This window comes from Granulibacter bethesdensis CGDNIH1 (genome assembly GCF_000014285.2).
GTDB classification, from domain to species: domain Bacteria; phylum Pseudomonadota; class Alphaproteobacteria; order Acetobacterales; family Acetobacteraceae; genus Granulibacter; species Granulibacter bethesdensis.
In genome coordinates this window covers 2,313,538-2,427,710 of sequence record NC_008343.2, presented here as the reverse complement: position 1 = coordinate 2,427,710, position 114,173 = coordinate 2,313,538, and the positions used below count along the sequence as shown (strand labels likewise).

The window sequence follows — 114,173 nt, the reverse complement described above, 5'->3', positions numbered from 1 at the left end:
CAGCGCGAGCGGAATGGTGCGGGTATGCGCCAGCCCTGCCACGCTGGCCACGGCGTCCTCGAAATTCAGCAGGCAGAGATAGTTCTCCCGTCCTTTGCGCAACACGGTTTTCTGCCGCCTGATGACGGGATCTGGAAATAGCCGGGCCAACTCACCTTCGATCTGCCGTTGCAGATGGCGGGTATAGGTGCTGATCCAGACGGACCCGTGGTTACGCTCGGCCCACAGACTGGCAGGGGCGATATAGCCCAGCGTTTTGCCGGTGCCGGTGCCTGCCTCGGCCAGCACCAGATGAGGATCGCCCCGGCTTTGTCTCGGCGCAAAGGCGGCGCTGGCGGCACCCGCATAATCCGCCTGTCCCGGTCGTTGCTCCGCATCAGTGCCGAGAATGCTGCGCAGGCGGCTCCTTGCCTCGGCATCGCTGACCGGGTGGGAGGATGGGGGCGGTGGGGGTGGCAGGTCTTCCCATTCCGGCAGCCGGTTCCAGATTCTCAGCGCATTGGCCTGTGCGGCGGCATCGGGCTGTCCCAGCGCCTGCATGACATAAGGCGCCCATGCCCAGCCGCTTTGTCCCATCCGTGCAGCGAGAGCCGCAGCATCGCGGTTCAAGGGTGTCATGCGTCCGGCTTGCAACCGGTTCAGCAGATTGGACGCCAGTCGGGACAGGCTGGTGACCTGTTCCTCCAGGCCAGGTCCCGGCGGTGGCAGATCAAGCGCCAGCGCCAGCCCGCGCGGGGTAGGAGAGGCGGTCTTGCCGGGCAGCACGAAAGCAAACAGTTCCAGCAAATCAAGGCACGGCACGGCATGGCCATGCAGAGCAAGCCGGTTCAGTGTGGCGGGCGCATGAATAACCAGCACAGGCGGCAGTGTGCGCAGCATGGCGGCGGCTCTGGCGCTGCTGGTCTGATGCAGCACGCCATCCGGATCAATGAGTGCTGCCTGTCCGTATCCGGCGACAAGGGCGGCATACCCTGCCTGTGAAGAAGATTCCTGCCGGATGATGCTGGGGGGCCGGGACTGCATCAGCCCTTTATAGGGCTAAGCAGGCTGGCCGCCAGAGCGTATCTGCGCATCGTGTCGCTGAGTGATCAGGCAGCATTTCCTGCCGATCAGCGGAGCCATGTTCACGGCTCCGATTGACCGGACGGCCTGCCGTTTCTAGCTTGCGCCGCATGGTGACGTCTTTATCCGCTTCTTCTCCTTCTGATCCCTCCTCTTCCGGCCCTGTGCCGGAGGTTCCCAAGGCATGGCCTTTTGAGGAAGCGCAGCGCGTTTCCGCGCGTCTGGCTGCAACCGGAAAAAAGGAGGCGCTGTTCGAGACCGGCTATGGCCCATCCGGCCTGCCGCATATTGGCACGTTCGGGGAAGTCGCGCGCACCTCCTGGGTGAGGAATGCCTTTACGGAGCTGACCGGCCTGCCATCCCGCCTGCTGGCTTTCAGCGATGATATGGACGGGCTGCGCAAGGTGCCGGATAACGTCCCGAACAAGGAGATGCTGGCCGAGTTCATCGGCCGTCCGTTGACCAGCGTGCCGGATCCGTTTGGCACCCATGACAGTTTCGGTGCTCATAACAATGCCCGGCTGCGCAGCTTTCTGGATGGGTTCGGCTTTTCCTATGAATTCGCGTCCTCCACCGAGTATTATCGGTCGGGCCGGTTTGATGTGGCCCTTCGCCGGTTGCTGGAAGTGTATGATGAGGTGACCGCTGTCATCCTGCCGACGCTGGGGCCGGAGCGTCGGGCGACCTACTCCCCCTTCCTGCCGCTTCATCCGGAAACCGGTATCGTGATGCAGGTGCCGATCGAGCATCGTGATGTGGAGGCTGGAACGATCGTCTGGCGGGACGAGAATGGCAAACGTTTCGAGACGCCGGTCACCGGTGGTGCCGCCAAGTTGCAGTGGAAGGCCGACTGGGCGATGCGCTGGTATGCGCTGGGTGTCGATTATGAAATGTCGGGCAAGGATTTGATCGACAGTGTGCGGCTATCCTCCCGCATCTGCTCCATTCTCGGTGGCCAGCCGCCGGTGACGCTGACCTACGAGCTGTTTCTGGACGAGCATGGTCAGAAGATCAGCAAGTCGAAGGGCAATGGCCTGTCCGTCGAGGAATGGCTGCGCTATGCCCCGCCGGAAAGTCTGGCACAATACATGTATAACGCGCCGCAGCGGGCCAAGCGCCTGTATTTCGACGTGATCCCGCGTGCTGCCGATGAATATCTCGCCCATGCCGATAAAGCCGCGACTCAGGATGAGGCCGCGCTGAAGACCAATCCCTCCTGGCATATTGCCGGACGGCAGGTGCCGGACCAGCGCAGTCCGCTCAGTTTCGCGATGTTGCTCAATCTGGCCAGTGTGGTGAATGCGGAGAATGCCGATATTCTGTGGGGCTTCATCCGCCGCTACTGCCCCGGTGCCACGCCGGAGAACCAGCCGTTTCTGGCGCGGCTGGCCGATCATGCGGTGATGTATTACCGTGATTTCGTGCTGCCGCAGAAAAACTATCGCGACCCGACAGAGACCGAGCGGGCTGCCCTGGTTGATCTGCGCGATGTGTTGCGGGCTATGGAACCGGATGCGTCCGAAACCGTCCTGCAGAATGCAGTGTTCGAGGTCGGCAAGAGACATGAATTCGCAGAATTACGCGCCTGGTTCGGCTGTCTTTATCAGGTGCTGTTGGGCCAGGTGGAGGGGCCGCGCTTCGGTAACTTTGTTGCCGTCTACGGCGTTGCTGAAACCGCTTCTCTGATCGAGGCCGCCCTTGCGCGCCAAAACACTCCCACGGCTTGACGCAAAGCGGATCCGCCAGCTGAGGCTGCTGGTTCGCGGCAAGCGGATCCTGCGGCGGGCCCCCGCTTTTCTGGGGATTCTGCTGCTGATCGGTGCGATCTATGTGGTGCAGAGGGAATTCCGCCATCTGAAGGTGGATGACATCAAACGCGCATTGGAGGAAATCCCCAATCGCGTGCTGTGGATCTCCGCCGGATATACGGTGGTTTCCTATGCCGTGCTGACTTTGTACGACAGGCTCGGCACGATTTATGCCGGACGGCGGGTCAGCTACTGGAAGGTCTCTCTGGCGTCTTTCTGTGCCTATTCACTGGCGCATAATCTGGGGTTTGCGGCGGTTTCCGGCGCTGCTGTGCGATATAGGCTGTATGCGCACTGGGGCCTGACACCGGTCCAGATTGGAAAGGTCATCGCCTTTTGCAGCCTGACCTTCGGGTTGGGCGGCATGGTGCTGGGCGGGGCGATCCTGCTGTGGGAGCCGGAATCCGTTCCGTTCTTCGGCCAGTGGCTGCCGGGATGGGGGATGCATCTGCTTGGTGTGGTCATGTGGGCTGTAGTCGCAGGCTATGTGACTCTGGCGCGCATGTTCGGTACCTTCCGGATGTTCGGCCATGAGATATCACTGCCGGGCGCACGGATGGCGGTGTTACAGGTTCTGCTTGCAACGGCGGATGTGGCAGTGACAGCGGCTATTTTCTATGCGTTGCTGCCGGAAGCGGAGGGGCTGACCTATCTGCGTTTTCTCGGTGTCTATCTGTCATCCTACACAGCCGGGCTGGCGGCCAATCTTCCAGGAGGACTGGGCGTATTCGACAGCGCCATTCTGATCGGGTTGTCAGGCTGGCTGCCCCCGCCGCAGATCGTCAGTGCGATTCTGGTTTTCCGTCTGTATTATTACATCATCCCGCTTTTCGTATCCGGCGCTTTGTTTGCAGGGAACGAGATTCTGCTGCGCGGCCGTAAATCCATTCCGCCAGCGGATCAGGAACAGGACGCATTGCCGGCTCCATCACGCTGGAGCGCGCCTGATCTGGCTGTCGGGGCTGCAACCGGGGCTGTGGCTCTGAGTGGTTCCCTGTTGCTTGGCCTCAATTTCGTCGATCCCAATCCTGATCTGTCCTGGCTCGGTATTGATGCGTTCGATGCAGCGAGGGAGGCAGAGATGTTTTTCCCTTCCCTGCTCGGAACCGGTCTGCTGGTCATGGCGGTTGGTCTGGCGCAGCGTGTGCGTCTGGCGTGGGGAATGACCATTCTGCTGCTGCTCAGCGGGGCTGCGGTCTCGCTGGTGCGGGGGGAAGGGCTGTGGGTTTCAGCTGTCCTGATTCTGACCGGGCTGCTGCTGGCTCCCTTCAGGGAGGCGTTTTACCGCCAGGCCCGTTCTCTCCGTGACCGGATGCAGGCCGAAACGGTGGTACCGCTTTTTGCCCTGGTGATTTGCCTGCTGATGCTGGCAGGGTTCGAGCGGCATGTGAGCGGACTGGCAGGGGCATCCTGGTGGAGCGTTGTCCTGTCGGCGGATGTGCCCAATGCGATCCGTGCCAGTGTGGCCGGGGCGGTACTCGCAGGGCTTGCGGCCATATGGGGACTGATTCGTCCGGCGCATGTGACCTTTCAACCATGGACGCCCGAATGGCGGATGCGTTGCGCCCGTATGAACGGGCTCAGCATTCCCAAGGCTGATGGTGTCGTTCTGGGGGAGGCAGCGCATGCGGGGATTCCGTTCTGTCGCGTCGGATCGCTTCTTCTCGGTCTGGGTGACCCCACAGGGCCAGAGGCAGACCGTGTCTCTGCCGTGTGGCATCTCCGTGATCTGGCGAGTCAGGAAGGGCGGGAGACTGCTTTATGGGGTGTCGGGGAGACCTATCTTCAGCTTTATGCTGATCTGGGGCTTCAGGCTGTGCCACTGGATAAGGACGGGTTGCCGCTCTCCGGCGGGCAGGGAAGGCTGGAGGGTCTCTATCTGGTGTGCAGGGCCGAGCGTGATCTGCAAACGATTCTGCCGGCTTTGTCCGGGCTGATGAGGCCTTCCCTGCTGGCAGAATAAGCTGTGTTTCGCGGTTGTATCGGTATTTTCTCCCCACCCATATCCCCTTCCGGCATGATCAAAGGCTGGATGACCCTGTTCTGAAGCCCCCTAACTGGGGCAGCATAGCTTCCCTGTTGCCGAACCCCATCGTCGAGGTCTGATTGCAATCATGAGAACGCGCATCAGTGAGGGTCTGCCCTATCCACTGGGAGCAACCTGGGATGGGCTGGGCGTTAATTTCGCGCTGTTTTCCGCCAATGCGACAAAAGTCGAGCTCTGTCTGTTCGATTCTTCGGGCATGCGGGAGTTACAGCGGATTGAATTGCCAGAATATACCGATGAGGTCTGGCACGGCTATTTGCCGGATGCCCGGCCCGGGCAGGTCTATGCCTATCGTGTACACGGTCCCTATGCGCCGGAGGTCGGGCACCGGTTCAATCCACACAAACTGCTGCTTGATCCTTATGCCAAGGCGATGGTGGGCGATCTGCACTGGGATGATGCCTGCCACGGCTATATCATCGGCGATGAGAAGGAAGATCTTTCATTTGATACGCGTGATAGCGCACGATTCATGCCGAAATGCCGGGTGATCGATTCCGCTTTCACCTGGGGGAGAGATCATCCCCCCAGCGTGCCATGGGAAAAAACGGTTTTCTACGAAACCCACCTGCGCGGCTACACCATGCGTCATCCCATGGTGCCGGAGCCTTTGCGAGGCACGTTCGCCGGTATGTCGGTGAAGGAAGTGGTGAAGCATATCAGATCGCTCGGTGTGACCTCCATCGAGTTTCTGCCGGTTCATTACTTCATAAATGATCGTTTCCTGATCGAACAGAACCTTTCCAATTACTGGGGCTACAACACGATCAGCTTTTTCGCACCCCATCCGCGTTATTCCGCCACCGGTGCAGTGGCGGAGTTCAAGGAGATGGTTGCGCATCTGCATGATGCCGGTCTCGAAGTGATTCTGGATGTTGTCTATAACCACACCGCCGAAGGAAATGAGCGGGGCCCGACCCTTTCTTTCCGCGGTATTGACAATGCCAGCTATTACCGGCTGGCCCCTGATCCACGTTATTATATCAACGATACCGGCACCGGAAACACGCTGAATCTGTCTCATCCCCGGGTGTTGCAGATGGTGACTGACAGCCTTCGCTATTGGGTGGAGGAAATGCATGTTGATGGTTTCCGCTTCGACCTCGCAACTATTCTTGCCCGTGAAGCATATGGATTCGATGAAGGAGGCGGCTTTCTGGACAGCTGCCGGCAGGATCCTGTTCTCTCCCGCGTGAAACTGGTGGCGGAGCCGTGGGATCTGGGGCCGGGCGGCTACCAGGTCGGTGGTTTTCCGCCCGGCTGGGCCGAGTGGAACGACCGGTTTCGCGATACGGTACGCGGTTTCTGGAAAGGGGAGGAAACAGCCTCCGCCATGGCTGCGCGGCTATGCGCTTCGGCCGATATTTATAACCGTCGTGGCCGCAAGCCATGGGCGAGTGTGAATTTCGTCACTGCCCATGACGGGTTCACCATGCAAGATGTCGTCACCTACAACGACAAGCATAATGAGGCGAATGGCGAGGATAACAAGGACGGCCATTCTCATAACCGCTCCTGGAATTGTGGAGTGGAAGGGCCGAGCGACGATCCGGCGCTCTGTGCATTGCGGGAGCGGCAGAAGAGGAATCTTATGGCGACGCTGTTCCTTGCGAAGGGAACGCCGATGCTGCTGGCGGGCGACGAGTTCGGACGCACGCAGCAAGGCAATAACAATGCCTATTGTCAGGATAACGAGATTTCATGGGTCGACTGGGACATCGATGCGGATGGTCATACCCTGATAGCCTTTGTGCGGACGCTGATTTCCTTGCGGGAGCGGTTCCCCATCCTGCGACGCGGACGTTTTCTGACGGGTGCCTATGATGAGGAACTCGGTGTTCAGGATGTCACCTGGATCGCTGCCAGTGGCGACACGATGGAACCTGCCGATTGGGAAAACGGCACACGGTGTTTCGGCATGCTCATGGACGGGCGAGCACAGGCCAGTGGTGTCAGACGGGCCGGAACGGACACCACGCTGCTGGTGATTTACAACGCCCATCATGAGGAGGTACCCTTTCATTTACCACCTTGTGCCGGGGCACGGCGATGGGAACTGACATTCGATACCAGTCAGCCGGAAGGTGCCAAAACCCGTGCCTATCGGATTGGACAGGTTTATGCTGTCACAGCGCGATCAGTGGTTCTGTTCGCGCTCCAACCCTGATGATTATTTAAGAGCCTGATAAGAAAATTGAGGCTTACAGCAGAGACGGAATGTGCTGATGTAACCACCATTCATCCGATGATGATTGAAGTTGCTGGACCTTTTAAAAAGAAAAAAAGGAACGTCCCTTGAAAGCTGTTATACGCTGATGGCCGGGCAGTTAAAACGGGATGTTGGTCCCTGGGCACTGATGTTTACCGGCCTTGGCTCCATTATCGGCTCGGGTTGGTTGTTCGGGGCCGCGAGGGCCGCCAATCTGGCAGGGCCGGGAGCCATTTTTGCCTGGTTGATGGGAATGGGAATCGTGCTGCTTTTCGCCCTGCTGGGGGCGGAGCTTGGTACGATGATGCCTGAATCCGGCGGTATGGTGCGGTATGCACGGTACAGCCACGGTTCCCTGCTTGGATTTTTTACCGCCTGGGCCAACTGGATTTCCATCGTCAGCGTGATTCCTATCGAGGCCGAAGCCTCGGTTCAATATATGAGTTCATGGCCCTATCCATGGGCACAGCATCTGATGGTGAACGGGGAGCTGAGCGGATTTGCGCAGCTGCTGGCAGCAGGGTTGGTTGTCGTTTATTTTCTGCTGAATTACTGGGGCGTGAAGTTGTTCGCGCGTAGCAATTCAGTCATTACCGTGTTCAAGATCATCATTCCGGCTGTAACGGCGGGGGCGTTGATGGCATCCTCGTTTCATCCCGGCAATGTGAGCGGTGCCACTTCAGCGGACGGTATGCTGCCTTATGGGCTGGCGGGCGTGCTGACCGCCATTGCCACATCAGGCATCATCTTCGCCTTCAACGGATTTCAAAGCCCTTTGAATCTGGTAGGAGAAGCCCGTAATCCGGCGCGCAGTGTCCCCTTTGCAGTGGTCGGTTCCGTGCTGCTGGCGGGGGCAATTTATGTACTGCTTCAGGTTGCCTATCTGGGTGTTGTCGATCCGGCCAGAATCGTAGACGGATGGGCGCATGTAACGTTCAACTCACCGTTTGCGCAGCTGGCGCTGGCCCTTAATCTGAACTGGCTGGCGCTTCTTTTATATCTGGATGCATTTGTCAGCCCGAGCGGTACCGGCATCACCTATATGGCCAGTACCACGCGTATGGTTCATGGCATGCAGCGCAATGGTACGGCACCGGATGTGCTGGGTGCCGTGCATCCCATCTACGGGATTCCTCGGGGAGCATTGTGGTTTAACCTCGGTGTTTCCTTTATCTTCCTGTATTTCTTTCGTGGTTGGGGAGAGTTGGCAGCAGCGATCTCTGTGGCAACAGTCATCAGCTATGTCATGATTCCGATCTGTGCGATGAGTTTGCGCCGTACAGCGTCCGACATGAAACGGCCAGTGCGTGTGCCGGGAATTAATGTGATCGGCCACTTCGCTTTTATGTGTGCTTCCCTGCTACTGTACTGGGCGCGCTGGCCGCTGACCGGCTATATTATCGTGTTGCTGGTCGCAGCCCTGCCGATTTATTTCTATTACCAGACCAAAAACGGTTGGACCGGGGCCAGAGATGATGTGAGGGCCGCACGATGGTTCATTCTGTATCTGCCGGTTATGGCGGCTTTGTCATGGGCAGGGAGTGACAAGTTCGGAGGGCATGATTATCTGCCCTATGGGTGGGATATGGCGATCGTGGCGGCGATTTCGCTGGTCTTCAGCCATTGGGGGGTGCGCAGCGGCTGGCGCACCGATGCTCTTGAGGTCGCCGCGAAGGAACATGCCGCCCAATAAGGAATAAGGGCGGCGCTGCGGGCTACCGGAACGTTTATGGTCGGCTTTGCTGTCTGGTTGCCGTTACATGCACGCTTATTGCAAGCACAGTGACGGTAGCCCCCAGCAGGCACAGCGGCGTCCAGCCCCCTTGATGCCATACGAGACTGGCCAGCATTGATCCGGCTGCCCCACCCAGAAACATCAGGCCCATATAGATCGTGTTGATACGCGCACGTGCATCCGGGCGGAGTGCATAAATACGATGCTGATTGGAGATCTGGGTTGCCTGCACGCCCAGATCCAGCAGCACGACGCCGGCGGCAAGTCCGGCGATGCCTGGCACGGCGCAGAATACGCCCCAGCTTGCCAGTACCAGAATCAGGCCCAGCCCGATCATCAGCTCCGGTCCTCGCCGATCGGCCAGGCGTCCGGTCACAGGGGCGATCAGAATACCGGCAATGCCGAGGATACCGAACAATCCGGCTGCGCCCGCTCCCAGTTCAAAAGGAGGTTGTTCCAGTCGCAATGCCAGAATGGACCAGAATATACTGAATGCAGCGAACTGTCCGATCTGGATAAAGGTTGCGTGTCGCAGTACCGGTTCCTGCCGCCATAACGTACCGAGCGACAGCAGCAGTGCGCCATAGCGGGTGCGCGTGACCGGTGGCAGAGAAGGCAGCATAATCGCCAGAGCGACAGCCGCCAGAAGATCCAGCACGGCTCCGGCCCCGAAAGCAGCGCGCCAGCCGACCATATCGGTGACCCAGCCGGACAGGGTACGGCTGAGCAGAATGCCGCAGAACAATCCGCTCATCACCATTCCTACGGCGGCGCCGCGGCGAGAGGGGGCAGCCAGCGCGGCCGCCAGCGGCACAATCTGTTGAGTAACCGAAGCACCCAATCCGACCAGTACGGAAACAGCCGCAAGCCCTGCGGCACTTTGTACCATTCCGGCCAGGATCAGGGCCAGCGCAGCTGCGAGTGTCTGGATCAGGATCAGACCGCGCCGGGGCAGCATATCGCCCAGCGGGACCAGCAACAGTAAACCCAGCGCATAGCCGAGCTGGGTTGCGGTCGGAATCATTCCGATGGCCACCGGATGACCGGGGAATTGCACGCTGATCGCCCCGAGCATCGGTTGATTGTAATAGATTGCCCCGACTGTGCACGCGACACAGACGGACAGAACCCATTGGATCCAGGGGGATACGCCATCAGGCGTTTCGGAAGGGGGATGCTGGCTGCTGCTTGTCGCAAACTGCGGAGAGTGCGAATCTTTGGACATGAGACCAGTCCAATATCGTATGGGCAGCGCTCTTCAAAGGATTAAGCACGGATGATGGATATGCTGGCACTGGCTTTATCCGCTCTGGCCTTGCTGGCGGTTGTGTGGATCCTTCTGTCCCTGCCGTCACGTCTGGCGGCGGCGATGGAGCAGTCCGATGCGCGGGGCCGTGATGAGACGGAAGCGATGCGTCGGCATCTGCTGGATATGGAACGCGCCTTGTCGGCGGCATTGCGTGAGGCGAACACGGAAGCCATGGGGCGTATTTTCTCGGAGGTTGGCACCGCGACCGGCGCGCTGCGCCAGGATGTCACCGGGTCTCTGGGGGCGTTGCGGGATGCGCAGGGCCGCGCCATCGGTGATCTGCACACGGCGCTGAGAGAGGGGCTGGACCGGCTGCGTGAAAGCAGCGAGGCCAGATTGGCGGAAATCCGCACGGCGGTGAACGAGCAGCTTCATGCGGCTGTTGAAAAGCAGATGACGGAGAGTTTCGCCCGCGTCATTGACCAGTTCACCGCAGTCCAAAAGGCGATGAGCGATGTGCAGGCAGTCACGGCGCAGATCGGCGACATCAAGCGCCTGTTCAGCAATGTGAAGACCCGTGGCGGCTGGGGGGAGGCGCAGGTGCGCGCCATGCTGGACGATGTCCTTCCGCCCGGCAGTTATGAAACCAATAAACGCCTGCGTGATGATAGTGATGAGGTGGTGGAATTCGCTGTCATCATGCCGATGAAAGGGGATCGACCGGTTTACCTGCCGATCGATGCCAAATTCCCGGTGGAGGATTACGAACGCCTGCTTGCCGCCTCGGAGGCAGGAGATGTAGAGGCAGAGCGAATGGCAGTGGCCGGTTTGACTCGTCGCATCAAGGATGAGGCGCGCAAGATCGCGACGAAATATGTGCTGCCGCCACGTACGGTGGAATTTGCCGTGCTGTATGTGCCGACGGATGCGCTGTATGCGGAAATCGCTCGTGTTCCCGGCCTGATCGACGAGGTGGGACGCCTGCATCGTGTGCTGGTGCTCGGGCCGAGTGTGTTTCCGGCTTTGCTGCGCACCATCCATCTCGGCCATGTCACGCTGGCGCTGGAACAGAAGGCCGATCAGATCAGAACGTTGCTGGGTGCAACCAAAACCGAGATGGAGCGCATGGATAAGGTGCTGGAGCGTCTGGCCAAACAGGCTGGTACCTTCAGCAACACGATTGAAAGTGCCCGTGTCCGCACGCGGGCCGTCGCCCGCACCTTGCGCGGTGTCGAGGGGAGGGAACCGGAGGAAGCTGAGCGTCTGCTTGCTACGGGAGAAGCCGGAACAGAAGAGGCTGAGGAGGGGCTGTTTTAACGGCTGACCCCATTGTGCGGCGCTGATTTATTGGAGTGGCAGGAACAAGTCGGTGACGGCCTGATGCTCCGCGACATCGGGGAACAGGGTGATACGCTGACAGTACAGCGGAAAATCTCCCGGTGTTTCATTGCTGATCGGTAACCATACACGATAAAGATAAGCGGCAGCCTGTTCCAGATTGTCGCTCTGCCCCGTGATGCGCAGGACGGCGCACCGTCCACCGGGGATGATGCCTTGCTCAATGTTTTCGCCGTTTGCTTCCCTTCTTCTATTGGTGCCGACGCACAGATCAAGCCAGTATTCCTCTGGTGATGTTGTGTGTGGGTCGGAGTGAAAGATGTTGAAAGTCGGGCTGATTCGTGGTGTCAGCCCGGTTGCCTTGCGCCATGCGATGAAACGTTGAATCGTTGCTCCAATCGTCGCCGGATTGCCGCGATGCGTCATGATGGCAACCGGTATCGGGTCCGTTTCACGGATGGTGATATCTTCTATTGTGAAACGTAGCTGTATGCATCTGCTTCTGGCCTGGTCGAGTGGTTCAAATGTTTCCAGCAATTGTTGCCAGTCCGGATCTGTCCTGAAGGTGGAAGGGGATTGTCCGAACTGTTTCCGGAAGGCTCTGACGAAGGCATCCGGTGCATCGTAACCGGCATCCAGCGCAATATTGGTAATCCGCTCGGCATTGCGATAGGCCAGTCGGAAAGAAGCCCGCTTCAAGCGACTGAGCTGAATATAATTGTGAACGGACAGGCCAAACAGCGCTGTGAATTGCCGGTGAAAATGATATTTTGAAAAAGCCGCTATATTGCTCAGTATTTCGACGCTCAGCTCATCGTCGAGATGGTGGTCAATGTAATCGAGCACTCTCTGCATACGGCTATGATAGTGTTGAAGTGGTACCTTCATGGCTGCTCCCCCGTGAAGGCACCATTCTGGACGCGCACAGTCATGGCGCGCGCGACCGATCTTGCGGTTTTGGAGAAGATCACCTCGAATCAGATGGTATCCGGAGTAACAAACCCACCACTTTGCAGGATGAAATCAGCGATTTCCTGCACACCCTGCTGATCTTTCAGATTGGTGAACAGGAACGGGCGCGTTCCACGCATCTTGCGAGCATCGCGGTCCATGACACCCAGATCGGCCCCCACCAGAGGGGCGAGATCGATCTTGTTGATGACCAGCAGATCGGATCGCGTGATGCCGGGGCCACCTTTGCGGGGGATTTTATCGCCGGCCGAGACGTCGATGACATACAGCGTGAGATCAGCCAGTTCGGGTGAGAAAGTGGCCGCAAGATTATCGCCGCCGCTCTCGATGAACAGGATATCGAGGCCGGGGAAACGCTGGCTCAGATCACGCACCGCGGCGAGGTTGATGGAGGCATCTTCACGAATGGCGGTGTGCGGGCAGCCGCCTGTCTCCACACCTACGATCCGTTCAGGCGCGAGGGCACCGGACCGTGTCAGAAATTCCGCGTCTTCCCGTGTGTAGATATCATTGGTGATGACAGCAATATTGTAGGAATCACGCAAGGTTTTGCAAAGACGGTCTGTGAGTGCAGTCTTACCGGAGCCAACCGGGCCGCCGATCCCCACCCGGAACGGGCCATGCGCGAAGCGGTCGGAAGGAGAATGGGCGGTCATGATCGGAACAGCCTCGTATATTGTGTTTCGTGACGGATGGAGAACAGATCGAGCATCGGTACGGCCGAGCCTGCGTCTTCCAGTGCTGTGTTCAGCCCGTGATCGGTGGCGCGCTGAAGATCATCCAGCAACGCGGCCTGTGCCCGCTGCCCGTCCGTTTGGCCCAGCGGAATCAGCCTGACACCGGCAGAGACCAGATTGGCGGCAAAGGCGGACAGATACCCGAACAAAGCGGCCCGCAGCGGAATCCCCTGCCAGCAACTGGCAACTCCGAAGGCGACGGGATGGACGATGCTTTCATCATGACGGGCGCAGAAAGCGGCAAAGCGTGAATCGGGCCATGCCGCCTGCGTTACATCGCAAAAGGCCCGCCCCTGTGCGGATGTTTCCAGTGCGGTTTCCGCGCTGCTGCGCCATGCAGCCCCCAGAACAGCAAGTTCATCGAGCCGTGCATGATCTTCTGCCTGCGCTGCCCGCCATGAAGCGGCGAGTAACGGACCATCAATCGCTGCCGCCCCGTCATGCAGCACGGTGGCGACATAATCGGCGAGGCTCTGCCGATGATGCACCAGACCATCCTCCACGGCGGTTTCAAGTCCATGGCTGTAAGTATAGGCCCCGACCGGATAGGCTGGAGACAGCCAGCTCAGCAGCCGGTACAGCGCGGCATCGCCAGTGGAGGAGGTGGGGGCAAAGTCGTCAATCATGCGTGTGAGTATGACCGTGATCGTGATCGTGTTCATGATCATGTGGGTGACCATGGGCATGCGCGTGATGCCGGTTATGCTCGCCATAGGCCCCGCCTTCGGGATCGAATGGCATGGTCACGGAACGCACATGTGCACCCAGTCCACGCAGCATGGCGACAATCACATGATCATCACGGATCAGAATCCGGTTCTCGCTGATCTGGGCTGGAAGATGACGGTTACCGAGATGCCAGGCCAGCCGTGACAATTCGTCCGGACCATGCGCGGTGATCTCGATCAGAGGTTCCGGTGCGGCCCTCACCGCGATCAATGTGCCATCCTCGACCTGGATAGCGTCACCATCCCGCAGGACGGTTGCTTCGATCAGATCGAGCAGAATCCGGCGGCCTTGTTCGGTGGTGTAGAGCCTGCGGCGGCGATGCCGGTCATCATAATCCAGTCTTACGCTGTCATCGGCGTGGGAGGCATTCCATTCGCCGCTGCGGCGGAGGTGACGGGCGACAGGCACGATTTCGGTCATTATGGATCAATTCCTGCAACAGCATGGGTAGTCAGAACAGAAAATACCGTTGCGCCATCGGTAATATCTCCGCCGGCTCACAGATCAGCAATTCACCATCGGCCCTGACTTCATAGGTTTCCGGGTCGACTTCGATATGCGGACAGTAATCATTCAGCACCATATCCCGTTTCGACAGGCCGGACCGGGTGTTCTTCACCGGCAGCAGGGCGCGACGGCTTTGCAGCTTCTCCGCCAGACCGTGTGTCAGAGAAGCCCCGGAGACAAAAATCAGGCCGCATTCCGGCAGCGCTGCTCCGTAAGCGCCGAACATAGGCCGGTAATGTACCGGTTGTGGGGTGGGGATCGAGGCATTGGGATCGCCCATCGGGGCCATCACGATGGTACCGTTCTTCAGCACCATATCGGGTTTGACGCCGAAAAACGCTGGCGACCACAGCACAAGATCGGCAAACAGGCCAACTGCCACGCTGCCGACATGATCGGCGATCCCCTGCGCAAGCGCGGGATTGATGGTGTATTTCGCGATGTAGCGCCGCACCCGCAGATTGTCGTTATCGCCCGTCTCACCGGGCAGGCGGCCGCGTTGCTGCTTCATCTTATGCGCGGTCTGCCAGGTGCGGATGATGACTTCTCCTACCCGTCCCATCGCCTGACTGTCGGAGCTGAGGATCGAAATGGCACCCAGATCGTGCAGAATATCCTCGGCGGCGATGGTTTCACGCCGGATGCGGCTTTCTGCGAAGGCGACGTCCTCGGGAATGCGGGCATCAAGGTGGTGGCAGACCATCAGCATATCCAGATGCTCGTCAGCCGTGTTCACTGTATAGGGCATGGTGGGGTTGGTGGAGCTGGGCAGCACGTTGGCTTCCCCCACCAGTTGCAGAATATCCGGCGCGTGACCCCCGCCTGCGCCTTCGGTGTGGAAAGCCTGAATGGTGCGTCCACGTAGCGCGGCGATGGTGCTTTCCACGAAGCCCGCCTCGTTCAGCGTATCCGAGTGCAAGGCAACCTGAACATCCAGCGCATCGGCGACAGACAGGCAGTTGTCAATTGCGGCAGGGGTGGAGCCCCAATCTTCATGCAGTTTCAGCCCTGCGGCCCCCGCCAAGATCTGCTCTTCCAGGGCGGCGGGGAGGGTGGCATTGCCTTTGCCGAGAAAACCGAGATTGATCGGAAATCCTTCGGCCGCTTTCAGCATCCGGTGCAGATGAAAGGGGCCGGGTGTTACGGTGGTGGCCAGTGTGCCGTGTGCTGGACCGGTGCCGCCGCCGAACAGGGTGGTCATGCCTGCGGACAGCGCTTCCTCGATCTGCTGCGGGCAGATGAAATGGATGTGCACGTCGATCCCGCCCGCGGTGAGGATGCGCCCCTCTCCGGCGATGATCTCCGTGCCGGGGCCGATCACGATATCCACACCGGGCTGGGTGTCGGGATTGCCGGCTTTGCCGATCGCGGCGATACGACCCGCTTTCAGCCCGACATCCGCCTTCACGATGCCCCAATGATCGACGATCAGGGCATTGGTAATGACCGTATCCATCGCACCGGCAGCGTTGATCATCTGCGACTGGCCCATGCCGTCACGGATAACCTTGCCACCGCCGAATTTGACCTCCTCGCCATAGGTGGTCAGGTCGCGCTCCACCTCGATGATCAGATCGGTATCAGCCAGACGCAGGCGGTCCCCGGTGGTAGGACCATACATGCCGGCATAGGCGGCGCGGGAAAGGCGGGCCATCAGAGGGCTTCTCCGGTTTCGTTCCGGAAACCATGCACAATTCGTGCCCCGCGATAGGGGATCAGAGGAACCTCCCGACTCTGCCCCGGCTCGAAGCGGATCGCGGTCCCGGCGGGAATATCCAGCCTCTGTCCACGCGCCGCTTCCCGGTCGAACTGAAGCAACGGATTGGCTTCGGCGAAATGATAATGGCTGCCGATCTGAACCGGACGGTCGCCGGTATTGGCGACCACCAGTGTCGTCACGGGCAGGCCATCATTCAGAATGATCTCGCCGGGGGCGGAAAAAACTTCACCTGGTATCATCGTGGCGTGTCCTTGCCGCTCAACGGATGGGATTGTGTACGGTGACCAGTTTTGTGCCGTCAGGGAAGGTTGCTTCCACCTGCACGTCGTGAATCATCTCCGGCACACCTTCCATCACCTGTTCGCGCGTCAGGACGGTGCCACCATCGCGCATCAGTTCCGCCACGCTGCGGCCATCGCGTGCGCCTTCCACGACGAAATCGGTGATCAGGGCGATGGCTTCGGGGTGGTTCAGCTTCACGCCGCGTTCCAGACGGCGTCTGGCAACCTGCGCTGCCATGGCGATCAGCAGCTTGTCTTTTTCGCGGGGAGTCAGATGCATCGGCGTGGCCTGTGTGCGGTCGTTGGGGATGAGGGATGAATTATGGGCGGTGCCGCTGGTTGTGGTCCAGCCGGATCAGCTCAGCCAGAGGCGAGGGAGCCGGGCCGGCCCATGCATCGCGTGGGTGCGCAGTATGATCATTGCCTCTTCCACCCCCTGTCTGACGGCTGTGGCAGAGCCGATCAGACGGCCCAGTAGAAGACCGGGACGCGGCACAGTGACGCCCTTGCCGGTCTCGTCCTGCCATTTTTCACGTAACAGATCCCGATAGGCGGCGGCATCCGTGGCTGCCAGCACGATTGTGGCCATGGCCGGATGACGGTTCAGTCCGAACGGATGGTCCAGCACGCGTGCAGGCGGGTCCGGAAGACGGAAATTGTCCGCCCAGAGCAGTTTGCCATCCCGCCATAGCCGCCAGTGATCGGAGAAATGGCCATTCAGAAATGTTTCCTGATGCGCGGTCCGCCCGAAAATGATCGTTTCGGTAGCCAATAATCGGGCATCGGTGGCCAGCGAAACATTCATCCGGCGGCGCAGTCTGGCCCCGTTGAACAGGATCGTTTCCTGCGGCAGCCACTCCAGCGCCGCTTCCGGTCCGGCAGTCAAGATGTTGCTGATGTCGGTATCCGGGCCGAGCGAGCGGTAGACTTTCTCTGCCGCTGCTGTGCAGAGCGTGGCGCGGGCCTGCGCATCCAGCGTCATTGTGAAAGAGAGCCGGTCGCCTCCGGCCAGCCCGCCAGCGATGTTGACCAGAGCTGCGACCGGAGCTTCATCCGGTTCCGGCATGGGCATCAGCACGCGAAGAGGGGCTGCCTGATGCAGATCAGCCAGCCGGGTACGGCTATCGTGATGGCGAAACCGGATTGCGGCATGACCATCGGCCCGCTGGTGGCGGGGGGAGGCTGCCTGATCAGGGTGCTCCCCGCCCGTCAGCGGAGCAGCCCGCTATCCCGCAGGTGGCTGACGACCTGCTCGGCCAGAAGCTCCGGGTCCTTGCCGAAAGCTTCCAGATGAACCTCCGGGTTTTCCGGCGTTTCATAAGGAGCGTCGATTCCGGTGAAGCCGGTGATTTCCCCTGCCTTGGCCCGTGCATACAGCCCTTTCGGATCGCGGCGGGCGCATTCGTCGATCGGTGCATCCACGAAGACCTCGACAAACGCGCCTTCCGGCACCAGTGCCCGTGCCGCCGCGCGATCGGCGGCATAGGGGGAGATAGCGGAAACCAGCACGATCAGCCCTGAATCATGGAACAGACGTGCTACCTCAGCGATACGGCGGATATTCTCGCGCCGATCGCTCTGGGAGAAGGAGAGATCCTTGTTCAGCCCGTGCCGCAGATTGTCGCCATCCAGCAGATAGGTGTGGCACCCCTGGGTCAGCAGCTTCTGTTCCACCAGATTGGCGACGGTGGATTTCCCGGCGCCGGACAGACCGGTGAACCACAGAACGGCAGCGCTGTGTCCCTTCAATGAGGACCGGGCCGCCGTATCCACGGTATGACGATGCCAGACCGCGCCTTCCGTGGCGGCGGCGGCCCGGACCATTCCGGCTCCCGCTGTTGCATTTGTGATGCGGTCGATCAGGATGAAGCCGCCCAGATGGCGGGTGACGTCATAGGATTCGAATGGTACGGGCCGATCAAGAACCAGTTCGATCTTTGCGACCTCGTTTTGCAACAGGCGCTCGCCGGGTTCTTCTTCCAGCGTGTCCACATCGATCTTTGCACGGATCGCAGCGACGCGCCCGCCCAAAGTCAGTGTGCCGATTTTCACCAGAAAAGCAGCGCCGGGCAGTAGCGGGGCTTCCTGCATCCAGACCAGATCGGCTTCCAGCCGATCGGCACTGGGGGGGATGGAATCAGCAGCGCTGAGTACATCGCCGCGTGAGGCGTCGATTTCGTCTTCCAGAAAAACGGCAACGGCATCACCGGTGCGGGCTTCGGAAAGATCGCCGCTCATGGTGGCGATCCGGGCCACCCGGCTGGAGGCTCCGCCGGTGACGTTGGTGATCTGATCACCGGGGCGCAGCACGCCGCTGGCAAGGGTGCCGCCGAAGCAACGTCCGCCACCCTGCGGGCGGAGAACGATCTGCACCGGCATGCGGAACGGATGGGTGGTTTCTTCCGGCTCGATCTCGACGGTTTCCAGATACTCGATCAGGGCCGGACCGGTGTACCAGGGCGTGTTTTCGCTCGGGCCGGTGATGTTGTCGCCAGCACGGGCAGAGAGAGGGATCGCCACGACATCCCTGAAATTCAGGCGGTCGGCGAAGGTGCGGAACTCGTTTTCAAGCTCGCGGAAACGCTCCTGATCATAGCCGACCAGATCGATCTTGTTGACCGCCAGCACGACGTGACGAATCCCGAGCAGGGAAGCGATGGTGGCATGGCGCCGTGTCTGTACACGCAGCCCGCGCCGTGCATCACACAGCATCACGGCAACCTGCGCGGTGGAGGCCCCGGTCGCCATGTTCCGGGTGTATTGCTCGTGGCCGGGAGTATCGGCGACGATGAAATGACGACGAGCGGTCGAGAAAAACCGGTAGGCTACGTCGATGGTGATGCCCTGCTCACGCTCGGCCAGCAGCCCGTCCAGCAACAGGGAGTAATCAGGATCATCCGCCGAGCGCCCGCGCCGGATGCTGTCGCGCACCATCGTCTCGATCTGATCCGGCGGAACGCTGCGTGTATCATGCAAAAGACGCCCGATCAGCGTCGATTTGCCATCATCCACACTGCCGCAGGTTAAAAACCGCAGCAGACCGCCGGAGCGGGCCGAAGAAGCGGGGGAGGTCGGGGGCTGGCTCAAGTCATCTCTCCGGGCGGATCGGCGTGTGGATGGCGGATTGATCCGGTCATCCCGTCAGGTGGCGCGTGTTATCGCTGGAATCACCAGCTTGTCTAGGGATACGAACAGGCTTTGCCTGTGGGGCAAGGCCTCCCATATTGCATGGCATCCTTTAGAGCACCCCGATAGGGGGTGTCTCATGAGAGTCTGAAGGGGAGGAGACAGGCAGAATGGCCGATCACAACACTGGCTGCGGCTGTGGCAATCATGCACCGTCATGTGGCGATGACCGCTGGCAGGACACGTTAACCCCGGAACAATATCGTATCCTGCGCCAGCATGGTACGGAACGGCCGGGTACCAGCCCGCTCAATGATGAAAAGCGGCCCGGCCTGTATGCCTGTGCCGGTTGCGGGCAGGTGCTGTTCGATGCCGCGGCGAAATATGACAGCGGCTCTGGCTGGCCCAGCTTTTTCCAGCCGCGGGAGGGCGCGGTGGCCACCACGACGGATACCAGCCACGGCATGGTTCGCACCGAAGTCCATTGCAGTCAGTGTAACGGGCATCTCGGCCATGTTTTCCCCGATGGGCCGCGTCCTACCGGCCTGCGTTACTGCATGAACGGGCTTGCTTTGCGTTTTGAGCCTGCACCAGACTGAAAAGCACGGGGACTGAAAAGCACGGGGACGGGCTGAATTCCTGCTCACAGGGTTGCGAAATATATCGTCTCGCGGTGTCCTGACCCTCCTGCGATGGTTGAGGACACTGCCTTCCCATGACCGATTCCCCCAATACCGACCCCGCTTTCCCGCCCCTGACCGACCTGCCGGAGACAGATCCGTGGCCGGCGCATCCTTCCCATGAAAGCGAAGAGGAAGGCGGCGGCGCAAAAGGGATCAGCCGTCAACTGGCGCTGAAACATGGCGACTGCTTTCTGGTGGCGGACCAGATGGGCGACATGCATGGCGACGATGACGGGTTTTTCGACAACGATACCCGTGTTCTGTCGCGCTTCCGTCTGATGATCGGGGATCGCTCTCCTTCCTTGCTCGGGGCTGCGGTCAGCTATGACAATGTCTATGCCACCACCAATATGACCAACCGGCCTCTGCCGCCACTGGGTGGGCAGTCCCTGCCGGAAGGGGTCATTCTGGTGGAGCGCCGCCGGTTTCTGTGGAATCATTGTCTGTACGAGCGAATCACGCTGGTCAATTTCGGGCAAACGCCCGCCACGGTTCCAATCGAACTGCGTTTTGCCGCCGATTTCCGCGATATGTTCGAGGTGCGTGGATTACAGCGCGTCTCCCGCGGGCGTGTGATGCCGCCGGAAATCAATCATGGTATGATGCGTTTCGCCTATCAGGGCCTGGATAAGATCAACCGGGTGACGCTGATCAGTTTCTCGATTCCTCCCGCCAGGCTGGAACCGGGGCTGGCGGCGTTTCTCTTTCATCTGGAGCGGGAAGGGCGGATTGAGCTTTTTATGGAAATCGGTCCGCAGGCCGATGCTTCCCCCTCGCGGGAAAGGTTTCGCAAAGCGGCTGCACGTGCGCGTTGGGCCATGCGGGCGAAGCGCCGTCGCGCCGCCGAAATCGATACGCCCAGTCGCATGTACCGCCAATGGATTGATCGGTCTGCCGCCGATCTGGCGTTGCTGACGACCGATTTGCCGACCGGCCCCTATCCTTATGCCGGAATTCCATGGTTCTCGACGCCATTCGGACGTGATGCAGTCATTACTTCCCTGCAAAGACTTTGGCTTGATCCGGGCATGGCGCGGGGTGTGCTGACTTTTCTGGCCAGCCATCAGGCAACAGAGACATCCAGTTTTCAGGATTCCGCGCCGGGCAAGATCGTGCACGAGATGCGGCATGGAGAGATGACCGCGCTCAAGGAAATACCGTTTGGTCAGTATTATGGCGGTGTCGATACCACGCCCCTGTTCGTGGTGCTGGCAGGTTCCTATGCCGATCGGACCGGAGATATGGCGCTGATCGACACTTTGTGGCCCGCGCTGATGGCGGCCATTGCCTGGGTTGAAGGGCCGGGAGATTCCAATGGCGACGGGTTCCTGGACTATGCCCGCGGTGAGGAAAGCGGACTGGCCAATCAGGGCTGGAAAGACAGTTTCGACAGCGTGTTCGGGGCTGATGCCAAATTCCCCCAGGGGCCGGTGGCATTGGTGGAGGTGCAGGGCTATGTGCATGCCGCCTATCTCGCCCTTGCCAGCCTGAGCGAACGGCGTGGTCTGACCGAGGACGCCGTGCGCTGGCGCACCAAGGCGACCCGTCTGCGGGCAGCCATTGAAGACAAATTCTGGATGGAGGATCTCGGCTGCTACGGCATCGCTTTGGATGGGAATGGGGAGTTGTGCCGGGTTCCGGCCTCCAATGCCGGGCATCTGCTGTACACGGGGGTTCCATCGCCCGAGCGGGCGGCCCGGCTGACCCGCTTGCTGTCCTCGCCTTCTTTTAACAGCGGCTGGGGTATCCGCACCCTCGGCACGACGGCGCCGCGATATAATCCCATGTCCTATCACAATGGTTCGGTCTGGCCGCATGATACGGCGTTGTGTGTGGCCGGGATGGCCTCTTATGGCGAACGTGACGTTGTTTCCCACATCACGCGCGATATGTTCGAATCTGCCGTTCATCTGGGAATGCGGCTGCCGGAATTGTACTGTGGTTTCCCCCGCAGCCCCGGAGAAGCGCCCATCAGCTATCCGGTGGCCTGCCTGCCCCAGGCCTGGGCGGCGGGATCGGTGTTCATGATGTTGCAGGCTTGTCTCGGGCTGCGGATCAATGGCTGGAAGAGGGAAATTACGGTGGACCGGCCCACTCTGCCCTATGGTCTTGATGTCCTGCACCTGAAGCGTTTGCAACTGGGGGACAGCTTCGTCGATCTGACCTTCCAGCGGGTAGGTGATCGCGTGGTTTGTCTGCCGGGTGCAAACAGCCGCGCTGTCGTCAGCATCGTGACCCGATAACAGGGTGGCAGGAGCATGCGGAATGGATGAGGAATCCTCAGCCCGGCGCGCGCTGGTGGAGGCGTGCCGAACCATGACGTCTCTGGGAATCAATCAGGGAACGGCCGGGAATATCAGCCTGCGTTGGGGAAACCGGATGCTGATTTCTCCCTCCGCGATTCCTTATGACGAAATGACGCCCGATATGGTCGCTTCCATGCCGCTGGATGATGACAGTGGCGGGTGGGAGGGCCCCTGCAAGCCATCGACAGAATGGCGTTTCCATCATGGCATCCTGTGCTCACGGCCGGAAGTCGGGGCCGTCCTGCATGCGCATCCGGTGTTCTGCACCGCGCTGGCTATGGCGCGACGGTCTATTCCACCCTGTCATTATATGATCACATGCTTCGGCGGCGACGATATACGGTGTGCTCCCTATGCCACGTTCGGCACGGCAGAATTGGCTGATCTGGCCCTATCCGCACTGGAGGGGCGCAAGGCCTGCCTGCTGGCCAATCATGGCATGGTGGTCTGTGGCACTGATCTGCGTCAGGCATTGTGGCTGGGGGTGGAACTGGAAACGCTGGCCAGGCAATACTGGCACAGCCTTCAGATTGGGGGACCGGTTCTGCTTTCTCCGCGAGAACTGGCAGAAACCCGCGCTCGTTTCCAAGGGTACGGGCTTCAGGAAAAACAGAAGCCCTAAACTCTAAGAACAGTTTCCGCCAAGCGTGAACCCTGTATGATTCTGACTTCAACCGATCCCTCACCAGGAGTGCAAAATCATGGCGTCATCCCCCGAACTGACCCTTGAACCCTTACCCCCCCATCTTCAGGACGATTATCTCCGTCTGGCCGTCCGTGAGATCGGGGAATGCCTCGCTGATCTGGGACGTGTGCTGGCGCAGGGTGCCCGGGAAGATAATGTCGGCACCCGTGGATCAATTGCGGCCGGGCTTGAGCGGGCTGCGCGGCATATTCGAGGGGAGCGGGAAGTCGTTCGTTAAAAGCCTTTGATGGCCCTGTGTCGATCCCGAAGGAATATAAAATTATTCAGCAGGGCCAATTTTTTTAGATTTTGTTGGTTATCGATTTTAAAACTATTTTCCTACAAATATAAAAATTTTATCTATTTAAATAATATTTTGTCAGGCTTTTTTCAGATAAAGTTATTGTTGATGGAATAAAAACCTAATTTTAAAAAATGTGATTAAAGTAACAAATATAATTAATTATGATAAAAATCAATTTACCTAACAAAATTCAATTTAAGGTTGCAAAAGCTATTATGTTTCCTTTAATCGGAATATCAAATGCGGTTACAGGTTAACCCTAAAACCATCGTACTGTGGTCATTTTCCTGCCAGGATATTATATGTCAAAGTAAATAATTTTTCCTCGTTTTAAATAATTACTATAATTATAAAAATAAATAAATTTATAGTTTTAAAACGGTTGGGTGTATTCGCAAAAAATTCTACATAAACAAACACGATGAAGATTTTATTTTTTTGAGGTATTGCTATGTCGATTGATCCTTCTGTTATGTGCCATTGTGGTAGTGGGTTGCGCGCAGTCCGCTGTTGTTTGGTTGAGCCGGTTTCAATGGTGGCAGCCAATAGCGCGGTTTATCTGGCCCCCACGACCGAGCGGGCACGTCAGGCATTTAAAATAGGCAATGCCGCCGTTGCTGAAGAGCTCAGCCTGGCCGTTCTGGATTTGTCCCCTTATGACCCGGATGCGCTGTTAATGTTAAGCCAGATCCGTCTGGCGCAGAATAATCATAGCGCTGCCAAGGCGCTGCTTTCACGTCTGGTGAAGGCCAATCCTAATCTGGCCGTTCAGCTGACACAGCTGGCCAGGCTGCATATGGAAGTCCGTGAACTGAAAGATGCGGAGCGGGTTGCACGCATGGCGATCCGTGCGGATCCCACTCTTGCTGACGCTCATAATGTGCTGGGGATGATCCTGAGTGAAGCAGGTGAATTGATCGGGGGGGAGGCATGCTATCGGCATACGATCGCCATGATCGACCAGCCTGATGCGATCATTCTGGCCAACCTCGCATGGAATCTGACGTTGCAGGGGCGTTTTGAGGAAGCTGCCAGTTCCTATGAGCAATCTCTCAGCCTTGCTCCTGATGTTCCGCAGACTGTCATCGGTCATGCCCTGCTGGAAAGAAAAGCTGGACGACTGGAAAAAGCTCGGGACATCCTGTCCCAGGCGTATGAAAAAGCAGGCGAAAACCGCTTTCTGGCCGTTCAATATGCGGCTGTTCTCAATGAACTCGGTCTTGCGGCCCAGGCTCTGGATATTGTGAATGCCCTTCCCGGGGAAGATATCACCCGCAGCTTCTTTGAGTGGAAGGAGCGCGGTAACATTCTTTACGGGTTGGGTCGTTATGAAGACGCTTTTGCAGCATGGCAGGAAGGTGGGCGTGCTCCGGATGCGCCGCTGGGGGTCGGGCCTGTCGGGTTGGGTGGTTATGTCGAGCGTCTTAAAAGCTTCTTTACCGCAACCAAACTTGGATTGATCAGTGCTGCTGCGAAAGAATTCGACGGCGGTATACAGCCGATCTTTGTTGTCGGAGCTTCTTCTCAAATAACAGCTCCGTTCGGAAAATGGATTGCCTCAACTATTTCTGCGCCCACCATTGCATTGGGGCCGCTGCTCTCCAGCCTGATAGAGCGTCTGCCGGAAATGGTGGCATCGCCGTATGCCTATCCGGAGGCCTTGGCTGATCTCTGGATGGCTGATCGTGTTTCAAGCCTGAGAACGCTCAGGGAAAAGCTGCAGGACCATTTCCGCTCAGTCCAGGCACAGGGACAGGACAAGAGCAATTGGATCGTGAATATTGATCCCCTTGATGAAACACAAATCGGCCTGATCGCTCTTCTTTTCCCATATGCGCCGATCATTCATCTTATTGATCACCCTCTGTCTTCTGCGGTGCGGAAATTTGCTTCCAGCACGCCGGTGTTGCTGGAATATGATGGGACGATTGAAGGTGCGGCTGAATATGTAAAAGCAATGTCAGACATTGCTGAACATATGCGCAGCAATTTCGTCCTGAAATATCTGCCGGTCAAAATTTCGGATCTGCTGCAGAACCAATCCATGGCTTGTGAGCGGATCACTAATTTCGTCAGCTTCGAACCTGTCTACGGCCGACAGCATCCCCTTACTCTGCCTCCGATCATGGGATATGAGCCATTTTCTGCTCATCTTGCGGAAGCCTCTAAAATCCTTTCCACCCTGATCCAGGCAAGAGGGTTTGAGGCCGTCGTGAGCGAACCCAGCACTGCAAATGCCAATGTCTGATTTATCCATAGCGCCAGATCAGGTTTCGCTGGGCGTTGCCGAGATTTTCGAGGCTGCAATCCGGCATGATGAAGCCGGGCGGATTGACAGGGCCGAAAGCCTTTTGCAGACAATTCTGAAGCAGCATCCGCACCATGCGGATGCCCTGCATCTGATGGCTGTTATTTCCTATAAAAAAGGAGATATGCAGCAAGCATTGGCTTATGCGGAGCAGTCCATTCTCTGCGGGGTTAATACCCCTCTTTATATTCGCAATATATGCGAATTCTACCGGCTCTGCGGAAAGCTGGATGAGGCGCTGGTAACCGCCCGGCGGGCAGTCGAACTGAATCCGGGAGATGGCGAAGCACTTCATAATCTGGCGATTGTGGAAATGGATGCCGGGCTAAATGCAGAGGCGCAGAGGAGCTTTCGAGCGGCATTGTCAATTGTGCCTGATATGGCAGGTGCCCATTTCGGCCTTTCTGAAGCCCTGCTTCAGAATGGAGAGTTCAGGGAAGGATGGGAAGAATACGAATGGAGATTCCGTATTCCTGATGCGGCACCCCCTATTCCTTATACAGATAAACCTCAATGGGATGGATCGAAGCTCGAAGCGGATGAGACACTTTTACTGGTCGCAGATCAGGGATTCGGTGATGCCATCCAGTTTGGTCGGCTCATTCCCCGTGTTCTGGAAAGGTGCTCGAAAGTATCTGTAGGGTGCAGTCCGGAGCTCAAGCCTCTGTTGCAAATGATATGCCCGGAAGCACGTTGTTTCGTTAACTGGAATGACACCGGTGACTATAAGGCGTGGCTACCTATTACAGGACTGCCACGTATTTTTGATATCACGCTTGATAATATTCCAGATCGTGTTCCCTATCTGTATGTCGATGAGGAAAAAAAAGCAGCCTGGTCGGCAAAGCTGGATAAAATACTGCCCCGTCGTTTCAAAAGAATTGGCATTGTATGGGCTGGCCGACCAACACATAAAAATGACTGGAAGCGTTCTGTACAGCTGAAGGAATTCGAGGCTCTTGCTAACTGCCCTGATGTTGCCTTTGTAATTTTGCAGAAGGGGCCATCGCAGTCGCAGGTGGGTGAATTTTATGGGGTTGCGCCTGTGGTGCATCTCAGTCTCGAAGTCAAAAGCTTTGAAGATACCATGGCGATTATGGCCGGGTTGGATCTGGTCATTAGTATCGACACCTCGGTGGCGCATCTGGCTGGTGCGATCGGTGTACCTTTATGGTTGATATTACCTCATATCGCTGAGTGGAGATGGTTGATTGGTCGGGATACATCCCCTTGGTATCCGACTGCGCGTCTGTTTCGTCAGTCAGATTGTGGCGACTGGAAAAGTGTTTTTGAACAAATGCGCCTTGAACTTGGTTCGCTGCAAAGAAAATCGTAATACAACCATATCAAAAAGCAAGATTTTATGATCAAGAATAATCTGTGCTGTATTATAGATTCTATTGAAGGGGGCCTTGTAAAGGGGTGGGCTCATGATCCGGCCGCCCCGAATTCTTCATTGAAGGCTATTATTGTTTTGGATGGGCAGGAAATACAGCGTATTACCTGTGATGAATCGCGTCCCGACGTTTCTGCTGCGGGTTTCCCTCACGCACTGGTCGGCTTCACGATTAGTGTCCCTGGCCGTTTTAGAGACGGAGAAACTCATTATTTTGAAATGATGACAGAAGGAGGGATCTCCGTCCCGCTTTTGTCGAATAATGTACTGAACGCTTCTGTTTCTTTTCAGATGAGTTGGGTTCCCGAATTTAGAAGTTCCATTGATGGTTATCAGCGTGGTGCTTTCCGGGGCTGGATTTTGGAAAATACAGCGGAAGATCCGAAACAATTCGTTGGTAATTCCCAGCTGCGCGTGGAATGTGAGGGACAGACAGTCGCTCTGCTGCGTGCCAATCGTTATCGCAGTGATGTCGGACGTGCGCTCAGTGCGGATCCACGCTGTGGTTTCGAATACAGGCCTGTCTTTCCAGTTGCCAAACCATTCAGTCAGACATTCCGTTTTTTTAAAATGCCGGAAAATATCGAGCTGGATGGCAGTCCATATGTGACGTCTATTCTGACCGATAAGCAGGAAGCAAGTATTGTCGAAATATCTGATATGGTTGCAACTTTGCACCGTCAGCTGACGGCATTACGAACCCAGATTGAAGATCTGCTGCCAACGTATCGATATAATATTGATGATTATGATACCTGGGCAAGAAAATATACGAAGGCTCTTAATGATTCTTCGATGATCCGTCTGGATTCACGGCGTAAAACTGCTCAACTGGTCAGTATAATTTGTCCTGTCTACAAACCGCGCCTGTCTGATTTTGCTCTGGCTGTCGAGTCTGTCATCGCGCAGACATATCAGAACTGGGAACTGATACTGATTGATGATTGCAGCGAAGAAGCAAATTTAAAGAATCTGCTGCAACAGTTTGCGCAGGCTGATTCCCGTATCAAGCATCTGACCACTCGAAAGAACAGTGGTATCAGCGAAGCCAGTAATCTGGGCCTCAAAGCTGCGAATGGCAGCTGGATCGCATTTCTTGACCATGATGATCTTCTTGAGGCCAGCGCACTGGATATCATGATTGCCGCCGCAGAGGCCACTGGTGCGAAACTGCTTTACAGCGACGAAGATAAAATTGACGATAGCGGGTTTTTCAGAGATCCGGCCTTCAAGCCGGACTGGAACTATCGTCTTTTACTTGAGGTAAACTATATCTGTCATTTCGTTCTTGTGCAGCGGGATGTCATCAATAGTGCAGGTCCTTTCAACAAGCAGTTCGATGGTGCGCAGGACCATGACATGCTGTTGCGGATTGCGGAACGTCTGGAACCATCGGAAGTATTCCATGTTCCTGAAATTCTGTACCATTGGCGTATTACACCCGGTTCAACTGCGGGCGATATCGGTGCAAAGCCATATGCGATTGAAGCCGGGCTTCAATGTGTGTCGCGGCATCTGGAGCGCCGCGGTCTTAAGGCAGATGTGTCAACCAGATATGGAATGACACTTTACAAAATTGATTGGGAAACGAATAACAGCCCGAGTGTCAGTATTGTCATTCCTTTCAAGGATCAGATTGACGTTACACTGAATTGTATCAAAAATATTATCGAAAAAACTCATTATACCAATTATCAGATTGTGTTGGTTGATAATTGGTCTACCGATCCGAATATGTCGCTTTTGCAGGATTATGTCGCAGCACATTCCAATATTAAAATAATCCGACAAGAAATACCGTTTAATTATTCTCTTCTCAATAATATTGCCTGTGCTTCTTATCCTGCAGACTATTATGTATTTTTAAACAACGATTTATTTGTCCTTACTTCTGATTGGCTATATCGTCTTGTTGCAGAGGCAGAGGTTGATCCTCGGGTCGGGGCAGTTGGTGGAAAATTTGTTTATCCGAATGGCACCATTCAACACGGCGGCGTTATATTGGGTATAGGTGGGGTGGCTGGGCATGTGCATACCGGCTTACCTGGCGATGAAGGTGGATATGGAGGAAGGGCCAATTTTACACAGGAAATGTCGGCCGTGACAGCAGCCGGTATGCTGGTAAGGGCCAAGGCATTTCATGAAATTGGCTGTTTTGATGAATCAAAGTTGGCTGTTGCGTTTAATGATATTGATCTCTGCCTGAGATTAAGGGCGGCCGGATATACAATTATCTACACCCCTGAATTTTTTGCAGAGCACCATGAGTCCCTGAGCCGAGGGGATGATGTGCGCCCAGCTCAGGAGCGCAGATTTTTCAAGGAAACCCAAATCATGCTGGAAAGGTGGGGGGAGGTGTTAAGTCATGATCCGTTCTTTAATCCGCACTTTTCGACCAGCATGCAGCCCTTTCATGCACTTAATGATCCGGAACCTGTGATCTGGCACTGGCTGGAGAGTATTTCAGCCAGAGATATTCTGAAAAAACGCTCTGTTCTCTCTGATGACTCTAAAATTGTGATTAATATTTAGTTTGGGTCCGGACAATGACTTCTTACTCTGGCGAGATTGTTGCAATGAAAGCGCTTGTCCTTGGACATGTAAGCAATTTGGTCAATGAATTGCTTAACAGCATGCCTGGGGGCAGGTGGGATATTTCTTCAACACAGGATTCTCCAGAGCTGGTCAAGAACCTTCAGGATAATGATTGTAATCTGGTTATCATTGAGGGGGCTGGTTTATCTTTGCCTCCGGATGTTGCAGTAGGTCAGGTACGACTCATAGACGAGACAATTCCCATTATTGTGCTGGGTGTGGGAGATGTTGAGGTAAGAGTAAGGTGTCTGACGGAAGGGGCTGATGAGGTCTTTCCGAAGGATGTAATCGCGAAGGAGCTTCAAGCACGCATCATGGTGCGTATGAAAGTTCCCAGCCGGTGGACTTTGCACCGGGAATTACAGGTCGGGCAGGTTCTGCTGGATGTGCAGCGTCGTACAGCCAGGGTTGGACAGGAATACCTTACTCTGACGCCGCAGGAATTCTCATTGCTGCATATACTTGCGCAGAACGCAGGTGATGCCTGCTCCATTGCATTGATCATGAGACATCTCAGCCCTAATACCACGGTACGTGATCCTACTTTGGTGCGGGTCAATGTTTGCCGTTTGCGACAGAAACTGTCAGCCGTTCATTCTGGTCTGGCAATTTTTTCTGTCAGAAAGCAGGGCTATCGTCTGGTTGCAGAGCAAAAAGAAGAAGCTGCAGCCTGACGGCACCTTAAAATTCAATATTAAAATGAGAAAATTCTATTTTATTTTATAAAATCTAAAAGAAATTTTTGTATTTTCTTTTATTTTATATTTTGTTTCACGAAAATTTCCAACCCATCTTGGTTATGATCAGCCACCACGACTGTTGCCTGGCAGGTGGGGGTGATGCCGTGTGATTTTTTGGGAGGAAGGATATACATAAAAGATCCAGAAATCTGCTATCCGGCAGCACTCTGGATCATGTGGTGGGAATGGAAGTGGCCAGGTGACAAGACCGCCTCGTGCTTTCTGGAGTGACTGGCGCACTGTTATGATTGGAACAGGGCGCAAAATGATTGGTGACCAGATGTCGCTGATCGCGGCTGGCTGCGCATTTTATGCCACGCTGGCATTGTTCCCGACCATGACCATGTTGATTTTTGTGTATGGTCTGTTGCTCGATCCCGCCACGATCAGGCCGCAACTTGATCATCTGCCAGAACTATTGCCCCCTGGTGCCTTTGAGCTGGTTGAAAACCGGATCGACTGGCTTGTTGCTCAACCTCGGAAGACACTTGGTTTTGGTGCTCTGTTCAGTGGGGGCTTTGCATTCTGGTCGTCCTCGACCGGCATCAAAGCCATGATGTCTGCCCTGAACATTGCGTATGAGGAAAAAGAAAGCCGCTCGTTCCTGCGTGTCCAGGTGATCGGATTGCTAATGACACTGGCAGCGCTGCTGGCGGGGGCTGTCTCATTGGCTTTTCTGGTGGCACTGCCTGCCATTCTCTCCTTTACCGGCATGTCAGGATATAGGGAGTATCTGACCAGAACAGGAGGCATAGGCCTGCTGCTGCTGTTTCTGCTGTTCTCGATATCTCTGCTTTATCGGTATGGCCCCTGTCGGAGGAAGGTGACATGGCGCTGGATGACGGCAGGGTCGGTGGTTGCATCCTTGCTGTTTGTCATCGTTTCTCTGCTGGTGAGCCTGTATATTGCCCGGCTGGCGCTTTATGATGCCACTTATGGGCCGTTAAGCGCGGTTGTCGGCACCATGATATGGTTCTGGTCCGTTATTTACGCGATTTTGCTGGGTGCGGAGTTGAATCGGGTGCTTGAATTGCGGGCAGACGCAAAAAAATCCGAACAATGAGTGTATCCAGATACTCAGTCAGACGTTTGCGCTTCCGGTATGAGTGGGGGAGTGAGGCGGTGGATTGGTTTTGGATATGGACGCAATGAGCGGGACGATAGCGGTTAGTCCAGTCTTGTCAGATGGTCAGCCCCCCTCTGACAGTCGACAAAAGCAGGGAGAATCTGCTCTTCTCGACAAGTTGAATTTTTTTCTTGCTGATGTGCGGGATGGTCTGGGGCCTTACCTTGCCGTGTACCTGTTGTCGGCTTCGGGCAGGGACGGGCGCTGGGACGAGTCCAGTGTCGGGCTGGTGCTGACCATCAGTGGTGTTGTCGGGCTGGTTGCGCAAACCCCTGCCGGAGCACTGGTTGATCGCAGTCGAAACAAACCCCGCCTGCTGGCTGTCGCGATCTTGCTGGTAACGCTCAGCACTTTGCTGCTGCCCTTTATGTCCGGTTTGCCGCTGGTGACGCTGACCCAATCTATGGCCGCCGTGGCGGGGGCGATTTTCGCCCCTGTTATTGCGGCGATGACGCTGGGTCTGGTGGGAACGGATGGGTTTGCCAGGCGGATCGGGCGTAACGAGTCTTTCAATCATCTCGGGAATGCAGTCTCGGCGGCAATTGCCGGGCTTCTGGCGTGGCATTACGGCCCGGTCGTGGTGTTCTGGCTGATGGGCCTACTGGCCATTGCCGGACTGGTAACGGTGCTGAGGATTGATAACCGGCATATAGACAATGATCTGGCCAACGGGGGGGAAGCCAATGGAATGGATGGGGCCGCTCTGAAGGATCAGGCATCGCCAGGCCTATGGCGGATTCTGGCGGATCATCCTGGCCTGATGACCTTTGCCGTGCTGGTGTTTTTGTTCCATCTGGCCAATGCGGCCATGCTTACCTCGGTCAGTCAGCTTCTGATGCGGGAGGTCGGAAAGGATATGGCGACCTCTCTGGCGGCAGCCTGTATTGTTGCCGCCCAGATGGTGATGGTGCCGGTGGCGATGCTGGTGGGGCGGTTTGTCGATCGTATCGGCACGCGCCCGATCTTTCTGTTGGCATTCGGTATTCTGGCGCTGCGTGGGATGCTGTATCCGCTTTCAGGTAATCCATGGTGGCTATTGGGGGTGCAATTGCTGGATGGGGTGGGCGCCGGGATATTCGGGGCCTTGTTCCCGGTGGTGGTAGCCGATCTGACGAAGGGAACCGGGCGGTTCAATATCAGCCAGGGCGCCGTGGCGACGGCACAGGGCATTGGTGCTGCCCTGAGTGCCGGTGTGGCGGGGCTGATTATCGTCAAAGCCGGTTATTCCGTGGCGTTTTTCTCGCTGGCTGGTGTGGCTGGACTGGGCTTTGTCCTGTACGCCCTGCTGATGCCTGAAACCCGGCACCTGTGATGAACGGTTCTGTTTGGGCTACGCTGGTCCTGTGCGTTGCAGTGACCGCAGGGATCGTTGTGCGACCGTTCCGCCTGCCGGAGGCAGTCTGGGCCTTGCTGGGGGCATGTATCCTCGCCGTTACGGGTCTGCTGCCACTGTCTGAGGTGGGGAAGGGCGTGATCAGGGGGGCGGATGTTTACGGGTTTCTGATCGGGATGATGCTGCTGTCGGAAGTGGCGCGGCGGGAAGGGGTGTTCGACTGGATCGCCGTCAACGCCGTCAATCATGCCCGTGGATCACCAGTCAGGTTGTTTGCTCTGGTGTATGGCGCCGGTGTGATCGTGACGACTTTTCTCTCCAACGATGCGACGGCGGTGGTGATGACGCCCGCCGTTTATGCGGTGGCAAAGCGGGCGGGCGCCAGGCCGTTGCCTCTGTTGTTCTGCTGTGTCACGGTGGCCAACGCGGCGAGCTTCGTGCTGCCGATTTCCAATCCCGCCAATCTGGTGTTTTTCAATGGCGCAATGCCGTTATTGTCGGTCTGGCTGGCTTCTTTCGGTCTGCCGGCTCTGGGGGCCGTGCTGGCAGGATATGGCGGGTTATATATTATTTTCCGCCGCACGCTGGCCGAGGCTGAAAGTGAAAGCAATGTCCCGCAGGAGCCTTTATCGACCGGCGGGCGGACGGCTTTATGCGCCCTGATCCTGACGGCTTTCGGGCTGGTGACGGTCTCGGCGCTTGATCTGCCGCTGGGGCTGCCGACCCTGATCGCGGGATTGGCAAGCATGGGTCTGGTTTCCGCCATCACCGGCACATCGCCCCTGTCTTTTCTGAAGCATGTCTCATGGAGTGCCATTCTGCTGGTCGCCGGGCTGTTTGTACTGGTGCAGGCCTTGGGTCATATCGGAGCCGTCGCAGCGATCGCTGATCTGTTATGCCGTGGAGCACAGGCGAATACATCGGCGACGGCCATGATCTCATCTGTGTTGCTGGCCCTGATCAGCAACGTCACCAACAATCTGCCCGCCGGACTGATCGCTGGTACGGCGGCATTGCAGGCTCAGCCGCCACAGCTGATCTCCGATGCATTGCTGATCGGGGGCGATCTTGGGCCGAGTCTGGCGATCACCGGTTCCCTGGCCAGTCTGCTTTGGCTCAACGCAATCCGGCGCGAGGGGGAGGAAGTCACATTCGGCGCCTTTCTGCGGGTGGGGCTGGTGGTGATGCCTGCGATGCTGTCGGTGGCGCTCGGGTTGCGTCTGGCACTTGGATAGCGTTGTCGGAGGCAACAAACCCGTGCTGATGGCAGCGGGTTATGGCAGCGGGCTGGATTTGCGATCCGGGCCAGACCCTGCTTCAACAGATAAAAGCGATCGGCAAGGCGCACAGGCCGGTATCGTCAATTGAGGTCGTCCGAGGGTGGGATGAAGGGTTTGAAAGCTGCGATCATGGGGGTGATGGTGCTGCTGTGGCAGGCCGGCCCCGTCCGGGCGGAGACGACGCCGGATGCGACACCCGCACCCGCTGCCACAGCTCAGCCGGGTTCCGGTCAGGTTGATTCGCCCTCTGCTCCGTGGCCGCGTCCCGATTCCCAGCCCGAGCAGCCGAAGGCGCTGGTGTTATCTCCTGTAGAGCCGGTGCCCCCTGCGCCGGAGGCCCTTGTGATGCCGAAAGCGCCGACCCGGCATGTGCCCGCGAAAGTGGCGCAGGGCGTATTGGGGCAGGAGGTGCACGACACGGATGGCAAAAGTATTGGCCGTATGGCGGATGTGATTGTCGACGCGAAAGGCGTGCCTGTCGCAGCTCTGATTGATGTCGGCGGATTTCTGGGGGTGGGAGACCGGCGGATTGCCATTGAATGGAAGCAGCTTGCCTTTTCGCCGGATAATCCGCAGCGCAGCATCGTGTTGAAGATGACGACGGATGAGCTGAAGTCCGCCCCGGAATACAAGGATGGTGAAGGTGGGGCGGTGCTGACGCCCAGTGAAACCGTCCCGCCTGCTGCACAGAAAGATCATTCATCCGGCCAAAATGACGTGTCTCCCCCTCAGGATGGGCATCCTTCCGATGGTTCCGGCCAGACATCGCCTGCGGCCCCACCGCCTGCTACGGGCGATGCAGCTGATCATCCCTGAACGATCAAGAGCAGCATCTTTTGACGGTTTTTCAGCATATCTCCGAGAACAGGGAGGTTGCCGGAGCATCCTCTCCGGCAGATCGGCGCAGCCGGATCGGCCTGGATCTGTTTGTTTTTTTCGTGGCCAATCTCCAGACCGGGTTCGGACCGTTCGTCGCCGTGTATCTAGCATCCCATCGCTGGACCCAGACTGATATCGGGCTGGCATTGAGTGTCGGTACCTTTGCCTCGATGCTCAGCCAGTTGCCGGGGGGATGGGCGGTGGATGCCATGCCGCAGAAACGGCTGGCTGCCTTCCTGCCGACCATCGCAATGACCTTTTGCGCCTTGTTGTTCGCGTTTTTTCCCGGACGCTTGCCGATTATGCTGGCCGAGGTGCTGCATGGTTTTGCCACCTGTATGCTGGTGCCTGCGATTGCGGCAATGTCGCTGGCGCTGGTGCCTGCATCGCGGATCGGCGAGCGGTTCGGGCGCAATGCCCGCTGGGGGTCGATCGGTAACGGGCTGGCAGCGGGGGCGATGGGGCTGATTGGCACCTATATCTCTAATCGCGCCGTGTTCATCCTGACGGCATTGCTGACCCTGCCTGCCTTGTTCTCCCTTTTGATGATCCGTCCCGCCCGGGACCATGAGAATGGAGCACAGGCTGCCCAAAAGAAAACCGGTGTGCCGTTGAGGGTGCTGTTCACGGACAGGCGGTTGCTGATTTTCGCCGCTTGCTCGGCTTTGTTTCAGCTTTCCAATGCTGCCTTGTTACCGCTGGTCGGCGGTGCGGCGACGGAGCGCAGTGGCCCTGATGCCAGTCTGATCATTGCGGCCTGTATCGTGGTACCGCAGATCGTAGTGGCGCTGTTTTCCCCTTGGGTTGGACGGGCGGCGGACCGGATCGGTCGTCGGACTGTCCTGCTGATCGGATTTCTGGCACTGCCCATCCGCGCCCTGTTATTCGCCGGGATCAGCCATGACTGGTTTATCGTGCCACTTCAGATGCTGGACGGGGTGAGTGCCGCCGTGTTCGGTGTGCTGATGCCGTTGATCGTGGCGGATATCACCTATGGATCGGGGCGGTTTAATCTCAGCGTTGGAATGGTGGGGCTGGCCGGAGGGGTCGGTGCTACGATCAGCACCACAATGGCGGGAGCGGTTTCTGACCGGTTTGGCCTGTCGGCAGCCTTTCTTGTGCTATCACTGGCTGGTGCCGCCGGTGCGGCGCTGGTACGTTTCGGCATGCCGGAAACCGGAAAGCTGGTACGGAACAATGCGCAGACCTCTGCAAAACCTGTTGCTTGAAAGCGGTCGGCAGGCATGGTTTCTGACGGAATGACATCCTCGATTGTTTCAGCCCCTCTCTGCTCCGGCCTGAGCGGAGCTGCCCGTCTGGCCGGTGTGATCGGCTGGCCGGTCCAGCACAGCCGGTCGCCGAAACTGCATGGTCACTGGCTGGCGCGCTATCGCATTGACGGAGCCTATGTACCGCTGGCCGTGCCGCCGGAGCGGTTTGAAACCGCGGTGCGGGGGTTGGTTGCCTGTGGTTTTCGCGGGGCCAATGTCACTATTCCTCACAAGCAGGCGGCGCTTGCACTGTGTGATGAGGTGGAAGATCAGGCGCTTCTGGCCGGTGCGGTCAATACGCTGGTGTTCGAGAATGAGCGTATTATCGGCCGTAATACGGACGGGGACGGGTTCATCGCCAATGTGCGGGATCACGGTATCGATCCGTCCGCCGGGCCGGTGCTGCTGTTCGGTGCCGGGGGTGCGGCACGCGGGATTGCCGCGGCCCTGAGTGCATGGGTGCCAGTGACGCTCTGCGCCCGCCGTGATGAGGCGGCGGCAGAACTTGCGGCGTTGCTGCCCAATGTTTCTGCCGTGCCGTGGTCCCGACGGGAAGACGTGCTGAAAGAGCATGCGCTGGTGGTGAATACCACCGCGGCGGGTATGGAGGGACATCCGGCGCTGGAGATTGATCTGTCACGCGCGCCGGACGGGCTGGCCGTTGCGGATATCGTTTATACGCCGCTGGAAACGCCCTTGCTGCATGCGGCCCGTTTGCGTGGATTGCCTGTCGCTGAGGGGCTGGGCATGCTGCTGCATCAGGCGAGGCCGGGTTTCCGGTCCTGGTTCGGCGTGGAACCGGAGGTCGATGATGCGCTCCGCACGGCGGTGCTGGCCGGCTAGGCTGATGAGGAAGCCTGCTGATATGCCAATGGGCATGCCAACGGGCATGACGGTGATAGGACTGACCGGCGGTATGGGGGCCGGGAAATCGACTGCTGCCTGTATGATGCGCCGCATGGGAATACCGGTTTTCGATGCGGATGCTGCCGTGCATCGGCTTCAGGCAGCGGGAGGCGCCGCCCTGCCGGCGATTGCCGCCCGGTTTCCTCAGGCAGTACGGCAGGATAGTGCCGCCGGTCATGCCCGATGGGTGCTGGACCGGCCTGTATTGCGGCGGATCGTTTCGACCTCTCCGGATGCGCTTTCAGTACTGGAAGCGATCATGCATCCGCTGCTGATGAGGCAGGCACGCAACTTTCTGCATCAGGCGCGGCGGCGGCAGAAACGGCACGTGGTGCTGGATGTGCCCCTGCTGTTCGAAGCCGGATGGGATCGGCTATGTGATGCGGTGATCGTGGTCACAGCGCCCCCCCCTGTGCAAATTGCCCGCATCCGGGCGCGGTGTGCCATGAGTGCGGAGGAAGTGCGGGCCTTGCTGCGGCGTCAGATGCCGGATCAGGAGCGTCGCCGACGCGCTGATCATGTCATTCGTACCGGGCTGAATCGCCATGAAACCCGTCGCCAGTTGCTATCTGTCCTGAGAAAGATGAAAGCGCATGATTGAAGGAAACAGGACATGAGCCGTTCCGTTCTGTTCGATACGGAGACGACCGGGTTCGACCCTCTCACCGGGGATCGCATCCTGGAAATCGCCGCGCTGGAACTGTTCAATGATCTGCCGACCGGTAACACTTTCCATACCCTGGTCGATCCGTGCCGTGACGTGCCGGAGGAAGCGACGCGGGTGCATGGCTTTACGGCGGAGATGCTGCGGGGAAAGCCTCTGTTCGCTGATATCGTGGAGGATCTGCTGGCTTTTTTCGGTCGTGATCCTTTGATTGCGCATAATGCACCGTTCGACTTCAACTTTCTGAACGCGGAATTTGCGCGGTTGGGGAAACCGAAGCTCGATCCTGCCCGGATGATTGATACGCTGGTCATGGCAAAAGCCCGTTTTCCGGGCATGCCGAACAGTCTGGATGCGCTCTGCCGTCGCTTCAGCATCGACCTGTCCCAGCGCACCACCCATAACGCGTTGCTCGACTGCAAGCTGCTGGCGGAGGTCTACATAGAACTGACCGGAGGCCGTCAGCGCGGGCTGGGGCTGACGGAGGCCGAGCGTGCGGCCGCTGTGGCGGAATATGAACATTCGGCCAGTCGTGTGCCGCGTCCGATTATGCCGGATGAGGCAACGCTGGCGGCCCATGAAGCCTTTATCGACCGGCTGAAAGACCCGGTCTGGCGGATGGAGTAACGCTGCGCGGATCAGCCCCGTGCGTTGGTCCGCAAGGCGGTGATGGCGTTTTCATACGCATCGCGGTTGCCCTTGAATACCGCCGATCCGGCCACGAAGGTGTCGGCACCGGCCTCAACACAGGCGCGGATCGTATCGGGGGTGATGCCACCATCAACCTCCAGCCGGATCGGGCGGTTGCCGATCATGGCGCGGACGCGGCGGATTTTCTCGACCATGGCCGGGATGAAGCTCTGTCCCCCGAAGCCGGGTTCGACTGTCATCACCAGAATCAGGTCTAGCCGGTCCAGCACGTATTCAATGGCGCTTTCCGGTGTGCCGGGGCAGATCGCAACCCCGGCCTGCTTGCCGAGCTGGCGGATATGGGCCAGCGAACGATCCACATGCGGACCGGCTTCGGCATGGATGGTGATGATGTCGGAGCCTGCCTTGGCAAAGGCTTCCAGATACGGATCCGCGGGGGTGATCATCAGATGTGTATCCAGCACGCGATCGGTCAATGGCCGCAATGCCTGCACCACCGCGGGGCCGATCGTGATGTTCGGCACGAAATGCCCGTCCATCACATCCACATGAATCCAGTCGGCACCTGCATCGATGACATCGCTCACCTCGGCCCCGAGCCGGGCGAAATCGGCGGACAGGATCGAGGGAGCGATGATGATCTCGGAAGAAGTGGTCGTCATGGTTATGGGTCCGGCGGCTGGAAGGAAGGGAAGCGTTCTCAGGCCCTGTTATCGGATCCGGAGAGGGAAGGCGCAGGATGGGCAAACAGCCGTTCCCCCAGCACGTCCGGGGCTTCAAGGGTCTGAAGCTGGGCTGGAGTGACCTGCCCGCCAATGGCAACCAGACGGTTGGCTTGCCGCAGACGGGCGATATCCAGCGCGTTACGGATGGTGCGGCCGTTGCCGAAGAACGGTTCTGTCCGTCGTTGAGCGATGAAGCGGATCATGGCCTCCCGTCCGCTGTCGCTGAAACGGTAATTCTGGCGCATCAGCATTGCTTCGGCGATGTCCAGTAATTCTTCCTCATTATAATCGGGGAATTCGATATGATGGGCGATACGGCTGCGGATGCCCGCCATGCTGGAATACAGATGCTGCATTTCTCTGGTGTATCCGGTCAGGATGAACACCACATCGGCTTCCGGGCGCTCCATGACCTGTAACAGGATTTCCAGCGCTTCCTGTCCGAACCCGTTATCACCCCGCAGCAAGAAATGCGCCTGGTCGATCAGCAGGACCCCACCCGATGCACGGGCGATGGCATCCTTGGTTCTCTGGGCGGTCTGACCAATCGTGTCTGACAGCAGATCATCCGGTGTCACGCTGACCAGACGGTCGCGGCTGGTGAAACCCAGACGATAAAGCACGCCCGCCATGCGGGCGGCGACGGTGGTTTTGCCGGTGCCGGGGTTGCCGGTAAACGCCATGTTCAGGCTCGGTGCTTCGCTCATCAATCCGTGGCGGCGACGAACGTTATCGACCAGCAGCAGAGCACAGATTTCCCGCAGGCGACTTTTCACCGGCGCCAGCCCGATCATTTCATGATCGAGCGCCTCCAGCACCTCCCTCACCCCGGCGCTTTCCAGTTCCTTTTGTAGATCGATGATCGGTTCGATATCGGACACGGATGAAATGGCGGTTGCTCCGGCTTTGAAACAGGCAGCCCTTTTCAACAGCTTTGCGGCATTGAGTGCAATCCCCTGTTGCAGGAATCGGCCTTAACGCGCCTGTCGACCCCGATCCACCAGTTGCAGGATGATCGGTGTCAGAATCAACTGCATCGCCAGTTCCAGCTTGGTGCCGGGAATGGTGATGGAATTGGCCCGCGACATGGAGCTGCCTGCGATCATCGACAATAAATAGGGAAAGTCGATTCCGCGCGGGTCGCGGAACCGAATGACCACGATGGATTCATCGGCGCTTGGAATGGCGCGGGCGATGAACGGGTTGGAGGTATCGACTGTTGGTACCCGCTGAAAGTTGATGTCCGTGTGCGTGAATTGCGGGCAGATATAATGCACGTAATCCGGCATGCGTCGCAGGATCGTCTCCATGACCTGGTCGGTGGAATATTTCCGGGCCGAGCGGTCGCGGTGAATTTTCTGGATCCATTCCAGATTGATAACCGGTACAACGCCGATCTTGAGGTCGGCGGGGGCAGCTGTATTGACGCCATCCGACACCAGCGCGCCATGCAGCCCTTCATAGAACAGCAGATCGGTGTCTTCCGGCAGTGGCTCCCATTCCGTAAATGTGCCGGGGGGCTGGCCGAACTGGGCGGCCTCATCGAAATCATGAATATAGTGCCGGGTCTGCCCTGTCCCGGTCGTACCATATTGGTGAAACAGGTTTTCAAGCTGTTTCAGCAGGTTAGCGTCCGGGCCGAAATGGCTGAAATGCGGGTTGCCCTGGCGCATGGCGCGGTCTGCCTGCCGCTTCATTTCATCCCTGTCGTAACGGTGGAACGCATCCCCCTCGACATAGGCCGCGTGAATGCCTTCCCGACGGAAAATATGGTCGAAAATATTGCGCACGGAGGTCGTGCCAGCACCGGAGGAGCCGGTGACGGAAATGATGGGATGACGTTCAGACATATGCGATGGCAGACATGGATAACGGGTTTTAAACCTCTCCGGACAGGGACAGTCTCGGTCGCCGCAACCTTCCTGTAAATGCGGCTTCGTCACAAGCTGTTGAAAAAACATGGCCTGTGACCGTTTTTGGCCGCAGAACGGCGCAAAAGTAGCCTCCCCATAAGAGGTATTTATTTCCTGTTATGGTTCCATAAAGAAATTTTCAGAAAGATTTTATGGGTGAGGATGAAAAAATCTCTTCCCAAACGCGCCACAAGCGAAAATAATTCGATCCGTCTCCAATGCAGACGGGAAGGGAGGATAAGCGATGACGACTGTGCCATCTGGTCGCCCGGGCCGTTCAAGACATGTGACGGACCGCACAGCCGAGCGTGCCCGCGCCGCTTCGGCGGTTCCTGCGCCCACGACCAGCTCGGAGGCCTTGTCCCCCCGCGTCTGTGGGGAGGCGGCCATGAGTGGGGGCCGCTCCTGGTTCACGGTTCAGGGACCACGCAGCCAGCTCCGTACACGAATGGAGCAGCGGATTGAGGAGTTGGAACGCTGTGTCGCTGAACTGCGGCAGGAGCTGGAGGCTCTGCGTTCCTCCTGAAGGCTTGCCGGCTGTTCGGCTGGGTGCTTATCCCATCGCCTGACGCATGAAAAATTGCTTCAGCGGGCGCAGGCGATGTACCGCCGCAATCCCGAGATCACGTGCCAGTCTGACAGAACGGCGATCGGTGCTGAACAGCCGGTCCAGCGCGTCGGTCGCCAGCAGCATGGCGAGATTGGCGGGGCGCCGTGCCGCCTGATAGGTGGTGAGCAGTCGCGTATTCCCCATATCCTGCCCGGTGTGATGCGCCTCGATCAACAGATCGGCCAGTGTCATCGCATCCCGGAAACCGAGATTCAGGCCCTGCCCGGCAATCGGATGAATACCGTGAGCGGCGTCGCCCACCAGCAGCAGGCGTGTATCATAATAGCGATGTGCATGCAGCGCGCTGAGCGGATAGCTCCAGCGGCGGCCCAGCAACCTGATCTCCCCCAGATGATCACCCAGCCGGCGCTGTAATTCTTTCGTGTAACGCGCATCGTCCAATGTGGCGAGACGCTGTGCAACGGCGCCCCGTTCGGTCCAGACGATGGCCGAAATATGGGGAGAACCGGGAATACCGGTCATCGGCAGTTGGGCGAAGGGGCCACCGGGCAGAAAATGCTCCAGAGCAATGTTGTTGTGCGGATGCTCATGTGCCACGGCGCAGACCATGCCGATCTGGTCATATCCCAGCTTCGTGACCCGGATACCGGCTTCCTTCCGCAGCGGACTTTGTCGTCCTTCCGCGGCGATGACCAGGGCACAGCGAAGCTGCACGGGCGTTTGGCCGTGCTGGTGGATATGGATGATCACACCTTCTTCCATGCGCTGTATGTCATAGTCGGCAGGGGCAAACAAATGAATCGACGGGTCATCATGCAGCCGCTGATTCAGCGCACGGCGCAGGGCGCGGGCTTCCACCATCCAGCCGAAAGCCTGATCGCTGGTACTGTCCTGTCCCGTCTCCGCATGGTCGAAATGCAGATGCAGCGGTGAGGCCGGGCGTCCAACCTTGCCATCCGATACACGAATGCCGTGAATGGGGCAGGGCATATCCGGCAGAAGATCCCAAAGGCCTGCCTCAGCCAGAAAATTCCTGACCCCGGCAGCAATCGCATAGGCCCTGCCATCGAAGGCCGGATGCTCCATGGGCGGCAAGGATGCCTTATCGATGATCGCAACACGCAGCCCCGCAGCCGCCAGCCGACAGGCGAGAGTCCCACCCACCGGACCCGCCCCTACGATGCAGAGATCGGCTTCCAGCAAAGTGTTTTCAGAAGAAGGCGGGATGTCAGGCAGTGCGTGGACCATCAGATATATCGTTTCCCGTTCAAACCGGATCGTTCGTAAAACGAGCGATCAGGGTCTTGAATTGCGTACAAAATGGGCAGTCTGTTGCAGTTCTCTGATTATTATAGGTTCATCCGTCGGTAAATGCAGGGATGAAACGTCCCGGCACGGTTTTTGATTATACAGATTTCGCATGCGGTGCGTTGTGCATCACGGGGCCTGCCCGTGTGGGACACGCCCCGCAAATTGCAATGGCGTTCCGCCAAAGGGAAGGAGAGCACCGGGATGAAGCTGATTGTGGCTGTTATCAAGCCCTTCAAGCTTGACGATGTGCGGGAAGCACTGACGCCGCTGGGTGTGCAGGGGCTGACCGTGACGGAGGTCAAGGGATTTGGCCGTCAGAAAGGCCAGACTGAAATCTATCGTGGGGCAGAATATCACGTCAGTTTTCTGCCGAAGGTAAAGATTGAGGTTGCTGTTCCGGCCAGCCTTGCCGAGCAGGTGGTCGAAGCCATCATGAAAGCGGCGAATACCGGTAAGATCGGTGACGGCAAGATTTTTGTTCTCGATATCGAACGCGCCGTTCGCATCCGCACCGGGGAACTGGATGCGGACGCGCTGTAAAGCCGTTTCGTCACATCACTGAAGGCCGGGAACGGTCAAAAAGCGCCACGTGGCGGGGATGCAAAGAATGCTGAGCCCGTACATGCGCAGCGTATGTGTTTCATTGGGGGACACCAAAGAATGAAAGCTGATCTTCCTTGCCCGGAAAACTGCCGGGCACAGGCGCGGTTACCAAGCCGCAAGATGGGGAGCCGCAAGCTGGGGCTGGGTGCTGCCGCTGCGGCGCTGCCGCTTTTCGCGGCCATGCCCGCCTGGGCCGATACGCCGAAGATCGACAGCGGTGATACCGCGTGGATGCTGATCAGCAGTGTGATCGTGCTGATGATGACCGTTCCCGGCCTTGGCCTGTTCTATGCCGGCATGGTGCGCAAGAAGAACATTCTGGCGACGATGATGCAGGCCTTTTCCGCGGCCGCTGTACTGTCCATCGTATGGATGGTGGCTGGCTACAGCCTCGCTTTCGGGACGGGCAATGCCTATGTCGGCGACATGTCCCGCTTCCTGCTGAACGGCATTGCCGACCATATCGTCAAGGGCAGTGATGCGCCTATGGCGGGCATGACGATCCCGGAATCTCTTTTCATGTTCTTCCAGATGACCTTCGCGATCATCACGCCGGCGCTGATCGCCGGTGCGTTTGCTGATCGTATGAAGTTCAGCGCCTATCTGGTGTTCATCGTCCTGTGGTCGCTGATCGTCTACAGCCCCGTCGCACACTGGGTCTGGGCGTCGAATGGCTGGCTGGCCGGTATGGGGGCCGCTGACTTCGCCGGCGGCACAGTCGTGCATATCAATGCCGGGGTGGCCGGTCTGGTCTGTGCCCTCGTGCTCGGCAAGCGTTATGGCTATGGCCGGGATGATATGTCACCGCATGACCTGTCCTATGCTCTGATCGGTGCCTCCCTGCTGTGGGTGGGCTGGTTCGGCTTCAATGCCGGTTCTGCCGGCAGTGCCGGTGGTCGTGCGGCGATGGCGGCTGTCGCTACCCAGCTGGGTGCTGCCGGTGCGGCGATTGGCTGGATCGTGGTGGAATGGATGGTCCGTGGCAAACCGACCGTGCTGGGTGCACTTTCCGGTGCCGTGGCTGGTCTGGTCGCTATCACCCCGGCAGCCGGTTTCGTGCTGCCTGGACCGGCTGTGCTGATCGGTCTGATCGCCGGTGCCATCTGCTTCTGGGGTGCGACCAGCCTGAAGCACATGCTCGGCTATGATGACAGTCTTGATGCCTGGGGCGTCCATGGTATCGGCGGTATTACCGGCGCTCTGCTGACCGGTATTTTCGCTTACGGTCCGCTTTCTGCGACCGATGCCTCTCCCGCCGGTGTAGTCGGGGGGATTCCGCAGCTGATCATTCAGGCCAAGGCGGTTGGCATCACTCTGGTCTGGAGCGGCGTGATGACTTTCATCCTGCTCAAGATCATTGATGTCGTCATCGGCCTGCGCGTAACGCAGGAAGAGGAAGTCGAAGGTCTCGATGTCACGCTGCATGGCGAACGTCTGGGCTGACCGTCTTTAAACCTCGTTCATCATGTCGACTTTCCGGGGGAAGCTTCAGCTTCCCCCTTTTTTTGTGGTCAGTAGATTATAATATTCATAGCCTTCTAAAAAATAGTATTCTAATGAACTGCCATGGATATTCCACCCGGAGAATTCTGCCGCCTGATGCATCGTGTCACCACTGCGTGGCGGCGTGAGATCACGCGGAATGTAAGCCATTTCGGACTGACCGAAGCAAGCTGGCGCCCGCTCTTTTATCTGGGCCGGGCCGGGGATGGGGTACGTCAGGTCGAACTCGCACGCATGCTGGATATAGAAAGCCCCTCTCTGGTGCGCTTGCTCGATCTGTTGGAAGGGCAATCCCTGATCGAACGCTATGAAGATCCGGCAGATCGCCGATCCAAACTCCTGCGCATGACGGCGGAGGGAAGGCGCGTCCTGGATCAGGTCCTGATCATCTGTTGCAGGACCGACCAGGCCCTGATGGCGCTGATAGAGCCAGAGCAGTTGACTGCCTGCATAAAGACCCTTTCTGATCTGGAACAGGTTTTGACAGAAGACAGGATGTGGGATGTGGCGGCCGGTCTCCCGCAAGTGACAGAGGGCTGAGACGGTCATGCCGGTAGCATCGCATACAGCCGGTCAGGATGGGTTTGACATGGGAGCCTGGCTGCCGGGGTTTCTGAGATCAGCGGCCTTTTTTTATGCGCTGAGGCTGGCCCTGAGTGGATCGCTTGCCCTGTATTGCGCCTATTTTCTACAGCTTCAGAATCCTTCTTCTGCCCTTGTCACGACGATCATTGTCGCAAGCCCGATGCGGGGGGCCATTCTTTCCAAAAGCCTGTGGCGTTTTCTGGGGACGATCCTTGGCTGTGTAGCGAGTATCATGGCGGTTGCGCTGTTTGTGCAGTCGCCTTTGCTGTATCTGTCGGCTTTTGCTGTCTGGACGGGATGTTGCAGCTATATCTCCAACCTTCTGCGCTATTTTCGTGCTTATAGTGCGGCGCTGGCAGGATATACCATCGCCTTGATAGGCTTCGGCGACGTGCTGGCCCATCCGGATACGATTTTCAGTGTCGCGTTGGACCGGCTGTCCGTGGTGTCACTGGGGATTGTATGCAGTGCATTGGTGACGATGCTGCTTCAGCCGGCTACTTCTGAGAATAAGCTTCAAGCAGATTCCATGCAGTCCCTGCGGGATCTGTCGGAATTACTGACGATGGTCAGGGATGGGGCCTCTGAAGAAAAGATTTTAGATACGCGTCGTCGCCTGCTGTTCCGCATTGCCTCCTACGATCAGGCGGTCGAGTTCGGGGCGGCGGAGAGCAGTGAGGTTGCCCGTCGCGCCAATGCGTTCCGGCAGCTATTCGGTCTCATGACATCCGTGACGGCAAGCAGCATGCGGATCGGGGAGAGGTTGCAGGCATTGTCGGCTGATCCGCAGACCGCAGAGGCTGCAGCCCGTTTGCGCCGGATATTGTCAAATCTGATTCAGCACATACCAGACAATGTTCAGGAGCTGCGACACCTGGTTGCCGCATCCTCCCACATGCATGTGGAGCTGCGGCACTTTGCCAATCATACGCAGTGTCTGAAATCGCTCGGGCTGGTCAATCTTCTTGATGACGCTGCACGGCAGTTGCGGATGATGGCACGGCTTGCCGATCCGCGGGTGCAGAAAATTCGCCGGGTCAGGCTACCGCTGTGGCGTGATCATGTGACTGCTCTGCGCAGTGGATTGCGGGCGTTTCTGGCTGCTGAATTGTTGGGATTATTCTGGATCTATACCGAATGGCCCAGCGGGGGCAGCGCAATCGTGATGACCGCGATTATCGTTGCTCTGGCGGCAACGGGTGATAATCCCTCGGGGATGATGAAAGCGTTCCTGCAAGGTACGTTGATCGCCAGTGTCCTGTCATTCGTGCTGGTCTATGGCATTCTGGTGCATATGGACGGATTTCCACTGCTGCTGATGGCCTATATGCCCATAGTGATATTATGTGGCTATATGCAGGCAAGCGGACGAAATCCCGCGCTCGCAATGTCGATCATGCTGTTTTATGCCGTGCTGAGCCCGATTGCCAATCCCATTCATTATAACCTGACAGGATTTCTGAATTCTGTCTTCAGCAGCATTATTGGTGCTCTGGCGGCCAATATAGCCTTTATGATTTTGGTGCCGCCCAGTTTCGAGATGTCCATTCGGCTGGCTACCCTGTCCCTATGGAGAGGAGTATCGGATGCTGCCCGTAAAAAAATGCCGGCCTCCAACCTGACATGGGAATATCCGCAATACCAGAAACTGATGCGCATTTCCGCCCGGTTACCTCCCGCAGGACCGGAGCGGCGGCGGATAGGCCGGGGATCGGCTGCACTGGTGCTGACAGGGAGGGAGATATTCAAGATCAGGCATGCTATCGAGCATGGCATTGTTCCGGTTTCCGCCCGTCCTGCCGTGCAAAGGCTGCTGGCCGTCCTGCGTCGTCAGCCGCAGCGTGCTGCCGAGTTTGCTGACCATGCATGCAGGGAGGTGGTAGCAGCCGGTGTGCATGATCCGCAGTTGCTCCGGACTGCGGCCTCTCTGGCCGAGCTTCATTTGCTTTTGCTGGAAGGGGGCAGGCAAGTTTCACAGTCATGATTCATGAAGTCAATATCTGGGGTGTTCTGGTGGCCCCCATTAGTGTTTACGGCGTGATGGCACTGGTGCTGTTTGCGATCCTGCGCAGTTTCTGGCGATTGACGGGGCTGTTGCAATTCATCTGGCACCCACCGCTTTTTGAGCTGGCGGTGTATGTGTCGATCCTGTCCCTGCTTGTTCTTTACGCATAGGATTAAGTCCTGATCATGCGATTTCTGAAATACGCCGTTCGCATTATGATCACGCTTGTAATGGTCGGTGTGGCACTATGGCTGGGCGCGATGCTGTGGCATGTCTACATGCTGGCACCCTGGACACGCGATGGGCGTGTTCGCGCTTATGTCGTTTCCGTAGGTCCCGAAGTGCCGGGATATGTGACCAGGGTCGCCGTCAGAGACAATCAGTTTGTGCATAAGGGTGATGTGCTGTTCGAACTCGACCCGATCCGTTTCCGTCTGGCCATCGCGCAAGCTCAGGCTGCGCTGGACAGTGCTCAGGCGCGGTATCGGAACAATCAGGCGGATGTAAAAAGGCGGCAGGGCCTGACAGGGATTGTTTCCCCTGAAGAACAGGAACAGTTCCGTACCACGGCCGCCGTATCAGCAGCAGCAGTGGAAAAAGCAAAAGCCGATCTGGATGTTGCAAAGCTCAATCTTGAGCGGTCGGTTCTGTATGCGCCGGTCAATGGCTATGTGACGAATCTTCAGCTGCGGGTTGGGGATTATGCAACGGCGGGCCATGCTTTGCTCGCAATGATTGATGCCGACAGCTTCTATATTTATGGCTATTTTGAAGAAACAAAGCTCCATCATATCAAGGCTGGTGATCCTGCGCGTATCAAGCTGATGGGATATTCAGAGCTTCTTTCCGGTCACGTCGACAGTATTGGTCGTGGCATCAACGACAAGAATCAGTCCCTGGATAATCTTGGTTTGCCGGATGTGGACCCCGTGTTCACCTGGGTCCGTCTGGCGCAACGTATTCCGGTCAGGATTCACATTGATAAGGTTCCGAAATCAATTACGCTGGCAGCTGGTATGACCTGCTCTGTGGCACTCGGCAATGAGGCTGATCAGGACTACAGTGCTGCCGGACGTGCCGTTCAGTGGTTGGAAGATCGTCTGTGAGATCAGTCGTTTTTCCCCTGAGCCTTGCAGTATTTTTTTCTGCTTGCACAGTCGGTCCTGATTTCAGAAAACCAAAAACCGATATCCCGCCTGACTGGACGGAAAAGCACGAGCACGCGACATCGCGGGATCGTATCAGCCTGGCAGAATGGTGGCGCTCATTTGATGATCCGGTGCTGGATCGGCTGGTTGATGATGCTATTGGCAACAATCTGAGTCTGGCCATTGCCCAGCAACGCATCATCATGGCCCGTGCGGAGCGGGAAAATGCGGTGGCTGGTTGGTATCCCCAGATCAATCTCAGTGCTACCAAGCAAAGTCGTGGATATTCAGGTACGATGCAATGGCCTGGCCTGCCGCAGATTGCGTACCGTTACTGGGATACGACTTTCGATTCCAGTTGGGAGCTGGATATTTTCGGAGGTACAAGACGGATGGTGGAGGCTGCCAATGCCAGTGCCGATGCGCTGGTGGAGGGCAGACGTGCCATATTGGTCAGCCTGATTTCCGAGCTGGCAAGCCAGTATGCAGTGTTGCGGGCCAGTCAGCTCCGGCTGGAGATCGTGCGGAAAAACGAAGTTACCGCACAGCATATTGTTGATCTGGTATCCAAAGAGGTCGGTCAGGGGATACGCTCAACCCTCGATCTGTCACAGGCCCGGGCGGAGCTGGAGACGATCAAGGCAACCGAGCCACCTTTGCATGCGATGATTGCCATGGCTGCGCATGCGATCGGTGTGCTGATTGGCAAGCCTCCCGGCGGCACGCTGGAGGCCGAGCTGTTGCAACCTACCCCTGTTCTGCCGGTGCCGCCTGCCTTGCCGGTTCTGCTGCCGGCGCAGGTAATCGCTGATCGCCCTGATCTCAGGCGGGTGGAGCGGGACTACGCAATGGCCCTTGCCCAGGTGGGTGTTGCAAAGGCACAGCTTTATCCGCGTTTCATGATCCCGATTGTGGTGCAGCCGATGAGCTCGACACTGCACCAGTTGTTCAGTGCGGCGAGTATGACCTGGATGATGGGTGTCGGCATTGCACAGCCTTTGTTTGACGGCGGCCGTCGTCATGCCCGCCTGACGGCAGCCCAGGCCGAAGCTGAAGCGGCGCGGATCACGTATGAGGAGTCGGTGCTGATCGCGCTGCGTGAGGTCGAGGATGCGCTGGTCAATTTCTCCACAGCACAGGAGCGGGATAAAAATCTGCTGGAGGCGCAGGCCCAGAGCCAGAAGGCACTTGCTCAGTCCCGGACTCTCTATGAACACGGTTTGACCGGCTATATGAGGGTACTGGATGCGCAGCGTTCTGCACTGGCCGCAGAAGATGCTGTTGCCATCAGCAAACTCGACCGTATCCGTAATACGATCCAGCTTTACAAGGCGCTGGGTGGTGGTTGGCAGAACGTGACCTTCAACGATCCGAAGATTGAAACCCGTTTACTCCAAAGAACCGGATTGCCGCTGGGAATGGACAATCCGGTCAAGGAAGAAAAAGCCCGGAACTAAGACTCAAAAAGAGTATGAGGCTGCTCCGTCAGTCTCCGGTACCGGTCATGGCCGGGAAATCCGTGTATCCTTCTGCGCCGCCACCGTAGAAAACGTCCTGAGAGGCTGTGGCGAGCGGTGTATTGCGATGGAGCCGTTCCACCAGATCAGGATTGGCGATAAAGGGGCGCCCGAATGCCACCATGTCGGCCCGCCCGGATGCAACTGCATCCAGTGCCAGATCGCGATCATAACTGTTGTTGGCGATATAGGCCCCCCCGAACGCACGATGCAGAGACTGATAGTCGAAAGCATCTTTGGCATTTGTCTCACGCGTATTGCCTTCGATGCAGTGCAGGTAGGCCAGACCCAACGTGCCGAGCCGCTCTGCCAGAAATCCGTATGTTTCCGCCGGCGTGCTGTCGAGCGGAGTATCTCCTGCGGAATGTGTCATGGGAGACAGACGGATGCCGACGCGGTCTGCACCCCATATTTCGGCAACGGCCTGTGTGACTTCGAAAGACAGGCGGGTTCTGTTTTCGATCGAGCCACCATAGGCGTCGTCGCGATGATTGGTGCTGTCGCGGATGAATTGTTCCAGCAGATAGCAATTGGCGGAATGCACTTCCACGCCATCAAAGCCGGCGTCTTTGGCACGGCGTGCAGCATTGCGATAATCATCGATGATGCCGGGAATTTCATCGATATGCAGCGCACGGGGCATGGAGGGACGGGCTGGACCAGATTCGGTGAATGTCGTCTGCCCGGCCTGAATGGCGGAAGGCGCGACAGGGGGTTGTCCGTTTTCCTGCAGGCTGGTGTGGGAAATTCGTCCGACATGCCATAGCTGCAAAACGATACGCCCCCCTGCTTCATGCACGGCATCGACAACCGGACGCCAGGCGGCGACATGGGCATCGGTATATATCCCGGGCGTGAAGGCATAACCGCGTCCCTGCCGCGAAATATTGGTGGCTTCGCTGATGATCAAACCGGCGGAGGCGCGTTGGCGATAGTAAGCGATTGCGAGTGGCGTATGCACCCCGTCCATGCCTGCACGGGCGCGTGTCAGGGGAGCCATGGCAACGCGGTTTGCAACCGGTATGGCACCAATCTGGCCAGCAGAGAAAAGGGTTGTGGACGACATAGATAAAAATCCTTCCGGATCATGAAAAAAATGCCTGCGCCCCTGCTGGGGACCTGATGGGGCAATCATGTTGGTAGTTGGGATGCTGTCTGCCGCTCGCAACCCCGCGAAAGTCCGGAGCGAACGTTTCTGATGATGGACCGGTTCGATAACATGTGCGAAGCGGCTGCTTTCCACTCACACATGTCATCACGGTATGGATAGATGCGGTATGGGCCTTTGCTGATCAGGGACTTATCGGGTAAGGTTGAAACATTTGCTGAACAGTGGAGACCAGATGGCCGTCGTGACCTCGCCACGTCAGAGGCAGGCAAAACGTTTCCTGTCCCCCGCCCTGAAAGCACTTGCCCATCGCCGTATGGCGGAGATGGGGGGATTGGTGCTGGGCCTTGTTGCTTTGGCACTGCTGATCGCGCTGGTAACCTATAACCCGCACGATCCTTCCTTCGATACCGCAACCGGGCAGGAGCCAACCAATCTGGCAGGCCGTGCCGGGGCCATGCTGGCGGATGTGTTGTTGCAGGGATTTGGGGTGGCGGCGATCCTGCCGGTGCTGGCGATGCTGATCTGGGCATGGCGGATTTCGTCCCATCGCGGACTGGGCAGTGTGATCTTGCGGTTCGGCAGTCTGCTTGTCGCCATGCCGGTTGTGTCTGCCGTGGTGGCGGCTGTGGGACAACTGGTTCCTGCCTTGCATCGGAACTGGCCAAGTTCCGCCGGCCCGGGCGGATTGAGCGGCGATCTGCTGGCCGGTGCTTCGCTCCAGGCCGGACATGCAGTGCTGGGACCGCTGGGGGATGGATTGATCTGGGTGGCAGGGCTTGGCCTGGCCATCCTGCTGGTCTTTCTGGCGTTTGGCCTTTCTGCGGGGGAGTGGCGGGCTGCAGGGCGTGGAGCGGCGTCCCTGTCATCGGTTTATGGTGACCATATCGGTCCCGCCATGTCTCGTTCACGCGGTCTGTTCGGTCGGGGTGGCGGATTGCTGGGGCGGCTGAAACAGCGTGCGGTCCGGCTGGTGGATGATGAGGACGATGCGGAGGGGCATCTCCGCTATGATATGACGGTGATGGAACAGGGGGTGCGGGAGGAAAACCGTTCCTCCCGCACTGCCCGTGCCCGCCAGAAGGCGCAGGAACGCACGCCATCCGGGAGTGGGCCTGTCGATGGTGCCATGCGGGATGATGGGGACGATCCCTATTTCCCCGATGAAGACTTTGACGAGCGGCAGATTCAGGCAGCACCGCCCTCCGAAGCGGTCGGGGTGCCTGCACCGCCGCGGATCAGACCTGATCCGCGCATCACGGTGGCTGTGCCTGCGCGGGCATCGTCCCTGTCAGCGCAGAGTGCTGCCTCTTATGGTCGTTCAGCACGGCAGGTTGTGGAAGAAGAGCCGGGCTGGCAGTTGCCGCCGCTCGACCTGCTGACGCAGCCTCCCCCCCGTGGCGGTAGCCGGCCGAGTGACGAGGTGTTGCAGGAAAATGCCCGGTTGCTGGAAACGGTGCTGGGCGAATACGGGGTGCAGGGAGCGATCCGCGATATCCGCCCCGGTCCGGTGGTGACGTTGTATGAGCTGGAACCGGCCCCCGGCATCCGCAGTGCTCGCGTGATCGGCCTGGCGGAGGATGTCGCCCGCAGCCTGTCGGTGCTCGCGGTGCGTATCGCCACGGTGCCGGGGCGAAACGTCATCGGGATCGAGGTGCCTAACGATAAACGGGAGACGGTGTACCTCGCCGAATTGCTCGGCGCGGATGAGGCGATGCGCCATCCGGGCCGTCTGGCACTGGCGCTCGGCAAGGATATTGGCGGTGCGCCAGTGGTGGCCGATCTGGCCCGCATGCCGCATCTGCTGATTGCCGGCACGACGGGGTCCGGCAAGTCGGTCGGCGTCAATGCGATGATCCTGTCGCTGCTGTATCGCCTGTCCCCGGATCAATGCCGCCTGATCCTGATCGATCCGAAAATGCTGGAACTGTCGGTGTATGATGGCATCCCGCATCTGATGTCGCCCGTGGTGACCGAACCGGCCAAGGCGGTGACGGCGCTGAAATGGGTCGTGCGGGAAATGGAGCGCCGCTATCGCTCGATGAGCCAGCTCAGCGTGCGTAACGTCACCGGCTATAATGAACGTGTGGCTGAAGCCCGTGCGCGGGGGGAGGTCGTGACCCGCCGGGTACAGACCGGCTTCGACCCCGAAACAGGCCGCCCGACTTTCGAGGAGCAGCAGCTGGCGCTGGAGCCGCTGCCATTCATCGTCGTGGTGATCGATGAAATGGCCGATCTGATGATGGTCGCGGGCAAGGAGATCGAGGCCGCAGTGCAGCGTCTGGCGCAGATGGCCCGCGCTGCCGGTATTCATGTCATCATGGCGACACAGCGCCCGTCCGTGGATGTTATCACGGGCACCATCAAGGCCAATTTCCCGACCCGTATTTCCTTCCAGGTGATCAGCAAGTTCGACAGCCGCACCATTCTGGGAGAGCAGGGCGCGGAGCAGCTTCTGGGTCAGGGCGACATGCTCTACATGGCAGGTGGGGGACGCATTCTGCGCACGCATGGCCCGTTTGTTTCGGATGGTGAGGTAGAGAAGGTGGTCGATTTCCTGCGTGCGCAGGGCGAGCCTCATTATGTCGAGGAAGTCACCGAGGGTAGTGACGAGGATGGCGGCTCCATGATTCCCGGCATGGGCGGGGCGGGCGACGGGGAGAAAGGTCTGTTCGATCAGGCCGTTGCGCTGGTGGCGCGGGAAGGCAAGGCCAGCACCAGCTTCATCCAGCGTCATCTGTCCATCGGCTATAACCGTGCAGCGAAGCTGATCGAGCAGATGGAGAAAGAAGGCATCGTCGGCCCCGCCAATCATGTCGGCAAACGTGAGGTGCTGGTCCGCCGTACCCCGCGTGAGGATGACTGAAGACAGCGCCCGCAATGGGGCCCGCAATGGGGCCCGCAATGATGCGGGTAGCGGGGACCGGGTGGTGACGACGTCCAGCCGCGTGACGGCGATGATCGTTGCCTGTGCGCTGTTCATGCAGAATGTCGATGGCACCGTGATTGCTACCGCTCTGCCCGCCATGGCGCGGCAATTTGGTGTACCGGTGGTTCATATGAGCATGGCCCTGACGGCCTATCTGTTGAGCCTTGCGGTTTTTATCCCTGCTTCCGGTTGGGTGGCGGACCGGTTCGGGGCCCGCAATGTGTTTCGCGCGGCAATCGGAATTTTTACGCTTGGCTCAGTGCTGTGCGGGTATTCCACCACGCTCGGTATGCTGGTTGCTTCCCGTGTCCTGCAGGGGCTGGGGGGTGCGATGATGGTGCCGGTCGGGCGGTTGGTGTTGCTGCGTACCGTTCCCAAGCAACAATTGGTCAATGCCATGGCATGGGTGACGATCCCGGCTTTGGTCGGACCGGTGGTGGGGCCGCCGCTCGGCGGGCTGATCGTGCAATATGCCTCCTGGCCATGGGTGTTCGATATCAACATTCCGGTTGGCCTGCTCGGTATCCTCATGGTGACGCTGCATGTGCCGGATGTACGCGCCCCTGATCCCGGCCCGTTCGATGCGCGCGGTCTGATACTGTCCGGTGGTGCAGTGGCATTGCTGATGGCGAGTATGGAAACGGTGGGGCGGGGTGTGGTGCCGCCATGGGTGACGTTGTTGCTGGCCATGGCGGGCCTGCTTTGTGCCGTCGTTTATCTTTGCCATGCGCGCGGCAGACAGAGGCCGGTGTTGGATCCGGGCTTGCTGCGTCTGCCGACATTCCGGGTTTCAGTGATCTCCGGCACTTTATTCAGGATTTCAGCGGGTGCTTTTCCATTCCTGCTTCCGCTGATGCTTCAGGTGGGTTTCGAGATGACACCCCTGAAAAGCGGGGCCATTACGCTGGCCAGTGCCGTGGGGGCTCTGGCGATGAAAGCGGTGGCGGCGCGGGCGCTGCGGCAGTGGGGTTTTCGCGATACACTGTTCTGGAACGGGATTGGCTCGGCGGTGCTGGTGGCGTTGGTGGCGGCGTTGCGACCTTCCTGGCCGCTGGTGCTGGTCTATGGCTTGCTGGTTCCGGCAGGGTTTCTGCGGTCATTGCAATTCACCGCCTATAATGCACTTGCCTATGCCGAGGTCGGGCCGGGCCGGATGAGTGCCGCGACCAGCCTGTATTCAACGATCCAGCAGCTTTCCCTGACAATCGGCGTATCAGCCGGGGCGGGAGCACTGGAAATGGCTATGGCCATTCATGGCCGTACTCAACCGGGTCTTGCGGATTTTTCGGTCGCTTTTCTGCTGATCGGCGCGATTGCCTTGTTGGCTGCCCCGACAGCTTTGGGTATGGCGCGTACGGCAGGCGCGGAAATGTCCGGGGCTGGCAAGCGTTAAGGCAGGTATTCTTGTCGGCTGGCAGCAGCAATGACAAGGCGATATATTTGACACGGTCATAACGATGGGAAGCGTATGATGCTCATATCACGCCGTTGCCTGGGGACTGGTCTGCTCATGAGTGCCGCCCTCTGGCCGATGATCCTGAAATCATCGCGGGCGTCGGCAGAGAATGCACCCGTGACGGTTTTCGCAGCGGCAAGTCTGACCGACGCGCTGAAAGAGGCCGATGTGGTCCTCCGACGGGAGGCAGAGACCGGTCTGACCCTGTCTTTTGCATCCTCCTCCACTCTTGCAAGGCAGATCGAGAAAGGTGCGCCTGCCAATATTTTCATCTCCGCCGATGAGAAATGGATGGATGCGCTGGCGGCTAAAAACCTGCTTGCCCGCAATACGCGGGTTGATCTTCTGGCCAATACGCTGGTGCTGGTGGTTCCGGGCGCGAAGGCACAGGCGGTTGATCTCACCCGGAAAGAGGCCCTGAAGGCCCTGCTTGGAGATGGGCGGCTGGCGGTGGGGGATCCATCCCATGTGCCGGCCGGCATTTATGCCCGTCAGGCTCTGACCAGTCTGGGATTGTGGGATAGTGTGGCGGATCAACTGGCGGTGGCGGAGGATGTGCGGGGGGCGTTGCAACTGGTGGCGCGGGGTGAGGCTGCGGCCGGGATCGTCTATGCGACCGATGTGTCAGCGGCTCAGGGCGTAACGGTTGCGGCGACATTTCCGGCGAAAACCCATGATCCGATCATCTATCCAATGGCTGTTCTTGCCAACGGCAACACACCGGCCGTGCAAGCCGTATGGAACTGGTTGCGCGGAGAGCAGGCGCTGGCGATTTTTGCCCGTTATGGCTTTCGGGGGCTTTGAGACCGGTATCGCTGTTACGCAGATGCGGTGGGCATGATCTGGCCGTTCCCGCTCTCCGGTGATGAATGGGTGGCGCTGCGGCTGACCTTGTCGGTGGCGGCGCGGGCATTATGCATGGGGTTGCCGGTTGCGCTGCTGCTGGCGACGGCATTGGCGCGCTGGCGGTTTCCCGGCCGTACGATGCTGGATCTGCTGGTGCATGTGCCGCTGGTTTTGCCTCCGGTGGTCACCGGCTGGTTGCTGCTGGTGGTATTCGGCGTGCAGGGACCGGTCGGGAGCCTTTTGCATCACTGGTTCGGCATCCGGCTTGCTTTTACTCCGGCGGGTGCCAGCCTGGCCTGCGCGGTTATGACATTGCCCATTCTGGTCCGGGCTATCCGTCAGTCACTGGAAGCGGTTGATCCGGGTCTGGAACAGGCCGCCCGTTCCTTGGGGGCCGGAGCATGGGACCGGTTCGTGACGGTGATTTTGCCGCTGGCAGCCCCCGGATTATTGAGCGGGGCCATCACCGCCTATGCGGCCTGCCTTGGGGAGTTCGGAGCGGTGATCACCTTTGCGGCGAATATTCCCGGCCAGACCCAGACTTTACCGCTGGCGATCTACAGCGCCTTGCAGTCGCCAGAGGGGGACGCGACTGCGGCGCGCCTCTCGCTGTTGTCGCTGCTGCTGGCGCTGGGCGGACTGGGGCTGGCGGAATATGTAAACCGCCGGATGCGGCGGTGGTCGGGAAGCTGATGTCATCGGCCGCGCTGGAGGTCCGGCTGAATCACCGGTTTCCCGGAACAGAAATCGACGTCTGTTTTGCAGGCAGAGGATGCACTGTCCTGTTCGGGCCTTCCGGGGCGGGAAAGTCGACCATTGCCATGGCGGTGGCCGGTCTGATGCGGCCCGACCATCTGCATCTGCGTGTCGGTGGCCTTGATCTGCATGACTTGCCGCCGGAACGACGCCGGATCGGAGTCGTTTTTCAGGATGCTCGCCTGTTCCCGCATCTCTCGGTGCTGGGCAATCTCGAATACGGCGCGCGGCGTGCCCCGCCCGGAGATTTTCCCCTGTCGGGAGATTTTCCCCTGTCGCGGGAAGAAATCATGACCATGCTCGGGATCGGTGCTCTGCTGAAGCGTCGTCCCGCGACCTTGTCGGGCGGCGAGCGTCAGCGTGTGGCGATTGGTCGGGCGTTGTTGTCCCGTCCCCATATGCTGGTGATGGATGAGCCGCTGGCGAGTCTGGATCAGGCGCGCAAGCAGGACATTCTGCCGGTCCTGCGCCGTTTGAAAGCAGCAGGATTGCCGATGCTGTACGTGACGCATGCTCTGCAGGAGATGGCGTATCTGGCGGATGATGTGGTGCTGCTGGAAACGGGCCGGGTACGGGCGAGCGGATCGCTGGGCCATATTTCATCCGATCCGGCATTGTCCGGCGGTTTCGGCCATGAGGCCGGTGCGGTTCTGGAAGCGGTGGTATCCGGCCATATGCCCGATCGTGGCTTGACCATCCTGTCCTGTGCCGGGACCGAAGTGTTGGTGCCGTTACAGGCCCTGAAGCCGGGAACGGGCTTGCGGGTAAGGATACCGGCCGCCGATGTGATCGTGGCGACGGAGTCACCCGGTCATATCAGCCTGCACAATATTCTGCCCGTTGTGATGACCGACTGGCAGCCGGCCCATCTCCAGGGCAAGGCCGGAACGACACAGGAAGCATTGGTGAGGCTGGCTTTGCCCGGTGGCCATTTGCTGGCCCGGGTGACTCGGGATGCGATTCAACGGCTTGGTCTTGAACCCGGTCGACATGTACTGGCCCTGATCAAATCGGTGGCGGTGGATGTGTTGGGACCCTGATGGAGGCGGCCACGAAAAAGGCTCCCTGCCGGTTGGGGCAGAGAGCCGTTGTTTCGCCTGAATGTGGAAAGATCGCTATAGAATGGCTTTTCCGGCGGCCAATGCCATGACCAGCAGCACCACGAACACGATCAGGAAGATAACGAACAGGATTTTGGCAATCCCGGCGGAGGCCGCCGAGATCCCGGTAAATCCGAACAGGCCCGCAATCAGCGAAACCACAAGGAAAAACAGCGCCAGCTTGAGCATCGTCACCCCCTATTTATAAACCCATACATCATACGAAACGTTCAGAATCCGGACATGGTTGCGCTATAATCGTGTCGGCAAACTGAATACGTTTCTGGATTGTGACCTGGAGCGGCCCGCCAGAGGGGGCGCCGATGAAATGGGGAACGAGGCCATGCACGAACATATCCAAGATCGACTGTCTCATAACCGTTCCGCCGGTGCTGCGGCGCTGGTGGCCGCCATGCTGCTGCTGGGATCGGTTCAGCGCGCGCATGCGGATAGCAGCACGCCTGACGGCGCCCGTCCGGGGAACGTGATCGGCACCGGCAGTTCCCTGCCGCGCTCCGACAAGGCCAGCAATATTGATCCGGCCAATACCCGTTCGACCATTGCGCCCAGCCTGCCGGTGCCGGAGGATGCGAACGGGCCTGTTGCTCTCCTGCGGGTGGCGCTGAAGGCGCTGCAACAGAAGCAGAGTGGACTGGCACAGGAATCGATGGAGCGCGCCCAAACCCGTCTGCTCGATCGTTCCGTGCTGGCGACTGATACGCATCCGGTGGATCAATCGCCGGTGATCCAGACGATCAACTCAGCCCTGACGGCACTGGCCCAAAAGGATTTTGCCGGAGCAAGGGTCCAGGTCGACGCCGCATTACAGGTGCTTTCCACCCGGCATCCGTGATGGGCGGCAGTGACCTGAATGCGCCGGCGGGATGAAAAAAACGTCGGGAAGGGGAGCTATGCGGCTTTTTGTCTCGCAACCGGCGGGACAAGCCTTTATCTGTGCGCCGCAACGCAACAGGTCTGGTGGGTGGCCAGTTCTTTTCTTCTGCTGAAACGCGGAAGGGGATGGCCCTCTGCCTTGCCGCCGCGCGGCTCCATCGGCTGCGCTCAGCCTCGGATTATGCATGGACATCCGTAATATCGCCATTATCGCGCACGTCGACCATGGCAAGACCACCCTCGTCGATCAGCTGTTGAAGCAGTCCGGCGCCTTCCGTGAGAACCAGCAGGTCGCTGAACGCGCCATGGACAGCAATGATCTGGAGCGGGAGCGGGGGATCACCATCCTCGCGAAATGCACCAGCGTGATGTGGAACGATGTCCGCATCAACATCGTCGACACCCCGGGCCACGCCGATTTCGGCGGTGAGGTCGAGCGTATCCTGAACATGGTGGATGGCGCGCTGGTGCTGGTCGATGCCGCGGAAAGCGTGCTGCCCCAGACCAAGTTCGTGGTCGGCAAGGCGCTGGCCCGCGGCCTGCGTCCCATCGTCGTGGTGAACAAGGTTGATCGTGGCGACGCCCGCCCGGATGAAGTGCTGAACGAGGTGTTCGATCTGTTCGCCTCTCTCGACGCGGATGAAAAGCAGCTCGATTTCCCGGTTCTGTATGCGTCGGGCCGTCAGGGCTGGGCTGACGAGTCTCTGGAAGGCGCGCGGGAAAACCTGAACCCGATGTTCGACCTGATCCTGCGTCATGTGGCTGCGCCGCAGCTGGACAAGGAAGCGCCCTTCGCCATGGTCGCGTCGATTCTGGAATACGACAACTTCCTGGGCCGTATCCTGACCGGTCGTGTCGAGCAGGGCCGCGCGAAGCTGAACATGCCGGTCAAGGCGCTCCGCGCTGATGGCTCGGTGGTGGAAACCGGTCGCCTGACGAAGCTGATGAGCTTCCGCGGTCTGGATCGTGTGCCGGTGGAAGAAGCCGAGGCAGGCGACATCATCGCCATTGCCGGTCTGTCCGATACGACGGTGCCGGAAACCATCGGTGCGCCGGAACTGGAAGCGCCGCTGGTGGCGATCCCGGTTGATCCGCCGACACTGGCGATGACCTTCCGCGTCAATGATGGTCCTCTGGCGGGCCGCGAAGGCAAGAAGGTGACCTCCCGCCAGATTCGTGACCGTCTGATGCGTGAGGCCGAAGGTAATATCGCGATTCGCATTTCTGAAAGCTCGGAAAGCGATGCGTTCGAGGTCGCGGGCCGTGGTGAACTTCAGCTCGGTGTGTTGATCGAGACCATGCGCCGCGAAGGCTTCGAACTCGCGATCGGCCGTCCCCGCGTGTTGTTCCGGGAGACCGAGAATGGTCGCGAGGAGCCGATGGAAGAAGTGCTGGTCGATGTGGACGAGCCTTATTCCGGCGTCGTGGTCGAGAAGATGTCCCGTCGCAAGGGCGAACTGCGCGAGATGCGTCCCTCCGGTGGTGGAAAGGTTCGTCTGACCTTCCTGATCCCCAGCCGTGGCCTGATCGGTTATCATGGTGAATTCCTGACCGATACGCGTGGCACCGGAATCATGAACCGGCTGTTCTCCGGCTATGGCCCTTACAAGGGTACGCTGGAAGGCCGCCGCAATGGCTCGCTGATTTCCAATTCCGATGGCGAGGCCGTGCAGTATGCGCTGTTCGCGCTACAGGATCGTGGCGTGCTGTTCGTCGATCCCGGCGAGAAAGTCTATGTCGGCATGATCATAGGCGAGCATTCCCGTGAGAACGATCTGGATGTGAATCCGATCAAGGAAAAGAAGCTGACCAACATCCGTGCTGCCGGCAAGGACGAGGCTCTGCTGCTGGTTCCGCCGCGCAAGATGAGCCTGGAACAGGCCATTGCCTATATTGAGGATGATGAACTGGTCGAGGTGACGCCGAGTGCCGTGCGTCTGCGCAAGCGCCATCTTGATCCGAATGAGCGCAAAAAAGCCCAGCGCTCGGGTGATGCGGCCTGATCAGGTCACGCCACCTGTCCAATTTGTCATCATTTGGCCAAGAACACCCGCCCTAACCAGGGCGGGTGTTTTGTTGTGACCGTACTACGAAAATGTAACAGAAATTTGTTTTTCTGCTGGTTTTGCAGGCATTTCTAACCATAATTTCATCTTCCTGTTAAGCTTCCTCCCATAGCCGGAACAAAACTTGTGTGCTTAACCTACAGGCTGTGCGGTGCGGACGGTCAGTCTCGGTGAGGGACGCGTCGGCTTCATATGCTCCCACCGGGTGTACCGCATGTTTCGTTCTTTCCAGTTTTCTATGGAGACAGACATGACCATTCAGCGCCATGTGATCCTGACCGCCACTCTGCTGGCTGGTTTCGCTTTTGCCGCCCCTGCTTTCGCTCAGTCCGCCGAAACCGCTGCTCCGGCCGCCGCGGCACCTGCGGCTACTGCTCCTGCCACCACCACCGACGCCGCTCCGGCGAAGGGCCATGGCAAGAAGCACCACGCCAAGCACGCTGGTCATCACAGCAAGGCCGCGAAGTCTTCTGACGCCGCTGCTCCGGCTGCTGCGCAGTAATTCGCGCTTCTCCTGACAGGCGACGCCGGGTCCGGTCCTGTACCGGGGCCGGCGTTTTGCTGTACGGCGTCTGGATTGGTGGAGGATGGTCCCGCGTCTTGCCGTGTTCTTCCAGGCAGGGCATGACGCAGGGATGACCGGATTGCCCCCTCCTGATGATGCGGCAGGCGCGCCCGGCGCTGCCACGATTTCCCTGACGGATCGTCGCCTCTGGTTGATCGGTCTGTACGGTCTTGCAAGCGGTCTGCCATTCCCGCTGTGCCACTTCACGCTGGGCCAGTGGATGAGCGATAGCGGTCTGTCCTTGCAGGCGATCGGCCTGTCTTCGCTGATCACGCTGGCCTATTCGCTCAAATTTCTCTGGTCGCCGGTAGCGGATTATGTTCACCCGCCTGGACCATTGCGACGTCTGGGGCGTCGGCGTGGATGGCTGTTGTTCGTGCAGGCGGTGCTGACAACCAGCATCCTCGCCATGGCCATGACCGATCCCCATGCGACGCCTTTCCTCACCATCGGTCTGGCTGCCTCCATGGCGTTTTTTTCTGCCAGCCAGGATATCGTCATTGATGCATGGCGGATCGAGACTTTCGGTCGTCGCGGGCAGGGGCCGGCTCTGGCTGGCTATGTCTGGGGCTATCGCATGGCGCTGCTGATCGGCAATGCCGGGGTGATCGGGCTGGCCAGTCTCGCGGGCTGGCATGTGGCCCTGCTTGCCGTGGGTGCGCTGAGTGCGCTTGGCATGGTGGTGACGCTGCTGGCGACGGAACCGGCGATCCCGTCTATCCCCGAGACCGTCACGCTGGAAACCGGCTGGCAGCGGCGTCTGCATGCCATGAAAGCGCCGCTGGCGGACATGCTGCGCAAGCCTTACAGCATCGCGGCGCTATGCTTCGTGACGCTGTTCCATCTGGGGGAGGCGCTGGCAGGAAAGATGTTGCCTCCTTATTACCGGGCGATGGGGTATCAGAAGGCGGATGTGGCTTTTGCCAATACGCCTTCCCTGTTCGCCGGTCTGGCGGGCGTGGCGGCGGGAGGCTGGCTTCAGCAGCGTATGGGCACCATGCGGGCACTGGTCCTGACCGGATGTATCCAGACCCTGGCGATCCTGATCTATCTGGCGCTTGGCTATGCGCAGGGCAGCCGGATGGCTTTGGTCGGTACAGTGGCGGTGGAGGCCTTTGTCGGTGGTCTGGCCAGCGCGTCTTTCCTGTCCTATTTGTCCGGTCTGTGCACACCCCGGCATAGCGCAACGCAATATGCTCTGCTGTCTTCACTGTCCGCCCTGCCGTTGAATACGGTGGCGGGTGCGTCCGGATTTCTGGCGGTTTGGTTAGGCTGGCACGGTTTCTATGCCGCGTGTACGCTGTCAGCCTTGCCGGCAATGGCCATCATGATCTGGCTGGCAACCCGGCCGGATGGGGGGGATCAGGCAGAAGAAGCCGTCTGCCATTCGCGCCAGCCTTCCGCTCTCAGCGAGCAGGCCGGGCATTCCCCGCACCCATAACCCCATGGATGGCGCTGGCTGCGATCCCCCAGATAGCAGGTATGGGTTTCTTCCTCGATCAGGGCGACAAGGGCTGGTCCGCCCAGTGAGTCCGCCAAGGCCCATGTCTCGGCCTTGGTCAGCCACATCAGCGGTGTTTCCAGCACGAAATGCGCCTCCATGCCGGTATTCAGCGCCAGTTGCATGGCCTTGATCGTATCGTCGCGGCAATCAGGATAGCCGGAGTAATCCGTTTCGCACATACCCCCCACCATCCGTCGCAGTCCGCGCCGCCAGCCCAGAGCGGCGGCATAGGTCAGGAAAATCAGGTTGCGGCCCGGCACGAAGCTGGTCGGCAAACCGCCCTGACCAATCTCGATCGGTGAGCGCCCGGTCAAGGCACTCTGTCCGACATGGTGCAGAGCATTGCCCAGATCCAGCACATGATCATCACCCAGTCGGCTGCCCCAATCTGCACCGGAACGGCCGCTCATGTGCGCGAGCACTTGCCGCACCCTGCCCCGGCATTCCATTTCCACACTGTGGCGCTGGCCGTAGGTGAAGCCGATCGTCTCCACATGGGCGAAGCGCTCCAGCGCCCAGGCGAGGCAGGTGGTGGAATCCTGCCCGCCGGAAAACAGCACCAGCGCATGGTCGTGGCGGGGCAGGGCGAGGCCGGGAATCGGTTTTGTCTCGATCATGCTCTCCCTCTGCCCGATTGCAGTGCCTATGATAAGCATTATGACGATTGATCTGACTGAACCGGAAATCCATCGCTATTCGCGGCACATCCTGCTGCCTGAAATGGGGGCGACAGGGCAGGGGCGCTTGAAAGCGGCCCGCGTGCTGGTTGTCGGGGCTGGCGGGCTGGGATCGCCCCTGCTGCTGTATCTGGCGGCGGCGGGGGTCGGTACGATCGGTGTGATTGACGATGACCGGGTCGAACTCTCCAACCTGCAACGCCAGATCGCGCACAGTACCGATCGGATCGGCATGCTGAAAGTCGATTCGGCCCGTCAGGCGGCAGAGGCGATCAATCCGGAGATCCGGATTGAAACGCATGTCGGCCGTCTCGACGAATCGAATGCGGCTTCGTTGATCAGCGCCTATGATCTGGTCTGCGATGGCAGCGACAATTTCCAGACCCGTTTTATCGTGGCGGATGCGGCGTTGCATGTCCGGCGTACTCTTGTTTCTGCCGCGGTGCTGCGTTTCGAAGGTCAGCTTTCCACGTTTCGCCCGCATCTCGATCCGGAAGGCCCGTGCTATCGCTGCCTGACGCCGGAGATCCCTCCGCGTGGAGCAGTGCCGAGCTGTGCGGAGGCCGGGATTCTCGGTGCCGTCACCGGTGTTCTCGGCAGTTTGCAGGCGACAGAGGTCATCAAGGAACTTTGTGGCATGGGGGAGAGCCTGTCGGGCCGGTTGTTGATCTGGGAGGCTCTGGCCGGTCGTTTCCGCACAATACGCCTGCCGCGTGACCCTCATTGCCCGTCCTGCGGAGGGCTGCATGGCCGTGGATGAAGCGCGGCAGAAGCAGGGTCTCGGCTTGATCCTGCTCTCCGGCGATTACGCACGGGTGCATTTCGGGTTCAGCCTTGCCGCGGGTGCGGCGGCGCTGGGGCGGAAGGTGGTGATCTTTGCCAGCGCGGCCGCCTGCCCTGCACTCATGCGGGACTGGAGTGCTCTGGAAGGGGCGAGCCGCGATCAGGATGCTTGTGCGAAAGGCGTGGCGGGATTGGAGGAATTGCGGGACGCGCTGTCGTTATTCGACATCCCGATGATCCTGTGCGAAGCGGGACTGAAAATGGCTGATCTCATGCCGCAGGATGTATTGCCCGGGGTGCGGATTGGCGGAATTGCCGGATTTCTGGAGGCCAGCCAGGGCTGCCAGATCGTGTCGATATGAACGGAGACTGCATGCACAGCCGTTTGATGAATTTTGCTCTCCCCGTTCTGAAGCGGTCTGCGCGGGATGTATTGCTGGCGGCCTTATGCGCCGGTTCTGTGCTGGGTGCGGGTGAGACTGCCTATGCGCAGACCAGTCCGGCGGTGAAGCACAACTCCTCCAGCCATCATAACAAGGCGACGACACATAAAACGCCGGTGGTGTCTCCGCCGCATCATGGTGCTGCTGGGGATAAGGCCAAAGCGTCACCTTCTGCCAATGCCCATGCGACCGGCAAGCATGTCCCCAAAGCTGCCGCCGCGGCTGCGGCGGCCGGAGCCGCGACAGGTGCTGCCGCTACGGCAACGGCCCCTGCGCCAGAGGACAAGAACGCCAAACCCAAACCGCCGCCACCCGATCCGAACAAAGGATCAGCCACCGGTCTGCCGATCCCGCGTTTTGCCGCGTTGCGGGCCGATGAGGTCAATATGCGCGTTGGGCCGGATACGCGTTATCCGATCGAGTGGGTTTATAAACGCCGCGAACTGCCGGTTGAGATCGTGCGTGAATTTCAGGTCTGGCGTCTGGTGCAGGATCAGGAAGGCGTCAAGGGCTGGGTGCATCAGGCGACGCTCACCGGCCGCCGCACTTTCCTGACCATCGGACAGACTCCTGTCACACTGCGCCGCCGGGCTGATGAAGAATCCTCAGCCGTCGCCATTCTGAAACCCGGTGTGGTGGGGCGGATACAGAACTGTGAAGCCAAATCCGAGTGGTGTCAGGTGCAGGTGAAATCTTATCGCGGCTATCTGCGCCGCTCCACGATGTGGGGGCTGCTGCCTGATGAGGTGGTGACGCATTAAGCCGGATATAACTGGCCATAATTTCTTCTGATGATATTTATTTTCATATGAGTTGACATTTTATCCGCCATGCTGTTTCATCCTTGACAGGATGAAGCCGGGTGGATGGAAAGATGTGTGGCATTGTCGGGCTTTTTTTAAAGGATAAGGGGCTTCAACCGCTTCTGGGGCGGATGACAGCCGATATGCTGGGCACCATGACCGATCGTGGCCCGGACAGCGCCGGAATCGCGATCTATGGTGGCGGCAGTACGGAGACGGTGAAATTTTCTCTCCGGGCCGAGGATGGATATGATTTCGCCGCTCTGGCCACGCAGATGCGTGATGCGCTGAACGTGGCGCTGGATGTGCGCCGCCACGATACGCATGCGGTGTTTATCGTTCCCGCGGCGTACGGAGAGGCAGCCGCGCTCTGGTTACACGATGTTCCAGGTGTGGATGTGTTCGCACAAGGACACCGGATCGAACTGTATAAGGAAGTCGGTCTGCCCCGCAGTGTCGCGCAGCGCTTCGGCATCGGCGATATGACCGGCACCCATGCGGTCGGCCATACCCGTATGGCAACAGAATCCGCCGTAACGACCTGTGGTGCGCATCCCTTTTCGACCGGGATGGATCAATGTCTGGTGCATAACGGTTCCCTGTCGAACCATGCCGGTCTGCGTCGTATGCTGAAGCGCGAAGGCATTCGCATCACGACCGAGAATGACTCGGAAGTGGCGGCGGGTTATCTCAGCCTGCGTATGCGGCAGGGTCTGTCGCTCGGGGATGCGCTGAAATCATCTCTGAATGATCTTGACGGGTTCTTCACATTTGTTGTCGGCACTGAAAACGGCTTTGCGGTTCTGCGTGATCCGGTGGCCTGTAAGCCGGCCGTGATGGCGGAAACCGATCAGTATGTCGCATTCGGATCGGAGTATCGTGCTCTTGCCGGGCTGCCGGGCATCAAGCAGGCCCGCGTGTGGGAACCGGAACCAGCGACCGTCTATTTCTGGGAGCATCAGTGATGCCGTCCTTTGATCTGGCTACCACGCCCTTGCGCGATCTGAACGGCGCATTGCATGCGCTGCATGAAAACACCAATGAAAGTCACTGGACGGTTGTTAATCCGGAAGGTGCGCATGCCATTGCCGTTGGTCTGGATGCACCCGTCTCTGTAGAGATTGACGGTAACGCCGGATATTACTGTGCGGGTATGAACAAGCAGGCTCATGTCGTTGTCAACGGCAATGTCGGCGTAGGTGTAGCGGAAAACATGCTGTCCGGCTTTGTGCATGTAAAGGGTGACGCCTCGGCTTCGGCGGGCGCAACAGCATGGGGCGGCATTCTGCGCATCGACGGTAATGCATCGTCCCGCTGCGGTATTTCCATGAAAGGTGTGGAGATTGTTGTCGGTGGCAGCATCGGCCATATGAGCGCCTTTATGGGACAGGCCGGTCGCCTGGTCGTATTCGGTGATGCCGGAGAGGCGTTGGGCGACAGCCTGTATGAGGCGCGTCTGTTCGTGCGCGGATCAGTGAAAAGCCTTGGCACGGACTGTATCGAAAAAGAAATGCGTGACGAGCACAAGCAGGAATTATTCGACCTGTTCAGGCGTGCCGGACTGGAAGGTCAGGTCGATCCTGCTGAATTCCGTCGCTATGGATCGGCACGCCGACTTTATAATTTCCATCTCGATAACGCGGGAGCTTACTGACATGACCGCATCCCCGCCCAGACAGGATGACGCCCTGTGGACGCCGCCGCGTGCGTCCTCGACATTCGATGAATATACGATTGGCCAGATTCGTCGTGCCGCCGCAACCGGCATCTACGACATACGTGGTGGTGGCGCGAAGCGCCGGGTTCCGCATTTCGATGATCTGCTGTTTGTTGGTGCTTCCATCAGCCGCTATCCGCTGGAAGGGTATCGCGAGAAATGCGGTACGGATGTGTGGCTTGGCACGCGATATGCCAAAAAGCCGATTCATCTGAAAATTCCTGTCACCATCGCGGGTATGAGCTTTGGCGCGCTGTCCGGTGCGGCGAAGGAAGCCTTGGGACGGGGTGCGACAACCGTCGGCACTTCCACCACCACGGGTGATGGTGGCATGACACAGGAGGAGCGGGGACATAGCCAGACGCTGGTCTATCAGTATCTGCCCAGCCGCTATGGCATGAATCCCGATGATCTGCGGCGCGCCGATGCGATCGAGATTGTGATTGGTCAGGGTGCCAAACCGGGTGGTGGCGGTATGCTGCTTGGCCAGAAAATTACTGAGCGCGTTGCGAAGATGCGCTGCCTGCCTCCCGGAATTGATCAGCGTTCGGCCTGTCGTCATCCCGACTGGACCGGCCCGGATGATCTGGAAATCAAGATTCTGGAACTGCGCGAAATCACCGGTTGGGAAAAACCGATTTACGTAAAGGTTGGGGCGTCCCGTCCGTATTACGATACGGCATTGGCTGTGAAAGCTGGTGCAGATGTCGTGGTGCTGGATGGTATGCAGGGCGGCACGGCGGCGACACAGGAAGTGTTCATCGAAAATGTCGGCCTCCCCATTCTCGCTGCTATTCGTCCGGCGGTGCAGGCGTTGCAGGATCTGGGCATGCATCGCAAGGTGCAGCTGATCGTCTCCGGCGGTATTCGCATGGGGGCGGATGTGGCGAAGGCGCTGGCACTCGGTGCTGATGCGGTGGCGGTTGGAACCGGTGCGCTGATTGCGCTGGGTGACAATGATCCTGCGCTGGAAGAAGAATATGCCAAGCTCGGTACGACGGCGGGGGCTTATGATGACTGGCATGAAGGGCGTGACCCGGCCGGTATTACCACGCAGGATCCGGTTCTGTCGGCGCGGCTTGACCCGGTATTGGGCGGTCGGCGTATTGCCAACTATCTTTCTGTCCTGACGCTGGAAGCACAGACGATTGCCCGGGCTTGCGGCAAGAGCCATGTGCATAATCTGGAACCGGAAGATCTCGTTGCCCTGACCATGGAGGCTGCTGCGATGGCACGGGTTCCGCTGGCTGGCACGAACTGGATTCCCGGGCTTCAGCCGGGCTGAGACACCAAGACAGATAAAATGGCTGGCACAGTTCGATGTGCCAGCCATAACAAAATCATAACCGGTATAAAACAGCCGGGAAACGCCGATTACAGGGTTGATCATGTCGCCCGCTGCCATCTTTCATAGTCCCGTTTGCTGTCTGCATGAAGCGGGCGTGAAATCATCATTGGTAACGGGCCCGGGTGCATTGACAGCCGCATGAAGCAGGCCGTCCTGGAGAGGAAAACGCCAATGGCGACCATCTTGTCAGAGGAAGCGAAAAAAAGGGGTATTCGCTATTTCCTCATATCCTATGTAGATCTTTTTGGTACTAACCGTGCAAAGCTGGTACCAGCAGCGGCCATTGATGGCATGGTCAAATCAGGCGCGGGTTTCGCGGGGTTTGCAAGCTGGCTTGATTTGACGCCTGCTCATCCTGACGTGAATGCGGTGCCTGATCCGGACAGCCTGATCCAGCTTCCATGGAAACCGGAAGTCGGTTGGCTGGCGGCCGATTTGCATATGGGCGGCAAGATTCTGCCACAGGGGCCACGCAACGTTCTGAAGAAAATGAAACAGGATGCTGCGGAAAAAGGAATTACACTGAAAACCGGTGTGGAGCCTGAGTTTTTCCTGCTGGATCCATCGGGCACATCTATTGGCGATACACTCGATACTTCCAGCAAACCTTGTTATGATCAGGGCGCTTTGATGCGCCGTTATGATGTGATCAGCGAGATATGCGATTACATGACGGCGCTGGGCTGGGGACCATATCAGAACGATCATGAGGACGGAAACGGCCAGTTTGAAATGAACTGGAATTATGCTGATGCTCTGATAACGGCTGACCGTACTACTTTCTTTAAATATATGGTGCGTACGATTGCGGAAAAGCACGGTCTGCGCGCGACCTTCATGCCGAAACCGTTCCTGAACCGTACCGGAAGCGGCTGCCATATGCATATGTCGCTGTGGAACGGGGAGAGTAATCTTCTGGACGATCCAGCCGATTCACGCGGGCTTGGTCTGTCTGCGCTGGGGTATCATTTTATCTCCGGCCTGATGGAATGTTCTGATGCGCTATGTGCGATTACCAATCCGACGGTCAATTCCTTCAAGCGGATTATTGCGCCGCCTGGCCTGTCAGGTTCGACCTGGGCGCCGAATACGGTGACCTATGCCGGTGACAACCGTACTCACATGATTCGTGTGCCGGCAGGCGGACGGATGGAAATCAGATTGCCTGATAATGCGGCCAATCCCTATTTGCTGCCTGCCGCTATTCTGGCCGCTGGATTGTACGGGATCGAGACGAAAGGCGATCCCGGAGAGCCGTTGGATATCGACATGTATCGGGATGCCGCGAAGCTCGACAATGTGCGCAGGCTGCCGGGCAATCTGCTGGATGCGTTGCGAGCCCTGAAAGGTTCGGAAGTCATCCGTGCGGCATTCGGTCCTGATGTGGTGGACAGTTACGTCAAGCTGCGGCAGCGGGAATGGGATGAATACATGTATCATCTCACCGATTGGGAACGGCAGCAGACACTGGATTGCTGAGTCCTGAGCGGATGCAGATCAAGGGGAGCTTCGGCTCCCCTTTTTTCGGCAGCCCGGTCAGCCTGCCTGCGCCAAAGCCTTGTGAGCCAGCGCAATAGCCCCTTCACGGGTTTTGGCACCGCCTACAAAGCGGCGCACATGCACGAAGACGGCATCGGCCACACCGCTGACGGCCGCGAGATCAGCACCCTGTAGGCCGGCCCAGCTTTCCGGCAAAGGCAGGCGTTGGGCAAAGGAGCCGGGTTCTGGCGGCACGGTATCGACCATCCAGTTGCCATTGGAGGCAGGGGAGACCGCCAGTAATACCGGAAGATCGTGGCTGAACACGACATTTTTCCATGGCATGCCGGTCTCCAGCACCAGCAGGCGTTTATCATCAGCCGCCGCATGCGCCGCCAGGACCAGTGCCTCAGCCTGAAGCTTGGAGCGCTGGATATCGACCTGGCGTGCCAGTACACCGGCCACCATGGCGGTCGCATGCTGGAAGGCGTCATCTCCGGCCGTGGGGCCGTTGGCATCGGGGCTGTCCCAGGGCGGGTTGAAATCGCCGACGAGCGCTGCAAGATCAAGAGAGTTACGAACAACCGGGCCTGAAGCCGAAACACCATTGTCGATTTCGTCAATGCGCTTCACCAATTTTCCATCCAGAGCCGTGGCGATGGCAGGGGCGAAGGCAGCATCCTGCGGTGCGAGCAGGGAGGCGACGGCACGTTCCCCATATATCTGCCAGACCAGCCCGGCAGAGGAAAAAGGCGTGCCATCCTCCCGCGTAGGTGCACCGATCTGATGATGATCAAACCGGTTATTGGAAGGATCCGAGATCAGCCCGACATCAAAAACGATATCGCCGGTTTCGATCAGCTCCGGCTTGCGGGTGCGTAGAAGCACATGGTCCTCACCCGATCTGGAAAGACCGAGAGCAAAACGCAATACGGCGTAGGCGAACACCTCATCGCAATGGAATTTTCCGCTATGGGTAATCAGCAGCGGCGTAATCTTCTTGATCATAAAAATCCTGAAAAACTTCAGTTGTTAAAAGTCGGTCGATTTGTCCGCTGCTGAAAAGATGGCTCCAGTACTGAGCTTAGTTTTTTCAACAGCATATCCATACTGAACGGCTTGGCCAGAATATCCAGATTTTCCTGTACATATGTGCTCAGCCTGTCTGCAGCGTGAGGGGTACAGTCATATCCCGTCATCAAAAGGACAGGCAGGTCAGGAATAAGTGACAGGGCTTCTGCTGCCAGCTCCCGGCCGTTCATGCTGCCGGGCAGGCCGATATCCGTAATCAGACCGTCAATCCTGTGTCCATTCTGCAAAGTGTTTTTCAGCAGCCTCAGTGCTGCTGCGGCATGATCGGCCAACAGGATTTTGTATCCCTGATCCTGAAGGGTTTCCTTGATCAAATGGCGGATCGCCTCTTCATCATCCACAACCATAATTGTACCACTGGCTGGATGAGAGGATGAAGTGGAGGTGGATGCAAAAAAACCTGTCATCTGTCCGGTATGGTGGGCAGTGGAAAGATCACCATGATAACAGGGAAAATAAAGACGGATTGTTGTTCCTGATCCGAGAGATGATTTCAGTCGTATATGGCCGCCCGTCTGTTTGATGAAACCGTAAATCATCGACAGGCCAAGTCCGGTTCCCTGACCAATCGGTTTTGTCGTGAAGAACGGATCGAAAGCACGCCTCATGACATCCTCAGTCATTCCTATACCGGTATCCTGCACGGCGATGACCACGTAATCACCGGGTTGGAAATTGGAAAGCGCGCTGTCAAGCCATGTTTCGTTTACTTCGCTGACATGTCGATCCGGTATCTGTATGATGCCTGTCTCTATGATCAGGGTTCCACCCTGCGGCATGGCATCGCGTGCATTGATCACCAGATTCAGCAATCCGTTTTCCAGTTGATTGGGATCACATTGAATCAATGCAGGCATTGACTGAAAACTGGTCTGAACCTGAATGGAGGGGCCACAAATACTTTTGATCAGTTCAGCCATGCCGGTCATCAGGCTTGCCGGATCAAGTATGCATGGTGACAAGGTCTGACGCCGTGAGAAAGCCAGAAGACGGTGGGTCAGGGATGCCCCTCGCTCCACCGCTTGATGGGCGGTGGCAATATAGCGTGGCAGGGATTGCAGGCGTCCGCGATCCAGATTGGTCTGTATCAGTTCCAGACTGCCGCGGAGGGCTGTCAGCAAATTATTGAAGTCATGCGCAATCCCACCGGTCAGTTGCCCGACCGCTTCCATTTTTTGTGACTGGTGCAGCTGTGCTTCCAGTTCCTTGCGGTGTTCTTCGGCTGAGATGAGATCTGTAACATCGCGTCCGGTTGCATAGATCAACCCGTCAAACGGTACAGCATTCCATGAAATCCATCGGTAGCTGCCATCGACATGAAGAATACGGACAGGTTGGCTGACGACTGTCTGCCCTTGCCGCATCTGTTCCATTGAGCGTTCGACTTCCGCCAGATCATCCGGGTGACACAAGATATCGATGGGATTTTCGATATCCTTGACGTTGTCCCACCCCAATATGGCTTGCCAGGCCGGATTGATGCTCAGAATGCGGCCATCGTACCGGAGGATGGCCAGAAGATCGCGGGACAGGCACCAGATGCGTTCCAGTTCCTGCACATGGTGGGCGATTTCCTGTTCCAGTCCCTGGCTGCGGGCGGCGAGGGCCTCCCGGATGTTTCGCTCCACATCGATATCCGTGCAGCTGCCGAACCAGCGAAGCGGTTCCCCCGTGGCGGGATCGGGTTCCGGTTGTGCCGTGAGCAGAAACCAGCGATAGCCCCCACTGCGATGACGCATGCGGTATTCACATTTCAGGCTGCCTTCCTGCCTTGCCGCCGCCCAGGCGGTGCGGAGAGTCTGTCGGTCATGCGGATGGACGAGACTCATCCAGCGGCCTTTCTGAAGAAGATGCCGGGGCGACCGACCGCTGAAATGCTCCCATTTCTCGCTGACGTATAAAATATCTCCCTGTTGATCGGTCATCCAGATGATCTGTGGCAGGCTTTCCGTCATCATCCGGAAACGGGCTTCACTGTATTGAAGGGCCTGCTGGGCCTCCCGTGCTTCGGTAATGTCGCGGGAGACGGCCATCAGGCGCGTTATGCGGCCCTTTTGATCGAGCAGGGGTGTGATGATTATGTCCCAATGTGAGGATTCCCCCTGGCTGTTGGTGGTGGTTCCTTCCAGACGGCCGATCCCTCCTGATCGCGCTTTCGCAACGGCCGCCAAGGCCTGGGAGCGCACAGGTTCGTCCCATAAATGCGGCCAGGATTTGCCAATGACATGGGAAGGATCGGCGATGCCCAGAGCCTTGAGGCCGGCATTGCTGATGAACAGCAGCCTTCCGTCTGTCGTCAGAATTTTCATACAATCCGGAGACGTGCCCAGCAGTTCCAGAAAGTCGCTCTGCGCAGGGACATGCCCGTTCTGGTCGGATTGATCGTTGGATTGATCATCGGGGGGATCGCTCTGCATGCCGGCCAGCCGGGCAAGGGCCAGCAGCCGATCGGTCTGTGCGGGGGAGAGCGTCCGGGCTGTCATCCCCAGGACGCATAATGCGCCCTGCTTACGTCCAGAAGGCGTTATAATGGGGTGAGCGGCGAAAAAAACAGGCCGGATCACCTCCGTTGGCAGCGCTTGATCCCGGATATGGATGACCGGTTCCTCGCCTGCCATAAAGGCCTTTGCCAGTGCAGAAAGAGAGGTGGGAGGAAGAAAAGGCAACTTCCCCTGTCCTGCGTCATGAATGTCCAGAAACGCGGACTGACCGGGGGCGGCGTTGATATAGAGCACCGCACACTCTGCATCGCACGCCAGTGCGGCCAGTCTGGCAATGCCTGCGCAGCCTTCATGCCACCCAGGTGCCAGTTCTTCCGGATCCGGCTTGATGGCTGCTTCATTGGATGCTTGCTGGTTCAGACCGGAAATGGATGAGGTGCCCTCGATGACGTTCAGGAAAAAGACCCTTCTTCAAGCCCTGTTATAAAACATAGCGTATCATAAGAAGAATAATGGGTAATCTTATTGTGACGTCTGACTGAATAAGCGCATCATCGCGGAAACGAAAGCTTTATAAATCAGAATCCGAACGAAACTTTTTTCATATTGCTGCTACGGAGATTTTTATACCGGGACAGTGCCATCAACGGGAAAAACTGTCTGTAACCGTGATATTTCAGGTAGAAGACCCGCGGGAAGCCAACCGCCGTATAGGCCGCTTCATCCCATTCCCCATCCGGCTTCTGTGTGGCCTGCAAATAGGCAATGCCGCGCCGTGTCGCCTCATGTTCGGCTTCCCCGGCGGCCATGAGACCAATCAGCGCCCAGGCGGTCTGGCTGGGGGTGCTTTCCTTGTAACGACCGGGCTGCGCGCCTGAGGCTGGGTCATAGGTTTCCTCATCCTCGCCCCAGCCGCCATCCTCGCGCTGTGTTGCCACCAAAAAATTGACCGCGCGCCGGATGGCGGGGTCATCATGCGGCATGCCGGCAACATTCATGGCGCACAATACGGACCATGTGCCGTAGATATAGTTGGTGCCCCAGCGGCCGAACCAGCTTCCATCGGCCTCCTGCTCCTTGCGCAGCCAGGCCATGGCACGGTCGATCACGGGTTTGTCTTCCGGATTACCCAGCTGGGCGAGGAAGGAGATACAGCGTGCCGTCACATCGGCGGTCGGCGGATCCAGCAACGCACCATGATCGGCGAAGGGGATGTGGTTCAGATAATCCTTGTCATTATCGGCATCGAACGCCCCCCAGCCGCCGTCGCGGCATTGCAGCCCGATGATCCACTCACGTGCTTTCCGGATGCTCTCCTCATGGGCCGGGTCACCCTGCCGGTGCAGCAGCATGGCCACGACCGCGGTATCGTCCACATCCGGGTAATGGGCATTATTGTACTGGAAGGCCCAGCCACCTGGCTGGACACCGGGACGGATTTCAGCCCAGTCGCCGACCACATCGGTGATCTGACGGTTCCGCAGCCAGTCGCAGGCGGCTGCCACACCCGGGGAAACAGCGCCCTCAGCTTCGGCCATGGCATGGCCCGACAGGCCGGTATCCCAGATGGGGGAGAGGCAGGGCTGGCAATAGGCCTCATCCTCCTTGATGACCAGCAGCTTGCGGACGCTTTCCCATGCAATCGCGGCCTCCGGATGATCGGGGCTGTAGCCCAGCACATCGTACATCATCACGCTATTCGCCATGGCGGGATAAATTGCGCCCAGCCCGTCCTCACCATTCAGGCGCTCCCGCACGAAATCCACGGCCAGACGGATGCTGCGCGGGCGCATGGGCTTCAGCGCCACCGGCTCCACAACACGCAGCACGCTGTCCAGATATTTGAAAAAATGTCCCCAGCCGGAGCGGAATGGACCACGGATCCAGTCCCTGATCCGGTCGGGATCATGCAGGAACAGCTCCCGCACATGCACGTTGCGCGGATTGCGTGCTTTCGGCTTGCGGTCCATCAGTACCAGCAGCGGTGCGATCACGGTGCGCGACCAGTAGCTGACTTTCCACATGTTGATGGGAAACCATTTGGGCGCGATCATCAGCTCAGCCGGCATGACCGGTACGCCGCGCCAGGGAATCTGCCCGAACAGCGCCAGTTGAATGCGGGTGAAGACATTGCTGCGCTCTGCCCCGCCTGCGGCCAGGATGGCTTCGCGGGCGCGGCGCATATGCGGCGCATCCGGATCGTCCCCAATCGCTTTCAGTGCGTAGTACGCCTTGACGCTGGCGGAAAGGTTGAAAGCACCTTCGTGAAACAGCGGCCAGCCGCCATGGTCGCCCTGAATTCGCCGCAGATAGACGCCGATCTTGCGCTCCAGATCGTCGTCGATCCGATCCAGAAAATGTTCGAGCAGCACATATTCCGCCGGAATGGTGGCATCGGCCTCCAGCTCGAAAACCCAATGCCCGTCCGTCTGCTGTTTCCGGTGCAGAGCCATGCTGGCGCGCAGCACGGCCTGTTCCAGCATATCGCCAGAGATGGCTTCAGAAGCCAGATCGGCAGGGATGTCTTTTGGCATTGGTTCAGCCCGGTAGTAGCATTTTGACAGCTATCGAACCGGACCTGATCGCACCTTCGATTGTTGCAGGCAAGCCGGTTGCGGTCCAGTCCCCTGCGAGAGCCAGATTGGTGATGCCGCATTGCAACATGAAGTCGGCTTGAGGGCGTCGGGCATTCTGTGCGGGGGAGGCAAGGAAAGTGGCTCGTTTTTCCCGTACAATGCGGAGTTTGGGCATCTGTCCCTGCTGACCGGTGGCGCGCCGGATGTCGTCCCAGACGCGCTCTGGTACGTCCGGATCGTCCAACAGATGATTGGCGGCGCTGATGGTGACGGAGAGCACCTCGGGCCGTCGGAAAATCCATTCTGCCGTGCCGCCGACCACGCCAATGAAGCCCGCCTGGATGAAATCGGGATGTGTGGAGGAAGCGTGTGGCGTGCGGAAATGCAGATTGATGATGGCTTCATGCTGATCCGGCACGGTCAGACCAGGCAGCAAATCGGCAGCCACCCAGGCCGGAACAGCGAGGATGACCTTGTCGGCCGGTCCCAGCCTGATATCCCCCAGCGTGGCGACGCGCCCGTTCTCGATAGTGAGGGATGCGATGCGGTGGCCCAACCGGATTTCCGCCCCCAAGGCGGACAGACGGCTCAGCGCGGGATCAACGAAACTTTCCGACATGCCTTCCCGCGGAATGGCGGGAATACAGGCGGACCCTCCTTCAGCGAGGGTTTCGTGGATGATGGCTCCGAACAGGCTGGCACTGGCTTCATGCGGGCGGGTATTCAGCGCAGACACCGCAAGAGGCTCCAGCAACCGCCGAAACAGAGGTTCCGGCAGGGCCAGATCCTGCACTGTTGCTTCTTTCTTCGCCCGCAGGATGCGCAGCAGGGAGAGATAGTCTCGTGCCTTTGTGCCCGCGACACGGGCTTGACGCTTCAGCAGCCATAGCGGCAGGCGGCCAAGACCTGGCTGCACGCTCCAGAATGATCCATCGGTGAGATCGGCAAAGGGAAACAGGGGTTTCCCCGGCCCGCTGAGACTGTCACTCGCGCCGATCCGTTGCAGGAAACCATGCGCCGCCCGGTTGCCGGACAGCAGGAGATGGTTGCCATTGTCGATCCTGCACCCAAGCTCCTTGTCGAAATAGGAGCGGCAGCGGCCGCCTGCCTGACGACTTGATTCATACAGCGTGACACGTTGACCGCCCTCGGCGAGGTCAAGGGCTGCGGACAGTCCGGCCAGACCCCCGCCGACAATATGGAACATGGGTGATGAACAGATTGAATGTGACACGCGCACACGGATGCGCGGAGAGACGCGTAAAGTAAAGTCTCAGGGTGAGGTGCTGCTTTTACGGCCCGAGCCAAGGTCGTCCCGGAACAGGTCAATCAGAGGCTGCGCCAGTTCGAGATTCTCGTCAGAGATATCACCAAATACGGCAATCTCGGAATTTCCGAGGACAGGAAGCGAGTCGATCTCTTTCAGCCCGCTTGGGACATTGGAGCGACCAATGGGAATAATGCACAGCCCTTCCTGCGCAAAGGCAATGATGCCCAACAGGCTGGTTGAGGTATAGCGCAGCTCATGTGGAATACGGGCGCGGGACAAGACATCCAGTGCCCGTTCCCGGAACATGCATCCCGTTGAGAGGGTTGCCAAAGGCAGGGGCTTGTCCCGCTCCGGCATCCGGAAATCGTTGGCGGCGACCCAGACCATGGTTTCGGTCCAGATGGGCATCCCCATCGTGTCACCGGCACGGCGTCTGCCGATCACCAGATCGAATCGCCCTTCATCACAGGCGGTGCGGAGTTCAGCGCAGCGGCCTACCTCTATTTCCAGCCTGACGGCGGGATAGGTACGTTGAAAGCGCCCCACAATCTGCGCGAGATGATGGGGCAGGAAATGATCCGCGACGCCCAGCCGTAAATGCCCTTTGATCGGGCTGGCCACCAGACGCCGCACGGCCTCATCATTCAGGGATAACAGCCGGTGCGCGTAAGCCAGCAGGATATCCCCATCCGGAGTCAGGGCGAGGTGACGGCTGGAGCGGTCGAAAACCCGGCGATTGATCAGGTCTTCCAGCCGTTTGATTTTGAGGCTGATGGCGGATTGCGTCAGACCCATCACCTGACCGGCGGCGGTAAAGCCCCGTTCCGCCGCCACGCAGGCGAAGCAGCGGAGCAGATCGAGATCGAGATCAGGATAATTCACTTCAGGCTGCTCCTGCGGCAGCACTGATTTCCGATAGGAAGAAAGAACTGCCTGATGCGAAGGATGGATAGAACCATGAGCAATACAAATGATTCTACCCGCGTCAATCAGGAAATTTTATCTTTCTTGCCTGGTATGGCCTTAAAGATCGTCCCATCCACCACCGGAATCGGACCATCCTGAATCGCCGCTGTCACCCCAGCTGCCCTGATCAGGGCCCGTGTCGTTCTGAAGATTGCCCCAGTCATTACCGCCGGGTGCTGCCCCACCTGCATCGCCACCCGTGCCCCAGACGCCGCTGTCACCACCGGCCCCGAATCCGGCACCCGGATCGGCATGCTCGTGGCCGGAGAACAGCCCGGTCAGCATATTGCCGACCACCATACCGCCCGCCACGCCCGCGGCGGTCGTCAGGGCTGAGCCGAGGAATCCACTTCCGCCGCGTTGGAAGGGAGGTTGGGCATATCCGGGTTGGGCGTAGCCCTGCTGGGGATAACCCTGCTGGGGCGGAGGCTGGAAGGCTGGCTGCTGAGGCGCGGAGGGTTGGCCGCCACCAAACAGAGTGCTGAAAAATCCGCCACGAGGCTGGCCGCTCTGTTGCTGAAGCGCCTGCATCTGTTGTTGCAGTTGCTGAACCTGCTGTTGGAGGGCCTGAATTTTTTTACCGGCCTCGGCCAATGCGTAATCCTGCACATAGGCGGTCTGGGTCAGCCGGTAGCGGGCTTCGGGATAGCGGGTGAAAAGCTGGCCGATCAACGCATCGGCGTCGCGATCGACGGGGGGCAGCGTCTGTACCGCTGTTCCCGGCGCGGTCTGTGCGCCGCTGACCCGCTCGATGAAGCGGGTGATGATCTCGCGTTCCTGGTCGTTCATATCCGGCCGCTCTCCTGGCGATGTCCCCTCAATGCTCGGCATGAGGGTGCTGGACGAAACATGGCGCGGCATCGGGCGGCGATCAAGACGCCCCCGTCAGGATAGCCGGTACAAGCGCCACCCTGACGGGACAGGCTGCATCAGCCTTCGTTCACCTGACGGATCCACTCACCGAGATTGTAGTGGTTGGAAATGCGGGCCACCTTGCCGTCGCGGATGGTGAAGAAAGCACCGGCGGGCAGCGTGTAACGCTGGCCACGGGCCGGCGCGGTGCCTTCCGGCACGCCGGGATCCGTCTTCAAATATTCACCATGCACGATGAATTCGGAGGCCGCGAACCGGCCGGTCGATTCGGTCATCACGCGTAGCAGCTCGATCCGCTCGCGGTAGCAGTTGTTCATATGGGCGAGGAAGCGGGAGAAGGCTTCCTTGCCGACTTCCTTGTCGCCCTGGCTGATATCGTGCTCCACGTCATCGGTCAGCAGGGCCAGGAAAGCGGCTTCATCACCGGCGTTGAAAGCCTCGTAATACGCGCGGATCAGCGCGTCGGCATTCTGGGTCATGGTTGATCCTCACTTGTTACGGATTGCCGCCGACGGCGACAGCTTATAGCGTGCGCGGCTTCTCGCTTCTCGGAACCGTGCCCGTCAATGCCTGACAAACCCAGCTTCCAGGATCTGATCCTCCGCCTGCATGCTTTCTGGTCGAAAGCAGGCTGCGTTATCTTGCAGCCTTACGACGTCGAGATGGGTGCAGGCACATTTCATCCAGCCACAACGCTGCGCTCGCTGGGCCGCAAGCCCTGGCGCGCCGCTTATGTGCAGCCCAGCCGCCGCCCGACCGATGGTCGTTATGGCGAAAATCCGAACCGGCTTCAGCATTATTACCAGTATCAGGTGATTATGAAGCCCAGCCCCGAGACGGCGCAATCCATGCTGCTGGACAGCTATCGCGCCATCGGGATCGACCCGGCGCTTCATGATATCCGCTTTGTCGAGGATGACTGGGAAAGTCCGACGCTTGGCGCATGGGGGCTGGGCTGGGAAGTCTGGTGTGACGGGATGGAGGTCGGCCAGTTCACCTATTTCCAGCAGGTCGGCGGCATTCCGGTCGATCTGCCCAGTTTCGAGATGACATACGGGCTGGAGCGTCTGGCCATGTATGTGCAGGATGTCGAGAACGTCTACGATCTCGACTTCAACGGGCAGGGCGTCACTTATGGTGACGTGTTCCTGCGGGCGGAGCGCGAATACAGCGCGCATAATTTCGAGCATGCGAATACCGAGATGCTGTCCCGCCATTTCATCGACGCGGAAAAGGAATGTGCGGCGCTGGTGGGCCAGGGGTTGGCGTTGCCAGCCTATGACCAGTGCATCAAGGCCAGCCATCTGTTCAATCTGCTGGATGCGCGCGGTGTCATCAGCGTGACGGAGCGGGCCGCCTATATCGCCCGTGTGCGCAGTCTGGCGAAAAGCTGTGCCGAAGCGTGGCTGGCGGGTGGAGGTTAGGGTGTTTCAGCCCTGAATGGCCGACTTTCTTCCATGGCTGAAAAATTTTCTACCATTCCCTCTGGACGATGGTAGATGAGGTGAAGTAGCGTCTACCTGAAACGGCGGGATGTCTACCATCATGGCGCAGCTCAACATCAAAAGTGAGGATGCCTACGTTCTGGCAACCGAGCTTGCTGCCTTGACCGGCGAAAGCATGACCATGGCGGTGACGGAGGCGCTTCGGGAACGTCTGGAGCGTGAGCGTCGCCTGCGTGACCATGTGTCCCGTCTTCAACGCCTGACTGTCCTTGCGGCGGATATCCGCGCTCATATGCGTGGTCGGGTCAGTTCTGATCATAGCGCGCTGTATGGCGAGGGCGGATTGCCGCTGTGATCCTCGATACCTCCGCATTGCTGGCGATTGTGCTGGGGGAGCCTGATGGCCCACGCTATCTGGAGGCGCTGGTCGCGGCCGAGCGTCCCCGCATGTCGGCCGCCAACTGGCTGGAGGCGAGTATGATGGTCGAGGAAAAAGGCGGCCGCCTCGCCGGTCTCCGCTTTGATGAATTTATCCGTGCCGCCGGGATCGAGATCGTACCGGTCAGTGCCGAACAGGCGACGGTGGCGCGTGGCGCATGGCGTTATTTCGGCCGATTCCGTCATGCGCACCGGCTGAATTACGGTGATTGCCTGGCCTATGCTCTCGCCAAGACCGAGAGTGACAGACTGCTCTACAAAGGGCGGGATTTCGATCATACCGACATCGAGCCAGCCATTCAGCCCGAAGAAACCGTGTTGCAAGAAATCCAGGACTGATCCCGATGCCCGAATTACTGCTGGAATTGTTCAGCGAGGAAATCCCCGCCCGTATGCAGGTCAAGGCCGGCGAGGATCTGGTGCGGCTGGCCGGCGAGGCGCTGGCTGATCTGTCGCCGCGTGATCTGCGCTGGCATGTCGGCCCCCGGCGTCTTGCCCTGACTGCCACGGTGGAGGCAGGTGTTCCTGCCCGCTCCGGCAATGAGCGTGGCCCGCGGATCGGTGCGCCGGAGCAGGCTCTGGCCGGGTTCTTGCGCAAGTATGGCGCCGATCGGTCAGCCCTGCGTGAAGAGGGCGATTACTGGGTACTCGATACGTCCAGTCCGGGCCGTGAAGCGGCAGCGCTGATTGCCGAGGTGATTCCGGCGCTGCTGTGGAAATTTCCCTGGCCGAAATCCATGCGTTGGGGGGGATCGAGTCTGTTCACATGGGTTCGTCCGTTGCGCCGCATTCTCTGCCAGCTGGATGGTGCAGTGGTACCCTTTTCGCTCGCTCAGGGCGATGATGACGGGCATGGCCTGCGCTCCGGCGATGAGACGGAAGGGCATCGCTTCCTGTCCCCCGGTGCTGTGAAGGTCCGTGGCATTGCCGAATGGCAGGCGGCATTGGCCGGCCGGCATGTGGTGCTGGATATCGAGGAGCGCCGCCGCCGCGTGGCGGAGGGTATCGCCCGCGTCGCCGCTGCTCATGGCCTGACCGTGGTGGATGATCCCGGGCTGGTCGATGAGGTGGCCGGGCTGGTGGAATGGCCGGTGCCTTTGCTGGGCCGGATCGACGATCAGTACATGTCTCTGCCCGCGGAGGTGATGCAGGTCTCCATGCGGGTCAACCAGCGTTATTTCGCCTTGCGGGATGCCGAAGGTAAAGCGGCCCCTTATTTTGCCTTCATCGCCAATATCGAGGCCACCGATCAGGGCCGCGCCATTATGGCCGGTAATGAGCGTGTGCTGCGCGCCCGCTTTGCCGATGCCCGCCATTTCTGGGATCAGGACCGGAAGGAACCGCTGGCCTCCCGGCTGGCTGTGCTGGAGCGTGTGACCTATCACGCGAAGCTTGGCAGTCAGGCCGCTCTGGTGGCGCGTCTGCGGCGGCTGGCGCGGGAAATCGCGCCGCTGGTCGGGGCAGATGCACGCGATGCGGATGGGGCGGCGCTATTGGCGAAGGCCGATCTGACCACCGGCATGGTGGGGGAATTCCCGGAACTGCAGGGCGTGATGGGCCGCTATTACGCGCTGCATGACGGGGAATCGCCGTGGATTGCCGATGCCATCCGGGATCATTACGCGCCGAAAGGCCCGTCCGATCCGGTGCCGGATGCGCCGGTCTCGATCGCGGTCGCGCTGGCGGACAAGATCGACCGGCTGGCGATGTTCTTTTCCATCGGGGAGGCTCCGACCGGCTCGGGCGATCCGTTCGCGCTGCGGCGTGCGGCGCTGGGGATCATCCGCATTATTCGTGAGAACGGGTTGCGGCTGCCGTTGGGCCGTCTGTTCGCCTTTGCCTCCGATGAAGCGCCGGTGGCCGATCTGCTGGCGTTCATGGCCGAGCGTCTGCGCGTGCAGCTCCGCGCCGAAGGGGCGCGCCATGATGTGCTGGCGGCGGTGTTTGCTGTGCATGCCGATGATACGGCGGAAGGAGCAGGCGATATCGTCCGTCTTCTGGCCCGTGCCGATGCCGTTGCTGCCTTGTTGGTCAGTGAAGATGGCGCAAATCTTCTAGCCGCCTACAAGCGCGCCGCGAATATTCTGCGCATTGAGGATCGCAAGGATGGACCTCATCAGGGCACGCCGGACGAGTCCCTGCTTGAGGTGCCGGAAGAGCGTGCGCTGGCCGAAGCGTTGCAGGAAGCGGAACCAGCGGTCATGGCCGCGCTGGACGCGGAAGATGACGCCACTGCCATGGCATCCCTGGCCCGCCTGCGTGGTCCCCTGGATGCGTTTTTCGATCAGGTCACCGTCAATGCGGAGGAGCCTGCGCTCCGCCGTAACCGGTTGCGCCTGTTGTCCCGTTTGCGTGACACGATGAATCGTGTCGCCGACTTCTCCCGTATCGAAGGCTGAAGGAGCCTGATCCATGACTCAATGGGTTTACGGTTTTGGTGCTGGTCGCAATGAAGGACGCGCGGATATGCGCAACCTTCTGGGTGGCAAGGGTGCCAATCTCGCGGAAATGGCCAGTATCGGCCTGCCGGTACCCCCCGGCTTCACCATCACCACGGAGCTGTGTACCGAGTTCTACCGGAATGATCGTCGTTACCCCGACGATCTGGCAGCTCAGGTCAAGGAAGGGCTGCAGCGGGTCGAACAGGCCGTCGGCCTGACCTTCGGTGACCGGACCAATCCGCTGCTGGTCTCCGTTCGTTCCGGCGCGCGGGTTTCCATGCCGGGCATGATGGATACGGTGCTGAATCTCGGGTTGAACGATCAGACGGTCGAGGGGCTGGCACGGGCTTCCGGGGATGACCGGTTCGCATGGGACAGCTATCGCCGTTTCATCCAGATGTTCGGCAGTGTCGTGCTGGGTGTCGATCATCACCGGTTTGAGGAAATCATCGAGCACATCAAGCTCGATCGCAACGTGATCGAGGATACGGCTCTCGATGCCGCCGACTGGCGCAAGGTCGTGGCTGGTTACAAGGATATGGTGCTGTCCGAGACCGGCAAACCCTTTCCACAGGATCCTGAGGAACAGCTTTGGGGCGCGATCGGTGCGGTGTTCGGCAGCTGGATGAACCCGCGCGCCATTACCTATCGCCGCCTGCACGAGATCCCTGCCGATTGGGGCACCGCCGTGAATGTGCAGGCGATGGTGTTCGGCAATATGGGCGAGGATTGCGCCACCGGCGTGTGTTTCACCCGCGATCCATCTACCGGCGAGAATATTTTCTACGGCGAGTTCCTGGTGAATGCGCAGGGCGAGGACGTGGTGGCCGGCATCCGTACGCCGCAGCCGCTGTCGAAGGCCCGCGCCAAGCCCGGTGAGCGCAGCATGGAAGAAGCGCTGCCCAAGGCGTACGAAGAACTCTGTCAGGTCCGTGAAACGCTGGAAAAGCATTACAAGGACATGCAGGACATCGAATTTACGGTGCAGCGGAACACGCTGTATATGTTGCAGACCCGCAGCGGCAAACGTACTGCCGCAGCATCCCTGCGCATTGCCGTGGAGATGGCGAATGAAGGTCTGATCGACCGGAATGAGGCGGTCAAGCGCGTCAATCCGGCCTCGCTGGACCAGCTTCTGCATCCGACGCTTGACCCGAAAGCGCCGCGCACGGTGTTCTCCCGTGGTCTGCCGGCCAGTCCGGGGGCTGCCTGCGGTGCGGTAGTGTTCAATGCTGACGAAGCGGAAATGCGCGCTGCCAAGGGCGAGGCGGTGATTCTGGTCCGGATCGAGACCTCTCCGGAAGATATCCACGGTATGCATGCCGCCAAGGGTATTCTCACCACGCGCGGCGGTATGACCAGCCACGCGGCGGTGGTGGCACGCGGCATGGGCCGCCCCTGTGTCGCCGGTGCCGGCGGTATCCAGGTCGATTACGGCACTCAGGAATTGTCGGCCAACGGCATTACCATCCGCGAGGGTGAAATTGTGACCCTCGACGGTGCGACGGGCGAGGTGTTTGTCGGCCCGGTGGCGATGATCGAACCGTCTTTGTCCGGTGATTTCGCCACGCTGATGGAATGGGCGGATGGCGCGCGCCGCATGAAGGTGCGGGCCAATGCCGAAACCCCGCTGGATGCCGAAACCGCCCGTAAATTCGGGGCGGAAGGCATCGGTCTGTGCCGCACGGAGCATATGTTCTTCGATCCGGAGCGTATTGGTGCCGTCCGTCAGATGATCATGGCTGCCGATGAGCGTGGCCGCCGTCTGGCGCTGGAGAAGCTGCTGCCGTTCCAGCGGAAGGATTTCACCGATCTGTTCCGCATCATGCAGGGCCTGCCGGTGACGATCCGTCTGCTTGATCCGCCGCTGCATGAATTCCTGCCGCATAATGAGGAAGATCTGGCCGAGGTCGGTGTCGCGCTGGGGGTCGATCTGGACACCATTCGCCGCCGTGCTGCCGAGCTGGCGGAAGCCAACCCGATGCTGGGTCATCGTGGCTGCCGTCTCGGTATTTCCTTCCCGGAAATCTACGAGATGCAGGCACGGGCTATTTTCGAAGGTGCCCTCGCTATTGCCGAGGAGACCGGGAATGCACCGGTGCCGGAAGTGATGGTGCCGCTGGTGGGTATCAAGCGTGAGATCGAGATCGTGCGTGCTCAGATCGAAAAGGTCGCGGCGGAGGTATTTTCCCGTGCGGGCCGGACGCTGGATTATACGATCGGCACGATGATCGAGTTGCCGCGTGCGGCCCTGTCGGCTGATACGATTGCCGACAGCGCGGATTTCTTCAGCTTCGGCACCAACGATCTGACGCAGACCGTGTTCGGTCTGTCGCGTGACGATGCCGGCAAGTTCCTGCCGCATTATGTGGAGGCGGGCATCCTGCCGAAAGACCCGTTCATCTCACTGGATGAGGAAGGCGTGGGCTATCTGATCGAGATTGCCGCAAAAAAAGGCCGTGCGGCCAGGCATGGTCTGAAGCTGGGCATTTGCGGTGAGCATGGGGGCGACCCGTCCTCGATCTCGTTCTGCGAAAAGGTTGGTCTGGATTACGTCTCCTGCAGCCCTTACCGCGTGCCTGTGGCACGGCTGGCCGCGGCTCAGGCGGCGCTGGGTGCAGGTGGTGATCGCACGGCCTGATCACTGCTCGGTCAGTCTGAAACGGATCCGGCGGGGCCTTCGGGCCTCGCCGTTTTTGTTTCGTTCGGCAGTCGGTAGAGGAAGGTTAAAATCCTTGTCATCAGGCCCCCATTCCACGGTCATGTGGAATGAGGCATGATAGGATTATGAACAGCCGCATACCATCATGTCTCTGTGCCTGCATGGGGTCCGCTCTGCTTGTGGCGGTGCTGGGAAGTGGGGTGACCCCCTGTCTGGCGGATGCGCCTCAGCTGATTACCTCCGACACGCTGGATTACTGCCAGCAGTTGCAGCATAAGCTGGCCCGACAGGAAGCGCATTTCGTGCTCGGCGCTCCCCCCTCTGACGTAACGCAACTGGCTGATCAGGGGAGGCATCTGTGTGATCAGGGGCATGTGCGCGGGGGTATTCTGCGTCTGCGTAAGGCCCTGCTGATTCTCCGCCATGCGGAGAAGGCGGCGCGTTGAGGGCGCGCTTTCAGCGTCTGCGGAAGGTTACGACCAGCACATCGCGATAGGCAGGCAGGGCAGGGTCAATCGCCTGCACGGCCGTTACACCATGATAGACGCGCCGGTCATGCACCAGCGCCATGTCCAGCGGTTCGGTCAGGGTGAAACTGCCTAGCAGCGTTCCGTCATCGCCATGGATCGAGGTTTCACCGCTGGCGATGTTGTCCCGCCGCACCATCAGTACCAGCACGTAATCCACACCGTCCCGGTGCAGCCCTTCCGGTGTCGGCTTGCCGCCATCTGCGGTGGCCTCGATGCGGAACTGGTGGGTTTCAACATGCCATCCCGTCTGCGGCATCAGGCTTTCGAACAGGGTGCGGCAGAAAGCCAGGATACAGGTCATGGTGGGGCCGGACGCGACCGCTTCTTCCATCGGTTCGAACCAGCGCTCGATACCGCCATTCAGGCGGTTATATTCCAGCCCCTGATAATGCGGCTGATGTTGACCGCGTTCGGCAGCGTGGCCGGGCAGAATATTGAAAACGGCATGACGCCGACGGCGGTAACGGCCTCCATCGGCCATATAGGTATCGAGGGCCAGCCTGTTCCAGCTATCGGCAAAGGCCGTCCAGTCGGAGAGTCCGGCTCTGTTGCCATCGTTAAAGGCGGATAGCAGGGATGTGGCATGCTCTGAACGGACGAAGGCGTATCCGGAGTCACGCAGCTGGATCGTCAGGGCATCGAACATGGCGGGCACTCGGCAGGTCTGGCGCTGACAGGGTGTCCACGCCGGGTCACAATAAAAATCGGGCAGGTGCTGGCACATAGTGGAACGCTGCCGTCAAGGGCATGTGTTTATTTCCCGATGGTCATGCAAGTCCTGTATGGGCAGCCAGGCCGAGTCGCGGTAAGAGGTTCGGATGCATACAATCGCCCTGATCCTGCTTGTCATCTCCATGGCTCTGGTTGTGGGAACGCTTGTGGCCGGTATCGGCTCGGTCGGTTCCGGCGGCAGTCCGGAGCGTTCCAACAAGCTGATGCGCTATCGTATTTTGTTTCAGGGGATTGCGATCCTGTTATGTGTGCTGGCCTTCAATGTCTGGCGCTGATATCCGGCGCCGAGGGGACTGAAGCGGTTTTTCCGGAACAGGGCTGCACGGAAGCGGTTTGACAGCCTTGCGACCCGCTTGCATATCCAGTGCGCCGTTCCGGGAAGTAATGCCGTGCCGCCTTGTCTGGTTGCCGGTTTATGCACCGGGCGGTCAGCTCGGCATGGTGGCGGTCGATATGGCCTCATCATGGCTCCGGACATTCAAACGCAGCGGGAACCGCCATGAAGATCCTCGTCCCGGTCAAACGGGTAGTCGATTACAACGTTCAGGTTCGGGTCAGGGCCGATGGCACCGGGGTTGAAACGGCCGGTGTAAAAATGTCGATGAATCCGTTCGATGAAATCGCGGTTGAGGAAGCCGTGCGCCTGAAGGAAAAAGGCGTGGCGACCGAAATCGTCGTCGTTTCCGTCGGTCCGGCACAGGCACAGGATACGCTGCGCACCGGTATGGCGATGGGTGCTGATCGTGGCATTCTGGTACAGGTTGAAGAGACGGTGGAGCCACTGGGCGTCGCCAAGATCCTCCGTGCTCTGGTGCAGCAGGAACAGCCTGGACTGGTCGTCATGGGTAAGCAGGCCATTGATGACGACATGAATGCCACCGGCCAGATGCTGGCGGCATTGCTCGGCTGGCCGCAGGGCACGTTTGCCAGCGCTGTTGCGGTGGAAAATGGCGGCATCACCGTCACCCGTGAAATTGATGGCGGCGCGCAGACCGTGCAGCTTTCCCTGCCGGCCGTCGTGACGGCGGATCTGCGGCTGAATGAGCCGCGCTATGCCAGCCTTCCGAACATTATGAAGGCGAAAAAGAAGCCGATACAGACCATGACTCCGGCTGATCTCGGGGTCGATGCATCCCCGCGTCTGACCGTGTTGCGTGTGGCAGAACCGCCGCCGCGTCAGGGAGGAGTGAAAGTCGGCTCTGTCGATGAACTGGTGTCGAAGCTGAAGACCGAAGCGAAGGTGATCTGAATCATGACCGCACTGGTTCTTGCTGAACATGACGGGCGCACGCTGAAACAGGCGACCCGCAGCGCCATTGCCGCCGCCCGGAAACTGGGCGGAGACCTCCATATCCTGGTCGCCGGGCAGGATGTCGGGGGGGTCGCTGCCCAGGCTGCCGCCATTCCCGGTGTGTCACGTGTTGTGACCGCCGATGCCCCTTCCTATGCCCATGCGCTGGCGGAGCCGTTGGCGGCCCTGCTGGTGGCGTTGGCGCCGGATTATTCCCATATCCTTGCGCCGGCTTCCGCCACGGGCAAGAATGTGCTGCCCCGCGCGGCGGCGTTGCTGGATGTGCAGCCGATTAGCGATATTTGCAGCGTTGAATCTTCCGATACCTTCGTGCGACCGATCTATGCCGGTAATGCGCTGGCAACCGTGCGTTCGGCAGACCCTGTAAAGGTCATCACCGTGCGGGCTGCCAGTTTCGAACCGGTTCCCTCCGAAGGTGGCTCTGCCGACATCGTTCAGTCTTCCGCCGTGCCGGTCGAAGGCGGCTCCCGCTTCGTGTCGGAGGCGCTGACGGCCAGCGAACGACCGGAACTCGGTTCCGCCCGGATCGTGATTTCCGGCGGCAAGGGAATGCAGAGCGCCGAAAATTTCGCGCTGCTGGACCGGGTTGCCCGGAAGCTGAATGCTGCGGTCGGTGCATCCCGCGCCGCTGTGGATGCAGGGTACGCGCCGAATGATTATCAGGTCGGGCAGACCGGCAAGATTGTCGCGCCGGAACTGTATATCGCGGTCGGTATCTCCGGCGCCATCCAGCATCTGGCGGGGATGAAGGACAGCCGGGTCATCGTCGCCATCAACAAAGATCCGGATGCGCCGATCTTTCAGGTGGCCGATTACGGTTATGTCGGCGATTTGTTCGAGGCGCTTCCCGCCCTTGAAAAAGCACTCTGATCAAAGCCTCTTTGCGTCCCGTGTTGAATCGTGCCTTGCTGCGTGACGATGATACGCTTGTCGGTCCATGCTCCCCTTTGCATCGATTGGCAGGCATCATGATCCGCAACAGGAATATATCGTCATGAGCGTCGAGCCTTTGCCTCTTTCTGAAGCCACATCTTATCCCATCCGAAAAATCGGTGTGGTCGGTGCGGGGTTGATGGGCAACGGCATTGCTCATGTCTGTGCCCTGGCAGGGATCGAGGTGGTACTGACCGATATCAGAGCGGAAGCTCTGGATCGTGCCATGACGACGATTCGCGTCAATCTGGATCGGCAGATCAAGGCTGGATTAACAACAGAGCAGCAGAAAGCGGCGGCGCTGACGCGTATCGTCACGGCGGTCGGTTATGATCGGCTCAGTGAGTGCGATCTGGTGGTCGAGGCCATCACCGAAAAGGAAGAAGCCAAAAAAGCGCTCTACAAGCTTCTGGCGCCTCATATGAAGCCGGATTGTATTCTGGCCACCAATACGTCCTCCATTTCGATCACCCGGTTGGGGGCGAGTACGGACCGGCCGGAGAAATTCATCGGGCTGCATTTCATGAACCCGGTGCCGGTGATGAAGCTGGTGGAGATCATCCGCGGCATTGCGACGGATGATCGGACCTTTGCTGCTGTCAGCGCTCTGGCGCAGCGACTGGATAAAACCATTTCAGTGGCCGAGGATTTCCCGGCCTTCATCGTCAACCGTATTCTGGTGCCGATGATCAACGAGGCGGTTTTTGCGCTTTACGAGGGCGTGGCCACTGTCAGCGGAATTGACACTGCCATGCGGCTGGGGGCCAGCCACAGAATGGGGCCGCTGGAACTGGCGGATTTTATCGGCCTCGATACCTGCCTTTCCATCATGCAGGTTTTGTACGACGGTCTTTCCGACAGTAAATATCGTCCTTGCCCGTTGCTGGTAAAATATGTCGAAGCCGGGTGGCTGGGCCGTAAAACAGGCCGTGGCTTCTACGATTACGCTCATACGCCGCCGCGCCCCACGCGCTGACGGGTCTGTCCGCTTTTTCTCACTCATTCTGCTGCTGCATAAGTCGTATGCGCGACCTTTTTGAAAGGTTTGCGCATTATCCGCTTGCATGTTCTGCATTTATGGGGCCTATTTATTGCAGAAAGTGCAATAGGAGTTCACATAATGCGTAAAACTGTTCTGATGACCGCCGCGTTCGGTCTGTCCATTCTGGCTTCTCAGGGCCTGTCCCATGTTGCCATGGCCGCTGTTGATGCGACCCCGCATGACACCAGCCTGGTGATGAGCCGCCTTGACCCCGACAATGACGGCACTGTCAGCCTGGAAGAGGCCCATAAGGCCGCTGAAGCGAAGTTCGACGCTCTGGACACTGATCACGAAGGCACGCTGGATGCGTCCGAGCTGACCGGTATCCTCGGCAAGAAGGCTTTGGCTGCCTTCGATCCCGACCATGACGGTTCTCTGGACAAGGCCGAATGGCTGAAGCTGGTCGATGCCTATTTCAAAAAGGCCGACCCGGATCATGACGGCACGCTGAGCCCGGCTGAGCTGACCACCGAGAATGGCCGCGCGCTGGTGGCACTGCTGGCTTACTGATTGTTCCGGTTTTCCGGCTCAGTCTGACAGAACGGTGCGGGTGCTTTGGTGCCCGCACCGTTTTGCGTATGGGTACCTGCGCTGTTGAGCGCATCCAGAATTGTGCAGGCGGGGCAGTCATCGCCCGCGCAAGCGGCAGTCAGTCCCTGCAACGTGTCTCGCATGGTCTGAAGCCGAGCAATATCAATCTCCAGACGCTCAATATGTTTCAGGGCCAGTGATTTGACCTCGCGACTCGCGCGATGCGGGTCTGAGCGCAGGGCCATCAGCATTTTCAGCTCCTGCAATGGAAAGCCCAGCCCACGTGCGGTTGACAGAAAACGCAGGCGTTCCAGCACCTCGTGGTTGTAGCGGCGATACTGATTATCGCTGCGAGACGGAGGGGGCAGCAGCCCGGCTTGCTCGTAATAACGGATGGTTTTCGCAGGCAGGCCGGACAGGCGTGAGACCTCGCCGATGGCAAGACCACCCCGATGATCGTGCGTGTGATCCGGTTCCGGTGTGTCAGGCAAGGGGATGATCCTCCGATAGTTTAAGGAGAGGAGGGGTTCCAGCGTTTCAGCAGCAGTGCATTGACCACCACACTGACTGACGAGAAGGCCATGGCCGCTCCCGCGATCACGGGGTTGAGCAGGCCCAGAGCCGCAAAGGGCAGACCGATGGCATTATAGATAAAGGCCCAGAACAGATTCTGCCGGATTTTACGCCTTGTGGCGCGGCTGAGCGAAATGGCGTCGGCAATCAGGCCCGGCTCCGGTCGCATCAGGATAACGCCGGCTGCATGGCGGGCCGCATCGGCTCCGGTGCCAATGGCGATTCCGAGATCGGCCTGCGCCAGAGACGGTGCATCGTTGACGCCGTCGCCGACCATGGCAACGACATGGCCTTTGGCTTGCCATGCGGCGATCCGGGCGGCCTTGTCTTCGGGGCGCAATCTGGTTTCGACCAGTTCAATCCCTGCGGTCTTTGCCGCCTTGAGGCCGGACGCTTCGGTATCACCGGTCAGCAGCATCACTGTGCAGCCGGTGGCGTGAATGCGGCGGATGGCGACAGCGGCACCGGGGCGAAGCGTATCCTCGACCAGTAACAACGCAGCAGGAATGCGATCAATGGCAACCCGCAGGATGGCGGCCGGTGTCTCCTGTTCCAAGGCCATGGCTTGCGGGCTGTCGGGGATGTCCAGATGAGTGAACAGCGCCGCATTGCCGATGGCGATTTCATGGCCGGAGACATGGGCGATCACGCCTTCCCCCGGACGCTCCTGAAGGAAATCCGGCATCGGGAGAGTTGTTCCCTTGGTCAGGGCCGATTCACGGACGGCATGCGCCAGCGGGTGGGTACTGCCCGACTCGGCGGCAGCGGCCAGACGCAGGATCGTGGCTTTGTCCATGCCGATCGGGGCGGAGGGCAGCAGAATGATCTCATGCAGCACCGGCTTGCCTTCCGTGATCGTGCCGGTTTTATCCAGTGCCACGGTATCAATGCTGCCTGCCCGCTCCAGACTGGCGGCATCGCGGATCAGAATACCGCGTCTGGCAGCGATTCCGGTGCCGGTAATAAGGGCAGCGGGCGTGGCCAGCCCCAGCGCACAGGGGCAGGCGATCACCAGCACGGAGACGGCAGCGCGGAACCCGTTCGCAATGTCATGGCCGATGATCCACCACCCCAGAAATGTCAGCACGGCGATTGTCACCACGCCAGGTACGAAAATAGCGGCGACCTGGTCGACCAGCCGCTGTACCGGGGCACGGCTGGCTTCCGCTTCCCGCACCAGCGAAATCACGCGCGCGAGTGTCCCATCATTGACGGTGGCTGTGACGCGCACCCTCAGCAGACCGGAACCGTTCATAGCGCCGCCGATGACGGAATCACCGGGGTGCTTGGGAACCGGATGGCTTTCCCCGGTCAGCAGGCTTTCATCCGCATCGGATTGGCCGGACACAACCTTTCCATCGGCGGCGAAGCGCTCGCCGGGGCGGATGATCACGATATCTTCCGGCATCAGGTGGCTTGCGGGAACAAGGCGTTCTTCATCGCCATTCTGTAGCCGTGCGGTGTCGGGGCGGAGGGCCGAAAGAGCGCGCGTGGCAGAGCCGGTGGCCTGCCGCGCCCGGCTTTCCAGCCAGCGCCCGAACAGGATCAGGCTGATGACGACAGCGGAGGCATCGAAATAGCCGTGTTCACTGTCCCCGCACAGCACGGCGATGGCACTGTAAAGAAAAGCAGCGCTGGTGCCGATGGCGACCAGCTGGTCCATATTGCCGGCTCCGGCCCGCAAGCCTCGCCATGCAGCGATATAGAAACGGTATCCGAAACCGATCTGGACGATGCCTGCCAGCACCAGCATCAGCAGCCCGGGTAGAGGCACTCCAAGCATGGGCAGCAGCAAAGGCGCCGTCAACAGCGCGGAGAGCAGCACGCGCAGCGCTTCCTGCCGGGTCGCCCTGCGTGCCTGTTGCTCGATCCGTTCTTCCTGTTCGCGCTCTCCCGTCAGCGGGGTGGCGGTAAAGCCGGAGCGGGTCACGGCCGCTACCAGTGTTTCGATCCGGGCGGAGCCTTCGACCAGGGCGCGATGGCTGATAAGGGAAACCACCGCCCGGCTGACGCCCTCGACATTGCGCAGCGCCCGCTCCACACGGCCGGAGCAACTGGCGCAGGTCATGCCGGTGATATCCAGCTCCTGCCGGGCGGAACCGGATGGCATCGTTTCAACCGGCATCGGGGTTACTCCGTTGCGAGAATCTCGGCACCGAAGCCCGCATCGCGTACCGCTTCCATCAGCCTTGCGGTTTCCCCGCCGCTGATCTCGGCCCGCCCAAGGGTTACGGAGGCATCGGAAACGCCCGGCACAGCCAGCAGAATGCGGCGAACGGCATTGACACAGCCTTCACAGGTCATGCCCTTGATCGCGAGAATGGTGGTTGGGGTCATCGACCGTTTCTTTCCTTGCCAGATGGAGCTTGCCAGATGGATCTTATCAGACCGGCATCACGGCCCTGTCTGATCTGGAACAGCTTGAAAAATGGAAGGTTCCAGCACTGGAAGGTCAAGAGGCGCTGACGATATTCCAGCGATCGGCGGCGATCTCATCCTCATCCCTTGCTGCGACCCAGCGTGTGGTGCCGTCTTCCAGATGCTCCTGTTTCCAGAACGGGGCTTTGGTCTTCAGCCAGTCGATCAGAAAGGAGGTCGATTGCAGCGCAGCCTCACGGTGCGGTGCGGCGGTCATCACCAGAACGATAGGGGCACCGGCAGGGAGGTAGCCGATCCGGTGGATAATGGTGCAGCCCAGCAGGGACCAGCGCCGGATGGCTTCTTCGGCAATGCGGTGGATCTGTTTTTCGGTCATGCCGGGATAGTGTTCCAGGGTCATGCCCTGTAACTGTTCGCTCTGCCCGGCGCTTTCACCGCGCACCACGCCGACAAAGCTGCCAACCCCCCCGATCCGGCGCTGTCCTGCGATCAGGGCTTCATATTCCCTTGTCATATCAAAGGGATCAGCCTGAACCGCAATACGCGGGAGCGGGGGGATCATAAGGGGTTATCCGCCTGTGATCGGGGGGAAAAACCCGACTTCATCCCCCGGAGAGATGGGCGTGTCGAGCGCCGCAACCTCATGATTGACGGCACAGCGGATGCGATTTTCAGTGGCGAGCGCTGATTTGTAATCCCTGCCGCGTCCACGCAGCCAGGTGATCAGCCCACCGACATTCGCGACACCCGGAGGTAACGGCACGTGTTCCTCATTACGACCGATCCGGTCGCGAAGCCACGCGAAATAAACGATATGTAGCCCCTCCTTCATTGGTGTTCCGATCAGCCTCCACGTCGAGCAATCAATAAAAAAACGATATCCTCGGGCAGCAACACGTCAGCGTGTCTTGTCCTTGGGGGTTGGAATGGTGCGGACCGTTCCGTCAGGCTCGATCACCGTACTGGTGCCGTTTCCATTCGGGACGATGATCTGCCCGTCTGTATTTCTGCCCGTACTGCCCGGTTCCGTGCCTTTGACGGCTCCATTACCTTCCGGCATCGGCTTATAGGGTGCGGGAGACGGCATGACACCTGTGCCAAGCGGCATATTGGGTGTGCGTCGTACGCCGCCCAGCTCAGGCGCGACGCTATTCTGCTGCTTCTGAAGGTCGGACAAGGTGGGGGTGGGCGGGATCGGACCGGGCCAGACATCTCCCGGCTCGGTGGTCAGCGGCGTGGTGACGGTACGTTGCCCTTGCACCCGCAGCATGTTCGGGCTGGAGCCGATCGGCCCGTTCGGGTTGCTGCGGAAAGTGTGGGTATCCGACAGAAAATCACCGAAGCCGCAGCCTGACAGAGACAGCATGATACCCAGCAAGGTCAGACGACGCATGACGAGCTTCCTTGAACGATAGCAACCGGAATAACCGGAAAGAGACGACAAAACAGCAATCATATTGCAATGGATCGCAGAACCGGAACGATCAAGCCGGGGCTACATAGCGGCTGAGAAAGCCAATCGTCCAGTTTGCAACGGCCTGCACATCATCCAGCGGCAGAAAACACGGTTTATGGATGCCGCCTTCCAGCGTTTCCGGGGGAAAAGGCGAGGCCGCAACCGCCACGATGTCACGCCGGTCCGGCCAGAGGGGCGGTTTCCCGGTTGCGGGCCGGTAGACCTCGATCTTGGGGTGAGGGTAACTGCGGAAACCCTCTACCAGAATGACATCTACCAGCGCCATGCGCTGTACCAAACGGTCCAGATCGGGCGCCTCCTCATCTGCGCGAGGTTCATGCAGCAAGGCCCAGCGTGCCTCACCCATCAGCATGACCTCATGCGCCCCGGCTTCCCTGTGCCGCCAGCTATCCTTGCCCGGATGATCGAGGTCAAAGCCATGATGGGCATGTTTGATGGTGGAGACACGTAGCCCGGATGCGTTCAGAAGCGGAATCAGGGATGTGAGGAGGGTGGTTTTGCCGCTGCCGGACCAGCCTGCAATGCCAAGAATTTTCGGCTTCGCGATGGCGGAATTTGGTGAAGTTCCGGTCGTCATGGTGTGCGACTGGGTGTGGGAGAGGGATGTTCGGGTTTTGCGACGCCGGCTGGGGGGGAAACATGGCGCAATCCGGCCATCAGGTAATCCCAGCCCGTTACCAATGTCAGTCCGGCGGCGATCCATAACTGAATCTCCCCGATCAACTGCACGGGTAGAAACCCGAGGCCGATGAGATGGGCCGCAGAATCGCCCCCCAGCAGGGTGCCGAGTGCGCCCATTTGCACACCGGTTTTCCATTTGGCCAGCCGGGTCACTGGCAGGCTGACCTGTAGTCCGGCCAGATATTCGCGCAGACCACTGACGAGGATTTCCCGCAGCATGATGACGATAGCGGGGAACAGGCCATGATCGCCGACCCGGCCATACCCGACCAGCATCATCAGGGAGGCTCCGACCAGCAATTTATCGGCAATAGGGTCCAGCATCCGGCCCAGATCGGAAATCTGGCGGCGGTCGCGGGCGATTTTACCGTCGAAATAATCGGTGATGGCGGCGGCAGAGAAAATGATACAGGCGGCCAGATCGCCACCGGGGCTGCCAAATGCAATCAGCGCCACCATCAGAGGGATGGCGGCAATGCGCGATAAGGTCAGCAGATTGGGAAGATCAGTTGGCACGATGCTGTCTTAGCCGTTTCCATGGCCGGATGAAAACCATCCACATTACAAAGCAGGTTATTCTCCTTCAGGGGAAGACACTGATGAGGTAGAATGACCCTGTATCCGATCCTGATCATCCTGATCACGTTTTCTTGGGCGTAGTTCTGAACAGAGCGTATGCTTCATGCGCATAAGGCCGGCTTGCATTGGTTCCAGCAAAGAGGGGTCCAACTCCCGGGTAGCCAGCTGCAGAATTTCGGCACGTCCTGCATTGATGTCCGAGATCAGCGGGTGGGCGGCAGGCAGCAGGTGAAGCCGCCAGATACGCCGGTCCGACGGATCGGGACGGCGTTCCACCATGCCGCGCTGTTCCAGCCGATCTACCAGCCGGGCGACGGTGATGGGTTCAACTTCGAGTTTCTCGGCAAGCTGTTTCTGGGAGATGCCGGGCATCTGATCCAGCCATAGCAGCATGATCCACTGGGCGCGGGTCATATCATGCAGCCGCGCACGCTTGTCGGCAGCAATGCGGAGCAGACGGGCAACGTCGTTCAGCAGCAGCAGCAGATCGAGATTCAATTCGGATGGGTCAGGGTTTTCGCACCTCATACGCTGCTTATGGGAGAAGTCCGGAGAGATTTCCAGATAAAGCCTGCTGTCATGATAGCATGATAGAAGAGGGGAAAACGACAAGTGTTGTTCGATAAGAAAACGTTATAACTGCATTGCCCTGCAATCCTTGCGCGGCTGATGGTCTTCGCGCTCGTGGCTGGGAGCAGGTGATGAGCTTGTTCCGGAGGCAGCTGGCGTATAGGCATTTTCTATTGATGGCTGTCCCCCTGGATGGCTGTCCCCCTCTGGCAAGCCTGCTCTGGCCGTCGCATTCGTGTCGGCGGGTGGTGGTGGGCTGCATGGCGGGCTGACACAGGATGGAGCGAAAAGACATGGGTTACAGGGTAGCGGTAGTTGGCGCGACGGGCGCAGTGGGCCGCGAGATTTTGAAAACCCTGGCCGAGCGTGACTTCCCTGTCTCGGAAGTGGCGGCGCTGGCATCCGGCCGCTCAGCCGGGCAGGAGATTTCCTTTGGTGAAGACAAGGTTCTGAAGGTCCGGAACCTGGAAACGTTCGATTTCACCGGCTGGGATATCGGCCTGTTCAGCCCCGGTGCCTCCGTCTCTGCCGTGCATGCCCCGCGTGCGGCGGCGGCTGGTTGCATCGTGGTCGATAATACCAGCCAGTTCCGTATGGAGCCGGATGTTCCGCTGGTGGTGCCGGAGGTCAATCCGCAGGCGCTCGATTCCATCAAGCGCGGTATCATCGCCAATCCGAACTGCTCGACCATCCAGATGGTCGTGGCGCTGAAGCCGCTCCATACGCGCTGGGGTGTCAAGCGCGTTTCCGTTGCGACCTATCAGTCGGTCTCCGGCGCCGGCAAGGAAGGGATGGACGAGCTGTTCAGCCATACCAAGGCCGGTTTCGTGAACGATCCCACCAAGCCGGAGCAGTTCACCAAGGAAATCGCCTTCAACTGCATCCCGCATATCGACAAGTTCATGGATGACGGTGCCACCAAGGAAGAGTGGAAAATGGCGGTTGAGACCCGCAAGATTCTCGATCCGGATATCGCCGTTTTTGCCACCTGCGTGCGCGTGCCGGTGTTCATCGGCCATGGCGAGGCAGTGCATGTCGAATTTGAAAAGCCGGTGACGGCATCGGAGGCGCGTGCGGTGCTGAGGGAGGCGCCCGGCATTACTGTGGTCGATCATCGGGAGGATGGTGGCTACATCACGCAACTGGAATGTCAGGGTGAGGATGCGGTTTATGTCAGCCGCATCCGGCAGGATCCCACGGTGCCGAACGGATTGGCGTTCTGGTGTGTGTCCGACAATCTCCGCAAGGGGGCCGCGTTGAATGCGGTCCAGATTGCGGAGCTTCTGATCCAGCAGAAGCGGCTCAGAGTGCGGTGACCAAAATGAAACGGGCGGCTTTGGGCCGCCCGTTATCGTTGGGGTGTCTGATCCTGCGATACGGCACGCCATCCTGATACCGGCAGATCAGGGTTGTCCGGATCATTTTAGTGCTTCTTTCGCGTTGACCGCGCTGCGGCGCACAAGTATGAAAGAAGCGCGCTGGTTTTGTGAAATTAAAGTGCGCAGAGGCAGGCCCCTTACCATGACTGACACACATGAGGCTCTGGCGGTTGGACGGACGAGCGATGGCCGACTGATCCATCGTCCGCTGTCACCCCATCTTCAGGTCTATCGTTGGCCCATCACGATGGCACTTTCGATTCTTCACCGGGTGACCGGTGTTGCAGCGGCAATTGGCACCCTGCTGCTGACATGGTGGCTGGTGGCGGCTGCGACCTCCGATCATGCTTACGACATCGTGTCCGGCTTCATGCGCTCAGGGTTCGGGTTGCTGCTGCTGTTCGGCTGGACGGTGGCGCTGGTGTACCATTTCATCAACGGCATCCGTCATCTGGTGTGGGATGCGGGCTATGGCTTCGATAAGCACGAAGCCAACAGAAGCTCCTATATCGTTCTGGGGCTGACGGCCCTGTTTACCGTGGCGATCTGGATCGCCGCTGCCGTGGTTCTGTAACCGGCATCAGTACAGCAGGAGCAGAAAAATGGCTCAATCATCTCCCCGTATTCGCGTCATGCGCAGCCATCTGGGCCGTGCGCGTGGCCTTGGTTCCGCGAAACACGGCCTGACCCACTGGTGGGCGGAACGTGTGACTTCGGTTGCACTGGTGCCGCTGACCCTCTGGTTCATCTTCGCCGCGCTGCACCTGACCGGTCATAGCCGGGCCGAGGTCGCGCAATGGGTTGGTCATCCGGTCCATGCCGTGCTGCTGCTGAGCCTGGTGTTCGCCACTTTCCACCATGTCCAGCTCGGTCTACAGGTCATCATCGAGGATTACGTACATACGGAATCCGTGAAAATCGCCAGCCTGCTCGCGACAAAGGCCGTCTGCTTCCTGCTCGGTCTGGCCTGTGCGGTTTCCATCCTGAAGATGACGCTCTGACGCTGGCGGCCACACCGCCAGATTTTTTCTCGCCTGCCGGGTTTTCCGGCATTCCTCCCTACGGTCGGACACCGGCTCGAATGCCCCAGCGGATCGGTCAAGAATGAACGCGATAACGTCTCCCTCCACCGGCGCTTACAGAATCGTCGATCACACTTACGATGTCGTTGTCGTCGGCGCCGGCGGCGCCGGCCTGCGCGCGACTCTGGGTATGGGTGCCGCCGGGCTGAAAACCGCCTGTGTCACCAAGGTGTTCCCGACCCGCAGCCATACTGTGGCGGCGCAGGGCGGCATCAGTGCGGCGTTGGGCAATATCACGCCCGATGACTGGCGCTGGCATATGTACGACACGGTGAAAGGCTCCGACTGGCTCGGGGATCAGGACGCCATCGAATATATGTGCCGCGAGGCTATTCCGGCGATTTACGAGCTTGAACATTTCGGCGTGCCGTTCAGCCGCACCGAGGATGGGCGTATCTATCAGCGTCCCTTCGGCGGCCATATGCGGGATTACGGCAAGGAGCCGGTACAGCGCGCCTGCGCCGCAGCCGACCGGACCGGCCATGCGATGCTGCACACGCTGTATCAGCAGAGCCTGAAGCATCATTGCGAATTCTTCGTCGAGTATTTCGCGCTCGACCTGATCATGGACGAGGAAGGTGCCTGCCGCGGCGTCATCGCCTGGAATCTGGAAGACGGCACCATGCACCGCTTCCGGGCGCATATGGTGGTGCTGGCGACGGGCGGTTACGGACGCGCCTACCAGTCCTGTACCTCTGCCCATACCTGTACCGGTGATGGTGGCGGCATGGTGCTGCGCGCCGGGCTGCCGACTCAGGATATGGAATTCGTGCAATTCCATCCGACCGGTATTTTTCCCGCCGGATGCCTGATTACGGAGGGCGCGCGCGGTGAAGGCGGCTACCTGACCAATGCAGCCGGTGAGCGCTTCATGGAACGCTATGCGCCGACTGCGAAAGATCTGGCGAGTCGGGACGTGGTCAGCCGCTCCATGACCATCGAAATCAATGAAGGGCGGGGTGTCGGTCCGAACAAGGATCACATCCTGCTGCATCTGGAGCATCTCGGAGCCGAGATCCTCGCCGAGCGCCTGCCCGGCATTTCCGAAACCGCCAAGGTGTTTGCCGGTGTGGATGTGACGAAGGAACCGATTCCGGTTCTGCCGACCGTTCACTACAATATGGGCGGCATTCCCACGAATTATCGCGCCGAAGTGTTGCGTCCGACGGCGGACGATCCCGATGCGGTGGTGCCGGGCCTGATGGCGGTGGGTGAGGCGGCCTGCGTGTCCGTGCATGGTGCGAACCGTCTCGGCACCAATTCCCTGCTCGATCTGGTGGTGTTTGGTCGTGCCGCAGCGCATCGCGCGGCAGAGATCGTCAAGCCGGGCGCGCAGCACGCACCGCTGCCCGCGCGTGCGGGAGAGGCCGCGCTGGATCGCCTCGATTCCCGTCGTCATGCCAGTGGTGGTTCCCGCGTGGCGGATCTGCGCGCCGAATTGCAGCGCACGATGCAGCGTCATGCCGCCGTGTTCCGCAACAGCGCCAGCCTGACCGAGGGCGTGAAGAAGATGAAGACGGTGTGGGGCGGCCTGTCGGATGTCTCCGTCACCGATCGCAGCCTGATCTGGAACACCGATCTGGTGGAAGCGCTGGAGCTGGACAATTTGATGGGCAACGCGGCCGCCACCATGGTCAGCGCCGAGGCCCGTCCGGAAAGCCGTGGCGCCCATGCGCATGACGATTATCCGGATCGCAACGATCAGGACTGGATGAAGCACACCCTGTCCTGGGTGGACGCGAGTGGCGATGTGCATCTGGGCTATCGCCCCGTGAAAATGCAGACCCTGACCAACGAGGTCTCGGTCTTCCCGCCCAAGAAGCGCGTGTACTGAGAGCAGGGAGGATACGGACAATGGTCGAATTCGCGCTGCCCAAAAACAGCAAAATTGGCAAAGGCCGCACGTTCAAGGCGCCTGCGGGTGCGACGCGGGTCAAGGAATTCAAGATTTATCGCTGGAACCCGGATGACGGGAATAATCCGGTGGTCGATACCTACGAGATCGATCTGGATCAGTGCGGGCCGATGGTTCTGGATGCGCTGATCAAGATCAAGAACGAGGTCGATACGACCCTCGCTTTCCGCCGTTCCTGCCGTGAGGGCATCTGCGGCTCCTGCGCCATGAACATCGATGGTGGCAATACGCTGGCCTGTCTGAAGCCGATCGAGGATGTGAAGGGGGCCTGCAACGTCAATCCGCTGCCGCATATGGCGGTGGTGCGCGATCTGATCCCTGACCTGACGCAGGCCTATGCGCAGTTGCGCAGCATCGAGCCGTGGCTGAAATCCGATACGCCCCCGCCGCCCGATGCCGAGCGTCGCCAGAGCCGGGAAGAAAGGGCCGAACTGGATGGCATGTGGGAATGCATCCTGTGCTTCTGCTGCACCACGTCCTGCCCCAGCTACTGGTGGAATGGCGACCGCTATCTGGGTCCGGCCACGCTGCTGGCCGCGTATCGCTGGATTGCCGACAGCCGTGACGAGGCGACCGGTGAGCGTCTGGATGCGCTGGAAGATCCGTTCAAGCTGTATCGCTGCCACACCATCATGAACTGTGCGCAGACCTGCCCGAAAGGCCTGAACCCCGCCAAGGCGATCGGCGAGATCAAGAAGCTGCTGGCTGAACGTCAGGCCTGAGCGGACTTTTCCGGGATGGAACGTTACGGAACGGTGGGCATTTCCCTCCGTTCCGCCGTGCCGCTATAAGGCGGCATGTTTACTGGTGATCTTTCCAGCCCCGCGACGCGCCGCCGTGCATGGGCTGACAGCCTCTTCGTCGATCATGCCGTTTTCAGGCTCGTCTGGGATAACTGGGCTGAGGTTCTGCCCGGCCTTTACCGCTCCAACCACCCTACGCCCGGTCGTTTGGCCGCTGCCGTCAGGCGGCATGGCATTCGCACTCTGATCAATCTGCGTGGCCACCGGCAATGCGGCTCTGACGCGTTGTCGCGCGATGCGGCACAGCGGCTGGGGATGGCTCATGTCGATATGGCGTTCGAAAGCCGGGGTGCACCGCATCGGGACCGTATCCTGCGCTTTGCCTCTATCCTGCAGCAGATCGAATATCCCGCCCTGATGCACTGTAAATCGGGGGCGGATCGGGCTGGTCTGGCATCGGGACTGGCTATTGTTCTGACCGGTGGTACTGCGGCACAGGCCTTGCGGCAGCTGTCATGGCGGTTCGGGCATTTCAACCGCTCCCGCACCGGGATTCTGGATGCATTCTTTGTTCGATATGCAAGGGAGGCAGAGGGAAAGCAGAATTTTCTGGATTGGGTAAAGCACGATTACGACGAGGTCGCACTCAAGCGGGATTTCGTTGCAGGCGGATTATCCAGTTTTTTGACGGACAAGGTGCTCCGTCGGGAATGACGGGCGACAATTATCCAGTCTGACTGGCATGCGGTCTGGCGGGCTGAATACTGAAATGGCGGCCATCAAGACTCGCCAGTATTGTGGGGAAGTACCAAGATTATGGCCTGGAATACAGATTCTCAGGAACGCAAACGCAGGTTGAAGTCCATTCTCGGTGGTTCTGCCGGGAATCTCGTCGAATGGTATGATTGGTATGCCTATTCGGCGTTCACGGTTTATTTCGCCAAATCTTTTTTCCCCTCGGAAGACCATACTGCCCAGCTTCTGAGCGCGGCGGCGATTTTCGCGGTTGGGTTTCTGATGCGCCCGATCGGGGCCTGGATTATGGGAACCTATACGGATCGCCACGGCCGCAAAGCGGGTCTGGCATTGTCAGTAACGCTGATGTGCCTTGGCTCGCTGATCATTGCAGTCGCTCCCTCCTATCATCAGATCGGTCTGGCTGCGCCCGGCCTGCTGATATTGGCCCGCCTGATTCAGGGCGTCAGTGTCGGTGGGGAATACGGTGCCAGCGCTACCTATCTCAGTGAGATGGCCGGGCGGGATCACAGGGGATTTTACACCAGCTTTCAATACGTCACGCTGGTGGGCGGCCAGTTGACCGCGTTGGCGGTGCAACTGATTCTGCAGGCATTCATGAGTGAGCAGACGCTGGAGCAATGGGGCTGGCGTATTCCGTTTGCGATTGGTGGCGTGCTGGCGCTGGCAGTCTATTACATCCGGCGCGGACTGGCGGAGACGGAAGCTTTCACCAAAGCACACCGTGATCAGGCTGAGCCTCGCCGTTCCAGCGGGCTGGCGCTGTTCCGTTTTTATCCCAAACAGGCCTTCATGGTGATGGCGCTGACGGCGGGTGGCACGGTCGCTTTCTACACCTATACGATTTATCTGCAGAAATTTCTGGTCAATTCTGCTGGCTTCAGCCGTCCGGAAAGTACGCGCATCACGGCTCTGGCCCTGTTCATCTATATGCTGTTACAGCCTTTGTACGGTGCGTTGTCCGACCGGATCGGCCGCAAGCCGCTGATGATCGGGTTCGGTCTGCTCGGAACTGCATTCACCATTCCGATTTTCAGCGCTCTTGCCACCACCGATGATATGCTGCCCGCGTTTCTGTTGTCGCTGGCGGCATTGCTGATCGTGTCTGGCTATACCTCTATCAATGCGCTGGTGAAGGCGGAGCTGTTCCCGGCGCATATCCGTGCTCTGGGTGTGGCGCTGCCTTATGCGCTGGCCAATACGATCTTTGGCGGCACCGCAGAATATGTCGCGCTCTGGTTCAAGCAGAACGGCCATGAGCCTTATTTCTTCTGGTATGTGACCATGATGATCATGCTGTCATTGGTCGTTTACATCATGATGCCGGAGACAAAGCGTCAGAGTATGATTCAGGAAGACTGATGCCTGTTGCCGCACAGGGCCGGGTTTTGCTGGTAGCCGGCCCTGTGACGATGCCGCATGACGTTATCAGGCGGCTCTGGTCAGCCGTTTGACCAACGCGGAGAAACGGTGGCGGCGTAGTTCAGAGCGTGCCGCCTTATCGTCGGCCATATAGTTCAACTGCACTACATAGCGTCGCCCCACGAACTGTCGGTGGCCGTGCCATGTGGTGGGGCCGTTGGGGAAAACCAGCAGTGTGCCATTCACCGGCGGAACCTCGACGGCATAGTTCTCGATATCGTCCGGGCTACGCAGCAAACGCAGGCAGCCTTCCTGCTTGGCCCAGGCTTCTGTTTCGGGATTCAGATACAGCAAAATCGTCACCCGCTTGGCGACACTGTCGCAGTGAATGCGTCCGTCTTTTTCCCGAGACCAGCCGCGTAGTGTGACCATGGTTGCGGCATCCTCCAGATCGAGGGAAAATTTCCGTGCGATCGCGGCCTTCAGACGATGGCCGGAGAGTTCTGTGAAAAGGTCTTTGCCGATCGGTCCCAGCCGCAGGGCTTCGGCGGGAAAAGACCCCCCTTTTTCCAGCAGCGGTAGCTCCGGAATTAATCGGGAAAGAACAGGGCCGGGCACAAAATTCCGGACCAGCACGTGGTTGAACGGGTCTGATGAAACAGGGGTTTCATCCAGTGCAGTGTAGTTCAGTTCCATAATGCTTTTCGTTGCTCCCAAACCCTGACCCGCATACCGGGCAGGAAACGTGGCGGAGACATTAAAGCGGGCCCCCGTTTTCTCCACTGTATTCCTAGCATGCCGGCGGTATTGGGAAATCCTCTCTCCGGCTCCGGTCAGGTCCGCAGAAGACGCTTGGGTTTGTCGAGGCTCATGGTGGAAAGCGGCTGTGCGTCCAGCACCGGTCGCATGCAGGCATGGTTTACCAAAGCGATTGCTTCCGGTGTGGCTTGTGGAGGGGTGGTGTCCCCGTCAGACCTGATGCAGGTACTGCGATAGGGCCATGCCGCGGAGAAACCCACGTGAACGGACAATTCCAGCGGAGTCCCTGCCTGTGCAGAGGGTGCAAGGGAGGCTATCAGCAAGCCTGTCAGCAGAAGATGTTTCATCGCTTTTCTCCGGGAGATCCGGTGATGCAATTCTGCAACGTCAACGAATAAAGCGGTGATCGGCTGCCTTGATCACGCTTTGTTGATCAAGCTTTGTTGATCAAGAGGAGCCGTCCATGACCGGTGATGATTTGAGCCTTGGCCCGCTGCCCGCCTATCGCGCCCGTGCCGAGGCCGGGATCATTACGGCTGATCAGGGGCAATTGGCGGTGGCGGAGAAATTGCAAGCCTTATGGCAGGCCCTGCAAGGTTATGAGCCATCCCCCGCCCCCGCCCGGAAAGGCTGGCTGAGCCGTCTGCTGGGTGCTCAGGCGCAGGGCGCAGAACCGCCACGTGGGGTATACATGGTGGGGGATGTCGGGCGGGGCAAATCCATGTTGATGGATCTGTTCCACGGTGCAGTCGGGCTGACGCGCAAGAAACGCGTGCATTTTCATCGGTTCATGCAGGATGCCCATGCCCGCGTACATCGCTGGCGCATGGACAACCCGGGTGGCGCTGATCCAATCCCGCCTTTGGCAGACAGTATCGCCGCCGAGAGTATTCTGCTGTGCTTCGATGAGTTTCAGGTGAACGATATTGCCGACGCCATGCTGCTGGGCCGTCTGTTTGAGGCACTGTTTGCGCGCGGCGTGGTGATTGTGGCGACATCGAATACGGAGCCTGACAATCTGTTTGCGGGCAAGCCGGGACGCGATGCATTCCTGCCCTTCATCGCCCTGATCCGGCAGAAGCTGGATCTGGTCACGCTGAACGGGGCGCGTGACTGGCGGCGGGATCGACTGCGCGTTACGCCACGCTGGCATGTCCCTGCCGATGCACGGGCCGATGCCGCCCTGGACCGCGCCTTTGCGGAACTGAGTGATGGGGTGCCGGCTGGCCCTGTCTCCTTATCCGTATCCGGACGGACGCTGACCATTCCGTTGGCTGCCAACGGGGTGGCAAGGGCCGATTTCGACCATCTGTGCAACACCAATCTTGGACCCGGCGATTATCTGGCCATCGCTACGCATTTTGAAGTTTTGGTGCTGGATGGTGTGCCATGTCTTTCCCCTGACAATCATGATGCGGCCAGACGTTTCATCACGTTGATTGACGCGCTGTATGATCACCGGGTCAAACTCATTGCCTCTGCTGCGGCCCAGCCGGATGCGCTGTATCAGGCCGGGGAGGGGGCTGAGGCTTTTCGTCGCACGGCCTCCCGGCTGGAGGAAATGCAGAGTGAGGATTACGTCGAGACCGCTTGCATTCCCTGATCATAAATTTTTTTTATGGGTCAGTATGAAGCCTTTATCAAAACGAGGGTCTGGCATAAACGGAGCGGGTAGCCGGGTTTCTTGCCGCAATGCGGCAAAACAGGATACCCAGCTTGTGCCGGACGGCTCCCGGGCAGTTGTCTGGCATAGCGGCACGAGACGGGCCGTTTTCCATTGCCCTCGGAAGGAGACCCTATGGCTCGCAACAAAATTGCCTTGATCGGTGCCGGTCATATTGGCGGAACGCTGGCCCATCTGATTGGTCTCAAGGAATTGGGCGATGTTGTTCTGTTCGACGTTTTCGGTGGTGTCGCCGCCGGAAAGGCGTTGGACATCATGCAGTCCGCCCCGGTGGACGGATTTGACAGCACCATGGTCGGCGGCTCCGACTATGCCGCGATTGCCGGAGCGGATGTCGTGATTGTAACCGCCGGTTTCCCACGGATGCCGGGCATGTCCCGTGACGATCTGGTCGCTAAAAATGCCGAAGTGATTGCTCAGGTGGCCGAGGGTATCCGGACGCATGCCCCCGATGCGTTCGTGATTGTCATCACCAATCCGCTCGATGCGATGGTCTGGGTGATGCAGCAGAAGAGCGGCCTGCCCCCGCACAAGGTGGTCGGTATGGCTGGTGTCCTCGACAGCGCCCGTTTCCGTCTGTTCCTGGCGCATGAATTCAATGTTTCGGTCGAAGATGTGACGGCCTTCGTGCTTGGCGGCCACGGCGATACGATGGTACCGCTGATTCGTTACTCTACCGTCGCCGGTATTCCAGTGCCGGATCTGATCCGCATGGGCTGGACCACGCAGGAAAAAATCGACGCCATCGTCAGCCGTACGGCCAATGGTGGCGGCGAGATCGTCAAGCTGCTGGAAAAAGGCAGTGCTTTCTATGCGCCTGCGGCCTCCGCCATCGCGATGACGGAATCCTATCTGAAGGACAAGAAGCGGGTGATGCCCTGCGCCGCGCATCTGTCCGGCCAGTATGGCATTGACGGTCTGTATGTCGGCGTGCCTGTGGTCATCGGCGCTGGCGGGGTAGAGCGCGTGGTCGAAATCTCCCTGAATGAGCAGGAACAGGCCGCCTTCGACAAATCCTGTGATTCAGTGAAGGAGCTGATTGCAGCCTCCCGGAAACTGATCGGCTGATCAGGGTTTCGTAATCCGCATTGCCGAAAGGCAACGACATGCGGCAAGCATGTTATCCTCCTGTTATGAAAGACGGCCCTCCTCCGGATTGAACCCGGATGGGGCCGTTCCTGTTTTCCGGATAGGCAGCTGCATCTGTGAACATTCATGAATACCAGGCCAAGGAACTCCTGAAGGAGTTTGGCATCCCGGTGCTGGAAGGCCATGTGGCCTGGACCCCGGACGAGGCGAGAGAAGCAGCACGGCGGCTGCCGGGGCCACGCTATGTGGTCAAGGCACAGATCCATGCGGGCGGGCGCGGAGCGGGGCATTTTCTGCACAGCCAGTCCGGCCGCGGCGGTGTGCGCCTGGCGGCTTCGGTCGAGGAAGCTGGCGAGCATGCGGCAGCGATGCTCGGCCAGATTCTGGTGACGAAGCAGACCGGCGCTGCCGGGCGACGCGTCCATCGTGTCTATATCGAGGCCGGTTGCGAGATCGAGCGGGAGTTGTACCTCTCCCTGCTGGTCGACCGCGATACATCCCGCGTCACCATTGTCGCTTCAGCCGAGGGCGGCATGGATATCGAGGAGGTCGCCGCCTCGCGACCGGAGCGGATCGTGCGGGTAACAGTTGATCCCGCGATGGGTCTGTCCGAGTTTCATGCAAGGCGGATTGCGTTCCGGCTGGGCTTGAGCGGGATGCAACTGGCCTCGTTCGGCCGGATGGTGAAGGCGCTTTACAAGGCCTATATCGCGCTCGACTGCGCAGTGGTGGAAATCAACCCGCTGGTCGTCACCAAAGGCGGGGACATGCTGGCGTTGGATGCCAAAGTGATTTTCGACGACAACGCCCTTTATCGCCACCCGGAGCTGGAACGCCTGCGCGATCCGGCAGAGGAAGACCCGAAAGAGCTGGAAGCCGCACGCCACAAGCTGAGCTACATCGCGCTGGATGGCACGATCGGCTGCATGGTCAATGGCGCCGGTCTGGCCATGGCGACGATGGATATCATCCGGCTGTACGGCGCAAAGCCCGCCAATTTCCTTGATGTCGGCGGCGGTGCGACCAAGGAGCGTGTGGCGGCGGCTTTCAAGATCATTCTGGCCGATCCGAATGTCGAAGGCATCCTGATCAATATTTTCGGCGGTATCATGCGTTGCGACGTGATTGCGGAAGGCGTGGTCGCCGCGGCGCGGGAGGTCAGCCTGTCCGTACCGCTGGTGGTGCGACTGGAAGGCACCAATGTCGAGCAGGGAAGGGCGATCCTGAACCAGTCCGGCCTGTCGATTGTGGCGGCGGATGATCTGGACGATGCCGCACGCAAGATTGTCGCGGCTGTGGCGGAGGCAGGCTGATGTCCATTCTCATTGGATCGCATACACGCCTGCTGGTGCAGGGGCTGACCGGTGCGCAGGGCACGTTTCACACGGAACAGGCCATTGCCTATGGCACTCAGGTCGTAGGTGGGGTGACGCCGGGTAAAGGCGGCTCCCGCCATCTCGATCTGCCGGTGTTCGACACGGTGATGGAGGCGCGGGAGCGCACCGGGGCGGATGCCTCGGTGATCTATGTGCCGCCCCCGCATGCGGCGGATGCCATTCTGGAGGCCATTGATGCGGGCATGCCTCTGGTCGTCTGCATTACCGAGGGTATTCCGGTGCTGGATATGGTGCGCGTGCGCCGTGCACTGGAGGGCACGCATACGCGGTTGATCGGCCCCAATTGCCCGGGTGTTATTACGCCGGGAGCGTGCAAGATCGGTATCATGCCGGGCCATATCCACAAGCGCGGCCGCATCGGCATTGTCAGCCGCTCCGGGACGTTGACCTATGAGGCGGTGGCGCAGACCACGGCGGCGGGGCTGGGTCAGAGCACCTGTGTCGGTATTGGCGGTGATCCGGTCAAGGGAACGGATTTCATCGAGGTGCTGGAGATGTTCCTCAAAGACCCCGAGACCGAGGCCATCGTCATGATCGGTGAAATCGGTGGGCAGAGCGAAATTCACGCGGCCGAGTATCTGATCGCCAGCGGTGCGGATAAGCCGGTGGTCGGCTTTATCGCCGGCAGCAGTGCTCCCCCTGGTCGACGCATGGGCCATGCCGGGGCGGTGATCAGCGGCGGCCGGGATACGGCGGAGGCAAAGTATAACGCCTTGCGCGCGGCAGGCGTGCATATAGCGCAAAGTCCCTCAACCCTGGGGGAGACAATGCTGAAAGCCTTGAAGCGATAAGGACTTTTTTGCGGCGCGGTGATCCATCACCGCGCCGCATGCGTATTGGACAATGCTGTCCTTTCTCTGCGCCTGAACGACGCCGGATAAATGTCATCATATAAATTGATCAAGTCATAAGCCGATCAGGGGGATCGGTTTGTTGAAATGGAAAGAGTAATCCATGGCTGGCGTGGATGTGTTGGCTTCTGCCTTCAGCGGCGCAAATGCAGCTTTCATTGCGGATATGTATGCGCGATGGGCCTCTGATCCCGGTTCTGTTGATCCAAGCTTTGCGCGCCTGTTCGAAGCCCTGGGTGATGAGGAACGGGCTGTTCTGGCCGAGACGGAGGGTGCTTCATGGGCACCCCGCCCACACAAGGTTGCCTCGGTCTATGAAGGCAGTGCTGCGGCAGAATCTGTCACGGAAGCATCCACCAGCACGATCACGGAAGAATCTCCGCGTGACAGCGTGCGGGCTGCCACGCTGGACAGTATTCGTGCCCTGATGATGATCCGCGCCTATCGTGTGCGCGGCCATCTGGAGGCGAGGCTGGACCCGCTGGGGTTACAGGTGCCTGCTCCGCACCCGGAACTCGATCCACGCAGCTATGGTTTTACCGAAACCGATCTTGATCACCCGGTCTTCATCGATGGCCTGCTGGGGCGTGAAACTGCGACCGTGCGGGAAATTGTCGATATTCTGCGCCGCTCCTATTGCGGCCCGATCGGCGTCGAGTTCATGCATATTCAGGATCCGCGCCAGAAAAGCTGGATCCAGCGCAGGATTGAGGGAGGATACTGGCGCCGTACCATTACCGATCAGGATCGCCGTACTCTGTTGCAGCAATTGACGGAAGCTGAAGGTTTCGAAGTCTTCTGTCAGAAGAAATATGTCGGCACCAAGCGGTTTGGTCTGGAAGGGGGCGAGTCAATGATTCCCGCCCTGCATGCGATCATTGCCAATGCAGCTGCACAGGGCGTGAATGAAATCGCGATCGGCATGCCGCATCGCGGCCGCTTGAATACGCTCGTCAACATTGTGCGCAAACCTTACACGCAGGTGTTCAGCGAATTTGCAGGGGCAGCCTCGAAACCCGACGACGTGCAGGGATCGGGGGATGTGAAATATCATCTCGGGACGTCTGCCGATATCGAGAGCGCCGGTCACACGGTGCATCTGTCCTTGCAGCCCAACCCGTCCCATCTGGAAGCCGTTGATCCGGTGGTCGTCGGCAAGGTACGCGCCCGGCAGGATATGGCGGGGGATACCAGACAGCGGCGTTCCGTGATGGGCATCCTGATGCATGGTGATGCCGCTTTCGCCGGTCAGGGACTGGTCTATGAGACTTTGGCGATGAGCCAGCTCATTGGCTACCGCACTGGTGGCACGGTGCATGTGGTGGTCAATAACCAGATCGGATTTACCACTGTTCCGGCACATGCCTATTCCGGACTTTATTGTACCGATGTCGCGAAAGCCATTCAGTCACCGATACTGCACGTCAATGCGGATGATCCGGAGGCGGTTGCTTTCTGTGCCCGTATGGTCACGGATTTCCGGATGGAGTTCGGTGTCGATACCGTGCTGGATATCGTCTGTTATCGCCGCCACGGACATAACGAAACCGACGAGCCCGCCTTCACACAGCCGCTGATGTATAATGCCATCCGCGCCCGCAAGACCACCCGTACTCTGTATGCGGAAGCCCTGGCGGAGCGGGGTGTCGTTTCTGCCGATGAAGGCCGTCGGATGTGGGATTCTTTTAACGATACTCTGGAACAGGCTTTCAGCACCGCGAAATCCTATGTGCCCAACAAGGCGGACTGGCTGGAAGGCCACTGGGCCGGCATGCAGCAGGATGTCGCGAAAGATGATCGCGTTGATGAAGCAACCGCCCTGCCGCATGAAACCCTGGAACTGGTCGGCGATGCGTTGAGCCATATCCCGGAAGGCTTTGCAGTCAATCCGAAAATTGCCCGTCAACTCGAAGCAAAACAGAAAATGATCGAGAGCGGCGAGGGGATCGACTGGGCCACCGGCGAGGCACTCGCCTTTGGCTCCCTGCTGCTGGAAGGGCATCGGGTTCGTCTTTCAGGCGAGGACTGCCAGCGTGGCACGTTCAGCCATCGGCATGCGGTTCTGATCGATCAGGAAAACCAGAACGAATATGTGCCGCTGAACAATATCGCCCCGCAGCAGGCACGGATCGAGATCTATAATTCGCTACTTTCGGAAGCCGGTGTGCTGGGCTTCGAATATGGCTATACTCTTGCCGATCCACGCACGCTGGTGTTGTGGGAAGCGCAGTTCGGTGATTTCGCCAACGGTGCGCAGGTCATCATTGATCAGTTCCTGGCGAGCGGCGAAACGAAATGGCTGCGCATGTCGGGTCTGACCTTGTTATTGCCACACGGCATGGAAGGGCAGGGGCCGGAACATTCCTCTGCCCGTCTGGAACGTTATCTTCAGCTCTGTGCCGAGCGGAACATGGCGGTGTGTAATCTGACCACCCCGGCGAATTACTTCCACGCTCTACGTCGTCAGTTGAAGCGGAATTTCCGCAAGCCGCTGGTGATCATGACGCCGAAATCACTGCTGCGGCACAAGCTGGCGGTCTCCAGCCTGGCGGAGATGACCGGCGATACGGCGTTCCAGACCGTGATCCCTGAAATCGATACGCTGGTTGCG

General features: G+C 59.1%; 105 protein-coding genes (2 of these 105 only partly in view). 68 read left to right on the top strand and 37 right to left on the bottom strand.

Annotated elements, in window-relative coordinates; translation table 11 throughout:
- Positions 1–1,023, bottom strand: partial view of an ATP-dependent DNA helicase gene (locus GBCGDNIH1_RS23380; RefSeq protein WP_011632875.1) — the start only. It extends 1,884 nt beyond the left edge of the window; 1,023 of the gene's 2,907 nt are visible here — the first part of the coding sequence; the start codon lies at positions 1,021–1,023; the stop codon falls past the left edge of the window.
- Positions 1,024–1,172: 149 nt separating this feature from the next.
- Here GBCGDNIH1_RS23380 and GBCGDNIH1_RS23375 point away from each other — a divergent pair, with 149 nt between their 5' ends.
- The 4 genes from GBCGDNIH1_RS23375 (at position 1,173) to GBCGDNIH1_RS23360 (ending at position 8,819) form a co-directional block, all read left to right on the top strand.
- Complete coding sequence (locus tag GBCGDNIH1_RS23375; protein ID WP_011632874.1) at positions 1,173–2,789, top strand: lysine--tRNA ligase; 1,617 nt, start codon at positions 1,173–1,175, stop codon at positions 2,787–2,789.
- A complete protein-coding gene (locus tag GBCGDNIH1_RS23370; RefSeq protein ID WP_025287474.1) occupies positions 2,761–4,833 on the top strand; it encodes a lysylphosphatidylglycerol synthase domain-containing protein in 2,073 nt (690 codons plus the stop codon). The genes GBCGDNIH1_RS23375 and GBCGDNIH1_RS23370 overlap by 29 nt, the downstream gene beginning before the upstream one ends.
- A gap of 151 nt (positions 4,834–4,984) precedes the next feature.
- The gene (glgX, locus tag GBCGDNIH1_RS23365; protein ID WP_011632872.1) at positions 4,985–7,084 is read left to right on the top strand and encodes a glycogen debranching protein GlgX; all 2,100 of its coding nucleotides are present in this window, start codon (positions 4,985–4,987) and stop codon (positions 7,082–7,084) included.
- 148 nt (positions 7,085–7,232) lie between these two features.
- A complete protein-coding gene (locus GBCGDNIH1_RS23360; RefSeq protein ID WP_043453160.1) occupies positions 7,233–8,819 on the top strand; it encodes an APC family permease in 1,587 nt (528 codons plus the stop codon).
- A 34-nt stretch (positions 8,820–8,853) separates the two neighbouring features.
- Here GBCGDNIH1_RS23360 and GBCGDNIH1_RS23355 read toward each other — a convergent pair whose 3' ends face one another.
- Positions 8,854–10,086, bottom strand: coding sequence for an MFS transporter (locus GBCGDNIH1_RS23355; RefSeq protein ID WP_011632870.1), 1,233 nt, complete (start codon positions 10,084–10,086; stop codon positions 8,854–8,856).
- A gap of 51 nt (positions 10,087–10,137) precedes the next feature.
- Here GBCGDNIH1_RS23355 and GBCGDNIH1_RS23350 point away from each other — a divergent pair, with 51 nt between their 5' ends.
- Positions 10,138–11,427: a DNA recombination protein RmuC gene (locus GBCGDNIH1_RS23350; RefSeq protein ID WP_011632869.1), complete on the top strand. Its 1,290-nt coding sequence runs from the start codon at positions 10,138–10,140 to the stop codon at positions 11,425–11,427.
- A gap of 27 nt (positions 11,428–11,454) precedes the next feature.
- Here the strand turns inward: GBCGDNIH1_RS23350 and GBCGDNIH1_RS23345 are convergent, their stop codons facing one another.
- The 9 genes from GBCGDNIH1_RS23345 to cysC form a co-directional block, all read right to left on the bottom strand.
- Entirely contained in the window at positions 11,455–12,336 is an 882-nt protein-coding gene (locus tag GBCGDNIH1_RS23345) for an AraC family transcriptional regulator (protein ID WP_011632868.1), read from the bottom strand.
- A gap of 89 nt (positions 12,337–12,425) precedes the next feature.
- Entirely contained in the window at positions 12,426–13,076 is a 651-nt protein-coding gene (gene ureG, locus GBCGDNIH1_RS23340) for an urease accessory protein UreG (protein ID WP_011632867.1), read from the bottom strand.
- Entirely contained in the window at positions 13,073–13,843 is a 771-nt protein-coding gene (locus tag GBCGDNIH1_RS23335) for an urease accessory protein UreF (RefSeq protein WP_408874655.1), read from the bottom strand. The genes ureG and GBCGDNIH1_RS23335 overlap by 4 nt, the downstream gene beginning before the upstream one ends.
- Complete coding sequence (locus GBCGDNIH1_RS23330) at positions 13,776–14,306, bottom strand: urease accessory protein UreE (RefSeq protein WP_011632865.1); 531 nt, start codon at positions 14,304–14,306, stop codon at positions 13,776–13,778. Before GBCGDNIH1_RS23330 ends, GBCGDNIH1_RS23335 begins: the two co-directional genes overlap by 68 nt.
- A gap of 31 nt (positions 14,307–14,337) precedes the next feature.
- Complete coding sequence (ureC, locus tag GBCGDNIH1_RS23325) at positions 14,338–16,047, bottom strand: urease subunit alpha (protein ID WP_011632864.1); 1,710 nt, start codon at positions 16,045–16,047, stop codon at positions 14,338–14,340.
- Positions 16,047–16,352, bottom strand: a complete 306-nt coding sequence (locus GBCGDNIH1_RS23320) for an urease subunit beta (RefSeq protein WP_011632863.1) — start codon at positions 16,350–16,352, stop codon at positions 16,047–16,049. The genes ureC and GBCGDNIH1_RS23320 overlap by 1 nt, the downstream gene beginning before the upstream one ends.
- 19 nt (positions 16,353–16,371) lie before the next feature.
- Positions 16,372–16,674, bottom strand: a complete 303-nt coding sequence (locus GBCGDNIH1_RS23315; RefSeq protein ID WP_011632862.1) for an urease subunit gamma — start codon at positions 16,672–16,674, stop codon at positions 16,372–16,374.
- A gap of 75 nt (positions 16,675–16,749) precedes the next feature.
- On the bottom strand, positions 16,750–17,466 hold the full coding sequence (locus GBCGDNIH1_RS23310; protein ID WP_050748476.1) for an urease accessory protein UreD: 717 nt from the start codon (positions 17,464–17,466) through the stop codon (positions 16,750–16,752).
- Positions 17,467–17,603: 137 nt separating this feature from the next.
- The gene (gene cysC, locus GBCGDNIH1_RS23305; RefSeq protein ID WP_011632860.1) at positions 17,604–19,481 is read right to left on the bottom strand and encodes an adenylyl-sulfate kinase; all 1,878 of its coding nucleotides are present in this window, start codon (positions 19,479–19,481) and stop codon (positions 17,604–17,606) included.
- A 209-nt stretch (positions 19,482–19,690) separates the two neighbouring features.
- Between cysC and msrB the strand changes: the two genes are divergently transcribed.
- The 16 genes from msrB to dnaQ all read left to right on the top strand — a co-directional run bounded on the left by msrB (position 19,691) and on the right by dnaQ (position 38,623).
- Complete coding sequence (gene msrB / locus GBCGDNIH1_RS23300) at positions 19,691–20,119, top strand: peptide-methionine (R)-S-oxide reductase MsrB (RefSeq protein ID WP_011632859.1); 429 nt, start codon at positions 19,691–19,693, stop codon at positions 20,117–20,119.
- Positions 20,120–20,235: 116 nt separating this feature from the next.
- A complete protein-coding gene (locus GBCGDNIH1_RS23295; RefSeq protein WP_011632858.1) occupies positions 20,236–22,446 on the top strand; it encodes an amylo-alpha-1,6-glucosidase in 2,211 nt (736 codons plus the stop codon).
- A 22-nt stretch (positions 22,447–22,468) separates the two neighbouring features.
- Positions 22,469–23,131, top strand: a complete 663-nt coding sequence (locus tag GBCGDNIH1_RS23290) for a class II aldolase/adducin family protein (RefSeq protein WP_025319954.1) — start codon at positions 22,469–22,471, stop codon at positions 23,129–23,131.
- A 79-nt stretch (positions 23,132–23,210) separates the two neighbouring features.
- Complete coding sequence (locus GBCGDNIH1_RS23285) at positions 23,211–23,432, top strand: hypothetical protein (protein WP_011632856.1); 222 nt, start codon at positions 23,211–23,213, stop codon at positions 23,430–23,432.
- Positions 23,433–24,030: 598 nt separating this feature from the next.
- Positions 24,031–25,746: a tetratricopeptide repeat protein gene (locus tag GBCGDNIH1_RS23280; protein WP_043453151.1), complete on the top strand. Its 1,716-nt coding sequence runs from the start codon at positions 24,031–24,033 to the stop codon at positions 25,744–25,746.
- Positions 25,739–27,142, top strand: a complete 1,404-nt coding sequence (locus tag GBCGDNIH1_RS23275; RefSeq protein ID WP_025318451.1) for a tetratricopeptide repeat protein — start codon at positions 25,739–25,741, stop codon at positions 27,140–27,142. The genes GBCGDNIH1_RS23280 and GBCGDNIH1_RS23275 overlap by 8 nt, the downstream gene beginning before the upstream one ends.
- A 27-nt stretch (positions 27,143–27,169) precedes the next feature.
- A complete protein-coding gene (locus GBCGDNIH1_RS23270) occupies positions 27,170–29,734 on the top strand; it encodes a glycosyltransferase family 2 protein (RefSeq protein WP_011632852.1) in 2,565 nt (854 codons plus the stop codon).
- A gap of 14 nt (positions 29,735–29,748) precedes the next feature.
- A complete protein-coding gene (locus GBCGDNIH1_RS23265; RefSeq protein WP_011632851.1) occupies positions 29,749–30,471 on the top strand; it encodes a response regulator transcription factor in 723 nt (240 codons plus the stop codon).
- A 265-nt stretch (positions 30,472–30,736) separates the two neighbouring features.
- Positions 30,737–31,600 (top strand): YihY/virulence factor BrkB family protein, encoded by an 864-nt coding sequence (locus GBCGDNIH1_RS23260; protein ID WP_011632849.1) that lies wholly within the window; start codon positions 30,737–30,739, stop codon positions 31,598–31,600.
- Between the two features lie 85 nt (positions 31,601–31,685).
- A complete protein-coding gene (locus tag GBCGDNIH1_RS23255) occupies positions 31,686–32,975 on the top strand; it encodes an MFS transporter (protein WP_095206543.1) in 1,290 nt (429 codons plus the stop codon).
- Positions 32,975–34,231 carry an arsenic transporter gene (locus tag GBCGDNIH1_RS23250; RefSeq protein WP_043453147.1) on the top strand — a complete coding sequence of 419 codons (1,257 nt, stop codon included), beginning with the start codon at positions 32,975–32,977 and terminating at the stop codon, positions 34,229–34,231. Before GBCGDNIH1_RS23255 ends, GBCGDNIH1_RS23250 begins: the two co-directional genes overlap by 1 nt.
- A gap of 159 nt (positions 34,232–34,390) precedes the next feature.
- Positions 34,391–35,092, top strand: a complete 702-nt coding sequence (locus GBCGDNIH1_RS23245; protein WP_157692033.1) for a PRC-barrel domain-containing protein — start codon at positions 34,391–34,393, stop codon at positions 35,090–35,092.
- A gap of 20 nt (positions 35,093–35,112) precedes the next feature.
- Positions 35,113–36,384, top strand: coding sequence for an MFS transporter (locus GBCGDNIH1_RS23240; protein ID WP_011632845.1), 1,272 nt, complete (start codon positions 35,113–35,115; stop codon positions 36,382–36,384).
- Positions 36,385–36,414: 30 nt separating this feature from the next.
- The gene (locus GBCGDNIH1_RS23235) at positions 36,415–37,269 is read left to right on the top strand and encodes a shikimate dehydrogenase (RefSeq protein WP_043453145.1); all 855 of its coding nucleotides are present in this window, start codon (positions 36,415–36,417) and stop codon (positions 37,267–37,269) included.
- Positions 37,270–37,291: 22 nt separating this feature from the next.
- A complete protein-coding gene (coaE, locus tag GBCGDNIH1_RS23230) occupies positions 37,292–37,933 on the top strand; it encodes a dephospho-CoA kinase (RefSeq protein WP_011632843.1) in 642 nt (213 codons plus the stop codon).
- 12 nt (positions 37,934–37,945) lie between these two features.
- Positions 37,946–38,623: a DNA polymerase III subunit epsilon gene (gene dnaQ / locus GBCGDNIH1_RS23225; protein ID WP_011632842.1), complete on the top strand. Its 678-nt coding sequence runs from the start codon at positions 37,946–37,948 to the stop codon at positions 38,621–38,623.
- Between the two features lie 11 nt (positions 38,624–38,634).
- On the opposite strand, the gene rpe is transcribed toward dnaQ, so the two are convergent.
- From rpe to GBCGDNIH1_RS23210, 3 genes are all read right to left on the bottom strand, one after another.
- Positions 38,635–39,309 carry a ribulose-phosphate 3-epimerase gene (rpe, locus tag GBCGDNIH1_RS23220; RefSeq protein WP_011632841.1) on the bottom strand — a complete coding sequence of 225 codons (675 nt, stop codon included), beginning with the start codon at positions 39,307–39,309 and terminating at the stop codon, positions 38,635–38,637.
- Positions 39,310–39,347: 38 nt separating this feature from the next.
- On the bottom strand, positions 39,348–40,253 hold the full coding sequence (locus GBCGDNIH1_RS23215; RefSeq protein ID WP_196768591.1) for an AAA family ATPase: 906 nt from the start codon (positions 40,251–40,253) through the stop codon (positions 39,348–39,350).
- Between the two features lie 93 nt (positions 40,254–40,346).
- Entirely contained in the window at positions 40,347–41,222 is an 876-nt protein-coding gene (locus tag GBCGDNIH1_RS23210; protein WP_025318461.1) for a phosphoribulokinase, read from the bottom strand.
- 307 nt (positions 41,223–41,529) lie between these two features.
- On the opposite strand from GBCGDNIH1_RS23210, the gene GBCGDNIH1_RS23205 reads away from it, so the two are divergent.
- A complete protein-coding gene (locus tag GBCGDNIH1_RS23205) occupies positions 41,530–41,811 on the top strand; it encodes a hypothetical protein (protein WP_025287443.1) in 282 nt (93 codons plus the stop codon).
- Positions 41,812–41,838: 27 nt separating this feature from the next.
- On the opposite strand, the gene GBCGDNIH1_RS23200 is transcribed toward GBCGDNIH1_RS23205, so the two are convergent.
- Complete coding sequence (locus GBCGDNIH1_RS23200; RefSeq protein ID WP_011632837.1) at positions 41,839–43,104, bottom strand: UbiH/UbiF/VisC/COQ6 family ubiquinone biosynthesis hydroxylase; 1,266 nt, start codon at positions 43,102–43,104, stop codon at positions 41,839–41,841.
- 264 nt (positions 43,105–43,368) lie between these two features.
- On the opposite strand from GBCGDNIH1_RS23200, the gene GBCGDNIH1_RS23195 reads away from it, so the two are divergent.
- The 7 genes from GBCGDNIH1_RS23195 to GBCGDNIH1_RS23165 all read left to right on the top strand — a co-directional run bounded on the left by GBCGDNIH1_RS23195 (position 43,369) and on the right by GBCGDNIH1_RS23165 (position 50,468).
- Complete coding sequence (locus tag GBCGDNIH1_RS23195; protein ID WP_025287441.1) at positions 43,369–43,707, top strand: P-II family nitrogen regulator; 339 nt, start codon at positions 43,369–43,371, stop codon at positions 43,705–43,707.
- A gap of 183 nt (positions 43,708–43,890) precedes the next feature.
- Positions 43,891–45,213, top strand: coding sequence for an ammonium transporter (locus tag GBCGDNIH1_RS23190; protein ID WP_043453141.1), 1,323 nt, complete (start codon positions 43,891–43,893; stop codon positions 45,211–45,213).
- A 123-nt stretch (positions 45,214–45,336) separates the two neighbouring features.
- On the top strand, positions 45,337–45,813 hold the full coding sequence (locus tag GBCGDNIH1_RS23185) for a MarR family winged helix-turn-helix transcriptional regulator (RefSeq protein ID WP_011632834.1): 477 nt from the start codon (positions 45,337–45,339) through the stop codon (positions 45,811–45,813).
- Between the two features lie 7 nt (positions 45,814–45,820).
- Positions 45,821–47,842 carry an FUSC family protein gene (locus GBCGDNIH1_RS23180; protein ID WP_011632833.1) on the top strand — a complete coding sequence of 674 codons (2,022 nt, stop codon included), beginning with the start codon at positions 45,821–45,823 and terminating at the stop codon, positions 47,840–47,842.
- Positions 47,839–48,033: a DUF1656 domain-containing protein gene (locus GBCGDNIH1_RS23175; RefSeq protein ID WP_011632832.1), complete on the top strand. Its 195-nt coding sequence runs from the start codon at positions 47,839–47,841 to the stop codon at positions 48,031–48,033. Before GBCGDNIH1_RS23180 ends, GBCGDNIH1_RS23175 begins: the two co-directional genes overlap by 4 nt.
- Positions 48,034–48,048: 15 nt before the next feature.
- Positions 48,049–48,969, top strand: a complete 921-nt coding sequence (locus GBCGDNIH1_RS23170) for an efflux RND transporter periplasmic adaptor subunit (RefSeq protein WP_011632831.1) — start codon at positions 48,049–48,051, stop codon at positions 48,967–48,969.
- The gene (locus GBCGDNIH1_RS23165) at positions 48,966–50,468 is read left to right on the top strand and encodes an efflux transporter outer membrane subunit (protein WP_025318465.1); all 1,503 of its coding nucleotides are present in this window, start codon (positions 48,966–48,968) and stop codon (positions 50,466–50,468) included. Before GBCGDNIH1_RS23170 ends, GBCGDNIH1_RS23165 begins: the two co-directional genes overlap by 4 nt.
- A gap of 28 nt (positions 50,469–50,496) precedes the next feature.
- Here the strand turns inward: GBCGDNIH1_RS23165 and GBCGDNIH1_RS23160 are convergent, their stop codons facing one another.
- Positions 50,497–51,594 (bottom strand): alkene reductase, encoded by a 1,098-nt coding sequence (locus GBCGDNIH1_RS23160; RefSeq protein ID WP_043454509.1) that lies wholly within the window; start codon positions 51,592–51,594, stop codon positions 50,497–50,499.
- A gap of 247 nt (positions 51,595–51,841) precedes the next feature.
- Between GBCGDNIH1_RS23160 and GBCGDNIH1_RS23155 the strand changes: the two genes are divergently transcribed.
- From GBCGDNIH1_RS23155 to modC, 5 genes are all read left to right on the top strand, one after another.
- Positions 51,842–54,502 carry a DNA translocase FtsK gene (locus GBCGDNIH1_RS23155; protein ID WP_011632828.1) on the top strand — a complete coding sequence of 887 codons (2,661 nt, stop codon included), beginning with the start codon at positions 51,842–51,844 and terminating at the stop codon, positions 54,500–54,502.
- On the top strand, positions 54,495–55,958 hold the full coding sequence (locus GBCGDNIH1_RS23150) for an MFS transporter (RefSeq protein ID WP_011632827.1): 1,464 nt from the start codon (positions 54,495–54,497) through the stop codon (positions 55,956–55,958). The genes GBCGDNIH1_RS23155 and GBCGDNIH1_RS23150 overlap by 8 nt, the downstream gene beginning before the upstream one ends.
- Positions 55,959–56,075: 117 nt before the next feature.
- Entirely contained in the window at positions 56,076–56,825 is a 750-nt protein-coding gene (modA, locus tag GBCGDNIH1_RS23145; protein ID WP_043453127.1) for a molybdate ABC transporter substrate-binding protein, read from the top strand.
- A gap of 33 nt (positions 56,826–56,858) precedes the next feature.
- Positions 56,859–57,560 carry a molybdate ABC transporter permease subunit gene (gene modB, locus GBCGDNIH1_RS23140; RefSeq protein ID WP_043453126.1) on the top strand — a complete coding sequence of 234 codons (702 nt, stop codon included), beginning with the start codon at positions 56,859–56,861 and terminating at the stop codon, positions 57,558–57,560.
- Positions 57,545–58,663 (top strand): molybdenum ABC transporter ATP-binding protein, encoded by a 1,119-nt coding sequence (gene modC / locus GBCGDNIH1_RS23135; protein ID WP_232449653.1) that lies wholly within the window; start codon positions 57,545–57,547, stop codon positions 58,661–58,663. The genes modB and modC overlap by 16 nt, the downstream gene beginning before the upstream one ends.
- Positions 58,664–58,738: 75 nt before the next feature.
- On the opposite strand, the gene GBCGDNIH1_RS23130 is transcribed toward modC, so the two are convergent.
- The gene (locus GBCGDNIH1_RS23130; protein WP_025287430.1) at positions 58,739–58,912 is read right to left on the bottom strand and encodes a DUF1328 domain-containing protein; all 174 of its coding nucleotides are present in this window, start codon (positions 58,910–58,912) and stop codon (positions 58,739–58,741) included.
- A 154-nt stretch (positions 58,913–59,066) separates the two neighbouring features.
- Between GBCGDNIH1_RS23130 and GBCGDNIH1_RS23125 the strand changes: the two genes are divergently transcribed.
- From GBCGDNIH1_RS23125 to GBCGDNIH1_RS23105, 4 genes are all read left to right on the top strand, one after another.
- Complete coding sequence (locus GBCGDNIH1_RS23125; RefSeq protein WP_125911046.1) at positions 59,067–59,576, top strand: hypothetical protein; 510 nt, start codon at positions 59,067–59,069, stop codon at positions 59,574–59,576.
- Positions 59,577–59,802: 226 nt separating this feature from the next.
- Positions 59,803–61,620 (top strand): translational GTPase TypA, encoded by a 1,818-nt coding sequence (typA, locus tag GBCGDNIH1_RS23115; RefSeq protein WP_011632820.1) that lies wholly within the window; start codon positions 59,803–59,805, stop codon positions 61,618–61,620.
- Between the two features lie 313 nt (positions 61,621–61,933).
- On the top strand, positions 61,934–62,185 hold the full coding sequence (locus GBCGDNIH1_RS23110) for a hypothetical protein (protein ID WP_043453123.1): 252 nt from the start codon (positions 61,934–61,936) through the stop codon (positions 62,183–62,185).
- An 85-nt stretch (positions 62,186–62,270) separates the two neighbouring features.
- Positions 62,271–63,689: an AmpG family muropeptide MFS transporter gene (locus GBCGDNIH1_RS23105; RefSeq protein ID WP_050748473.1), complete on the top strand. Its 1,419-nt coding sequence runs from the start codon at positions 62,271–62,273 to the stop codon at positions 63,687–63,689.
- Here the strand turns inward: GBCGDNIH1_RS23105 and queC are convergent.
- Positions 63,611–64,369: a 7-cyano-7-deazaguanine synthase QueC gene (gene queC, locus GBCGDNIH1_RS23100; protein WP_011632817.1), complete on the bottom strand. Its 759-nt coding sequence runs from the start codon at positions 64,367–64,369 to the stop codon at positions 63,611–63,613. The genes GBCGDNIH1_RS23105 and queC overlap by 79 nt on opposite strands.
- 40 nt (positions 64,370–64,409) lie before the next feature.
- Here queC and GBCGDNIH1_RS23095 point away from each other — a divergent pair, with 40 nt between their 5' ends.
- The 7 genes from GBCGDNIH1_RS23095 (at position 64,410) to glnT (ending at position 71,002) form a co-directional block, all read left to right on the top strand.
- The gene (locus tag GBCGDNIH1_RS23095; RefSeq protein WP_043453121.1) at positions 64,410–65,189 is read left to right on the top strand and encodes a HesA/MoeB/ThiF family protein; all 780 of its coding nucleotides are present in this window, start codon (positions 64,410–64,412) and stop codon (positions 65,187–65,189) included.
- On the top strand, positions 65,176–65,574 hold the full coding sequence (locus GBCGDNIH1_RS23090) for a hypothetical protein (protein WP_011632815.1): 399 nt from the start codon (positions 65,176–65,178) through the stop codon (positions 65,572–65,574). Before GBCGDNIH1_RS23095 ends, GBCGDNIH1_RS23090 begins: the two co-directional genes overlap by 14 nt.
- Positions 65,575–65,585: 11 nt before the next feature.
- A complete protein-coding gene (locus tag GBCGDNIH1_RS23085) occupies positions 65,586–66,416 on the top strand; it encodes an SH3 domain-containing protein (RefSeq protein ID WP_232449652.1) in 831 nt (276 codons plus the stop codon).
- A 113-nt stretch (positions 66,417–66,529) separates the two neighbouring features.
- Positions 66,530–67,423, top strand: a complete 894-nt coding sequence (locus tag GBCGDNIH1_RS23080; protein WP_025318478.1) for a class II glutamine amidotransferase — start codon at positions 66,530–66,532, stop codon at positions 67,421–67,423.
- Complete coding sequence (locus GBCGDNIH1_RS23075; protein ID WP_011632812.1) at positions 67,423–68,112, top strand: protein glxC; 690 nt, start codon at positions 67,423–67,425, stop codon at positions 68,110–68,112. Before GBCGDNIH1_RS23080 ends, GBCGDNIH1_RS23075 begins: the two co-directional genes overlap by 1 nt.
- Before the next feature lies 1 nt (position 68,113).
- Positions 68,114–69,460: an FMN-binding glutamate synthase family protein gene (locus GBCGDNIH1_RS23070; RefSeq protein WP_011632811.1), complete on the top strand. Its 1,347-nt coding sequence runs from the start codon at positions 68,114–68,116 to the stop codon at positions 69,458–69,460.
- Positions 69,461–69,694: 234 nt separating this feature from the next.
- Positions 69,695–71,002 (top strand): type III glutamate--ammonia ligase, encoded by a 1,308-nt coding sequence (gene glnT / locus GBCGDNIH1_RS23065; RefSeq protein ID WP_025318480.1) that lies wholly within the window; start codon positions 69,695–69,697, stop codon positions 71,000–71,002.
- A 57-nt stretch (positions 71,003–71,059) separates the two neighbouring features.
- Here the strand turns inward: glnT and GBCGDNIH1_RS23060 are convergent, their stop codons facing one another.
- The 7 genes from GBCGDNIH1_RS23060 to GBCGDNIH1_RS23030 all read right to left on the bottom strand — a co-directional run bounded on the left by GBCGDNIH1_RS23060 (position 71,060) and on the right by GBCGDNIH1_RS23030 (position 80,699).
- Positions 71,060–72,010, bottom strand: coding sequence for an MYG1 family protein (locus tag GBCGDNIH1_RS23060; RefSeq protein WP_011632809.1), 951 nt, complete (start codon positions 72,008–72,010; stop codon positions 71,060–71,062).
- Positions 72,011–72,027: 17 nt separating this feature from the next.
- Positions 72,028–74,829 (bottom strand): PAS domain S-box protein, encoded by a 2,802-nt coding sequence (locus GBCGDNIH1_RS23055; RefSeq protein WP_011632808.1) that lies wholly within the window; start codon positions 74,827–74,829, stop codon positions 72,028–72,030.
- A 284-nt stretch (positions 74,830–75,113) separates the two neighbouring features.
- Positions 75,114–77,069: a squalene--hopene cyclase gene (gene shc / locus GBCGDNIH1_RS23050; RefSeq protein ID WP_011632807.1), complete on the bottom strand. Its 1,956-nt coding sequence runs from the start codon at positions 77,067–77,069 to the stop codon at positions 75,114–75,116.
- Positions 77,070–77,073: 4 nt separating this feature from the next.
- A complete protein-coding gene (gene hpnE / locus GBCGDNIH1_RS23045; RefSeq protein WP_043453118.1) occupies positions 77,074–78,318 on the bottom strand; it encodes a hydroxysqualene dehydroxylase HpnE in 1,245 nt (414 codons plus the stop codon).
- A 66-nt stretch (positions 78,319–78,384) separates the two neighbouring features.
- Positions 78,385–79,263: a LysR family transcriptional regulator gene (locus tag GBCGDNIH1_RS23040; protein WP_043454490.1), complete on the bottom strand. Its 879-nt coding sequence runs from the start codon at positions 79,261–79,263 to the stop codon at positions 78,385–78,387.
- Between the two features lie 141 nt (positions 79,264–79,404).
- Complete coding sequence (locus tag GBCGDNIH1_RS23035) at positions 79,405–80,136, bottom strand: DUF2076 domain-containing protein (protein ID WP_043454488.1); 732 nt, start codon at positions 80,134–80,136, stop codon at positions 79,405–79,407.
- A gap of 140 nt (positions 80,137–80,276) precedes the next feature.
- On the bottom strand, positions 80,277–80,699 hold the full coding sequence (locus GBCGDNIH1_RS23030; RefSeq protein ID WP_011632803.1) for a ketosteroid isomerase-related protein: 423 nt from the start codon (positions 80,697–80,699) through the stop codon (positions 80,277–80,279).
- Positions 80,700–80,786: 87 nt separating this feature from the next.
- On the opposite strand from GBCGDNIH1_RS23030, the gene GBCGDNIH1_RS23025 reads away from it, so the two are divergent.
- From GBCGDNIH1_RS23025 to GBCGDNIH1_RS23000, 6 genes are all read left to right on the top strand, one after another.
- Positions 80,787–81,644, top strand: a complete 858-nt coding sequence (locus tag GBCGDNIH1_RS23025) for a glycine--tRNA ligase subunit alpha (protein ID WP_011632802.1) — start codon at positions 80,787–80,789, stop codon at positions 81,642–81,644.
- 121 nt (positions 81,645–81,765) lie between these two features.
- On the top strand, positions 81,766–82,020 hold the full coding sequence (locus tag GBCGDNIH1_RS23020) for a type II toxin-antitoxin system VapB family antitoxin (protein ID WP_043454484.1): 255 nt from the start codon (positions 81,766–81,768) through the stop codon (positions 82,018–82,020).
- Entirely contained in the window at positions 82,017–82,442 is a 426-nt protein-coding gene (locus tag GBCGDNIH1_RS23015) for a type II toxin-antitoxin system VapC family toxin (protein WP_011632800.1), read from the top strand. The genes GBCGDNIH1_RS23020 and GBCGDNIH1_RS23015 overlap by 4 nt, the downstream gene beginning before the upstream one ends.
- A gap of 5 nt (positions 82,443–82,447) precedes the next feature.
- On the top strand, positions 82,448–84,502 hold the full coding sequence (glyS, locus tag GBCGDNIH1_RS23010) for a glycine--tRNA ligase subunit beta (RefSeq protein ID WP_011632799.1): 2,055 nt from the start codon (positions 82,448–82,450) through the stop codon (positions 84,500–84,502).
- Between the two features lie 13 nt (positions 84,503–84,515).
- Entirely contained in the window at positions 84,516–87,185 is a 2,670-nt protein-coding gene (gene ppdK, locus GBCGDNIH1_RS23005) for a pyruvate, phosphate dikinase (protein WP_011632798.1), read from the top strand.
- Positions 87,186–87,331: 146 nt separating this feature from the next.
- Positions 87,332–87,652: a hypothetical protein gene (locus tag GBCGDNIH1_RS23000; RefSeq protein WP_025319995.1), complete on the top strand. Its 321-nt coding sequence runs from the start codon at positions 87,332–87,334 to the stop codon at positions 87,650–87,652.
- Positions 87,653–87,662: 10 nt separating this feature from the next.
- On the opposite strand, the gene GBCGDNIH1_RS22995 is transcribed toward GBCGDNIH1_RS23000, so the two are convergent.
- On the bottom strand, positions 87,663–88,382 hold the full coding sequence (locus GBCGDNIH1_RS22995; RefSeq protein ID WP_043453108.1) for a 2OG-Fe dioxygenase family protein: 720 nt from the start codon (positions 88,380–88,382) through the stop codon (positions 87,663–87,665).
- 172 nt (positions 88,383–88,554) lie between these two features.
- Here GBCGDNIH1_RS22995 and GBCGDNIH1_RS22990 point away from each other — a divergent pair, with 172 nt between their 5' ends.
- From GBCGDNIH1_RS22990 to GBCGDNIH1_RS22970, 5 genes are all read left to right on the top strand, one after another.
- On the top strand, positions 88,555–88,743 hold the full coding sequence (locus GBCGDNIH1_RS22990) for a twin transmembrane helix small protein (protein ID WP_011632795.1): 189 nt from the start codon (positions 88,555–88,557) through the stop codon (positions 88,741–88,743).
- 224 nt (positions 88,744–88,967) lie between these two features.
- Complete coding sequence (locus GBCGDNIH1_RS22985) at positions 88,968–89,717, top strand: electron transfer flavoprotein subunit beta/FixA family protein (RefSeq protein WP_025318490.1); 750 nt, start codon at positions 88,968–88,970, stop codon at positions 89,715–89,717.
- A 3-nt stretch (positions 89,718–89,720) separates the two neighbouring features.
- Complete coding sequence (locus GBCGDNIH1_RS22980; RefSeq protein WP_011632793.1) at positions 89,721–90,650, top strand: electron transfer flavoprotein subunit alpha/FixB family protein; 930 nt, start codon at positions 89,721–89,723, stop codon at positions 90,648–90,650.
- 124 nt (positions 90,651–90,774) lie between these two features.
- Positions 90,775–91,689, top strand: coding sequence for a 3-hydroxybutyryl-CoA dehydrogenase (locus GBCGDNIH1_RS22975; protein ID WP_050748472.1), 915 nt, complete (start codon positions 90,775–90,777; stop codon positions 91,687–91,689).
- Positions 91,690–91,833: 144 nt separating this feature from the next.
- Positions 91,834–92,265: an EF-hand domain-containing protein gene (locus GBCGDNIH1_RS22970; RefSeq protein ID WP_196768585.1), complete on the top strand. Its 432-nt coding sequence runs from the start codon at positions 91,834–91,836 to the stop codon at positions 92,263–92,265.
- Here the strand turns inward: GBCGDNIH1_RS22970 and GBCGDNIH1_RS22965 are convergent.
- The 9 genes from GBCGDNIH1_RS22965 to GBCGDNIH1_RS22925 form a co-directional block, all read right to left on the bottom strand.
- Entirely contained in the window at positions 92,259–92,777 is a 519-nt protein-coding gene (locus tag GBCGDNIH1_RS22965; RefSeq protein WP_011632790.1) for a Cu(I)-responsive transcriptional regulator, read from the bottom strand. The genes GBCGDNIH1_RS22970 and GBCGDNIH1_RS22965 overlap by 7 nt on opposite strands.
- A 20-nt stretch (positions 92,778–92,797) precedes the next feature.
- Complete coding sequence (locus tag GBCGDNIH1_RS22960) at positions 92,798–94,984, bottom strand: heavy metal translocating P-type ATPase (RefSeq protein WP_011632789.1); 2,187 nt, start codon at positions 94,982–94,984, stop codon at positions 92,798–92,800.
- Between the two features lie 5 nt (positions 94,985–94,989).
- The gene (locus GBCGDNIH1_RS22955; protein WP_011632788.1) at positions 94,990–95,196 is read right to left on the bottom strand and encodes a heavy-metal-associated domain-containing protein; all 207 of its coding nucleotides are present in this window, start codon (positions 95,194–95,196) and stop codon (positions 94,990–94,992) included.
- A gap of 115 nt (positions 95,197–95,311) precedes the next feature.
- On the bottom strand, positions 95,312–95,800 hold the full coding sequence (locus GBCGDNIH1_RS22950) for a molybdenum cofactor biosynthesis protein MoaE (protein ID WP_011632787.1): 489 nt from the start codon (positions 95,798–95,800) through the stop codon (positions 95,312–95,314).
- A 6-nt stretch (positions 95,801–95,806) separates the two neighbouring features.
- Positions 95,807–96,070 carry a molybdopterin converting factor subunit 1 gene (gene moaD / locus GBCGDNIH1_RS22945; protein WP_011632786.1) on the bottom strand — a complete coding sequence of 88 codons (264 nt, stop codon included), beginning with the start codon at positions 96,068–96,070 and terminating at the stop codon, positions 95,807–95,809.
- 66 nt (positions 96,071–96,136) lie between these two features.
- On the bottom strand, positions 96,137–96,631 hold the full coding sequence (locus GBCGDNIH1_RS22940; protein ID WP_038515641.1) for a hypothetical protein: 495 nt from the start codon (positions 96,629–96,631) through the stop codon (positions 96,137–96,139).
- Between the two features lie 91 nt (positions 96,632–96,722).
- Entirely contained in the window at positions 96,723–97,292 is a 570-nt protein-coding gene (gene mobB / locus GBCGDNIH1_RS22935) for a molybdopterin-guanine dinucleotide biosynthesis protein B (RefSeq protein ID WP_011632784.1), read from the bottom strand.
- The gene (gene pgsA / locus GBCGDNIH1_RS22930; RefSeq protein ID WP_011632783.1) at positions 97,289–97,912 is read right to left on the bottom strand and encodes a CDP-diacylglycerol--glycerol-3-phosphate 3-phosphatidyltransferase; all 624 of its coding nucleotides are present in this window, start codon (positions 97,910–97,912) and stop codon (positions 97,289–97,291) included. The genes mobB and pgsA overlap by 4 nt, the downstream gene beginning before the upstream one ends.
- A 57-nt stretch (positions 97,913–97,969) precedes the next feature.
- Entirely contained in the window at positions 97,970–98,503 is a 534-nt protein-coding gene (locus GBCGDNIH1_RS22925; RefSeq protein ID WP_025318495.1) for a MarR family winged helix-turn-helix transcriptional regulator, read from the bottom strand.
- 335 nt (positions 98,504–98,838) lie between these two features.
- Here GBCGDNIH1_RS22925 and GBCGDNIH1_RS22920 point away from each other — a divergent pair, with 335 nt between their 5' ends.
- From GBCGDNIH1_RS22920 to GBCGDNIH1_RS22890, 7 genes are all read left to right on the top strand, one after another.
- Positions 98,839–99,861, top strand: coding sequence for an aspartate-semialdehyde dehydrogenase (locus GBCGDNIH1_RS22920; RefSeq protein WP_043453096.1), 1,023 nt, complete (start codon positions 98,839–98,841; stop codon positions 99,859–99,861).
- A 205-nt stretch (positions 99,862–100,066) separates the two neighbouring features.
- Positions 100,067–100,498 (top strand): succinate dehydrogenase, cytochrome b556 subunit, encoded by a 432-nt coding sequence (gene sdhC / locus GBCGDNIH1_RS22915; RefSeq protein ID WP_025318497.1) that lies wholly within the window; start codon positions 100,067–100,069, stop codon positions 100,496–100,498.
- Between the two features lie 28 nt (positions 100,499–100,526).
- Positions 100,527–100,925: a succinate dehydrogenase, hydrophobic membrane anchor protein gene (gene sdhD, locus GBCGDNIH1_RS22910; RefSeq protein WP_011632779.1), complete on the top strand. Its 399-nt coding sequence runs from the start codon at positions 100,527–100,529 to the stop codon at positions 100,923–100,925.
- Between the two features lie 103 nt (positions 100,926–101,028).
- Positions 101,029–102,840 carry a succinate dehydrogenase flavoprotein subunit gene (gene sdhA, locus GBCGDNIH1_RS22905; RefSeq protein WP_011632778.1) on the top strand — a complete coding sequence of 604 codons (1,812 nt, stop codon included), beginning with the start codon at positions 101,029–101,031 and terminating at the stop codon, positions 102,838–102,840.
- A 20-nt stretch (positions 102,841–102,860) separates the two neighbouring features.
- A complete protein-coding gene (locus GBCGDNIH1_RS22900) occupies positions 102,861–103,643 on the top strand; it encodes a succinate dehydrogenase iron-sulfur subunit (protein ID WP_025287391.1) in 783 nt (260 codons plus the stop codon).
- Between the two features lie 75 nt (positions 103,644–103,718).
- Positions 103,719–104,378 (top strand): fused DSP-PTPase phosphatase/NAD kinase-like protein, encoded by a 660-nt coding sequence (locus GBCGDNIH1_RS22895; protein ID WP_011632776.1) that lies wholly within the window; start codon positions 103,719–103,721, stop codon positions 104,376–104,378.
- A 102-nt stretch (positions 104,379–104,480) separates the two neighbouring features.
- Complete coding sequence (locus tag GBCGDNIH1_RS22890) at positions 104,481–105,782, top strand: MFS transporter (protein ID WP_043453094.1); 1,302 nt, start codon at positions 104,481–104,483, stop codon at positions 105,780–105,782.
- Between the two features lie 66 nt (positions 105,783–105,848).
- Here the strand turns inward: GBCGDNIH1_RS22890 and GBCGDNIH1_RS22885 are convergent, their stop codons facing one another.
- Entirely contained in the window at positions 105,849–106,478 is a 630-nt protein-coding gene (locus GBCGDNIH1_RS22885) for a 2OG-Fe(II) oxygenase family protein (RefSeq protein WP_038512280.1), read from the bottom strand.
- Between the two features lie 137 nt (positions 106,479–106,615).
- Complete coding sequence (locus tag GBCGDNIH1_RS22880) at positions 106,616–106,888, bottom strand: hypothetical protein (RefSeq protein WP_025318498.1); 273 nt, start codon at positions 106,886–106,888, stop codon at positions 106,616–106,618.
- 116 nt (positions 106,889–107,004) lie between these two features.
- Between GBCGDNIH1_RS22880 and zapE the strand changes: the two genes are divergently transcribed.
- The 5 genes from zapE to GBCGDNIH1_RS22855 form a co-directional block, all read left to right on the top strand.
- Complete coding sequence (gene zapE, locus GBCGDNIH1_RS22875; RefSeq protein ID WP_011632772.1) at positions 107,005–108,144, top strand: cell division protein ZapE; 1,140 nt, start codon at positions 107,005–107,007, stop codon at positions 108,142–108,144.
- A gap of 195 nt (positions 108,145–108,339) precedes the next feature.
- The gene (mdh, locus tag GBCGDNIH1_RS22870; RefSeq protein WP_025318500.1) at positions 108,340–109,293 is read left to right on the top strand and encodes a malate dehydrogenase; all 954 of its coding nucleotides are present in this window, start codon (positions 108,340–108,342) and stop codon (positions 109,291–109,293) included.
- A 137-nt stretch (positions 109,294–109,430) separates the two neighbouring features.
- Entirely contained in the window at positions 109,431–110,627 is a 1,197-nt protein-coding gene (sucC, locus tag GBCGDNIH1_RS22865) for an ADP-forming succinate--CoA ligase subunit beta (protein WP_011632770.1), read from the top strand.
- The gene (sucD, locus tag GBCGDNIH1_RS22860; protein WP_011632769.1) at positions 110,627–111,502 is read left to right on the top strand and encodes a succinate--CoA ligase subunit alpha; all 876 of its coding nucleotides are present in this window, start codon (positions 110,627–110,629) and stop codon (positions 111,500–111,502) included. Before sucC ends, sucD begins: the two co-directional genes overlap by 1 nt.
- 163 nt (positions 111,503–111,665) lie before the next feature.
- Positions 111,666–114,173: the 5' portion of a 2-oxoglutarate dehydrogenase E1 component gene (locus GBCGDNIH1_RS22855; RefSeq protein ID WP_011632768.1), read on the top strand. 384 nt of this gene lie beyond the right edge of the window; the window shows 2,508 of its 2,892 coding nt (coding positions 1–2,508); it begins with the start codon at positions 111,666–111,668; its stop codon lies beyond the right edge, outside the window.

What these genes read in the sequence shown, in the direction of transcription:
- GBCGDNIH1_RS23375 (WP_011632874.1), top strand. Translation starts at nt 1,173, where the DNA reads ATGGTGACGTCTTTATCCGCTTCTTCTCCTTCTGATCCCTCCTCTTCC.
- glgX (WP_011632872.1), top strand. Translation starts at nt 4,985, where the DNA reads ATGAGAACGCGCATCAGTGAGGGTCTGCCCTATCCACTGGGAGCAACC.
- GBCGDNIH1_RS23360 (WP_043453160.1), top strand. Translation starts at nt 7,233, where the DNA reads ATGGCCGGGCAGTTAAAACGGGATGTTGGTCCCTGGGCACTGATGTTT.
- GBCGDNIH1_RS23355 (WP_011632870.1), bottom strand. Translation starts at nt 10,086, where the DNA reads ATGTCCAAAGATTCGCACTCTCCGCAGTTTGCGACAAGCAGCAGCCAG.
- GBCGDNIH1_RS23350 (WP_011632869.1), top strand. Translation starts at nt 10,138, where the DNA reads ATGATGGATATGCTGGCACTGGCTTTATCCGCTCTGGCCTTGCTGGCG.
- GBCGDNIH1_RS23345 (WP_011632868.1), bottom strand. Translation starts at nt 12,336, where the DNA reads ATGAAGGTACCACTTCAACACTATCATAGCCGTATGCAGAGAGTGCTC.
- ureG (WP_011632867.1), bottom strand. Translation starts at nt 13,076, where the DNA reads ATGACCGCCCATTCTCCTTCCGACCGCTTCGCGCATGGCCCGTTCCGG.
- GBCGDNIH1_RS23335 (WP_408874655.1), bottom strand. Translation starts at nt 13,843, where the DNA reads ATGCCCATGGTCACCCACATGATCATGAACACGATCACGATCACGGTC.
- GBCGDNIH1_RS23330 (WP_011632865.1), bottom strand. Translation starts at nt 14,306, where the DNA reads ATGACCGAAATCGTGCCTGTCGCCCGTCACCTCCGCCGCAGCGGCGAA.
- ureC (WP_011632864.1), bottom strand. Translation starts at nt 16,047, where the DNA reads ATGGCCCGCCTTTCCCGCGCCGCCTATGCCGGCATGTATGGTCCTACC.
- GBCGDNIH1_RS23320 (WP_011632863.1), bottom strand. Translation starts at nt 16,352, where the DNA reads ATGATACCAGGTGAAGTTTTTTCCGCCCCCGGCGAGATCATTCTGAAT.
- GBCGDNIH1_RS23315 (WP_011632862.1), bottom strand. Translation starts at nt 16,674, where the DNA reads ATGCATCTGACTCCCCGCGAAAAAGACAAGCTGCTGATCGCCATGGCA.
- GBCGDNIH1_RS23310 (WP_050748476.1), bottom strand. Translation starts at nt 17,466, where the DNA reads ATGCCCATGCCGGAACCGGATGAAGCTCCGGTCGCAGCTCTGGTCAAC.
- msrB (WP_011632859.1), top strand. Translation starts at nt 19,691, where the DNA reads ATGGCCGATCACAACACTGGCTGCGGCTGTGGCAATCATGCACCGTCA.
- GBCGDNIH1_RS23295 (WP_011632858.1), top strand. Translation starts at nt 20,236, where the DNA reads ATGACCGATTCCCCCAATACCGACCCCGCTTTCCCGCCCCTGACCGAC.
- GBCGDNIH1_RS23290 (WP_025319954.1), top strand. Translation starts at nt 22,469, where the DNA reads ATGGATGAGGAATCCTCAGCCCGGCGCGCGCTGGTGGAGGCGTGCCGA.
- GBCGDNIH1_RS23285 (WP_011632856.1), top strand. Translation starts at nt 23,211, where the DNA reads ATGGCGTCATCCCCCGAACTGACCCTTGAACCCTTACCCCCCCATCTT.
- GBCGDNIH1_RS23280 (WP_043453151.1), top strand. Translation starts at nt 24,031, where the DNA reads ATGGTGGCAGCCAATAGCGCGGTTTATCTGGCCCCCACGACCGAGCGG.
- GBCGDNIH1_RS23275 (WP_025318451.1), top strand. Translation starts at nt 25,739, where the DNA reads ATGTCTGATTTATCCATAGCGCCAGATCAGGTTTCGCTGGGCGTTGCC.
- GBCGDNIH1_RS23270 (WP_011632852.1), top strand. Translation starts at nt 27,170, where the DNA reads ATGATCAAGAATAATCTGTGCTGTATTATAGATTCTATTGAAGGGGGC.
- GBCGDNIH1_RS23265 (WP_011632851.1), top strand. Translation starts at nt 29,749, where the DNA reads ATGACTTCTTACTCTGGCGAGATTGTTGCAATGAAAGCGCTTGTCCTT.
- GBCGDNIH1_RS23255 (WP_095206543.1), top strand. Translation starts at nt 31,686, where the DNA reads ATGAGCGGGACGATAGCGGTTAGTCCAGTCTTGTCAGATGGTCAGCCC.
- GBCGDNIH1_RS23250 (WP_043453147.1), top strand. Translation starts at nt 32,975, where the DNA reads ATGAACGGTTCTGTTTGGGCTACGCTGGTCCTGTGCGTTGCAGTGACC.
- GBCGDNIH1_RS23235 (WP_043453145.1), top strand. Translation starts at nt 36,415, where the DNA reads ATGACATCCTCGATTGTTTCAGCCCCTCTCTGCTCCGGCCTGAGCGGA.
- coaE (WP_011632843.1), top strand. Translation starts at nt 37,292, where the DNA reads ATGCCAATGGGCATGCCAACGGGCATGACGGTGATAGGACTGACCGGC.
- dnaQ (WP_011632842.1), top strand. Translation starts at nt 37,946, where the DNA reads ATGAGCCGTTCCGTTCTGTTCGATACGGAGACGACCGGGTTCGACCCT.
- rpe (WP_011632841.1), bottom strand. Translation starts at nt 39,309, where the DNA reads ATGACGACCACTTCTTCCGAGATCATCATCGCTCCCTCGATCCTGTCC.
- GBCGDNIH1_RS23210 (WP_025318461.1), bottom strand. Translation starts at nt 41,222, where the DNA reads ATGTCTGAACGTCATCCCATCATTTCCGTCACCGGCTCCTCCGGTGCT.
- GBCGDNIH1_RS23205 (WP_025287443.1), top strand. Translation starts at nt 41,530, where the DNA reads ATGACGACTGTGCCATCTGGTCGCCCGGGCCGTTCAAGACATGTGACG.
- GBCGDNIH1_RS23200 (WP_011632837.1), bottom strand. Translation starts at nt 43,104, where the DNA reads ATGGTCCACGCACTGCCTGACATCCCGCCTTCTTCTGAAAACACTTTG.
- GBCGDNIH1_RS23195 (WP_025287441.1), top strand. Translation starts at nt 43,369, where the DNA reads ATGAAGCTGATTGTGGCTGTTATCAAGCCCTTCAAGCTTGACGATGTG.
- GBCGDNIH1_RS23190 (WP_043453141.1), top strand. Translation starts at nt 43,891, where the DNA reads ATGGGGAGCCGCAAGCTGGGGCTGGGTGCTGCCGCTGCGGCGCTGCCG.
- GBCGDNIH1_RS23185 (WP_011632834.1), top strand. Translation starts at nt 45,337, where the DNA reads ATGGATATTCCACCCGGAGAATTCTGCCGCCTGATGCATCGTGTCACC.
- GBCGDNIH1_RS23180 (WP_011632833.1), top strand. Translation starts at nt 45,821, where the DNA reads ATGCCGGTAGCATCGCATACAGCCGGTCAGGATGGGTTTGACATGGGA.
- GBCGDNIH1_RS23175 (WP_011632832.1), top strand. Translation starts at nt 47,839, where the DNA reads ATGATTCATGAAGTCAATATCTGGGGTGTTCTGGTGGCCCCCATTAGT.
- GBCGDNIH1_RS23170 (WP_011632831.1), top strand. Translation starts at nt 48,049, where the DNA reads ATGCGATTTCTGAAATACGCCGTTCGCATTATGATCACGCTTGTAATG.
- GBCGDNIH1_RS23160 (WP_043454509.1), bottom strand. Translation starts at nt 51,594, where the DNA reads ATGTCGTCCACAACCCTTTTCTCTGCTGGCCAGATTGGTGCCATACCG.
- GBCGDNIH1_RS23150 (WP_011632827.1), top strand. Translation starts at nt 54,495, where the DNA reads ATGACTGAAGACAGCGCCCGCAATGGGGCCCGCAATGGGGCCCGCAAT.
- modA (WP_043453127.1), top strand. Translation starts at nt 56,076, where the DNA reads ATGAGTGCCGCCCTCTGGCCGATGATCCTGAAATCATCGCGGGCGTCG.
- modB (WP_043453126.1), top strand. Translation starts at nt 56,859, where the DNA reads ATGATCTGGCCGTTCCCGCTCTCCGGTGATGAATGGGTGGCGCTGCGG.
- GBCGDNIH1_RS23130 (WP_025287430.1), bottom strand. Translation starts at nt 58,912, where the DNA reads ATGCTCAAGCTGGCGCTGTTTTTCCTTGTGGTTTCGCTGATTGCGGGC.
- GBCGDNIH1_RS23125 (WP_125911046.1), top strand. Translation starts at nt 59,067, where the DNA reads ATGCACGAACATATCCAAGATCGACTGTCTCATAACCGTTCCGCCGGT.
- typA (WP_011632820.1), top strand. Translation starts at nt 59,803, where the DNA reads ATGGACATCCGTAATATCGCCATTATCGCGCACGTCGACCATGGCAAG.
- GBCGDNIH1_RS23110 (WP_043453123.1), top strand. Translation starts at nt 61,934, where the DNA reads ATGACCATTCAGCGCCATGTGATCCTGACCGCCACTCTGCTGGCTGGT.
- GBCGDNIH1_RS23105 (WP_050748473.1), top strand. Translation starts at nt 62,271, where the DNA reads ATGGTCCCGCGTCTTGCCGTGTTCTTCCAGGCAGGGCATGACGCAGGG.
- queC (WP_011632817.1), bottom strand. Translation starts at nt 64,369, where the DNA reads ATGATCGAGACAAAACCGATTCCCGGCCTCGCCCTGCCCCGCCACGAC.
- GBCGDNIH1_RS23095 (WP_043453121.1), top strand. Translation starts at nt 64,410, where the DNA reads ATGACGATTGATCTGACTGAACCGGAAATCCATCGCTATTCGCGGCAC.
- GBCGDNIH1_RS23090 (WP_011632815.1), top strand. Translation starts at nt 65,176, where the DNA reads ATGGCCGTGGATGAAGCGCGGCAGAAGCAGGGTCTCGGCTTGATCCTG.
- GBCGDNIH1_RS23085 (WP_232449652.1), top strand. Translation starts at nt 65,586, where the DNA reads ATGCACAGCCGTTTGATGAATTTTGCTCTCCCCGTTCTGAAGCGGTCT.
- GBCGDNIH1_RS23080 (WP_025318478.1), top strand. Translation starts at nt 66,530, where the DNA reads ATGTGTGGCATTGTCGGGCTTTTTTTAAAGGATAAGGGGCTTCAACCG.
- GBCGDNIH1_RS23075 (WP_011632812.1), top strand. Translation starts at nt 67,423, where the DNA reads ATGCCGTCCTTTGATCTGGCTACCACGCCCTTGCGCGATCTGAACGGC.
- GBCGDNIH1_RS23070 (WP_011632811.1), top strand. Translation starts at nt 68,114, where the DNA reads ATGACCGCATCCCCGCCCAGACAGGATGACGCCCTGTGGACGCCGCCG.
- glnT (WP_025318480.1), top strand. Translation starts at nt 69,695, where the DNA reads ATGGCGACCATCTTGTCAGAGGAAGCGAAAAAAAGGGGTATTCGCTAT.
- GBCGDNIH1_RS23060 (WP_011632809.1), bottom strand. Translation starts at nt 72,010, where the DNA reads ATGATCAAGAAGATTACGCCGCTGCTGATTACCCATAGCGGAAAATTC.
- shc (WP_011632807.1), bottom strand. Translation starts at nt 77,069, where the DNA reads ATGCCAAAAGACATCCCTGCCGATCTGGCTTCTGAAGCCATCTCTGGC.
- hpnE (WP_043453118.1), bottom strand. Translation starts at nt 78,318, where the DNA reads ATGTTCCATATTGTCGGCGGGGGTCTGGCCGGACTGTCCGCAGCCCTT.
- GBCGDNIH1_RS23035 (WP_043454488.1), bottom strand. Translation starts at nt 80,136, where the DNA reads ATGAACGACCAGGAACGCGAGATCATCACCCGCTTCATCGAGCGGGTC.
- GBCGDNIH1_RS23030 (WP_011632803.1), bottom strand. Translation starts at nt 80,699, where the DNA reads ATGACCCAGAATGCCGACGCGCTGATCCGCGCGTATTACGAGGCTTTC.
- GBCGDNIH1_RS23025 (WP_011632802.1), top strand. Translation starts at nt 80,787, where the DNA reads ATGCCTGACAAACCCAGCTTCCAGGATCTGATCCTCCGCCTGCATGCT.
- GBCGDNIH1_RS23020 (WP_043454484.1), top strand. Translation starts at nt 81,766, where the DNA reads ATGGCGCAGCTCAACATCAAAAGTGAGGATGCCTACGTTCTGGCAACC.
- glyS (WP_011632799.1), top strand. Translation starts at nt 82,448, where the DNA reads ATGCCCGAATTACTGCTGGAATTGTTCAGCGAGGAAATCCCCGCCCGT.
- ppdK (WP_011632798.1), top strand. Translation starts at nt 84,516, where the DNA reads ATGACTCAATGGGTTTACGGTTTTGGTGCTGGTCGCAATGAAGGACGC.
- GBCGDNIH1_RS23000 (WP_025319995.1), top strand. Translation starts at nt 87,332, where the DNA reads ATGAACAGCCGCATACCATCATGTCTCTGTGCCTGCATGGGGTCCGCT.
- GBCGDNIH1_RS22995 (WP_043453108.1), bottom strand. Translation starts at nt 88,382, where the DNA reads ATGTTCGATGCCCTGACGATCCAGCTGCGTGACTCCGGATACGCCTTC.
- GBCGDNIH1_RS22990 (WP_011632795.1), top strand. Translation starts at nt 88,555, where the DNA reads ATGCATACAATCGCCCTGATCCTGCTTGTCATCTCCATGGCTCTGGTT.
- GBCGDNIH1_RS22985 (WP_025318490.1), top strand. Translation starts at nt 88,968, where the DNA reads ATGAAGATCCTCGTCCCGGTCAAACGGGTAGTCGATTACAACGTTCAG.
- GBCGDNIH1_RS22980 (WP_011632793.1), top strand. Translation starts at nt 89,721, where the DNA reads ATGACCGCACTGGTTCTTGCTGAACATGACGGGCGCACGCTGAAACAG.
- GBCGDNIH1_RS22975 (WP_050748472.1), top strand. Translation starts at nt 90,775, where the DNA reads ATGAGCGTCGAGCCTTTGCCTCTTTCTGAAGCCACATCTTATCCCATC.
- GBCGDNIH1_RS22970 (WP_196768585.1), top strand. Translation starts at nt 91,834, where the DNA reads ATGCGTAAAACTGTTCTGATGACCGCCGCGTTCGGTCTGTCCATTCTG.
- GBCGDNIH1_RS22960 (WP_011632789.1), bottom strand. Translation starts at nt 94,984, where the DNA reads ATGCCGGTTGAAACGATGCCATCCGGTTCCGCCCGGCAGGAGCTGGAT.
- GBCGDNIH1_RS22955 (WP_011632788.1), bottom strand. Translation starts at nt 95,196, where the DNA reads ATGACCCCAACCACCATTCTCGCGATCAAGGGCATGACCTGTGAAGGC.
- GBCGDNIH1_RS22950 (WP_011632787.1), bottom strand. Translation starts at nt 95,800, where the DNA reads ATGATCCCCCCGCTCCCGCGTATTGCGGTTCAGGCTGATCCCTTTGAT.
- moaD (WP_011632786.1), bottom strand. Translation starts at nt 96,070, where the DNA reads ATGAAGGAGGGGCTACATATCGTTTATTTCGCGTGGCTTCGCGACCGG.
- GBCGDNIH1_RS22940 (WP_038515641.1), bottom strand. Translation starts at nt 96,631, where the DNA reads ATGCGTCGTCTGACCTTGCTGGGTATCATGCTGTCTCTGTCAGGCTGC.
- mobB (WP_011632784.1), bottom strand. Translation starts at nt 97,292, where the DNA reads ATGACGACCGGAACTTCACCAAATTCCGCCATCGCGAAGCCGAAAATT.
- GBCGDNIH1_RS22925 (WP_025318495.1), bottom strand. Translation starts at nt 98,503, where the DNA reads ATGAGGTGCGAAAACCCTGACCCATCCGAATTGAATCTCGATCTGCTG.
- GBCGDNIH1_RS22920 (WP_043453096.1), top strand. Translation starts at nt 98,839, where the DNA reads ATGGGTTACAGGGTAGCGGTAGTTGGCGCGACGGGCGCAGTGGGCCGC.
- sdhC (WP_025318497.1), top strand. Translation starts at nt 100,067, where the DNA reads ATGACTGACACACATGAGGCTCTGGCGGTTGGACGGACGAGCGATGGC.
- sdhD (WP_011632779.1), top strand. Translation starts at nt 100,527, where the DNA reads ATGGCTCAATCATCTCCCCGTATTCGCGTCATGCGCAGCCATCTGGGC.
- sdhA (WP_011632778.1), top strand. Translation starts at nt 101,029, where the DNA reads ATGAACGCGATAACGTCTCCCTCCACCGGCGCTTACAGAATCGTCGAT.
- GBCGDNIH1_RS22900 (WP_025287391.1), top strand. Translation starts at nt 102,861, where the DNA reads ATGGTCGAATTCGCGCTGCCCAAAAACAGCAAAATTGGCAAAGGCCGC.
- GBCGDNIH1_RS22895 (WP_011632776.1), top strand. Translation starts at nt 103,719, where the DNA reads ATGTTTACTGGTGATCTTTCCAGCCCCGCGACGCGCCGCCGTGCATGG.
- GBCGDNIH1_RS22890 (WP_043453094.1), top strand. Translation starts at nt 104,481, where the DNA reads ATGGCCTGGAATACAGATTCTCAGGAACGCAAACGCAGGTTGAAGTCC.
- GBCGDNIH1_RS22885 (WP_038512280.1), bottom strand. Translation starts at nt 106,478, where the DNA reads ATGGAACTGAACTACACTGCACTGGATGAAACCCCTGTTTCATCAGAC.
- GBCGDNIH1_RS22880 (WP_025318498.1), bottom strand. Translation starts at nt 106,888, where the DNA reads ATGAAACATCTTCTGCTGACAGGCTTGCTGATAGCCTCCCTTGCACCC.
- zapE (WP_011632772.1), top strand. Translation starts at nt 107,005, where the DNA reads ATGACCGGTGATGATTTGAGCCTTGGCCCGCTGCCCGCCTATCGCGCC.
- mdh (WP_025318500.1), top strand. Translation starts at nt 108,340, where the DNA reads ATGGCTCGCAACAAAATTGCCTTGATCGGTGCCGGTCATATTGGCGGA.
- sucD (WP_011632769.1), top strand. Translation starts at nt 110,627, where the DNA reads ATGTCCATTCTCATTGGATCGCATACACGCCTGCTGGTGCAGGGGCTG.